The organism is Bacteroides sp. f07, from assembly GCF_042854785.1.
Lineage (GTDB): Bacteria > Bacteroidota > Bacteroidia > Bacteroidales > Bacteroidaceae > Bacteroides.
Map to the genome: position 1 here is coordinate 576,714 of NZ_BAABXI010000001.1, position 115,343 is coordinate 692,056.

106 protein-coding genes, 2 tRNA genes and 2 pseudogenes (2 of these 110 cut by a window edge) are annotated in these 115,343 nt (G+C 42.0%); 52 read left to right on the top strand and 58 right to left on the bottom strand.

Going from position 1 to position 115,343, the window contains the following annotated elements; all coding sequences use genetic code 11:
* Positions 1–285, top strand: partial view of a nucleosidase gene (locus ACGHVY_RS02310; protein WP_390596880.1) — the 3' portion only. 282 nt of this gene lie to the left of the window's left edge; only the last 285 of its 567 coding nucleotides appear in the window; its start codon lies off the left edge, out of view; the stop codon is at positions 283–285.
* On the opposite strand, the gene ACGHVY_RS02315 is transcribed toward ACGHVY_RS02310, so the two are convergent.
* Positions 255–614: a YbaN family protein gene (locus tag ACGHVY_RS02315; protein WP_308744634.1), complete on the bottom strand. Its 360-nt coding sequence runs from the start codon at positions 612–614 to the stop codon at positions 255–257. The genes ACGHVY_RS02310 and ACGHVY_RS02315 overlap by 31 nt on opposite strands.
* Positions 615–742: 128 nt before the next feature.
* Here ACGHVY_RS02315 and ACGHVY_RS02320 point away from each other — a divergent pair, with 128 nt between their 5' ends.
* Genes ACGHVY_RS02320 through ACGHVY_RS02345 form a run of 6 tightly spaced genes read left to right on the top strand, consistent with a single transcriptional unit; the run spans position 743 to position 5,308 of the window.
* Entirely contained in the window at positions 743–1,099 is a 357-nt protein-coding gene (locus tag ACGHVY_RS02320; protein ID WP_308744633.1) for a 6-carboxytetrahydropterin synthase, read from the top strand.
* 27 nt (positions 1,100–1,126) lie between these two features.
* Positions 1,127–1,672, top strand: coding sequence for a radical SAM protein (locus ACGHVY_RS02325; RefSeq protein WP_308744632.1), 546 nt, complete (start codon positions 1,127–1,129; stop codon positions 1,670–1,672).
* Positions 1,673–1,723: 51 nt separating this feature from the next.
* Positions 1,724–2,464 carry a (Fe-S)-binding protein gene (locus tag ACGHVY_RS02330; protein WP_390596882.1) on the top strand — a complete coding sequence of 247 codons (741 nt, stop codon included), beginning with the start codon at positions 1,724–1,726 and terminating at the stop codon, positions 2,462–2,464.
* Positions 2,461–3,846, top strand: a complete 1,386-nt coding sequence (locus tag ACGHVY_RS02335; RefSeq protein WP_390596883.1) for a lactate utilization protein B — start codon at positions 2,461–2,463, stop codon at positions 3,844–3,846. The genes ACGHVY_RS02330 and ACGHVY_RS02335 overlap by 4 nt, the downstream gene beginning before the upstream one ends.
* Positions 3,843–4,424, top strand: coding sequence for an LUD domain-containing protein (locus tag ACGHVY_RS02340; protein ID WP_308744629.1), 582 nt, complete (start codon positions 3,843–3,845; stop codon positions 4,422–4,424). The genes ACGHVY_RS02335 and ACGHVY_RS02340 overlap by 4 nt, the downstream gene beginning before the upstream one ends.
* Before the next feature lie 11 nt (positions 4,425–4,435).
* On the top strand, positions 4,436–5,308 hold the full coding sequence (locus tag ACGHVY_RS02345; RefSeq protein WP_308744628.1) for a pyridoxamine kinase: 873 nt from the start codon (positions 4,436–4,438) through the stop codon (positions 5,306–5,308).
* A 4-nt stretch (positions 5,309–5,312) separates the two neighbouring features.
* Here the strand turns inward: ACGHVY_RS02345 and ACGHVY_RS02350 are convergent, their stop codons facing one another.
* Genes ACGHVY_RS02350 through ACGHVY_RS02370 form a run of 5 tightly spaced genes read right to left on the bottom strand, consistent with a single transcriptional unit; the run spans position 5,313 to position 9,411 of the window.
* A complete protein-coding gene (locus ACGHVY_RS02350; protein WP_390596886.1) occupies positions 5,313–6,551 on the bottom strand; it encodes a carboxypeptidase-like regulatory domain-containing protein in 1,239 nt (412 codons plus the stop codon).
* Entirely contained in the window at positions 6,548–7,120 is a 573-nt protein-coding gene (locus ACGHVY_RS02355) for an RNA polymerase sigma factor (protein ID WP_390596888.1), read from the bottom strand. Before ACGHVY_RS02355 ends, ACGHVY_RS02350 begins: the two co-directional genes overlap by 4 nt.
* Positions 7,121–7,777 (bottom strand): lysophospholipid acyltransferase family protein, encoded by a 657-nt coding sequence (locus tag ACGHVY_RS02360; RefSeq protein ID WP_390599638.1) that lies wholly within the window; start codon positions 7,775–7,777, stop codon positions 7,121–7,123.
* Positions 7,778–7,801: 24 nt separating this feature from the next.
* Positions 7,802–8,758, bottom strand: coding sequence for a phosphatidate cytidylyltransferase (locus ACGHVY_RS02365; RefSeq protein ID WP_008021067.1), 957 nt, complete (start codon positions 8,756–8,758; stop codon positions 7,802–7,804).
* Complete coding sequence (locus ACGHVY_RS02370; RefSeq protein WP_390596890.1) at positions 8,755–9,411, bottom strand: CDP-alcohol phosphatidyltransferase family protein; 657 nt, start codon at positions 9,409–9,411, stop codon at positions 8,755–8,757. Before ACGHVY_RS02370 ends, ACGHVY_RS02365 begins: the two co-directional genes overlap by 4 nt.
* Before the next feature lie 189 nt (positions 9,412–9,600).
* Between ACGHVY_RS02370 and ACGHVY_RS02375 the strand changes: the two genes are divergently transcribed.
* Positions 9,601–11,436: a von Willebrand factor type A domain-containing protein gene (locus ACGHVY_RS02375; RefSeq protein WP_390596892.1), complete on the top strand. Its 1,836-nt coding sequence runs from the start codon at positions 9,601–9,603 to the stop codon at positions 11,434–11,436.
* Positions 11,437–12,321: 885 nt separating this feature from the next.
* Here the strand turns inward: ACGHVY_RS02375 and ACGHVY_RS02380 are convergent.
* From ACGHVY_RS02380 to ACGHVY_RS02390, 3 genes are all read right to left on the bottom strand, one after another.
* Positions 12,322–12,394 (bottom strand) — tRNA-Trp (locus ACGHVY_RS02380).
* Between the two features lie 65 nt (positions 12,395–12,459).
* Positions 12,460–12,813 (bottom strand): arsenate reductase family protein, encoded by a 354-nt coding sequence (locus tag ACGHVY_RS02385; protein WP_308744624.1) that lies wholly within the window; start codon positions 12,811–12,813, stop codon positions 12,460–12,462.
* Positions 12,814–12,860: 47 nt separating this feature from the next.
* Positions 12,861–13,439 (bottom strand): uracil-DNA glycosylase family protein, encoded by a 579-nt coding sequence (locus ACGHVY_RS02390; protein WP_308744623.1) that lies wholly within the window; start codon positions 13,437–13,439, stop codon positions 12,861–12,863.
* 109 nt (positions 13,440–13,548) lie between these two features.
* Here ACGHVY_RS02390 and ACGHVY_RS02395 point away from each other — a divergent pair, with 109 nt between their 5' ends.
* Together ACGHVY_RS02395 and ACGHVY_RS02400 are read left to right on the top strand one after the other, a co-directional pair.
* The gene (locus tag ACGHVY_RS02395) at positions 13,549–16,677 is read left to right on the top strand and encodes a SusC/RagA family TonB-linked outer membrane protein (RefSeq protein ID WP_390596894.1); all 3,129 of its coding nucleotides are present in this window, start codon (positions 13,549–13,551) and stop codon (positions 16,675–16,677) included.
* Positions 16,678–16,692: 15 nt separating this feature from the next.
* Positions 16,693–18,288 (top strand): SusD/RagB family nutrient-binding outer membrane lipoprotein, encoded by a 1,596-nt coding sequence (locus ACGHVY_RS02400; protein WP_390596895.1) that lies wholly within the window; start codon positions 16,693–16,695, stop codon positions 18,286–18,288.
* 130 nt (positions 18,289–18,418) lie between these two features.
* On the opposite strand, the gene ACGHVY_RS02405 is transcribed toward ACGHVY_RS02400, so the two are convergent.
* From ACGHVY_RS02405 to ACGHVY_RS02415, 3 genes are all read right to left on the bottom strand, one after another.
* On the bottom strand, positions 18,419–20,554 hold the full coding sequence (locus ACGHVY_RS02405; RefSeq protein ID WP_390596897.1) for a KamA family radical SAM protein: 2,136 nt from the start codon (positions 20,552–20,554) through the stop codon (positions 18,419–18,421).
* A 148-nt stretch (positions 20,555–20,702) separates the two neighbouring features.
* Positions 20,703–21,335: a hypothetical protein gene (locus ACGHVY_RS02410; RefSeq protein WP_308744619.1), complete on the bottom strand. Its 633-nt coding sequence runs from the start codon at positions 21,333–21,335 to the stop codon at positions 20,703–20,705.
* A gap of 172 nt (positions 21,336–21,507) precedes the next feature.
* Positions 21,508–22,155, bottom strand: a complete 648-nt coding sequence (locus ACGHVY_RS02415) for an ATP-binding protein (protein ID WP_308744618.1) — start codon at positions 22,153–22,155, stop codon at positions 21,508–21,510.
* A gap of 147 nt (positions 22,156–22,302) precedes the next feature.
* On the opposite strand from ACGHVY_RS02415, the gene ACGHVY_RS02420 reads away from it, so the two are divergent.
* From ACGHVY_RS02420 to ACGHVY_RS02430, 3 genes are all read left to right on the top strand, one after another.
* A complete protein-coding gene (locus tag ACGHVY_RS02420) occupies positions 22,303–22,479 on the top strand; it encodes a histone H1 (RefSeq protein WP_024988745.1) in 177 nt (58 codons plus the stop codon).
* A 168-nt stretch (positions 22,480–22,647) separates the two neighbouring features.
* The gene (locus ACGHVY_RS02425) at positions 22,648–23,916 is read left to right on the top strand and encodes a putative DNA modification/repair radical SAM protein (RefSeq protein WP_390596900.1); all 1,269 of its coding nucleotides are present in this window, start codon (positions 22,648–22,650) and stop codon (positions 23,914–23,916) included.
* On the top strand, positions 23,913–24,686 hold the full coding sequence (locus ACGHVY_RS02430) for a TIGR03915 family putative DNA repair protein (protein WP_308744616.1): 774 nt from the start codon (positions 23,913–23,915) through the stop codon (positions 24,684–24,686). Before ACGHVY_RS02425 ends, ACGHVY_RS02430 begins: the two co-directional genes overlap by 4 nt.
* Positions 24,687–24,700: 14 nt before the next feature.
* Here the strand turns inward: ACGHVY_RS02430 and ACGHVY_RS02435 are convergent, their stop codons facing one another.
* Positions 24,701–25,369 (bottom strand): MgtC/SapB family protein, encoded by a 669-nt coding sequence (locus tag ACGHVY_RS02435; protein WP_308744615.1) that lies wholly within the window; start codon positions 25,367–25,369, stop codon positions 24,701–24,703.
* A gap of 175 nt (positions 25,370–25,544) precedes the next feature.
* On the opposite strand from ACGHVY_RS02435, the gene ACGHVY_RS02440 reads away from it, so the two are divergent.
* Complete coding sequence (locus ACGHVY_RS02440; RefSeq protein ID WP_308744614.1) at positions 25,545–25,910, top strand: DUF2809 domain-containing protein; 366 nt, start codon at positions 25,545–25,547, stop codon at positions 25,908–25,910.
* A gap of 64 nt (positions 25,911–25,974) precedes the next feature.
* Here ACGHVY_RS02440 and galB read toward each other — a convergent pair whose 3' ends face one another.
* The 3 genes from galB to ACGHVY_RS02455 all read right to left on the bottom strand — a co-directional run bounded on the left by galB (position 25,975) and on the right by ACGHVY_RS02455 (position 30,417).
* Positions 25,975–28,476, bottom strand: coding sequence for a beta-galactosidase GalB (gene galB, locus ACGHVY_RS02445; RefSeq protein WP_390596902.1), 2,502 nt, complete (start codon positions 28,474–28,476; stop codon positions 25,975–25,977).
* Positions 28,477–28,541: 65 nt separating this feature from the next.
* Positions 28,542–29,408: an ion transporter gene (locus ACGHVY_RS02450; protein ID WP_390596904.1), complete on the bottom strand. Its 867-nt coding sequence runs from the start codon at positions 29,406–29,408 to the stop codon at positions 28,542–28,544.
* Between the two features lie 28 nt (positions 29,409–29,436).
* Positions 29,437–30,417: a lytic transglycosylase domain-containing protein gene (locus tag ACGHVY_RS02455; protein WP_390596906.1), complete on the bottom strand. Its 981-nt coding sequence runs from the start codon at positions 30,415–30,417 to the stop codon at positions 29,437–29,439.
* A 190-nt stretch (positions 30,418–30,607) separates the two neighbouring features.
* Here ACGHVY_RS02455 and ACGHVY_RS02460 point away from each other — a divergent pair, with 190 nt between their 5' ends.
* Both ACGHVY_RS02460 and ACGHVY_RS02465 read left to right on the top strand, forming a co-directional pair.
* Positions 30,608–31,921, top strand: coding sequence for a TIGR01777 family oxidoreductase (locus ACGHVY_RS02460; protein WP_390596908.1), 1,314 nt, complete (start codon positions 30,608–30,610; stop codon positions 31,919–31,921).
* Between the two features lie 12 nt (positions 31,922–31,933).
* Positions 31,934–32,197, top strand: coding sequence for a GNAT family N-acetyltransferase (locus ACGHVY_RS02465; protein WP_308744609.1), 264 nt, complete (start codon positions 31,934–31,936; stop codon positions 32,195–32,197).
* 89 nt (positions 32,198–32,286) lie between these two features.
* Here the strand turns inward: ACGHVY_RS02465 and ACGHVY_RS02470 are convergent, their stop codons facing one another.
* The 4 genes from ACGHVY_RS02470 to ACGHVY_RS02485 all read right to left on the bottom strand — a co-directional run bounded on the left by ACGHVY_RS02470 (position 32,287) and on the right by ACGHVY_RS02485 (position 36,528).
* Entirely contained in the window at positions 32,287–35,034 is a 2,748-nt protein-coding gene (locus ACGHVY_RS02470) for a PAS domain-containing protein (protein ID WP_390596911.1), read from the bottom strand.
* Positions 35,035–35,068: 34 nt separating this feature from the next.
* Positions 35,069–35,350 (bottom strand): zinc ribbon domain-containing protein, encoded by a 282-nt coding sequence (locus ACGHVY_RS02475; RefSeq protein ID WP_308744607.1) that lies wholly within the window; start codon positions 35,348–35,350, stop codon positions 35,069–35,071.
* Between the two features lie 110 nt (positions 35,351–35,460).
* Entirely contained in the window at positions 35,461–36,195 is a 735-nt protein-coding gene (locus tag ACGHVY_RS02480) for an SDR family NAD(P)-dependent oxidoreductase (protein WP_390596913.1), read from the bottom strand.
* A gap of 33 nt (positions 36,196–36,228) precedes the next feature.
* Positions 36,229–36,528 (bottom strand): nitrous oxide-stimulated promoter family protein, encoded by a 300-nt coding sequence (locus ACGHVY_RS02485; RefSeq protein ID WP_308744605.1) that lies wholly within the window; start codon positions 36,526–36,528, stop codon positions 36,229–36,231.
* An 89-nt stretch (positions 36,529–36,617) separates the two neighbouring features.
* Here ACGHVY_RS02485 and ACGHVY_RS02490 point away from each other — a divergent pair, with 89 nt between their 5' ends.
* Complete coding sequence (locus ACGHVY_RS02490) at positions 36,618–36,824, top strand: hypothetical protein (protein ID WP_308744604.1); 207 nt, start codon at positions 36,618–36,620, stop codon at positions 36,822–36,824.
* A gap of 113 nt (positions 36,825–36,937) precedes the next feature.
* Positions 36,938–38,308 carry an MATE family efflux transporter gene (locus ACGHVY_RS02495; RefSeq protein WP_308744603.1) on the top strand — a complete coding sequence of 457 codons (1,371 nt, stop codon included), beginning with the start codon at positions 36,938–36,940 and terminating at the stop codon, positions 38,306–38,308.
* On the opposite strand, the gene ACGHVY_RS02500 is transcribed toward ACGHVY_RS02495, so the two are convergent.
* A complete protein-coding gene (locus ACGHVY_RS02500; RefSeq protein ID WP_390596916.1) occupies positions 38,305–40,014 on the bottom strand; it encodes an RluA family pseudouridine synthase in 1,710 nt (569 codons plus the stop codon). The genes ACGHVY_RS02495 and ACGHVY_RS02500 overlap by 4 nt on opposite strands.
* A 114-nt stretch (positions 40,015–40,128) precedes the next feature.
* Here ACGHVY_RS02500 and ACGHVY_RS02505 point away from each other — a divergent pair, with 114 nt between their 5' ends.
* Together ACGHVY_RS02505 and ACGHVY_RS02510 are read left to right on the top strand one after the other, a co-directional pair.
* A complete protein-coding gene (locus ACGHVY_RS02505; protein WP_390599640.1) occupies positions 40,129–40,656 on the top strand; it encodes an SGNH/GDSL hydrolase family protein in 528 nt (175 codons plus the stop codon).
* Positions 40,657–40,777: 121 nt separating this feature from the next.
* Entirely contained in the window at positions 40,778–41,242 is a 465-nt protein-coding gene (locus ACGHVY_RS02510) for a MaoC family dehydratase (protein WP_390596917.1), read from the top strand.
* Between the two features lie 74 nt (positions 41,243–41,316).
* Here the strand turns inward: ACGHVY_RS02510 and ACGHVY_RS02515 are convergent, their stop codons facing one another.
* The 3 genes and pseudogenes from ACGHVY_RS02515 to bla form a co-directional block, all read right to left on the bottom strand.
* On the bottom strand, positions 41,317–41,838 hold the full coding sequence (locus tag ACGHVY_RS02515) for a hypothetical protein (RefSeq protein WP_390596919.1): 522 nt from the start codon (positions 41,836–41,838) through the stop codon (positions 41,317–41,319).
* A 20-nt stretch (positions 41,839–41,858) separates the two neighbouring features.
* Positions 41,859–43,257 (bottom strand): annotated as a pseudogene (locus ACGHVY_RS02520) (GNAT family N-acetyltransferase).
* Between the two features lie 51 nt (positions 43,258–43,308).
* Positions 43,309–44,199, bottom strand: a complete 891-nt coding sequence (gene bla / locus ACGHVY_RS02525; protein WP_390596921.1) for a class A beta-lactamase, subclass A2 — start codon at positions 44,197–44,199, stop codon at positions 43,309–43,311.
* 229 nt (positions 44,200–44,428) lie between these two features.
* On the opposite strand from bla, the gene ACGHVY_RS02530 reads away from it, so the two are divergent.
* The 6 genes and pseudogenes from ACGHVY_RS02530 (at position 44,429) to ACGHVY_RS02555 (ending at position 53,703) form a co-directional block, all read left to right on the top strand.
* Entirely contained in the window at positions 44,429–45,625 is a 1,197-nt protein-coding gene (locus ACGHVY_RS02530) for a hypothetical protein (protein ID WP_390596922.1), read from the top strand.
* Between the two features lie 29 nt (positions 45,626–45,654).
* On the top strand, positions 45,655–46,206 hold the full coding sequence (locus tag ACGHVY_RS02535; protein ID WP_390596924.1) for a condensin complex protein MksE: 552 nt from the start codon (positions 45,655–45,657) through the stop codon (positions 46,204–46,206).
* Positions 46,190–49,858: an ATP-binding protein gene (locus ACGHVY_RS02540; RefSeq protein ID WP_390596926.1), complete on the top strand. Its 3,669-nt coding sequence runs from the start codon at positions 46,190–46,192 to the stop codon at positions 49,856–49,858. The genes ACGHVY_RS02535 and ACGHVY_RS02540 overlap by 17 nt, the downstream gene beginning before the upstream one ends.
* Positions 49,855–50,715: a hypothetical protein gene (locus ACGHVY_RS02545; protein WP_390596927.1), complete on the top strand. Its 861-nt coding sequence runs from the start codon at positions 49,855–49,857 to the stop codon at positions 50,713–50,715. Before ACGHVY_RS02540 ends, ACGHVY_RS02545 begins: the two co-directional genes overlap by 4 nt.
* Positions 50,716–50,724: 9 nt before the next feature.
* Positions 50,725–50,907 (top strand): annotated as a pseudogene (locus ACGHVY_RS02550) (SWIM zinc finger domain-containing protein); the annotation flags it as partial.
* Between the two features lie 705 nt (positions 50,908–51,612).
* Positions 51,613–53,703: a BT4734/BF3469 family protein gene (locus ACGHVY_RS02555; RefSeq protein ID WP_390596928.1), complete on the top strand. Its 2,091-nt coding sequence runs from the start codon at positions 51,613–51,615 to the stop codon at positions 53,701–53,703.
* A gap of 100 nt (positions 53,704–53,803) precedes the next feature.
* Here the strand turns inward: ACGHVY_RS02555 and ACGHVY_RS02560 are convergent, their stop codons facing one another.
* A complete protein-coding gene (locus tag ACGHVY_RS02560; protein WP_390596930.1) occupies positions 53,804–54,238 on the bottom strand; it encodes a DUF6078 family protein in 435 nt (144 codons plus the stop codon).
* A gap of 263 nt (positions 54,239–54,501) precedes the next feature.
* Between ACGHVY_RS02560 and ACGHVY_RS02565 the strand changes: the two genes are divergently transcribed.
* Genes ACGHVY_RS02565 through ACGHVY_RS02575 form a run of 3 tightly spaced genes read left to right on the top strand, consistent with a single transcriptional unit; the run spans position 54,502 to position 60,070 of the window.
* A complete protein-coding gene (locus tag ACGHVY_RS02565; protein WP_390596932.1) occupies positions 54,502–57,219 on the top strand; it encodes a DEAD/DEAH box helicase family protein in 2,718 nt (905 codons plus the stop codon).
* A gap of 5 nt (positions 57,220–57,224) precedes the next feature.
* Positions 57,225–58,655, top strand: coding sequence for an N-6 DNA methylase (locus ACGHVY_RS02570; RefSeq protein WP_390596934.1), 1,431 nt, complete (start codon positions 57,225–57,227; stop codon positions 58,653–58,655).
* Positions 58,655–60,070 carry a restriction endonuclease subunit S gene (locus ACGHVY_RS02575; protein WP_390596936.1) on the top strand — a complete coding sequence of 472 codons (1,416 nt, stop codon included), beginning with the start codon at positions 58,655–58,657 and terminating at the stop codon, positions 60,068–60,070. Before ACGHVY_RS02570 ends, ACGHVY_RS02575 begins: the two co-directional genes overlap by 1 nt.
* A 33-nt stretch (positions 60,071–60,103) precedes the next feature.
* Here the strand turns inward: ACGHVY_RS02575 and ACGHVY_RS02580 are convergent, their stop codons facing one another.
* Positions 60,104–60,907, bottom strand: coding sequence for a tyrosine-type recombinase/integrase (locus ACGHVY_RS02580; RefSeq protein WP_117931875.1), 804 nt, complete (start codon positions 60,905–60,907; stop codon positions 60,104–60,106).
* A gap of 6 nt (positions 60,908–60,913) precedes the next feature.
* Here ACGHVY_RS02580 and ACGHVY_RS02585 point away from each other — a divergent pair, with 6 nt between their 5' ends.
* On the top strand, positions 60,914–61,504 hold the full coding sequence (locus tag ACGHVY_RS02585; protein WP_390596938.1) for a restriction endonuclease subunit S: 591 nt from the start codon (positions 60,914–60,916) through the stop codon (positions 61,502–61,504).
* On the opposite strand, the gene ACGHVY_RS02590 is transcribed toward ACGHVY_RS02585, so the two are convergent.
* On the bottom strand, positions 61,499–62,680 hold the full coding sequence (locus ACGHVY_RS02590; protein WP_390596940.1) for a restriction endonuclease subunit S: 1,182 nt from the start codon (positions 62,678–62,680) through the stop codon (positions 61,499–61,501). The two genes, ACGHVY_RS02585 and ACGHVY_RS02590, sit on opposite strands and share 6 nt — an antisense overlap.
* A 694-nt stretch (positions 62,681–63,374) precedes the next feature.
* Positions 63,375–66,149, bottom strand: a complete 2,775-nt coding sequence (locus ACGHVY_RS02595; RefSeq protein ID WP_390596942.1) for an AAA domain-containing protein — start codon at positions 66,147–66,149, stop codon at positions 63,375–63,377.
* 263 nt (positions 66,150–66,412) lie between these two features.
* Between ACGHVY_RS02595 and ACGHVY_RS02600 the strand changes: the two genes are divergently transcribed.
* The gene (locus tag ACGHVY_RS02600) at positions 66,413–67,444 is read left to right on the top strand and encodes an alcohol dehydrogenase (protein WP_390596943.1); all 1,032 of its coding nucleotides are present in this window, start codon (positions 66,413–66,415) and stop codon (positions 67,442–67,444) included.
* Between the two features lie 57 nt (positions 67,445–67,501).
* Complete coding sequence (locus tag ACGHVY_RS02605) at positions 67,502–68,308, top strand: TrmH family RNA methyltransferase (RefSeq protein WP_390596945.1); 807 nt, start codon at positions 67,502–67,504, stop codon at positions 68,306–68,308.
* Between the two features lie 18 nt (positions 68,309–68,326).
* On the opposite strand, the gene ACGHVY_RS02610 is transcribed toward ACGHVY_RS02605, so the two are convergent.
* The 4 genes from ACGHVY_RS02610 to ACGHVY_RS02625 all read right to left on the bottom strand — a co-directional run bounded on the left by ACGHVY_RS02610 (position 68,327) and on the right by ACGHVY_RS02625 (position 71,252).
* Positions 68,327–68,740 carry a secondary thiamine-phosphate synthase enzyme YjbQ gene (locus ACGHVY_RS02610; RefSeq protein ID WP_390596947.1) on the bottom strand — a complete coding sequence of 138 codons (414 nt, stop codon included), beginning with the start codon at positions 68,738–68,740 and terminating at the stop codon, positions 68,327–68,329.
* Positions 68,741–69,326: 586 nt separating this feature from the next.
* Positions 69,327–70,094: a metallophosphoesterase gene (locus ACGHVY_RS02615; protein ID WP_390596949.1), complete on the bottom strand. Its 768-nt coding sequence runs from the start codon at positions 70,092–70,094 to the stop codon at positions 69,327–69,329.
* 15 nt (positions 70,095–70,109) lie between these two features.
* Positions 70,110–70,652: a hypothetical protein gene (locus tag ACGHVY_RS02620; RefSeq protein ID WP_004328576.1), complete on the bottom strand. Its 543-nt coding sequence runs from the start codon at positions 70,650–70,652 to the stop codon at positions 70,110–70,112.
* Between the two features lie 15 nt (positions 70,653–70,667).
* Positions 70,668–71,252 carry a metallophosphoesterase gene (locus tag ACGHVY_RS02625; RefSeq protein ID WP_004328577.1) on the bottom strand — a complete coding sequence of 195 codons (585 nt, stop codon included), beginning with the start codon at positions 71,250–71,252 and terminating at the stop codon, positions 70,668–70,670.
* A 504-nt stretch (positions 71,253–71,756) separates the two neighbouring features.
* Between ACGHVY_RS02625 and ACGHVY_RS02630 the strand changes: the two genes are divergently transcribed.
* The 11 genes from ACGHVY_RS02630 to ACGHVY_RS02680 all read left to right on the top strand — a co-directional run bounded on the left by ACGHVY_RS02630 (position 71,757) and on the right by ACGHVY_RS02680 (position 85,268).
* A complete protein-coding gene (locus tag ACGHVY_RS02630) occupies positions 71,757–71,963 on the top strand; it encodes a helix-turn-helix transcriptional regulator (RefSeq protein WP_040293447.1) in 207 nt (68 codons plus the stop codon).
* A gap of 5 nt (positions 71,964–71,968) precedes the next feature.
* Entirely contained in the window at positions 71,969–73,390 is a 1,422-nt protein-coding gene (locus ACGHVY_RS02635; protein WP_390596951.1) for an RNA-binding domain-containing protein, read from the top strand.
* A 61-nt stretch (positions 73,391–73,451) separates the two neighbouring features.
* The gene (locus tag ACGHVY_RS02640) at positions 73,452–74,570 is read left to right on the top strand and encodes an ABC-three component system protein (RefSeq protein WP_229034974.1); all 1,119 of its coding nucleotides are present in this window, start codon (positions 73,452–73,454) and stop codon (positions 74,568–74,570) included.
* Complete coding sequence (locus ACGHVY_RS02645) at positions 74,552–74,956, top strand: ABC-three component system middle component 2 (protein ID WP_004328581.1); 405 nt, start codon at positions 74,552–74,554, stop codon at positions 74,954–74,956. Before ACGHVY_RS02640 ends, ACGHVY_RS02645 begins: the two co-directional genes overlap by 19 nt.
* A gap of 5 nt (positions 74,957–74,961) precedes the next feature.
* Positions 74,962–76,785, top strand: coding sequence for a hypothetical protein (locus tag ACGHVY_RS02650; protein ID WP_234080167.1), 1,824 nt, complete (start codon positions 74,962–74,964; stop codon positions 76,783–76,785).
* 141 nt (positions 76,786–76,926) lie between these two features.
* Positions 76,927–77,211, top strand: a complete 285-nt coding sequence (locus tag ACGHVY_RS02655; RefSeq protein WP_176934452.1) for a helix-turn-helix domain-containing protein — start codon at positions 76,927–76,929, stop codon at positions 77,209–77,211.
* A 22-nt stretch (positions 77,212–77,233) separates the two neighbouring features.
* Positions 77,234–80,062 (top strand): type I restriction endonuclease subunit R, encoded by a 2,829-nt coding sequence (locus ACGHVY_RS02660; protein WP_390596954.1) that lies wholly within the window; start codon positions 77,234–77,236, stop codon positions 80,060–80,062.
* Positions 80,063–80,064: 2 nt separating this feature from the next.
* Positions 80,065–80,988, top strand: coding sequence for a DUF5655 domain-containing protein (locus ACGHVY_RS02665; protein ID WP_390596956.1), 924 nt, complete (start codon positions 80,065–80,067; stop codon positions 80,986–80,988).
* A gap of 6 nt (positions 80,989–80,994) precedes the next feature.
* A complete protein-coding gene (locus ACGHVY_RS02670) occupies positions 80,995–82,548 on the top strand; it encodes a type I restriction-modification system subunit M (protein ID WP_390596958.1) in 1,554 nt (517 codons plus the stop codon).
* 18 nt (positions 82,549–82,566) lie between these two features.
* On the top strand, positions 82,567–83,979 hold the full coding sequence (gene rhuM, locus ACGHVY_RS02675; protein ID WP_390599641.1) for a RhuM family protein: 1,413 nt from the start codon (positions 82,567–82,569) through the stop codon (positions 83,977–83,979).
* A gap of 8 nt (positions 83,980–83,987) precedes the next feature.
* On the top strand, positions 83,988–85,268 hold the full coding sequence (locus ACGHVY_RS02680; protein WP_390596960.1) for a restriction endonuclease subunit S: 1,281 nt from the start codon (positions 83,988–83,990) through the stop codon (positions 85,266–85,268).
* Here the strand turns inward: ACGHVY_RS02680 and ACGHVY_RS02685 are convergent.
* On the bottom strand, positions 85,261–85,671 hold the full coding sequence (locus ACGHVY_RS02685) for a restriction endonuclease subunit S (RefSeq protein ID WP_390596962.1): 411 nt from the start codon (positions 85,669–85,671) through the stop codon (positions 85,261–85,263). The genes ACGHVY_RS02680 and ACGHVY_RS02685 overlap by 8 nt on opposite strands.
* Here ACGHVY_RS02685 and ACGHVY_RS02690 point away from each other — a divergent pair.
* Complete coding sequence (locus ACGHVY_RS02690) at positions 85,652–86,218, top strand: hypothetical protein (protein WP_390596964.1); 567 nt, start codon at positions 85,652–85,654, stop codon at positions 86,216–86,218. The two genes, ACGHVY_RS02685 and ACGHVY_RS02690, sit on opposite strands and share 20 nt — an antisense overlap.
* Here the strand turns inward: ACGHVY_RS02690 and ACGHVY_RS02695 are convergent.
* Positions 86,215–87,378 carry an IS4 family transposase gene (locus ACGHVY_RS02695; protein ID WP_002561845.1) on the bottom strand — a complete coding sequence of 388 codons (1,164 nt, stop codon included), beginning with the start codon at positions 87,376–87,378 and terminating at the stop codon, positions 86,215–86,217. The genes ACGHVY_RS02690 and ACGHVY_RS02695 overlap by 4 nt on opposite strands.
* A 204-nt stretch (positions 87,379–87,582) precedes the next feature.
* On the opposite strand from ACGHVY_RS02695, the gene ACGHVY_RS02700 reads away from it, so the two are divergent.
* A complete protein-coding gene (locus ACGHVY_RS02700) occupies positions 87,583–87,801 on the top strand; it encodes a hypothetical protein (protein WP_390596967.1) in 219 nt (72 codons plus the stop codon).
* On the opposite strand, the gene ACGHVY_RS02705 is transcribed toward ACGHVY_RS02700, so the two are convergent.
* Positions 87,794–88,969, bottom strand: a complete 1,176-nt coding sequence (locus ACGHVY_RS02705; RefSeq protein ID WP_390596968.1) for a restriction endonuclease subunit S — start codon at positions 88,967–88,969, stop codon at positions 87,794–87,796. The two genes, ACGHVY_RS02700 and ACGHVY_RS02705, sit on opposite strands and share 8 nt — an antisense overlap.
* Before the next feature lie 43 nt (positions 88,970–89,012).
* Here ACGHVY_RS02705 and ACGHVY_RS02710 point away from each other — a divergent pair, with 43 nt between their 5' ends.
* Positions 89,013–89,939 (top strand): tyrosine-type recombinase/integrase, encoded by a 927-nt coding sequence (locus tag ACGHVY_RS02710; RefSeq protein ID WP_390596969.1) that lies wholly within the window; start codon positions 89,013–89,015, stop codon positions 89,937–89,939.
* 118 nt (positions 89,940–90,057) lie between these two features.
* Positions 90,058–90,189, top strand: coding sequence for a hypothetical protein (locus ACGHVY_RS02715; protein WP_259328031.1), 132 nt, complete (start codon positions 90,058–90,060; stop codon positions 90,187–90,189).
* Positions 90,190–90,767: 578 nt separating this feature from the next.
* Here ACGHVY_RS02715 and ACGHVY_RS02720 read toward each other — a convergent pair.
* From ACGHVY_RS02720 to mnmE, 6 genes are all read right to left on the bottom strand, one after another.
* The gene (locus tag ACGHVY_RS02720; RefSeq protein WP_390596970.1) at positions 90,768–91,841 is read right to left on the bottom strand and encodes an AAA family ATPase; all 1,074 of its coding nucleotides are present in this window, start codon (positions 91,839–91,841) and stop codon (positions 90,768–90,770) included.
* A gap of 2 nt (positions 91,842–91,843) precedes the next feature.
* The gene (locus tag ACGHVY_RS02725) at positions 91,844–92,218 is read right to left on the bottom strand and encodes a helix-turn-helix domain-containing protein (RefSeq protein WP_057280007.1); all 375 of its coding nucleotides are present in this window, start codon (positions 92,216–92,218) and stop codon (positions 91,844–91,846) included.
* A gap of 100 nt (positions 92,219–92,318) precedes the next feature.
* Positions 92,319–93,071 (bottom strand): hypothetical protein, encoded by a 753-nt coding sequence (locus tag ACGHVY_RS02730; protein WP_122295001.1) that lies wholly within the window; start codon positions 93,069–93,071, stop codon positions 92,319–92,321.
* A gap of 166 nt (positions 93,072–93,237) precedes the next feature.
* Positions 93,238–94,356, bottom strand: a complete 1,119-nt coding sequence (locus ACGHVY_RS02735) for a site-specific integrase (RefSeq protein ID WP_122295003.1) — start codon at positions 94,354–94,356, stop codon at positions 93,238–93,240.
* Positions 94,357–94,464: 108 nt separating this feature from the next.
* The gene (locus ACGHVY_RS02740) at positions 94,465–95,925 is read right to left on the bottom strand and encodes a helix-turn-helix domain-containing protein (protein WP_390596972.1); all 1,461 of its coding nucleotides are present in this window, start codon (positions 95,923–95,925) and stop codon (positions 94,465–94,467) included.
* 306 nt (positions 95,926–96,231) lie between these two features.
* On the bottom strand, positions 96,232–97,629 hold the full coding sequence (gene mnmE / locus ACGHVY_RS02745) for a tRNA uridine-5-carboxymethylaminomethyl(34) synthesis GTPase MnmE (protein WP_390596974.1): 1,398 nt from the start codon (positions 97,627–97,629) through the stop codon (positions 96,232–96,234).
* Between the two features lie 166 nt (positions 97,630–97,795).
* On the opposite strand from mnmE, the gene ACGHVY_RS02750 reads away from it, so the two are divergent.
* Positions 97,796–98,455, top strand: coding sequence for an NAD(P)-dependent oxidoreductase (locus tag ACGHVY_RS02750; protein WP_308746312.1), 660 nt, complete (start codon positions 97,796–97,798; stop codon positions 98,453–98,455).
* 143 nt (positions 98,456–98,598) lie between these two features.
* On the opposite strand, the gene ACGHVY_RS02755 is transcribed toward ACGHVY_RS02750, so the two are convergent.
* The 4 genes from ACGHVY_RS02755 to ACGHVY_RS02770 all read right to left on the bottom strand — a co-directional run bounded on the left by ACGHVY_RS02755 (position 98,599) and on the right by ACGHVY_RS02770 (position 102,569).
* Entirely contained in the window at positions 98,599–99,477 is an 879-nt protein-coding gene (locus tag ACGHVY_RS02755) for a nucleoside phosphorylase (RefSeq protein WP_303876019.1), read from the bottom strand.
* Positions 99,478–99,635: 158 nt separating this feature from the next.
* A complete protein-coding gene (gene floA / locus ACGHVY_RS02760) occupies positions 99,636–100,637 on the bottom strand; it encodes a flotillin-like protein FloA (protein ID WP_308746313.1) in 1,002 nt (333 codons plus the stop codon).
* Positions 100,638–100,659: 22 nt separating this feature from the next.
* Complete coding sequence (locus tag ACGHVY_RS02765) at positions 100,660–101,130, bottom strand: NfeD family protein (protein WP_308746314.1); 471 nt, start codon at positions 101,128–101,130, stop codon at positions 100,660–100,662.
* A 17-nt stretch (positions 101,131–101,147) separates the two neighbouring features.
* Entirely contained in the window at positions 101,148–102,569 is a 1,422-nt protein-coding gene (locus ACGHVY_RS02770; protein ID WP_390596978.1) for a tetratricopeptide repeat protein, read from the bottom strand.
* Between the two features lie 184 nt (positions 102,570–102,753).
* Here ACGHVY_RS02770 and ACGHVY_RS02775 point away from each other — a divergent pair, with 184 nt between their 5' ends.
* From ACGHVY_RS02775 to ACGHVY_RS02785, 3 genes are all read left to right on the top strand, one after another.
* Positions 102,754–103,500 carry an ATP-binding protein gene (locus ACGHVY_RS02775; RefSeq protein ID WP_390596979.1) on the top strand — a complete coding sequence of 249 codons (747 nt, stop codon included), beginning with the start codon at positions 102,754–102,756 and terminating at the stop codon, positions 103,498–103,500.
* A gap of 24 nt (positions 103,501–103,524) precedes the next feature.
* Positions 103,525–103,896, top strand: coding sequence for a DMT family protein (locus tag ACGHVY_RS02780; protein ID WP_121766208.1), 372 nt, complete (start codon positions 103,525–103,527; stop codon positions 103,894–103,896).
* 339 nt (positions 103,897–104,235) lie between these two features.
* Entirely contained in the window at positions 104,236–104,877 is a 642-nt protein-coding gene (locus tag ACGHVY_RS02785; protein ID WP_308747355.1) for an HU family DNA-binding protein, read from the top strand.
* Between the two features lie 130 nt (positions 104,878–105,007).
* Here the strand turns inward: ACGHVY_RS02785 and ACGHVY_RS02790 are convergent, their stop codons facing one another.
* From ACGHVY_RS02790 to ACGHVY_RS02815, 6 genes are read right to left on the bottom strand one after another with little or no spacing between them, the layout of a single operon-like run.
* Positions 105,008–106,018, bottom strand: a complete 1,011-nt coding sequence (locus tag ACGHVY_RS02790; protein ID WP_308747354.1) for an FAD:protein FMN transferase — start codon at positions 106,016–106,018, stop codon at positions 105,008–105,010.
* Positions 106,019–106,048: 30 nt separating this feature from the next.
* The gene (locus ACGHVY_RS02795; RefSeq protein ID WP_390596982.1) at positions 106,049–106,630 is read right to left on the bottom strand and encodes a manganese efflux pump MntP family protein; all 582 of its coding nucleotides are present in this window, start codon (positions 106,628–106,630) and stop codon (positions 106,049–106,051) included.
* 6 nt (positions 106,631–106,636) lie between these two features.
* The gene (locus ACGHVY_RS02800; RefSeq protein ID WP_390596984.1) at positions 106,637–107,434 is read right to left on the bottom strand and encodes a DUF6048 family protein; all 798 of its coding nucleotides are present in this window, start codon (positions 107,432–107,434) and stop codon (positions 106,637–106,639) included.
* Positions 107,370–107,918 (bottom strand): DUF6452 family protein, encoded by a 549-nt coding sequence (locus ACGHVY_RS02805; protein WP_390596986.1) that lies wholly within the window; start codon positions 107,916–107,918, stop codon positions 107,370–107,372. Before ACGHVY_RS02805 ends, ACGHVY_RS02800 begins: the two co-directional genes overlap by 65 nt.
* 20 nt (positions 107,919–107,938) lie before the next feature.
* Positions 107,939–108,892, bottom strand: a complete 954-nt coding sequence (locus ACGHVY_RS02810) for a glycosyltransferase family 2 protein (RefSeq protein ID WP_390596988.1) — start codon at positions 108,890–108,892, stop codon at positions 107,939–107,941.
* Between the two features lie 29 nt (positions 108,893–108,921).
* Positions 108,922–109,479 (bottom strand): DUF4199 domain-containing protein, encoded by a 558-nt coding sequence (locus ACGHVY_RS02815; protein ID WP_308747356.1) that lies wholly within the window; start codon positions 109,477–109,479, stop codon positions 108,922–108,924.
* 308 nt (positions 109,480–109,787) lie between these two features.
* Between ACGHVY_RS02815 and ACGHVY_RS02820 the strand changes: the two genes are divergently transcribed.
* Positions 109,788–109,861: transfer RNA gene (locus tag ACGHVY_RS02820), tRNA-Thr, on the top strand.
* A 155-nt stretch (positions 109,862–110,016) separates the two neighbouring features.
* Here the strand turns inward: ACGHVY_RS02820 and ACGHVY_RS02825 are convergent.
* The 7 genes from ACGHVY_RS02825 to ACGHVY_RS02855 form a co-directional block, all read right to left on the bottom strand.
* Positions 110,017–110,646 (bottom strand): hypothetical protein, encoded by a 630-nt coding sequence (locus ACGHVY_RS02825; RefSeq protein WP_390596990.1) that lies wholly within the window; start codon positions 110,644–110,646, stop codon positions 110,017–110,019.
* 25 nt (positions 110,647–110,671) lie between these two features.
* Entirely contained in the window at positions 110,672–111,100 is a 429-nt protein-coding gene (locus tag ACGHVY_RS02830; protein ID WP_390596992.1) for a hypothetical protein, read from the bottom strand.
* Between the two features lie 8 nt (positions 111,101–111,108).
* A complete protein-coding gene (locus ACGHVY_RS02835) occupies positions 111,109–111,516 on the bottom strand; it encodes a hypothetical protein (protein ID WP_390596994.1) in 408 nt (135 codons plus the stop codon).
* Entirely contained in the window at positions 111,513–112,076 is a 564-nt protein-coding gene (locus ACGHVY_RS02840) for an RNA polymerase sigma factor (RefSeq protein WP_390596996.1), read from the bottom strand. The genes ACGHVY_RS02835 and ACGHVY_RS02840 overlap by 4 nt, the downstream gene beginning before the upstream one ends.
* A gap of 395 nt (positions 112,077–112,471) precedes the next feature.
* On the bottom strand, positions 112,472–112,951 hold the full coding sequence (locus ACGHVY_RS02845; protein ID WP_390596998.1) for a hypothetical protein: 480 nt from the start codon (positions 112,949–112,951) through the stop codon (positions 112,472–112,474).
* A gap of 346 nt (positions 112,952–113,297) precedes the next feature.
* Complete coding sequence (eno, locus tag ACGHVY_RS02850; RefSeq protein WP_308746361.1) at positions 113,298–114,578, bottom strand: phosphopyruvate hydratase; 1,281 nt, start codon at positions 114,576–114,578, stop codon at positions 113,298–113,300.
* Positions 114,579–114,758: 180 nt separating this feature from the next.
* On the bottom strand, positions 114,759–115,343 hold the 3' portion of the coding sequence (locus tag ACGHVY_RS02855) for a pentapeptide repeat-containing protein (protein ID WP_390597000.1). Its footprint extends 78 nt past the window's final position; 585 of the gene's 663 nt are visible here — the last part of the coding sequence; its start codon lies beyond the right edge, outside the window; the stop codon is at positions 114,759–114,761.

Sequence of the window (115,343 nt, forward strand, 5' to 3'; positions counted from 1 at the left end):
GCATTGCTTGAGGCGAAAGGATATTGCGGACACTGGACGGAGAATGGAATCTGTAATACAGGAGATGGATTTCTGACGGAGTTGACCCATGTCAGCGGAGACGTGGTCGATATGGAAGCCTATGCGCAGGCATTCGTCTGCCGTTCGAAAGAAATTCCGTTTATTTCCGTGAAATATGTGACCGATATTATCGGGCAGAACTCCGTGAAACATTGGGAAGATAAGCTGGCCGATGCCCGTCAGGGGCTTTCCGACTATCTCAATGTCTTGAAAGAAAGAATATGATAAGTGACACCTGCGGCTATCAGTCCCAGGAGAATCTTTACCCATAGCAGAGGAATCAGGAAGAAGATGCAATACAGCATTGTTCCCCACATCAGTACAAGTGAGATAATCTTGGCTCGTAGCGGAATGGCTTTATTTTCGCGGAAGTTGCGGATATAGGGACCGAAATGCCGGTGGCTCAGTAACCAGTTGTATAATCGGGGCGAGCCCTTGAAGTAAAGGGCGGCTGTGAGTAGCAGAAAGGGGGTGGTAGGCAATAACGGCAGAAAGATGCCGAGAATACCGAGTGCCAGGGAAATGCTTCCTAAAATGATACATAGAGTTTTCATACGGCAAAGATACTGCGAAAATAGGAAAAAATAACTGTCTCTGCTGAATGAAAACTCTATTTTGTATTACCTTTGCCGTTGCATCGAGGTGACATTAGATGCATATAACTATTAAAATACGTACAGCAATGTTTACAGTAATCAAACGCATGGAGATTTCAGCTTCCCATAAGCTGGTGCTCCCGTATCGCAGTAAATGCGCCAGTCTACACGGTCACAACTGGATTATCACCGTTTATTGTCGTTCCACACGACTTAATTCCGAGGGAATGGTAGTCGATTTCACCCGTATCAAAGAGGTGGTTAAGGAGAAACTCGACCATCAGAACCTGAATGAAGTACTTCCTTTTAATCCTACAGCCGAGAATATTGCCCGGTGGGTTTGTAAACAGATTCCGCAATGCTTTAAAGTAGAAGTGCAGGAGTCGGAGGGAAACACCGTTGTCTATGAGAAAGATCCTGTAGCAGGAGAAGAGCAGGAGTAAAGAGTAGCGAACAAAACATATATAACGATGAGAAAGATTAATGAAATCTTTTACAGTTTACAAGGCGAAGGATACCATACCGGAACTCCGGCTATCTTTGTCCGTTTTTCCGGTTGCAATCTGAAGTGTGACTTTTGCGACACGCAACACGAGGAAGGAAGAATGATGACCGACGACGAAATTATCTCCGAAGTAGAAAAATATCCCGCCGTTACCGTTGTTCTGACGGGTGGTGAACCCTCTTTGTGGATAGATGACGAATTTATCGACCGTCTGCACCGGGCGGGTAAATATGTTTGTATCGAAACGAACGGCACACGCCCCTTGCCCAAAGCCATAGACTGGGTGACCTGCTCGCCCAAACAAGGAGTAAAACTGGCTATTGACCGGATGGATGAAGTGAAAGTTGTCTATGAAGGACAAGATATAAGTATTTATGAACTGTTGCCTACCGAACATTTTTTCCTTCAGCCTTGTTCTTGTAATAACACTGCTTCTACAGTGGATTGTGTAATGCAACATCCCAAATGGAGACTCAGCCTGCAAACACACAAATTAATCGACATCCGCTAGACTGATAGACGGATGTGGCGGAAGAAGCTTAAATTATTACATGATATAGTTATGAAAGTAGGTTTGTTTATTCCTTGTTATATCAATGCTATCTATCCCAATGTGGGCGTGGCATCGTATAAACTATTAAAAAGTTTGGGAGTAGACGTCGATTATCCGCTAGACCAGACCTGTTGCGGACAACCGATGGCGAATGCCGGTTTTGAAGATGAATCGGTGAAGTTAGCACTCCGTTTTGACGATTTGTTCCAAAAGTACGATTACATTGTCGGTCCTTCCGCCAGTTGTGTGGCTTTTGTGAAAGAGAACCATCCCGGTATTCTCAAGAAAGAAGGGCATGCCTGCCAGAGTGCGGGGAAGATTTATGACATATGTGATTTTATTCACGATGTGCTGAAACCTTCGAAAATCCCTGCACGTTTTCCTCATAAGGTCAGTATTCACAATAGTTGTCATGGGGTGCGCGAACTGCTTATTTCGGCTCCCACTGAGTTAAATATTCCTTATTATAATAAACTACGTGATTTGCTCGATTTGGTCGAAGGTATCGAAGTTTTCGAACCCAGCCATATCGACGAGTGCTGCGGTTTTGGCGGTATGTTTGCCGTGGAAGAACAGGCCGTGTCCGTCTGCATGGGACGGGATAAGGTAAAAGACCACATGGCTACCGGAGCCGAATACATTGTCGGAGCGGACAGTTCCTGTCTGATGCATATGCAAGGCGTCATCAAACGGGAGCATCTGCCTATTCAGATTATCCATATTGTAGAAATTCTAGCGTCGCAATCATGAGTACAAAACATTCAAAGGCTGCCGAAAAGTTCTTGCAGGACGGCAAGATGGCAGCATGGCATAACGAAACCCTTTGGATGGTTCGCGCCAAAAGGGATAAGATGAGCAAGGAAGTTCCCGAATGGGAAGAGTTGCGCAACAAGGCTTGTGAACTGAAAATGTATTCCAACAGCCACCTTGAGGAGCTTCTGCTGGAGTTCGAGAAGAATGCTACCGCCAACGGTGCCATTGTCCATTGGGCGAAAGATGCCGATGAGTACTGTGCCATCGTCTACGAGATACTGAACGAACATAACGTACATCATTTCATAAAGAGCAAGTCTATGCTTGCCGAAGAATGTGGATTGAATCCCTTTCTGATGGAGCGTGGTATTGATGTTGTAGAATCCGATTTGGGCGAACGTATCCTGCAACTGATGCATCTCGAGCCCAGTCATATCGTACTGCCTGCCATTCATATCAAACGGGAACAGGTAGGCGAACTTTTCGAGAAAGAAATGGGTACGGAAAAAGGAAACTTTGACCCTACTTACCTGACGCATGCCGCCCGGAAGAACTTACGCCACCTTTTCCTGAATGCCGAAGCTGCCATGACAGGAGCTAATTTTGCCGTGGCTTCTACCGGAGACATCGTTGTCTGTACGAATGAAGGCAATGCCGATATGGGAACCTCATATCCGAAACTGAATATTGCCGCTTTCGGTATGGAAAAGATTGTTCCGGATTTGGATGCGCTGGGTGTGTTTACCCGGTTGTTGGCGCGTTCGGCTACCGGGCAGCCGGTGACGACATACACTTCTCATTACCGTCGTCCGCGTGAAGGTGGCGAATATCATATCATCATTGTAGACAATGGACGGAGTTCTCTGCTTTCCAAGCCCGACCATATCAAGACATTGAATTGCATCCGCTGTGGTGCCTGCATGAATACCTGTCCTGTATATCGCCGGAGTGGTGGATACTCTTATACCTATTTCATTCCCGGTCCTATCGGAATCAATTTGGGAATGGCGCATAATCCGGAGAAGTATTATGATAATCTTTCTGCCTGCTCATTGTGTATGTCCTGTTCTGATGTCTGTCCGGTGAAAGTCGATTTGGCCGAACAGATTTATAAATGGCGTCAGGATTTGGATGGGCTTGGAAAGGCAAATACGGGAAAGAAGATAATGTCCGGTGGCATGAAGTTCCTGATGGAACGTCCGGCGTTGTTCAACGCTGCTTTGTGGGCTGCCCCGGTAATAAACAGCCTGCCTCGTTTTATGAAATACAATGATTTCGATGATTGGGGGAAAGGGCGCGAATTGCCGGAATTCGCTAAAGAGTCGTTCAATGAAATGTGGAAGAAAAACAAGGTACAGGGAAAGGAGGAGACCAAATGAGCAGTAGAGAAGAAATATTAGCCAGTATCCGTAAGAATACGCAAGTACGTTATGATAAGCCGGATATAGCGGATATGGAACGATTGTCATATCCGGATAAGATAGAGCAGTTTTGTGCTATCAGCCGTGCGGTTGGCGGCACAGCGGTCGTGTTGGGCGAAGGGGAAGATGTGGATGCCGTGATACGCAGGACATATCCCGACGCTATGCGCATTGCTTCCGTATTGCCGGAAATTTCCTGTGCGACTTTCAATCCCGACAACTTGGATGACCCGAAAGAGTTGGACGGTACGGATGTGGCAGTAGTGAAAGGAGAAATCGGCGTAGCCGAGAACGGAGCCATTTGGATACCGCAGACAGTGAAGTATAAGGCTGTATATTTTATTTCGGAGAAACTGGTTATCCTGCTCGACCGGAATAGAATAGTGGACACCATGTATGATGCTTACCATGAATTGGACGGACAGGAATATAAGTTCGGTACGTTCATCTCCGGCCCTTCAAAGACAGCCGACATCGAGCAGGCATTGGTAATGGGTGCACATGGAGCGCGGGATGTATTAGTCATTTTGATTTAAATATAAGTAATATGTATGCCAATAAAGTAAAGAAAATAGCTGCTGTCCATGACCTTTCGGGGATGGGGCGCGTATCTCTGACTGTCGTTATTCCTATCCTGTCATCAATGGGCTTTCAAGTCTGTCCGCTTCCTACGGCAGTACTGTCTAACCATACGCAGTATCCCGGCTTCTCCTTTTTGGACCTGACGGATGAAATGCCGAAGATTATAGCCGGATGGAAGAAACTGGAAGTCCAGTTCGACGCTATTTATACCGGATACCTCGGCTCTCCGAAACAGATTCAGATTGTTTCCGATTTTATCAAAGACTTCCGCCAGCCGGATAGCCTGATAGTAGCTGATCCGGTATTGGGGGATAACGGTCGTCTGTATACCAACTTTGATATGGAAATGGTAAAAGAGATGCGTCACCTGATAACTAAGGCGGATGTGGTTACTCCTAATCTGACAGAGCTGTTCTATTTACTGGACAGGCCTTATAAGGCAGATAATACGGACGAGGAATTGAAAGAATACCTTCGTCTTTTGTCTGATAAAGGTCCGCAAGTCGTTATTATTACCAGTGTTCCTGTGCATGACGAACCTCACAAAACTTCGGTTTATGCATACAACCGCCAGGGAAACCGTTACTGGAAAGTGACCTGTCCCTATCTGCCCGCCCATTATCCCGGAACGGGAGATACTTTTACCAGCGTGATTACAGGTTCATTAATGCAGGGAGACAGTCTTCCGATGGCATTAGACCGTGCCACGCAATTTATCCTGCAAGGCATCCGTGCCACTTTCGGTTATGAATATGACAACCGCGAAGGTATTCTGTTGGAGAAAGTGCTTCACAATCTGGATATGCCGATACAAATGGCCAGCTACGAACTGATATAAGAAATCAGAACTGTACCGTAATCCTTGTCGGAAGGTTTCCGAACGTCCACTTCGGACCTTCTTTGACAAGCCGGATTGCTTCTTTATCAGCAGATTCGCATATTCCATGGACGACAGTGATGTTCTGTGGATTTCCTTCCTTGTCAACAAAGAAAGCAAGTACTACCTCGCCTTTCACATCCTTACACTTGTCATCATTCGGGCGGATAAGATTTTCTTCCAAATACTTCTTGTATTTACGTTTACCTATTACCGGCTGTGGAGTCAGGTGTTTATCTTTTGTTTTTGAAGAAACTGTTGCCGAGGCACCGGTGACGGTGGATTTCTTACTGCTGCCATATCCCACTACTACCACTTCATCAAGATTTTGTTTATTTTCATTCATGGCAATTAACATTGTCCTGCTGGTATCTACGGGTATTTCTACCGGTTCGTAACCGATAAACTGTGCTGTTAGTTCATTGTTATCTTTTTCTTTTTTTAATGCAAACTCACCGTTGAGGTCTGTGATTGTACCTATATTTGTTCCGGTATATGCTACACTGGCTCCAATGATTGGTTGTCCCTTTTCATCCGTCACTTTCCCCTTTATAAAATTCCGGTTGGGAGTGGCTGCTTTTGCCACTTTCATTTCATGGACTTCGGAGAGGGGAATATTTGTATCCACCACTACTGTTTCTTCTTGCATTACAGCTTGCCTGGCAGTTTCACTTTGCTTGGTGTTTTTTTCTATGATTGGTGTTGCTACCACTACTGGTGCGCTTTGCGGTTTGGAAGTGGTTTTGTTTTTAACTACTATATTTTTTTTATCCGTTTGCTTCACGGTGACTTCATGAGTGGAATCCTGCTTTATTTTTGTTTTAGCCAAAGCGACTGTTTCCTCTTGCGGAGTGACCGGTTTGAACACTACCGAAGGAATATCTTCTTTGGCGATAAATACATCATCTGCCATACTCTTTCTGAGAAACAGGAAATAAGTACTGATGCCGATTCCAATCACCAGGCAAGCAGCAATGCTCCAAGTGATAGCATACGAATTTTTCTTCTTTGAAGGATTCGTATTCCTTGCAGAATGAGCCGAAACCTGCATCCGCAGTTTCTCTATCCGTTCTTCGTGATTCCCTTCCACCTGGCTGTATCCATCCATAGCATCAGCCAGAAAAGGGTCTTTCATCGACTCTTTTTCCAGTCGGTGCGCCTCTTTTCCTTTGCGGAGTCCTCGTATGTAGTCCAATAGTTTCATAGGGTCTGTTTCTTGATACAAATTTTTAAATTTCGCTTTCCGTTCTGGATATAGCTTTTCACATTGTTCAGAGTAAATCCGGTTTGTTCCACAATGTCGGCATACGACATCTCTTCGAGGAAGAAACGCGTAATACTGGTCCGTTGTTCTTCGGGCAACTTTTCGAGACAGTGATGTAATGCCTTCAGTTGTTCCTCCGAACTTTCCTCTTCACTTAATAGATGCAGAAATTTGTCAGATTCCATAATATTAACCGTATAATCTAACGGAATTTCTTTATTTTCCTTCCGTAAAAGTTGCAGGCAATGATTCTTCGCCACCCGGTAGAGCCATGGCTTGAAAACTTTTATCTCATAATTTCCCAGTTTAGGCAATAAATCTTCAAACAACTGCATGACTGCTTCCTGTGCCCGGTCTTCATCATGCAGGTATTTCAGGCAAAGTCCGTACAGTAACGGGATATATCGGTTATATAATTCACCGAAATATTCCGTATCGCCGGACTTCGTATAGTGTATCAGTAATTCCTCGTCCGATAGTTTCGATATGTTTCTTTTGAAAAACAACATCTATTCCTCTTCTGCGTCGATAACAACTTGATATTTTTCTTTCATTCTTTCAAAATCACCTGTTATCTGCTCTAATATTTCATGTGTATCCGTATTCTTTACCAAAGCGGGCATACCATAATAGATAGATGCTTTGTATGGCAATAGGATCATCTTTCCTTTGGGTAAAGAGCGTCCCATACCGGTCATGAATACAGGAATATATTTCACTTCAGGCCGTAGCGACAGGATACGGGCAATGCCGGATTTTATTTTTCCCATCTGCTCCGGTTTTCCTCTGGTTCCTTCCGGAAAAAGAATCAGTGAATACCCGGCATCGATGGCTTCAAGCATCTTACGGATCGGATCGTGCTCCGAATCTTTTTCCCCTTTTCTTCTGATAAGAAGCGTATTGATGAAAAAGTTGCTGATGGAAGCCTGAAAGCGGGTTTTCCCGAAATAGTCTTCTGCTGCTACGGGTTTGACTTTCCACAAAAGTTCGCCGGGCAGGGAAGCCAACAGGCTTAGGGTGTCCAGGTGGCTGTTATGATTGGCAAGGATAATGAATTGCTTTTCTTTTTTAAGGAAGCGGCAATCGGTGAACTGAACCCCTACGATTAATTTCAGGAACCAGTGGAAAACACCTTTATATATAATCTGCATGGCAGCAGATTGCATGAATCTTTTTTCCATTCTCTCCGTTTAATATGCAATGTAATAAACTAAATGAAAAAATACAGGAGCAGTGTAGGACAGCGAATCTATCCGGTCGAATACTCCTCCATGACCGGGAATACTGTTCCCCATATCTTTAATTCCTTTATCTCTCTTGATGGCGGAGATGACCACGTCTCCCGAGAAGCCGGCAATCGCAAGGAGGGCGCTAACCAGAATAACGTTGGGAGCGGAGAGGGGAGTCAGGAAACCGAGGAAGTAACCAATCGCAGTGGTACTGATGACACCACCCAGGAAACCTTCCCACGTCTTGTTCGGACTTACTTTCGGAAGAATCTTATGCCGTCCGAGAAGTTTGCCCCAGATAAATTGCATGATATCATTGATTTCCGTAAGGAATACAAGGAACAACAGCAGGCCCCGTCCTCCGGAACTGAATCCCGGTAGTTCGGGAAGTGACAGGAGATAAGCGAGGTGGCTGATACCGAATACCGAAAGCATCAGAATCCATTGCAACAGTGCCATCGACTTGGTGATTCCGTGTGTATCTCCCTTTAAAACGAGCCGTAAAGGCAATACGAGGAACATGACTACCGGAATGAAGATGATGAATGCTCCATACCAGGCAAGGTAAGCCAGATAATATTGAATGGGGATAGACAGTATGCCCCAAAACAGTGCTCCGCGATCTGCCTCTCTGAATCCCAATACAGAATAAAGTTCTCTAAAAGCAATGAAAGAGAGAAAGGCAAGGAAGAAATAAGAAATGTTATAGCTGATAAATACAGCACCGATAAACATACCAGCCATGATCCACCATGAGCGCGTGCGTGCGGCGAGTTCGCTGATATTTGTTTTCGGAGATATCTTTTTTACAAGGAAAAGAATAAGGCTTGCCGTAACAAGCAATCCGATGATAAGCGAGATGACAATAATCAACTCATCGCTTAATGTAGGGAATATTTTATCCAGTAGATTTTTCATTTTATTTCAGTGTTTGTTGTGTGTGACATGAGGTACAGGCGATGTATCAGTGTCGCGATAAGACCGATGTTGATAATGATTAGAGCGGTGAAGCATACCATCCGGTCGTATCCTGAATGGATGGTGCAGGTGGCGACTACAAAGGTCAGTGTCAGCAATGCCATGCGGTGTTGTTTGGCCATCGGACCATTAAAGAAATGCTGATGTGTTTTGTAGGCTCCTATCCAGCGGAAATAAGCTGTCATAACAGCAAGAAGGGCGCCCAGCCATCCCAATTCGACTCCGAATCCACCTGCTACATACCCGACGGGAATGATGAACAATGCATCGGCAAAGCGGTCGGGCATATCATTATAAAGATCTCCGTTGGCACTTTTTTTTCCTCCTTCAATGGCGACCATCCCATCGAACAGGTTGCAGAGCAACCGCGACTGCATACAAACGATGAACAGAATATAGGCTACATATTTATTGAAGCCGGGATAAATAACTGTGCCAATCAGCAGGAGGCAACCTACCATAGCGAAGAATACACTCATCATGGAAATTTGATTGGGAGTGACACCCCAACGAGTTAGTTTGCGGGCAATGTTATTAGCCCAGGCCGTGTTTCGCGAGGCTATTTCCCGCCTTCCGTCGACTTCGTTTTTCATATTTGTGATATGTTTATGATTCGCAAATATACACATCATCTGATGAGTGGCAAAGGAATAAGGGAGAATTTTGAAAGGACTCTTTTTTTCTGCCGGATAAAAAAAGTTCAAGTCATTTATGGAATCAGTGTGAAATCTGCATCTCTATAGTAAAAGCGAACTATTAGTAACATTTTAAATAATGAAGTTATGAAAACAAATCAATTCAGAGCAATGATGCTCGTACTGCTGATGGCAGTTGTTTCTTTAGGTATGGTGAACGCGCAAGCTATTACCGTGTCGGGTACTGTGACGGATGCAAAGGATGGAACTCCGCTTGTTGGCTGTTCGGTACAGATAAAGGGTACTACGAAGGGTACGGTAACGAATATGAATGGCCGGTACACGATACAGGCTAAGAAAGGGGAAACGTTGTTGTTCCAGTATATCGGGTATAAACAAGAGAGAAGGGTGGTAAAATCGGCCACGCTGGATGTGAAGATGAAAGCTGACGAACTGGTATTGGAAGAATGTGTGGTGGTAGGATACGGCCATGAGACAAGAGCTGCAAAAGTAATGTCTACTGCTTACAAGGCAGTATGTCCGACTCCGAGAATCATGTATGATGCTGCAAATGCGGAAGAATACGGAGAGTTTCAGGAGAACGGTTTCAAGAGTGTATCGGATACTCCGCTTTCTACTTTCTCTATTGATGTAGATGCCGCTTCTTATAGTAATATGCGTCGTTTTATCAATAAAGGTGAACTGCCTTCGGTTGATGCTATCCGTACAGAAGAATTAGTGAACTACTTTTCTTATGATTATCCGAAGCCGACAGGAAGTGATCCTGTGAAAATTACCATGGAATCTGGAGCCTGTCCCTGGAATACCAATCATCGTCTTGTACGTATCGGCCTGAAAGCAAAAGAAATCCCGACGGATAATCTGCCTGTGTCTAATCTGGTATTCCTGATTGACGTCTCCGGTTCTATGTGGGGAGCCAACCGGTTGGATTTGGTGAAGTCATCTCTCAAATTATTGGTGAATAACTTACGTGATAAAGATAAAGTCGCAATTGTGACTTATGCGGGCAGCGCCGGCGTGAAACTAGAGTCTACTCCGGGCAGCGACAAACAAAAGATTCGCGAAGCGATAGACGAACTGACGGCAGGCGGTTCTACGGCAGGCGGCGCAGGTATCCTGTTGGCATACAAAATAGCGAAAAAGAATTTTATCTCTAATGGCAATAACCGCATCATCCTCTGTTCCGATGGAGATTTTAATGTAGGCGTTTCTTCGGCAGAAGGACTGGAACAACTGATAGAGAAAGAACGGAAGAATGGAGTATTTCTTACTGTATTGGGCTATGGAATGGGAAATTATAAAGATAAAAAGATGCAGGTTTTGGCAGAAAAGGGAAATGGAAACCATGCTTATATAGATAATCTGCAAGAAGCCAACCGTGTCTTGGTCGGTGAATTTGGTGCTACTCTCCATACAGTTGCGAAAGATGTAAAATTGCAGGTAGAGTTTAATCCTTCACAAGTACAGGCATATCGTTTGATAGGTTACGAAAGCCGCCTGCTGAAAGACGAGGACTTCAATAATGATGCAAAAGATGCCGGAGATATGGGTGCGGGACATACGGTGACTGCTTTCTACGAAGTAATTCCTACAGGTGTGAAGAATGATTATGTAGGCAAGATAGATGATTTGAAATATCAGAAGAAAGGGAAAGTAACCGTGAAACCGACGGGCTCTAATGAACTCCTGACTGTGAAGCTGCGTTACAAAGCCCCGGACAAAGATGTCAGCAAGAAAATGGAACTTCCATTTGTTGATAATAAAGGAAATAATGTTTCTTCTGATTTCCGCTTTGCTTCGGCTGTAGCAATGTTCGGACAATTACTCCGGAATTCTGACTTCAAAGGAGATGCCAGTTATGATAAAGTAATCAGTCTGGCAAAACAAGGATTGGATAATGATGATAAAGGGTATAGAAGGGAATTTATCCGTTTGGTTGAGACTGTTAAAGGCTCAGTTTGAAAGTTTTGGGGATGTGTTCCAGAATAACTATAACCAAAACGGTTCTTTTCTGTGCGGAAATGAATGAGAATTTGTTTTCAATTACTGACTCGCATAAGTACAACATGAACTTTTGACTCATAAATTTCACCAGTTTCACCTTATCTCTGAAACATCGATGAATAAGGAGATAGCGGGTGAAAGCGTAGAAAAAATCAAGGTAAAATCTCCCGTTATTGCTTTCACCTTTTAAATTTATTTACACCGATTGCTGAACATATAGAGCCACCGTGCTGAATATATAGATTCAATGCGGTAAGTATATAGATTCAATGTGTTGAATATATAGATCTACCAACTCAAGTATTAATAGATAAGAGTCAAGATGCTAACACTTTACATACAGGCTGTTAATACCTGATGGATTATCTATTAATACCTGACAACGGATTTGTTATAAGCATATTTCGATTAGCTATAAGCATATCCGGATTAGCTATAATGAAATTTATTTTAGCTCAAGGGAAATTTTGAAAAGACAAGGTGAAATCGCTAATGTTCAGTTTCACCTGAGCTTACCCCTTGCTTTCACCCGCTATTACCTTATTCATGGGCATTTCGAGAATTAGGTGAAATCGATGAACCACAATTATATTATAGTTGTGTTTATGGTTGTTTAGCGCAATAAAATGGCGGATTGTTAAAAGGTAGCGAAAGTTCTACTGTTATTTATGGATAGTAGAACTTTTACTACTTTTGTGGTGCTGGAAAAATAATTGATATGGTAAAGTCATCCGAATTTCATCGGCAGATACCAAAGGAAGGTAAAAAAAATGTGTCCGACATTTGTCCGACCTGTAAACGATAAACAGCTGTAAGTTATTAACTTACAGCTGTTTATCCTTGCACGGGAGGAGAGGCTCGAACTCCCGACACCCGGTTTTGGAGACCGGTGCTCTACCAACTGAGCTACTCCCGTGTTTGCGGCTGCAAAGGTAGTATAAACTTCCGAATCTGCAAATGTTTGGGTAAATAAGTTTTGAATTATTTTAATTTTTCCCATTCGTCGGGCTTGAAACCGACCAGAACAAAACTGTCTGTCACTACCAATGGGCGTTTCACCAGTTTACCGTTTGTTGCCAGTAACGCTATTTGTTCATCTTCACTCATACTTGATAGCTTCTCGCTCAGTTTCAGCTCTTTATAAACCAAACCGCTTGTGTTGAAGAATTTTTTTATCGGCAGGCCGCTACGTGGAATCCATGCTTTTAGTTCTTCTACCGTAGGATTCTCTTCCACGATTAAGCGATTTACAAACTCAATGTTATTTTCTGTTAACCACTTCTTAGCTTTTTGGCAGGTACTGCATGCCGGGTATTGCAAAAATAAGGGTGTCATACGTAGTTTATTATTTAATGATTACTATTATTATATACTGATTCTTTTCATGGGAGTATCTGTAAATCCTGATACATAATCCGGTAAGCAGCCGCTTTCTTATCCAAGGCCAGCGGATATGCCCGCGAGGAGGAAGGCATACGGTATAATCTCATGGCCCGTCCTTCAAAAACGAATTCCGCATAATCGCCGACTTTCGGCTCTTCCACATCAAACTGTTGCCGGAGCGTATCCGTAGCTTTTTGTCCGGTGGTGACAATTGCCTTACATTCGGGAAGTCGGCGAAGCAATGCTGCCACGTCGGTGGCTTCCACCACTTCGAGAAACTTGTCCGAAGCGTTATCCTGCAATCTGCGGATGGAAGAAGCCGTATCGAACAGCGCAATCCCCTTTTCATTCAGAAAGTTTATAATTCGTTCGCGGCAGAACGCTTTTCGTGTCGGATTAAGAAAGTGTTCCTTATCATTGAAGAATAAAACACCGAAAATCCGCCACATGTCATTATTCAGGTTCGGATAGTAGAAATCCATTGACCAGCGTTTTTTCTGTGGCGGAAAACTTCCCAACATAAGCAACTTTGTTTTCGCCGGGAGAAACGGTTCTAACGGATGTTTTTCGATTTCCATTTTTATGTGTCATTTTAATTTTCTGCAAAAATAGTGATTCTATTTATTTCCCTCAAAATCAATGCGAAAAAATGATATATTTAAAATAATTGGTTATTTTTGCGACATAATGAATGCATGGTTTATCGTAATGTTATTGAGAGTAAAAGTCGTTGTTAGCTGCTGTTTAATAAGCCAGTTCTTTTTCCTGAGTGAAAAATGTTACGCTTCAGAGCAACAGATGTTAAAACAAACAATAGAAATCCCTGCTGATAAAACGACAGTAAGGGGGCGCGTTGTCGATACCAAAGGCGAACCGCTTATAGGTGCAACTGTACGTGAGAAAGGGGGAGTCAACGGAACCGTGACCGATATTGACGGAAATTTCTTCTTGTCCGTGCCGGATAGTGCTGTTTTACAAATATCCTTTATAGGCTATGAGACTACAGAAGTTAAAGTTTCAGGCAGGTCCATGCTTGAAATATTTCTTCGGGAAAGTGCCATAGAACTGGATCATGTCATTGTGACCGCCTTAGGGCTCGAAAAGGATGAGGCTACGCTGGCTTATTCCACGCAGAAAATAAAAGGGGAGGAACTCAGCCGTGTGAAAGAAATAAATCTGATTACCGCCCTCGCCGGAAAAGCTGCCGGGGTGCAGGTCAATAAAAACTCTTCCGGTATGGGCGGCTCCGCAAAAATCAGTCTCCGGGGAATCCGTTCGGCATTCGGCGATAACCAGCCGCTTTATGTGATAGACGGAGTACCGATGTCCAACACCACTTCGGAACAATCTTATTCAGCGATTGGCGGAACGGCAAATGCCGGAAACCGGGATAGCGGGGACGGTATTTCTAATTTGAACCCGGAAGATGTGGAAAGCATCAGTATCCTGAAAGGTGCTCCCGCCGCTGCTTTATACGGAAGTATGGCAGCCAACGGTGTGATTCTTATCACTACTAAAAAAGGAAATTCTACCGGACAACGGAGTATTCACTTCTCCACCAGACTGACTTTTGATAAGGCATTCAGCCTGCCTGAGATGCAGAACCGTTATGGCGTAAGCGACGTGACAGATAGCTGGGGTGAAAAGGCAAACTTGGAGAAGCATGATAACCTGAATGATTTCTTCCGTACCGGACTGACATCCATCACTTCCGTATCCGTCAGCTATGGAAATGAAAACCTGCAGACTTACTTCTCTTATGCCAATACGACCGGAAAGGGGATTATTGACCGGAATAAACTGAAGAAGCACAATATCAATTTGCGTGAAACAGCTACCATGTTCAACAAACGTCTGAAACTGGACGGCAACGTCAATGTCATGAAGCAGACGGTAGAGAATAAACCCGTCTCAGGTGGTTTTTATATGAATCCGCTGGTAGGGCTTTATCGTTTCCCCCGTGGCGAAGACCTGTCATTTTATAAGGATAACTTTGAAACCTATGACACTGACCGGAAACTGGGGGTACAGAACTGGCATACATTTACCGAAGACTTCGAACAGAACCCTTATTGGATAGTGAACCGCATACAAAGTAAGGAGACACGTACACGTGTCATCCTTGCACTCTCGGCAAGTGTCAAAGTGAATGGCTGGCTGACGATTCAGGCTCGCGGCAATATGGATTACTGGGGCGACAAGCTACGTCAGAAGTTCTATGCTTCCACCGCTCCCGCTTTGTGTGGAGCGAACGGGCGGTATCTTGAGATGGATTATCAGGAGACGCAGATGTATGGAGACATCATGGCTATGTTCAAGAAAACCTGGGGCGATTTTACACTGGATGCGGCTATCGGCGGCAGTATAAATGACAGAGTCACAAACTCTACCCGCTATGACTCGAAAAATGCCTCTTTGAAGTTTGCCAATGTGTTTAATATCGCCAATATCGTTATGAACAGTTCCGCCAGCATTGACCAGAAAATAGATATGCATCGTCAACTGCAATCACTCTTTGCTACGGCTCAGATTGGCTATAAGGAGAAACTGTTCCTTGACTTGACAGCCCGTAATGACTGGGCATCCACTCTCTCGCATACCACGCATGAGAAATCCGGATTCGCTTACCCTTCTGTCGGTCTTTCCATGTTACTCGACAAATGGGTGAAGATGCCCGGATGGATTTCTTTCGCAAAACTGCGCGGCGCTTACAGTAAGGTAGGCAATGATATTCCGGCACATATCACCAACCCCTCTTCGCATGTCAATGCCGGTGGTGAGATACAGGCGAATGATGCCGCTCCTTTCCGGGAGATGGAGCCGGAAATGACACATGCCATAGAGTTTGGAACGGAATGGAGATTCTTTCAGCATCGTCTGGGAATTAACCTGACTTATTATCGCACTAATACCTATAACCAATTCTTCAAACTCCCTGCACTGGCAGGAGATGTGTACGCTTATCGGTATGTGAATGCCGGAAATATCCAAAACCGGGGGTGGGAAGTGACACTGAACGCGACTCCGGTGCTGAGTGCTGATTTTAGCTGGAAAACCTCTCTGAACTTCTCTTCCAACAAGAATAAGATTGTGAAATTGCATGATGACTTGAAGGAGATGGTGTACGGGCCTACCAGTTTTTCTTCCAGCTATGCGATGAAACTTATTAAAGGCGGTTCTATCGGTGATATTTACGGCAAGGCTTTTGTACGTGATGACCAGGGAAATATTGTCTACGAAACAGAGGGCGACAATAAAGGGTTTCCATCAGTGGAGGGGGACGGCAATACGATAAAAGTGGGAAATGCCAACCCTGTCTTTATGATGGGCTGGAACCATACATTCTCTTACAAAGGTTTCAGCCTCTACTTCCTGCTTGACTGGCGTTATGGCGGTGAGGTGCTTTCACAGACACAGGCGGAAATGGATCTTTACGGAGTGTCGGAAGTAACGGCCGATGCCCGGGATAGGGGATATGTCATGCTTGAGGGGCGGAAGATAGATAATGTAAGGGGATTCTATAAGATAGTGGGCGGACGCGCCGGAGTGACGGAATACTATATGTATGACGCTACCAACCTGCGGTTGCGTGAGGTGTCATTGAGCTATAATCTCCCTAAACAATGGATGCAGAAGACGAAAGTTCTGAAAGATGTGCAACTTTCGTTTGTTGCCCGTAATCTTTGTTTCTTGTATAAGGAAGCTCCTTTTGACCCGGATTTAGTGCTTTCTACGGGGAACGATAATCAGGGGATCGAAGTTTTCGGAATGCCCACTACCCGGAGTCTGGGCTTCTCGGTGAAATGTGAATTTTAAGAGTAGGAGAGAGGTATGAAAAAGAAATATATACATCTATGCCTGACAGGCTTGTTGCTGTTTTCCGTTGCTTGTACCGGAAATTTCCGTGACTATAATACCGATTTATCCGGCATTACGGATGATGACCTGATTATTGATGATAACGGTTATGGAATCCGTTTGGGAATTATCCAGCAGGGTATTTATTTTAACTACGATTATGGGAAAGGCAAGAACTGGCCTTTCCAGTTGACGCAGAACCTGAATGCGGATATGTTCAGCGGATATATGCATGATGCCAAACCGCTGAACGGTGGTTCGCACAACTCCGACTATAATATGCAGGACGGTTGGAACAGCGCGATGTGGACACATATGTATTCGTATGTTTTTCCGCAGATATACCAGTCGGAGAATGCCACACGGAACACTCAGCCTGCCTTGTTCGGCATCACGAAAATACTAAAGGTGGAAGCCATGCATCGCGTGACGGATTATTACGGTCCTATCATCTACAAGAATTTCGCCAACGCGGCAAACCATTACCGTCCCGATACGCAAAAAGATGTTTATTATGAGTTCTTCAATGAACTCGACTCGGCGGTTGTTGCCCTTATCGGTTATATAGAGGAGAAGCCGGATGCCAATGAATTTGCCCGTTTTGATATTCTGCTGGATGGTAACTATACTTCCTGGATAAAATTTGCCAATTCCTTGCGCCTTCGTCTTGCCATGCGTTTGGCATCCGTTGTTCCCGATAAGGCGCAGGGTGAAATTGGGAAAATAAAGAAAAACGGCTACGGTGTCTTTGAAACGGTTACAGAGAAAGTGGCGGTTTCTACCCAATCGGGATATACCAATCCATTGGGCGAACTCAACCTTGTATGGAATGAAACCTATATGAGTGCCCCGATGGAATCCATCCTGACAGGCTACAATGACCCTCGTCTGGAAGTTTATTTCAAACCTTGCACGGATGTTGAATTTAAAAATGAATATCGTGGAATCCGTCAGGGAACCTGCTTTGCCCACAACCATTATGCCGGGTTGTCGAAACTGTCCGTCACCCAATCTACGGATGCTCCCCTGATGACCGCTTCGGAAATTTGGTTTCTGCGTGCCGAAGCCGCTTTGCGGGGATGGACGGACGAAGATGAAGAGGTCTGCTATCGGAACGGAGTGACGACCTCTTTTCAGCAATGGGGAGTCTATGGAGCGGAAGAGTATCTGCAAAGTGACCTGACTGCCGCTGACTTTATAGATACCTATGACGAAGAGAACAATATCGAAGCCCGTTGTAAAATATCTCCCAAATGGGACAGGGAGGACGACAAGGAAACGAAACTGGAAAAGATAATCACTCAAAAATGGATTGCCATGTTCCCTGAAGGCTGTGAGGCTTGGGCGGAACAGAGACGGACGGGGTATCCCCGCTTATTTCCCGTGCGCTTCAATCATAGCAGGAACGGATGCATAGATCCGGAAATCATGGTACGCCGCCTTAACTTCCCCGGCACCCTTCAGACAGAAGACCCTGACCAATATCTTGCACTTGTACAAGCGCTGGGTGGAGAAGACCATGGTGGCACACGCCTCTGGTGGGATACAGGAAATAATAACCTGGAATAAGAAACTGCGGAAATAATAATGCCGGACGTATTACAACAAGCCCCCGAAGCGTCTTCTCTTTAGGAATCACCAACGGTGGGCTGACTGCAATTATAGCAAATATAGTAATACGTGTAAAAGAAGAAAAGGATTAGCCCTCAAGACTTAAATTGCTCATTCTCTCAGTGATGTGGAAGGGAAAATCCGGATACTCGTAAAGACTGAAGCGAGGTTCGGTTTCTCCTTTCGTATAGCTCCATATCGAGGTGTAATCTTCCGGGTCTTCCCCCATTTTGGCCAACTGGCGCAGATAAGCCGCCAACGATTTATTCTCCACAATATAAATCTGTCCCATCTGGTCGATAATCGGACTATGATGACGAGTGCCGTCATGCTCAAAACGCAGAATACGCTTCCCTTCTTCCGTCAGCCCCACCAATTGGAAAGTCATACTCTTGCCGATAGCCGGTAAATTCAACACGCTACGGTCTGTAGCAAGGAAAGGCAAACGGTGCTTTCTCATAAAGCGTCTCAACTGCTTGGCGACATCTTCTTTCGGTTCTTCTTCCATCTCCGCCTTTGTCTCCAAGATTCGATAGAGTTCTTCCGCCTGCTCCGAAGTCATCTGTCCATATATCTTCTCTTCCTGCTGCTCCTGCATCGAACGGCTGTTCGGCGCAAATACCGCATGATTCTCATTGAATCCCTTCACGGAAAAAGTATAATAACACATCACTCCCAAAGAATTGAGCACCTGCCGAAGCCGTGTGGTATGTCCCCGTCGCGAAGCCGCCACCGTATATACCAACTGGTTCGTAATAATCCATCCTGCAGAAAGAATCTTCCGGATAGCCTCTTTGGCTTCCGGTGTCACCTCTAGCGGTGTCTGAAAATGTGTCTGAATAATAAACTGCTTCACCCCGATAGCCGAAGCCTTCTCCTTAAATTCCCGCAACAGTTCCACCAGTCCGTCATTGATGCGCATCGGCAGATAAGCCAACAATCGTGATCCCAACCGTACCCGTTGCAACTCCGCATATTTCTCACCTTCCGGTCGTTCAAGGTTCGCCCTCTGCTTCCGTGCGGCCATCCTGTATACCGCATCCAAAATATTCTGCAGTGTCTTGTTCTGGCTCATCAACGCATCCCCACCGGTAATCAGAATATCCCGCAACTGCGTATCCTCTTCAAAATATGTCATCAACCGCCGTAACTTACGATCCCAAGACTCCTTCGGGCGTAGAGACTCAAACTCAAAATTCAACCGTTCACTCTGAAAATCATACATCCGCTGGCAAGAAGCACAAAGCCCCCCGCAAGCCCTTCCCATCGTATCGGGAATCAGAATAGCCACTTCCGGATACCGCCGGTGAATATTGTGCCCGTCCGGCAACAGCCACCCCGCTGCGTTCGGCTTTCCGGGTTCTACAATATCTTCCTTCTCCCACGCATGAATATTCCCGTACGTCTCCACCAACCGTGGCGAATAAAGAATATAACTCCGGATTGCTTCGTCATTATACCCATATCCCGTCACATTCAGCAACGACAAATAATAAGGAGTGGCAAAGAACGGCATTCCTTTCTTCCGTGCCTTATAAAGCAAATACATAGTCTCCGACGAAAGTGAATTACCCAGAAAGCGGTTCAACTCTCCCGGGCTCTTCACCGCCATTGACAAGTGAAAACGAAAATCATTCCACCACTCACTCACCAGCTTGTATTTTTCCTCATAACTCATCCCTTCCTCAAAGTGAAAACGCACCGAAGGTTTCGACTTCCTGTTCTCAATCTTCTGAATCAGCAAATGTAGCATCCGTTCCTTATTCTCGTCCCGAATTTCGCGTACCTCTTCGTCCAACCCCGTTTCCCACCGGTCATTCCGGTTCTTAATGCGCTGAACCGACGGAAAAGGAACCATATCCCCTTTCAACCGTCTGAACATCTGAAAAATCTCAATAAATAAATCTGTCGGCATCTCCATATTCTCCAACGTCTCCGTCAGAAACTCATAAAGCAGCCGAATAGTCCGTACCGGCATATTCTGTCCCGTAGACAGTTCATGCACATCCAGCCCGTCATACTGGAGTAAGAGTCGAATTTGCTCCCTTGCCTCTTCCGCAGCCTGGTTCTCTATATCACAAGTGTCCAGCAATCTCAGCAATCCAGCCTTAAAGTCCTCAACAGTAGTACTTCTTTCAGCTATCTCCACCAATTCCGGAATCTCCTGACCATAGATTTGTTTCAACTGTGAAAAAGTAAGCGTAAGCATTTTCTTTTGTTTCATAAGCAATCCATTTCTTTTTGTTGGTTAATAATAAAGATGGTATGTCGGTTTTCATAGAGCCTATAAAGATAACAAAAAAAGCAGAGGTTCAAAACCCCTGCTTTTCCTATCATGTTATTCTTTACGGTTTTCTAACATTTACGGCTACTTATTTTTTCGTTTCCGTGTCATCCTTTTTTTGTTTCGGTTCCTTTTTGGCCAGTAGGACGATATTATATACATAATCCGTCATCCACTGTTCCGAGTATCCCAAACGTTCCTTGTACTGACGGACAGCGGCTGCTGTCTTATGCACGTCATCAGCTTTCCATACCATCTTGGTACATACATCATGTACCGTCTTTTGTGTCATGCCATATAGAGCCTTCTTGAAAATAGACGGCATACGGAACTTCCACTGCATCAAGTTTCCCATCAACATCATCAAGTCATTGGAGAATCCCTGATACATAAACAAATAAGACTGGATATCATTCTGTGTGCGGCAATTGCGTTTCACCGAAGCGTCAATTTCTTTGAAGAAACTCTCGTTCAGCCCGTAATCCTGCATCAACATTTTGCGTGAAGCCGACTTCTCTGCCAATCCCAACTTGCCATTCTGGGTAGGTACCTTAAACAGGCGTTTAAAGTTGGCCACATCCGGCAGGAAGCGGATATTTGTAATACCAAGATTCGTGGCGATAACTGACTGGAAATAAACCCGGGTCAGAGATATGAAATCTTCTACGTTGCCGACTTTTGTTTCATCGGATTTTTTCTTGAATAAACCAAATAAGCTCATTGTTATATTTACAATTTTATTATTTACAATTTACTGTTGGAGTGCGTGGGGAGTTATATCACATAACTATCCTTTGGCAATCTGCCCGCAAAGGTACAAAAACAGTTGGGTTTCACCAACATTCCAACTCCTTTTCGATGTCCGGCATTGTCTCTTTTTTATTATATTGTGGTTATTCGTTCTTCATTCGGAAGTAGAATTTATGATTTTCGAACACAGGCTCCACAATATCATAACGGACAAATTTGGCAAGCAGATGTTCGGCAGCGCGGCGTGAAAGTCCTGTCTGGCGGCAATAGCGGTTGAGTGAAAGTAAAGCCCCCTGTTCCAGTTGGTTCAGTAAAAGCTGTTCCCGCTCAGTGTAGCGGATAAGCTCCCCACGCGGACTGTCACTCTGTTGCCATACACGTAGGTGTATAGGAGTTGCCAGTATGTTTTCGTCTTTGATGCGGAGATAGGCGAGAGGTTTTCCCGTTTCATCTTTGGCATAAACCGGTTTGTGCGGAGTCTCTTCAATCGTTGCTACCAAAACCTGTCGTCCTTCTGCTATATATGTTTTTAGGGTATATTCCACTTCCGGGACACAGTAAAGTTGTGCCGCAGCTTCAATCATATATTTCTCTTCTTCGGAGCGTACTCCGGCAATTTTTCCGTTGTCCTTCACACCGATAAGCAACCGTCCCCCGTCGGTGTTGGCAAAAGCGGAGAGTGTCTTGGCTATTTTTCGGGCGTCGGAGATTTCGAACTTAAAATCCTGTTGTTGATGCTCACCTTCAGCAATCAGTGTATGTATATAATCGGTATCTGTAAGCAGTTTCATGGTTGCAAAGGTAGATAAAAAAGGTGAAAACCCCTTTTTTTGCATAATTTTCGAAGAATATTTCAAAAAAAATATTGTTTTTATGCGTTTATTTCGGGAAACAGTGTATTTTTGCGGCACATTATTAACGAAAAAAATAAAAGGATTATGAAAGAATTGGTAGAAAAAGTAGCAGCTCTTTATGCTGACTTCTCAAAAGATGCTAACGCTCAGATTGAAAACGGTAACAAAGCAGCAGGAACTCGTGCTCGTAAGGCTTCTTTGGAAATCGAAAAAGCTATGAAAGAATTCCGTAAAGCATCTTTGGAAGCTGCTAAGCAGTAATATTAGTAGACTACTAAGATACAGGAAAAAGGAGAGGGTCTGTCGCTTGCGGCAGACCCTCTTTCTGTGTTGGAAGTATCTTTTTTAATGGAAGATTTGGAAATGGATATTCAAATCAAATTAAATCGTATATTTGCGGAATAATCAGATTGATCAGATTGGGAATTTATGAACGAAAATGTCTTGGCTAAACTGAAGATACTCGCGGAATCCGCGAAGTATGACGTTTCCTGCTCTTCCAGTGGCACTGTACGCTCCAACAAACCGGGGATGCTGGGCAATACTGTCGGAGGATGGGGAATATGCCATAGTTTTGCCGAAGACGGACGGTGCATATCGTTGCTGAAAATCATGCTTACCAATTATTGTATCTACGATTGTGCTTACTGCATCAACCGCCGCAGCAACGACCTTCCGCGTGCCACTTTCTCCGTATCCGAATTAGTGGAACTGACGATGGAATTTTATCGTCGTAACTATATAGAAGGATTATTCCTCAGCTCCGGCGTTGTCCGTAACCCGGATTATACAATGGAACGGTTGGTGCGTGTGGCAAAAGACCTGCGGCAAGTGTATCGCTTCAACGGATATATCCACCTGAAAAGTATCCCCGGTGCCAGCCGCGAACTGGTGAACGAAGCCGGACTGTATGCCGACCGTCTTAGCGTCAACGTAGAAATTCCCAAAGAAGAAAACCTGAAACTTCTTGCACCGGAGAAAGACCATAAAAGTGTCTTTGCCCCCATGAAGTACATTCAGCAAGGGGTATTGGAGAGTAAGGAAGAGCGGCAGAAATTCCGTCATGCCCCGCGTTTCGCACCTGCCGGACAGAGTACGCAAGTTATTGTCGGTGCTACTTCCGAATCGGATAAAGACATTCTGTTCCTCTCGTCGGCACTTTACAACCGTCCCACGATGAAGCGTGTCTATTACTCCGGCTATGTTTCTGTAAATACTTACGACAAGCGCCTGCCCGCCTTGAAGCAACCACCACTGGTACGCGAAAACCGGCTTTATCAGGCTGACTGGCTGTTACGTTTCTACCAGTTCAAAGTAGACGAAATAGTGGACGACTCTTATCCGGACCTTGATCTTGAAATAGACCCGAAGCTCTCATGGGCATTGCGCCACCCTGAGCATTTCCCGGTCGACATTAATAAAGCGGATTACGAAATGCTTCTCCGTGTGCCGGGTATCGGTGTGAAATCGGCGAAGCTGATTGTCGCTTCCCGGCGTTTCTCCCGACTGGGGTTCTACGAATTAAAGAAGATAGGAGTGGTGATGAAGAAAGCACAATATTTCATTACCTGTAAGGAACTTCCTCTCCAAATACAGACTGTGAACGAGCTTTCTCCGCAACGGGTACGTTCTTTGTTATTGCCGAAACCGAAAAAGAAAGTGGATGAACGACAGTTGATACTTGATTTTGGAGAATGAATATTTATATCTACGATAAAACCTTTGACGGTCTGCTGACTGCTGTCTTTGATGCTTATTTCCGTAAGACCTTTCCCGACGAACTTTTGTCGGAAGGAGATGCTTTGCCCTTGTTTTATGATGAACTGCATACAGTAGTCACTGATGAAGAAAAAGCCACTCGTGTATGGCGCGGTTTACAGAAAAAAGTTTCATCTTCGGCATTGGGGTGTCTTACTCAAAGCTGGTTGTCGGAACTGCCGGAAGTAGGGATGCTTATTTTTCGTTATATCCGTAAGGCGATTGATTCTCCCCGTTCCATTGAAACTAACTTTGCTGACCCGGATGTACTGCAATTGGCACAAATCTGGAAGAAGGTAGATGGTGAACGTGTGCACCTGATGCAGTTCGTCCGTTTTCAGAAGGCTGCGGACGGTACATTCTTTGCTGCTTTCGAACCGCAATTTAATGCATTGCCGCTTACCGTTCATCACTTTAAAGACCGTTTTGCCGACCAAAAGTGGATTATCTATGATATGAAACGTCGCTATGGATTTTATTACGATTTACAAGAAGTGACTACGATTTCTTTTGATGATGACAGTCGAGAATCCCACCTGATAACGGGAATGCTTGACGAAAGCCTTATGGATAAAGACGAAAAACTCTTCCAGCAACTTTGGAAAACCTATTTCAAGGCGATTTGTATAAAAGAGCGCATTAATCCGAGGAAACACAGGCAGGATATGCCTGTGCGCTATTGGAAGTATCTGACAGAGAAACAGCGATAGTCCGGCAAGGGAACTTATTCAATCCGTTGCACCGTCACGTCCGGAAATTCCTGTATCAGAGAAAGTAGTTGGCCTTCATCATTGTTCCGCTTTGATTTGATTACCATTGTTACCTGATAAGATTCGGTTTCGCTTGTGTGAGAGGTTTCCATTTCATAGGAGACTATTAGATAGTCTTTGGAGTTGAATCTGTCTGCTATCAGTTTCAGCGTGTCTTTATTGGTGGTAGAGAAAGATACCATTGAACTTTTCATGCCGATACTCTTGAAGAGATAACTGAGCAGTTCCAGTCCGACAAGAGTCAATACCATAGCGGCAATTCCGATAGTATACATTCCAGCACCGACTGCCAGCCCGATGCCTGCCGTTGCCCAAATGCCTGCCGCAGTGGTTAGTCCGCGGACTATTTGCTTCTGAAAGATGATGGTTCCTGCACCGATAAATCCGATGCCACTGACAACTTGTGCAGCTACACGACTTGGGTCGAGCGTCACACTGTTTTCTTTTATAATCTCCTGAAATCCGTATTGGGAGACAATCATAATCAGTGCACTGCCTAGTGAAACGAGGAAATGAGTGCGGTATCCGGCTTCTTTGGCACGGTATTCACGGTCCAGTCCGATAATGGCTCCGAGTATTCCGGCAACTAGCAAGCGTAATACAAAATCCATGTTCAACATCATACGTTCAATCTCCTTTCTGTTTTTTATTGTTTGTGGATAAAATGCTTAGACCTATAAATATACAATTATTTCCTCTTTTTGTGTCGTTAATTTAGTAATATTTGAATGTATCCGTTCTATTTTATCGTATATTCGCACACTCAAATAAATGTTTAATCCCGTGATTGGGTGAATAATGAAGAAAAGAATATTTTATATAATCAGCTTTTTGGTAATCTTTTGTGTAGAAGTACTGATTGCCTTGTATGTGCGTGATAATTTTGTGCGTCCATACATCGGGGATGTATTGGTCGTTGTGCTGGTATATTGTTTTGTGAGGATATTTTTGCCGACAGGTATTCCACGAATGCCGTTCTATGTATTTCTCTTTGCCTGTTTTGTGGAGATGATGCAGTACTTCCAGTTGGCAGAAACTTTAGGTATTACGAATCGCGTAGCCAGAGTTGTTCTAGGCTCTACGTTCGATTGGGCGGATATTGCTTGTTATGCAGTGGGATGCGTACTGATTATTTTATTTGAGCGCTTGTCTCAACGGAAATAACAAAAAAACGGGGTGAGAATCGTAAGTACGACCATCACCCCATTTTTTATAAGAGCATTGCTTCCTACTTGCTTTCAATCTCCAGCACACCTTTCACCAGCCCTTTTCCGCTAGCTTCCAGTATAATCTTTCCCGGCTTGTCGGAAGAAGAAACGATAGCAGTCATCATACCGCTGAAGACCTTCATCTTCGGAGTTTGGAACGATTCGAGCGAAGCGGGATTTCCGTTGGCTCCTGCACGGTATGTTCCTGCACCTTTCACTTTAAAGCTGATAACGTTGTCAGCTAGCGGACAGAGGTTGCCGTCTTTATCCACTACTCTGACAGTGACAAACGACAGGTCTTTTTCATCGGCTTTGATTTGTGTACGGTCCGGTATCAGTTCAATATGATGAGGCTTTCCGGCTGTATGAATCTCCTTTTCGGCGACAGCCTTGCCGTCTTTATCATAAGCTACGACTTTCACCGTACCCGGTTCGTACTTTGTATCCATCCACATCAGGCGATAACGCTGCTGGCGTTTGAGGTTAGCCATAGAAGCGGAATCGGCACTGTTGTCAATCGTTATGGAGAGGTCTTTCGTACGTTTGCCCTGACTCTTGCCGTTGATAAACAGTTCGGCAGACGGATAGTTGGTATAGACAAATACGGGCACTACTTCCCCTTCGTGTCCTTCCCAATTCCAGTGCGGCAGGATATGGAGCGTTTCTTCCTTTTTGTTCCAATGGCTGCGATAGAGATAATAACGGTCTTTCGGCAATCCGGCAAGGTCAATGATTCCGAATAGGGAAGAATGGCTTGGCCAGTCCGTATAATAAGGGGTCGGTTCGCCCAGATAGTCGAATCCGGTCCATACAAATTCTCCGATACAATATGGCAAGTCTTCATGCTGAATGAAATCATCTTCGGGCAGATTAGACCATCCGCAGTGTTCTACGTCATAAGAAGAAGCCTGATGATCGGGATATTTCTGCATCGAACGGCGGGCAACAGGCAGTTTGTATACACCACGTGAGCTGACCGTTGAAGCGGTCTCACTGCCCAGGATAATCTGTTGCGGGAGTTTCTTGTAATTTTCCTGGTATTTGTGCGGGCGATAGTTGAATCCGGCTACGTCCATCACGGCAGCCATATTGTTATTAACCACAGCGTCGGGAGCATCCATACCTTGAGTGACGGGACGTGTAGGATCCTCACGATGGCAGATGTCCTGCAGGAATCGGGAGAGTTTCGGACCGCGGTCGCCGTTCCACTGGTCGGGAACTTCATTTCCGATACACCACATTACTACACTGGGGTTGTTACGGAACTGATGAAGCAGATTCACCAAATCTTTCTCCACCCATTCGTCAAAAACCTTATGATAACCGTTCTGCAATTTAGCACCTTTCCATTCGTCGAATGATTCCGCCATCACCATCATACCCATCTCGTCACAAGCGCGAATCAACTCCGGTGCGGGCATATTGTGAGAAGTACGGATGGCGTTGCAACCCATATCCTTCAATATACGTATCTGACGACGGATACCGGCTTCATTGGCGATACCACCCAACGGTCCTAAGTCATGATGATTGCAGACCCCCTTGAACACAGTGCGTTCTCCGTTCAGATAAAATCCTTTGTTCGGGATGATTTCAATAGACCGTATACCGAACGGTGTGGTATACTCGTCTTTCAGTGTATTGCCCTCGTAAACCTTGGATACGGCAGAATAGAGAGATGGTGAGTCGGGCGACCAGAGCAGGGGAGTATCTATCACGAAATTCTGTTCAAATATATTTCCGTCATACTTTCTTCCTTTTTCTTCGTTGGTGGCTACAACTTTGCCGTCGGGAGCTTTCAGCTCAGTCACAATGCGGTAATCAGTAAAAGACTTGCCGGAAGGAAATTCGAGACAGGTTTTCAGGTTTACTTTGGCAAACTCCTTTTTCACGACAGGGGTAGTAAGCTGCGTTCCCCATGTCGGGACATGGGCGTCTTCGTTAATCACCAGATGGACATTCCGATACAGTCCTGCACCCGGATACCAGCGTGAAGATTCGGTTTCGTTTTCCAAACGGATGGCTAATGTGTTCTGTTCGCCCGCTTTCAGATAAGGGGTAGCGTCGATACGGAAAGAGTTGTAGCCGTAGGGCCAGTAACCTGCTTCCTGTCCGTTGATGTACACGCGGGCATGACTCATGGCACCGTCAAGAATAAGAGTTGCTTTCTTGCCGGAAGAGAAACCCGGAACTTCGAAATTCAGGCGATACCAGCCTACTCCGACAAAAGGAAGTCCGCCTGTACGTCCCGCGTGTTCCATTGCTTCCTTTTGGCCATCCTGGGTGATAGCTACGTTCTGTTTGTCGTTGTCGATGCTGAAAGGACCATAAATAGCCCAGTCGTGAGGGACGGTGACGGATTGCCATTTGGCGTCGTCATACTGTTTCTGACTGAAATTCTTGTCGTCTTCACGAGTGAATTTCCATCCTTTCTCAAAGGTGTGTTCAGTGCGCACTTGCGCGATGACCAATGTCGGTAAAGCTGCTAATAGAGCTGCTGCGATTTTAAGATGTTTATTCATACATATAGGGGGTAAAGATTGTTTTTCATTTTTGTTTTGAATGATGTGTTGTCTCTCGCTTCGTCCTATGTTTTTTCTTTTGTCCCAACCGGATTCAGACTACTTCCGCAATATTTGCAAAATTCTGCGTTGTCCTCATGACCGGATCGGTGGCAGTTGGGGCATTCTTTGTCTCTTCGCCGCTTGTAGTCTTTCATCATCGAGGCCGATACGATACCTGTCGGCACGGCGATGATGGTGTAACCGATAAGCATCACGCAGGCGGAAAGAAACTTCCCCAAACCGGTGACAGGGGTGATGTCTCCGTAGCCTACGGTAGTCATGGTGACGATTGCCCAGTAGATGCTGTTCGGGATATTGTTGAACTGGGAGTCGGGTTGTGTGCCTTCAATCATATACATCAATGTCCCGATGGAAGTCACCAGAATAACGACAAACAGGAAGAATACCGCAATCTTTTTGCTGCTTTCTCGCAGGGCGGTGAGCAGCCGTTCACCTTCGTTCAGGAAGTTGAATAACTTGAATACACGGAATACCCGTATCAGTCGGAAAGCACGGATGATAAGCAAATAGCGTGCACCCGGGAAAATCAGGCCGATATAAAGCGGCAGGGTAGCCAATAAGTCGACGATGCCGAAAAAACTGAAAATGTATTTCCGGGGGCGGGGCGAGCAGTAGATTCTTGTCAGATACTCGAACGTGAAGAAAGCGGTGAAAAGATATTCCAGTACGACGAACGGAGTCGTCAGAAACGCGGGGAGTCCTTTCAGGCTTTCGATGATGACAAGTAATACACTGACCAGAATGCAGCCGATAAGAATCACATCGAACAGTTTCCCGGCAGGGGTGTCCGATTCGAAGATGATGACGTATAACTTTCGTTTCAGTTTCTCGTCATGCAGAAAACGTTGGATTCTTTCTCTCAATTTCATAATAAAGCGTGTCTCGGATAAAATAGTGTTAATCAATCACCCAGTTTTTGTTGTAGGCAACAGTCTTTTTCGGGTCATAATACATTCCTTCTTGTGTGGGAATATAGAGAACGTAGGTTTTTCCGCTTTTGTTTTTCAGTGAGGTGTCACGCAACCACGGGTTGGCATCTCGAAGTTGTGCGTAGGTGATGCCTTGCTGTCTGGCATATTCGCTCAAGCTGTCGATAGGAGTGTTGACGGTCACTTTCCTGTACGGGATGGCCGGGTAGAGATGTTCCCTTTTCAACAGGAATCCGTAGCGTTGCGGATTGCTGAAAATCTCTTTGACTGCCAGCAGGCGGAACATATAACGCGATGTCTCTTCCACCAGCCATAAATCCATGGCATGACTTGCCAGTTGCCTGTCGAGTTGGGAAGAGATACGTGCCTGTCCGGCATTGTAAGCAGCGGATACAGCCATCCAGTCGCCATATTTGTCATACGCTTGTTTGAAGTACTTACAGGCGGCGACCGTTGCTTTTTCAATATTATAGCGTTCGTCCACATTGTCATTCACTTCCAGTCCGAATTCCCGTCCGGTGGCGGGCATGAATTGCCACAGACCGGCTGCTCCGGCGGGAGAGCGTGCGATGTTGTTCAGGTTACTTTCAATCACCATCAGATATTTGAAATCATCGGGGATACCGTTTGCTTTCAATATCGGTTCCACGATAGGGAAATATCGGTTGGCACGCTTTATCAGAAGCATGGTCGTAGAGTGCATATAGGTGAACGCCATCATTTCGCGGTCCATCCGTTCGCGGCGGTCGTAGCGCCTGAGGTCGATGGTAGTTCCGTCAAAAGTGACTTGCGTGGGCACGGTAGGCGGGGTGACGCAATAGGGCACTTCCGACTTAGCCGAATGTTGTTCGTTGACTTGGCTGCTGCCTATCAGAGTAGGGATGGTGGCACCAATGCAGAACACCAATATAAGAGTAAGGATATAGTTGATTTTAGTTTGTTTCTTCATTTTAATTATTCATTTAGTTTTAAAAAAGCAGGCCTTGAACATAATCCATATCTAAAGCAATTATGCCGCAAGGAAACCTTGTTCCGGCGTTATGCCGGTTGCAAAGATAATCTCATTTTGCTTTTTTCAAAGAACTTTTCCTGCATTTTATACGTTTTTCTAGTAGAGTTAAATATATAATAGAATTAAGATGAATATAGCAATGACCGGAGCCACCGGATATATAGGTAAACATCTCTCCAACTACCTGACTGAAAAGGGCGGACATCGTGTGATTCCTTTGGGAAGGCCGATGTTTCGCGAAGGTATGTCCGGGCATTTGATTCAGACGCTGGCTCATTGCGATGTTATCATCAACCTGGCAGGAGCACCGGTTGACAAGCGTTGGACGCCGGAGCACCGACAGGAACTTTTCGATAGCCGTATTGTCGTCACGCACCGCATTATCCGTGCGCTAAATGCTGTACGGACGAAACCGAAACTGATGATTTCCGCCTCTGCCGTAGGGTATTATCCTGCGATGGCGGAAGTGGACGAATATACCCGTACCCGTGGAGACGGCTTCTTGTCCGACCTTTGCTATGCATGGGAAAAGGAGGCGAAACGTTGCCCCGAAGAGACACGGCTTGTCATTACCCGTTTCGGTGTTGTGCTTTCACCGGATGGCGGGGCGATGCAACAGATGCTTCGCCCGTTACAGGCAACCAAGATTGCTACTGCCATCGGACCGGGCACCCAGCCTTTCCCGTGGATAGATATACGTGACCTCTGCCGTGCCATGGAGTTTTTCATCAGCCATGAGGAGACGTGCGGTGTATTCAACCTTGTTGCTCCGCAGCAAATCTCCCAATATACTTTCACCCGTGAAATGGCGAAAGCCTATCATGCATGGACAACGGTGGTCGTGCCTCAACCGGTCTTCCGGATGCTGTATGGAGAAGCCGCTTCTTTCCTTACGTCCGGTCAGCGGGTACGTCCCACACGTCTTCAGGAAGCAGGATTCCACTTCGCTGTCCCTGATGTAGAACGGCTTTTTAAGGGGACAGACCATAGTACGGTACGGACTCTCGATTTGGACCGTTATATGGGGCTATGGTATGAGATAGCCCGTTACGAGAACCGTTTCGAACGTGGACTTGTTGATGTGACCGCCATGTACACGCTCCGGCCCGACGGTACTATCCGGGTGGAGAACCGGGGATGCAAGCGTAACTCTCCCTACGATATTTGCAAGACTGCCAACGGTCATGCCAAGATACCCGACTCCTCGCAGCCGGGCAAACTGAAAGTCTCTTTCTTTCTCAACTTCTATTCAGACTATTACGTCTTGGAACTGGATGGAGAGAATTACAACTATGCACTTGTTGGCAGCAGCACCGACAAGTATCTCTGGATACTGAGCCGTACTCCTCAACTACCGGAGGATATAAAGAAAAAACTCGTCACCGCTGCCGAACGCCGTGGCTACGATACAAACCGATTGCAATGGATTGAGCAATTCTAAAAGAACAAGATTATGGATTACGAAATTATTCATCAGCCCGAACAAAAACTGTTCAAGACAGAAGTAGACGGTCGCACCGCCTTTGTACAATATCGCCTCTTAGGTGATTTTCTCGACATCACCCATACGGTTGTCCCCCGTCCGATAGAAGGTCGCGGGGTGGCTGCCGCATTGGTGAAAGCCGCCTATGGCTACGCTCTGGCCAACGGAATGAAACCGAAAGCCACCTGTTCGTATGCTGTGAGATGGTTAGAACGCCACCCGGAACTGGGATAATTGTGAAAAAAGGGATTATGAGTATGGTGTGTTCCGAGTGGCGATATTGAAAACTGGTATTGTGTTGTTACCGGTTGGGGGATTACCATTTACAAGGAGAACAATTCAAGTAATTCTTCTTTCTTCAGTGGTTTTGTCAGGAATGCGTTGCATCCTGCTTCCATGGCGCTTACTCTGTCGGCATCGAATGCGTTGGCAGTAAGTGCGATAATAGGGATGAGAGGATTCAGTTCCCTGATTTTCCGTGTTGCTTCCAAACCTCCCATAATCGGCATCTTCATATCCATGAGAACAATGTCGAATTTTTCATTGCGTACTTTTTCCACCGCTTCGACCCCGTTTACTACACGGGTGATTTGATATTCTTTGAGGATATGCTTCACTAATGAATAATTGCTGTCATTATCTTCGGCAATCAGTATTTTCAATTCTTTTTCGTTGATATGTTTTAGAGAAATAGTCTGTTTCGCAGGAGCTGTCTTTTGTATTCGGGAAGGCTGTGTCTTTACCTTTGACTCAACATTTTCCTGCATACTAGTTTCACACGGCACCCATGCCCAGAAAGTTGAACCGATGCCGGGCGTGGAAGTAAATCCTATCTCTCCCCCTGCGCCTTCTATAATAGCTCTCGAAATGGCTAATCCTAGTCCCGTTCCCTGAGCGAACTCATTGAGTTTCTGGAATCGTCCGAACACCCTGTTTTGTAACTCAAGAGGGATGCCGACCCCCGAATCTTCCACATAGAACCTGATACCGCCGTTTTCGATACTGTATCCCATCTTGATATGTCCGGCATGAGTACATTTGATGGCGTTGGTGAGGAAATTCATCCACACCTGTTTGAGTCGGTTTCTATCCAGGAATATCCAACAGTCCGGACCGGAATTTCCCAGGATGAATTCTACCTCCGGATTGGTGATTTTCGGTTGAATCATTGTGTAAAGTTCGTTGGAAACTTTCGCCAGATTAAACTTTTCCCTTTTACGCTCGAGTATGCCTGATTCAATCTTGGAAAGATCGAGAATATCATTAATTAACCGTAACAGCAGTTCGTTGTTCGATTCGATGATTTCCATATATTCCGCCTTTTCTTCCGGGTCGTCACAATGTACCATCAGTCCGGAAAAACCGACAATGGCATTTAGCGGTGTGCGTATCTCGTGACTCATATTGGCAAGGAAAGCCGATTTGAGGCGGTCGGAAAGTTCGGCTTTGTCTTTGAGCTCCTTTAATTCCTGGGTCACTTTTTCCCATTTCGTATTGTTGAATTCGATACCGGTGTAACGGAGCGCTTTTCCTCTTTTGTCTCTTTCCACTTGAATACCGGTGATGAGAAGGGTTTGCCATTCCTTGTCCCATTTTGTCTTGGAACGGTACTGGAAGGTAAATTCCTGCTGTTTTCCCTGAATCATATCTTCAAAATATTCGCGCATGACTTCTATGTCATCCGGATGGGCGACGCTCAGATATTGGTCGATGTTGATCGGAGTTTCCGGGCAATAATCATTGACGGGGTCATTGAAGGCTGTGAATAGTTGGGTTGTCACATCAAAATCCCAATAAGACATTCCGACAGTCTTGAAAGTAAGTTCCATCTTGTAATTCCGCTCTTTGAGCTCTTCATTCAAGCGGTGAAGTTTGGAGATGTTTTGCCGGAAACCGGTGAAACGTATCGTATTTCCGTTCTCGTCCTGTTCGAAAGGAACGCCGATAACATTACAATATTGCCAGTTATCATCATATTTCGTTTGTATGCGGCAAGTGAAGTTGACTGTCTGGTTTTCGCCCGACAACATGGATTGCATAGCATCGTAATAAGTAGAAACGTCGTCCGGGTGGATAACGCTTTGAAATTCCTGGAGAGTCACAAGCCTGTTAGGGGCGTAGTCGTTGATCGGGTCATTATAAGATTCAAATTTCTGACTGTTTACGTCGAAGTCCCAGTGCACGATATTGCTCACCTGCATGGCAAGTTCGCGTTTCGTTGTCAGGTCCTGTGTCTTTTTCAGCATTTGCACTTTCTCCGTTATATCCAGTTGGGTGCCGACAATCAGCAGTTTTCCGCGGTGTTCGGAAGATAAACGCATCCGGCTTTCGTAATAGCGGTATTGCCTTTCTTCCTTGTTGTAAAAGCGTAGGGTAGTATGTGCTTGTTGGGTTTCCTTATTTATCAGTTGTGCGAAAAGCTGCATTAACTGTATGCGGTCTTGCGGATGCAGTATGCTTTGCATTTGTTCCAAAGACATCCCTTCCTCTGCCAGTGCGTTACCATACAATGTGCTGAATGTTTTCTTGTGGACATTATATACCCATGAAGCCATATTGGCAGCTTCCATAGCCATTTCCAGGTTTTTCTTGCTTTCTTCCGTTCGGAATTCCGTTTCTTTTTCGGCAGTCACGTCATTAGAGAGCAATATATGTCCGATGATAGCTCCTTTATTATCTACTATCGGCACTACCTGTGCTTCATAAATTATGGAGTTTTTATTTTGGCTGGTGAAGTAGGCATCGCTATTTATACGGTCGAAGTCATACTCAAATTCCAAAGTGATATTTTCACCTTTTTGTACTTTGGATTTTAATTCCTCGTCCATATATGGACTGTCGAAAAGATTAACTTTGTTTATGACTGCTGTCTGGTCACTCACTCCGTACATTTTCAATGCCGGTTCATTAATTTTACGTAAGACACCATTGGCATCATAGATTTCAATGCTCATCGGCAGGCTGGCGTAGATATTTTCTGCAAACAGAAGCGGGTCTTGTGCTAATTCGGAAGATGTATTTCCTGAGCACATATTGTCATCCTTGGGGGAAGGTGATTCGGTTTGTTTCATTTGTTGTTTATTTTTTATCCGTAGTAGGAGTGAGCTATTGCTCTTGTTTATTTTTCCACCTTTTCAGTTGCGGAAAGAATTCTTTCATGGTGGCGCGTGCTTCCTCAATGGTATATTTTACTTCTGAATCTTTGTTGAATTCGTCAAGATATTTTAGATTAAGTTCAATCATTTCGTCCATTGTACAGTCTTTGGTGAAGTGTCCGTTCTCGTAGCAATAGTGACAATAATCCTGATTCTTGCTACCGTCTGTTTCTGTTCCGAATGTGGATTCTTCTATCGGCATGGCACAACACTGACAAATTTTTTGTTCCATCTTTATTTTTGTTTTAAGTTTCTGTTACGTGCCAAAGATAGGAAGAATTATTGGAACAATTGTTATTTGATCTTGCTAATTATTAGCATTTTTTCTTTTGATTAGTTCCGTTACCCGTTTGTTTTTATGGGCAGGTGTTTCCATATCCGGCGAGGAATCATTTTCCAGAAGAAGACTAGAATCCGGTAGCGCCAGTCGATTACTGCTACCCGCTTTTTACGTTTCAGTGCACGGGCAATGTGCCATCCTACTTTATCTGCTTTCATCAGCATTGGATAACGCTTTCCGTCATTCAATAAATCCGTAGCTACAAATCCGGGGCGAATATCGGTAAAATGAATGTTCAGCTTTTGAAGATGGGCAAGTTGTTCAAGGGCATCTATATAAGTATTCTGAAAACGTTTGGTCGCAGAGTAAGCGGGAGCTACGCCAAGTCCCTTTGTTCCTGCAATGGAACTGATAACCGCCAGATGTCCGCCCCTGTTCTTTCTGAAATATGCAAAAGCGGTATCTACCATGCGGGTAAATCCCTCTACATTGGTACGTGCCGTGTTCAGCTCCACTTCCATATCCAGTTTCATGTTTTGGAAACCGATGCCGGAACTGAGAAGGAATAAGTCCATGCCGCCCACTTTGTCTATGAGCATATTGAGTTTTTCCGCTGCATCTTCCCGGGTGACATCCAATGCCTGAATCTCGATTTGTTCCGGTGCAACCTGTTGCAGGGTTTCGAGGGCAGACTGCCGCCTGCCTGCTATTCCGATCTGCCAGCCTTCCAGTAACAGGCATTTGGCCACTTCTTGCCCGATGCCGGATGTGGCTCCTATAATAATAGCTCGTTTCATGACAAATATATATGTTTGGATTAATGTTGTTTCTTATAAGTTCAGTAAATGCCGGATAGCCGCCCAAGGCGCGTACAGCAACATTCGCGGACCGGAGAAGCGCATCACCAGCCGCATCCGTTCGCGCATTGCAGGCTTGTAACAATGCACTGTGCATTTCTTGCACGAACTTTTCCTTTCTCCGAACGGACAATGGTCGAGACGTGCGTGCGCATAGCGGAGCAGTTCCTCGCAGTCAGGGCAAAGAACAGCGTTCTTCTCCTTTCTCCGGCAGTAGAGACGAATCATCAGTCCTACTATTTTCTTTTCGTGTGCGATACGTTGTTTCTTCATCTTGTCTTTTTGAACAGTTCTCTTTGAACTGCACAAAGATAAGGAAGATTACAGAGAATTTATCCAATTCTCTTTTGTATCTTTGCCGCATGAGAAAGTTATTGTGTCCGCAGTGCAAAATTGCTGCCCTATATGTAAAGAACGACCGGAACGAGAGATTACTGGTCTACGTGATGGAAGATGGGGAGATTGTACCCAAGTATCCTGCTGATTCTATGGAAGGATTCGATTTGACGGAGGTTTATTGTTTGGGATGCTCCTGGCATGGCTCGCCTAAAAGACTGGTGAAGAGATAAGGAACCTTCCCGTTCTGTTTTTTTTGATTTATATCAATGAAACTGGAAAGAGGATTTGAATCTTTCTAACGGGATTTTCCGTATCTTTGCGCGCAATTTTAGAACATAGACAAATGGCAACTTCTAAAGAAATGACGGCAGGGCCGGCATTACCTCTGATATTAAAGTTTACACTGCCGCTTTTGCTCGGCAATCTGTTGCAACAAACATATTCGCTTGTTGATGCGGCAATCGTTGGAAAGTTCTTGGGTATTAACGCGTTGGCTTCGGTGGGAGCCAGCACATCGGTCGTGTTCCTTATTTTAGGATTCTGCAACGGATGTTGCGGTGGTTTCGGGATTCCCGTGGCACAGAAGTTCGGAGCGAGAGATTATAGTACGATGCGCAGTTATATATCCGTCAGTTTGAAGCTCTCTCTAGTGATGTCTGTCACTATTGCCATCGTCACCAGTATCTTGTGTGCGGACATTCTTCGGATGATGCGTACGCCGGAGAATATATCCGAAGGTGCGTATGCTTATCTGCTTGTCACCTTTATCGGTGTGCCTTTTACGTTTTTCTACAATCTTCTGTCGAGTATAATCCGTGCATTGGGAGACAGCAAGACACCTTTCTGGTTTCTGCTGTTGTCTACCGTTCTCAATATCGTGCTCGATTTGTTTTGTATTCTGGTGCTCGACTGGGGAGTGGCGGGAGCTGCTATTGCTACGGTAATCTCGCAGGGACTTTCGGCCGCGCTCTGCTATATTTATATGTATCGTAAGTTTGATATTTTACAGAGTTCCCCGAAGGAGCGTCGGTTTCAGCCGAGACTGGCTAAGACGCTGCTCTACATCGGGGTGCCTATGGGACTTCAGTTCTCTATTACTGCTATTGGCAGTATTATGTTGCAAAGTGCGAACAATGCGTTGGGGACAGCTTGTGTGGCGGCTTTTACTTCTGCCATGCGCATCAAGATGTTCTTTATCTGCACATTCGAGAGCTTGGGCATTGCCATGGCAACGTATAGCGGACAGAATTACGGTGCCGGCAAACCGGAGCGTATCTGGCAGGGTATTAAGGCGAGTGCCTTGATGATGATTATCTATGCGGCCTTTACTTTCATACTCCTGATGCTGGGAGCCAAGTATTTTGCCCTGATTTTCGTAGACCCTTCGGAAACGGAAATCTTACTGGATACGGAACTTTTCCTTCATATTTCCTGTATGTTCTTCCCTGCGCTTGGGCTGTTGTGTGTCCTGCGCTATACCATCCAGGGAGTGGGTTTTACGAATCTTGCCATGTTTTCCGGAGTGGCGGAAATGATAGCCCGTATTCTTGTCAGCCTTTATGCGGTTCCCGCTTTCGGTTTCCTTGCCGTCTGCTATGGTGATCCGATGGCTTGGATAGCTGCCGACTTGTTCCTGGTCCCTGCTTTTATTTATGTTTACAAGAGATTGAAGCGGCAGGTGTTTACAAACAGTCCGGCTGTTGAAACAGCTTAAAAGTCCGGCTCTTTCTGTATGCAGATAATATCTCCGTAAACGGGATGGCGGAACTCGATATATTCGGCATGGAGATAGAGCCTGTCCGCTTTTTTGCCATAAAGCTCGTCTCCCAGAATGGGGCAGTTCAACCCTTTCGGGTGAGCGGCATGTACACGTAGCTGATGAGTGCGTCCGGTCAACGGATAAAACGCGACGCGGGTACATTTCTCTGAGTTTGTGATTATCTGGTATTCTGTGATAGCTTCCTTCCCGTGTTCCTCACTTACTATTTGCCGTGGACGGTCGAGAGGGTTCAGGCAGAGGGGAAGCTCGATTCTTCCTGTCTTTTCCGTTTTTCCAGTCGGTTGGGGAGTAGCTTCTTCGGCTTTCGCCATGACTCCGTCAAGTAAAGCTATATATCGTTTTTTTATTTTCCTGTTCTCGAACTGTGCCTGTAAATGCCGGTGCACCTCTTTCGTCTTGGCAACAAGCAATAATCCCGAAGTCGCCATGTCGAGCCGGTGTACAATCATAGGTCCCGTTGCGTCAGGATATTTTTTCTTTAAACGGTGATAAACGGAATCTATCTTCTCTGCTTTTCCCGGAACCGATAACATCCCTGCCGGTTTGTTGATTACCAGCAACCATTCATCCTCAAACACGATTTCCAGCTTCGTGTCTTTGTGAACGTTATCCAATAACGGATTTTCATCCACTTCCAGCCCCTGTAACATATGTTGCAGAATCGGCTCACATTTCCCTTTGCAGGAAGGATAGTAATATCCATGATGCCGGATTTCATTTTTAGGAGAATCCCCCCACCAAAATTCAGCCATCGCCAGCGGCTTTAACTGATGAAAATAGGCATATTGCAGTAATTTGGGCAACGCACACTCACCCGCACCGCCGGGAGGGACTTTCCGGACTGTCTGTTCAAAAATAGTGCATAAGTCTTTCACTTCTCCTTTCGCATTCAGCATCCGGAATTGCCTGAATAGTTTTTGTTGCAAAGCTGCCGAACGCTCTTTCCGTTCTGCTTTCAGACTTTCTATCTCATCCTTGAACCGATTGACTTCCGCTTCGCATTCTTCCAGGCGGTTCTTCCATTCCTTCTCCTTTCGTTTGTATTCGGCTTTCTGATATTGGCTTTCGCGAATTAGAGCGGCTTGTTCTTCCTCGGAAATCCCGGTTGAGGACAGGCGCCGGTTTTCTCTGGCTTCTTTCGCAGCTTTCAGCTCCGCTTTGGCTTGGTTCAGTTCCGCTTGAGCCCGTTCCGTTTCTGTCTTCCACTTTTCTTTCGACTCAAGATAGGAAGCGCTATTCTCTAATTCATTGATACGGGCATTGATAGCGGAAATCTGTTCTTCCTCAATCTTGAAAAATCCTTGTGGTTGCAACAAATCATAAACAGGAGGGACAAAGTAAGTATGCAGGTTCTTTCCCGCCAAATTGCCGGAGAAGGCTGCCAAATAACCTATTCTGTATCCTTCGTCCGTCTCTTTTCGTGTCGTTTCATTCATCGCTTTTCCCGTTTCTTGCACCACCAGTACTCCGAACATCTTTCCAAGAGCTAATTCTTCCTGCCATTCCTTCCGGCTTGCGATATACTCTTTCACTTCCTCTGCCGCCAATACACACAACGGATGGGGCGTATAATGGAAAGGATAAGTGAATTTCTCCGGTAGAGCAATGTGAGAAACGGGCTTCTTGAAAAAATGTATCATCGGTTTATATTTGAATGTGATTATTGGTGCAAAAGTAAGGTAAATCCGCGAATTTTGTTCTATATTTGTTCTGGAGTTTGAATGAAATAAAGTGGATGCTTGAGCAAAGATAAAATGGATAGGATGGAGAAAACACCAAAAGTAGCTTTTGTAGGCAACAGCCATATGGCATTTTGGGCACTGGATATTTATTTCCCTCAATGGAAATGCCTGAATTACGGAGCGCCCGGTGAGGGGTTGGCCTATGTCGAATCTTTTGCGGCGGATACCTCTGATTGTCAGGTTATCATTCAATTCGGCAGTAACGACATCTACGAGTTGAATGATGAAAATGTAGACGATTATGTGGAACGTTATGTGAAGGCAATCCTTGCCGTTCCTTCTCTGAAGACGTACTTATTCTGTATTTTTCCACGAAATGATTACGATGATTACAGTACGGCAGTGAATAGATTCATCCGTATGCTCAATCAGAAAATACATGAAAAGCTGCAAGGGACGGATATAATCTACCTTGATGTATTCGACCGTCTGTCACTGGACGGCAGACTGAATCCTGATTTGACCATCGACGACCTGCATCTGAATGGCAAAGGTTATAGTATACTGGCAGAAGCTGTGAAGCGGGCTGTCAATGTATGAGTTATACCCAATTTCTTCTGTTGCTGCTTTTATTGTAGATATTGATGGCATATCAGTTTATTTTTCCTATTTTTGCCGCCAATTAAAATGATTATAATAACCCCCGTAAAGCGATAAGACAATGGAAAAAGTAATTATCAATTCGTACGAAGAATTTGAAAAACTGGTAGGCAAACAAATAGGTGTTTCTGATTATGTTGAACTCTTTCAGGAACGTATCAATCTTTTTGCAGATGCTACATTAGACCACCAATGGATTCACGTGGATACGGAACGTACCAAAACAGACAGCCCTTATCATAGCACAATAGCTCACGGTTATCTGACATTGTCTATGCTTCCGTATATGTGGAATCAGATTATCCAGGTGAACAACCTGAAAATGATGATTAACTACGGCATGGATAAGATGAAATTCGGTCAGGCTGTATTGGCAGGACAGAGTATCCGCCTGGTGACTACCCTTCATTCATTGACAAATCTGCGTGGTGTGGCAAAAGCTGAAATCAAATTTGCCATCGAAATAAAAGACCAACCGAAGAAGGCACTCGAAGGCATTGCCGTATTCTTGTACTATTTCAATTGATTTAGTTCACGAATAACATAGATAAAGAAGCTGTTTCTTTGACGGGAGACAGCTTCTTGTGTTTTTAATATGTCTTACTTCTTGGCTTTCATTGCTTTTAGTGTATTTCTGCGTACAGCACGGATAGCGGGATTCAATAATTCGGGTTCCATGATTTCCAGCATTGTGCGCAGTTCCTGTTGCAACTCCGGAATGGAACAAGTCAGTTGATAGGCAAGTTTTATGCAAAGGGATTGTATGCCGCCCGGTTCCCGCCGGGTTATGACACGCTCCAGACAGAAATCGAGGAAATCCATTCGTGGCGGGTTGGCTGCCGGTTGCTGGCTGAGCAGGTTCAGGAGCATTCTTCGTTTTCCCGAATGTGGGCAGGACATGGCAGCGTCAATCAGTTCATCCTGTCTCCGGCTCAACCATTCCACGTCTTCCTTTGAGAAATGCGTGCAAACCCACAATGCTTGATATGAGACAATCTTGTCCTCATCAAAGATAAATTGATAGACTTCTTCTCTGAGCTGTTCGTCATCTTGTATAAAGTGAAGTATCTCTCTGATATCTTCGATATGTACACGTTCGGATAATCTTGCACGCAGGTTCATGTAGCTTTCTTTTTTGAGGGTTAACCTTTACTTTCTTCGATATTCGTTTCTTTCAACTGTAAATGCAGAATCGGGTAAGGTTTTCCCATACCGTCCGTTTCGTCCCTTCCGATGATTTGGAATCCCATATGTAGGTAAAAGCTGAGTGCTTTTTCATTCTGTTCGTTTACGTCCACTTTATCCATCTGCTTTTTCTGAATGGCGTATTCCAGCAACCGCTTGCCGTATCCTTTTCCCTGCTCGCCGGGATTTACGAATAACATCTCGATTAGCTCGTCGCTCAGTCCCATGAAAGCCACAATCTTTCTATCGGCATTCCGGACAATGTATAGTTCTACCGCCGGTAAATAGTGATTGCGCACCAACGGTCTGTAAAACTGGATATGTTCTTCCGTAAGGAAATGATGCGTGTGACGCACTGATGCTTCCCAAACTTCCAGAATCTCGTCGTAATCTTGGGGAGTGGGTTGGCATATATTAGGAAGATAGTAACACAAATGGTCGAGTATATTTCCATTGTATGTCAGTTCCGCCTGATGCAGCACACCTTCATAGATAAACCCGTTCCGTTCGAGTACTTGTTGCGACCGCTTATTATGCGGGTAGCAATTGGCGGTGATGAGGCTGAGTTGCAGTTCATTGAATCCGTAGTTGAGTACAGCCTGCACTGCTTCCGTCATATATCCTTTGCCCCAATGCGCTTCGTCAAGCCAATATCCCAGCATACGGACCTGCGGATTCTCCCGTTTCGGGTCGGGGACGATTCCGATGGAACCGATAAGCTGCTGCGTATCTTTCAGTGTCATCGCCCAAATATTCTCCTGACCGATAAAAACGTTCTGAAGAATCTCCCGCGACTCCTCTATCGTCTTATGTGGCGCCCATCCTGCATTATTACCCAAGTTCGGGTTTTGGCAACAGGCAAAAAATGCTTCCGCATCCTCTTCTTGAAAAGGACGGACTAGCAGACGTTCCGTTTCAAGAGTGTGCGCTGCCATCGTTTCTTCTGTTTCAGTCTTCTTCTCCATATTCTTTCTTATACACACATTCTATACGATTTCCGTCCGGGTCAAGGACTACACTTTCAAAATAACCGTCTCCCGAAGTACGCGGCTCGCCGGCAATGGTGTAACCTTCGGAACGCATCTCTTCCGTGAAACGAAGCACTTCCGCTTGACTGGGGAACGTGAAAGCGAGATGTGTCAGTCCGACTCTGTTCTCTTCCACCACCGTATTCTGTACATCGGGACGGCTCATTAATTCCAAAGAAGGACCTTCACCGAAAGATATGAAGTAAGACTCGAATCCCTTCTTGGGATTCACATATTTCTCATTGCTTTTTCCACCCAGGAAGCGGACATAGAACTCTTTCAACTCTTCCAAACGGAAAGTCCAAATAGCGATGTGATGTAGTTTCATTTTAAATCTGATTTTTCTTTTTATCGTTACGACCGTTAACTGTTCTCTTTTTTATTTAGCTGACTGCGTCACATATTCATAAACGATACGTGAAATATCAGCGATAATCTTACTGTTTTCCGCAAAACTCTCTTCAGAGTCTTTCACGAAAACAGCTATACTGTAAGTGCGTCCGTCGGGCAAAAGAACAAAGCCGATGTCATTGCAACCTATTTGCTGACCTTTGGCATTAAGGTCGCCCGTCCCTGTTTTATGTCCCACTATCACTCCTTTATCCAGTAATGGAGCGACCAGCCGGTCTTGTCCGGTCTGGCATTCTACCATTGTCTGCCAGATAAAATCCTTATATTGTTTTGCAAACAACGGTTCCCGTCGGAAAATCTCCAATAGCTCGGCGGCAGCCAACGGCGTACTCCAGTTTTGATAACACAAATCCAAATCTTCGTGCATGGCACTCTCCGTACCGACGATGGCGCAATCCTGAATACCTAACGAATGGATATATTTGTCTACGGCATCCGTTCCGCCTTGATAATTGAATAGTATATCGCAGGCATTGTTGTCACTCTGTTGAAGCGTGTATCTTAGCAGGTCGGCAATGCTCATCTCAATCTCGCCTTGCGGATACTTATCCCGTAACGGGCTATACGTGTCCGGTTTCAAATCCGATTTCTCTATCTTTAGCAGAGTGTCCAATGACTGATTTTGTTTCGTTATATAATCAGCCACTGCCAACGCCTGATGAAATTTGAAAACACTCATTAAAGGATAATGATTGTCATTATTAACTGTTATCGTATCTTTTCCGTCTATGATGACAGCAATTCCTATTTCGGCTTTCTTGTCTTTGATAGCCTCCTTCAATTGTGTCTCAAGAGGAACACTCTGACAGGAAAACAGCAGGATAGGGATTAAACAAAGAAACACAATGAATGAGCGCATAATCAATCTTCTTTTTTTATGGATTACTAATTTTCTATCGAAGTCACAAAGGTATGAATTGTAATTTGAAAAAGTGAGGATGGTATCCTAAATTCTGTTATAACAAAATTGTAAATAAAGAAATTAGGTTTCGTATGCTTTTTCCGTTATATTTGTAGAATCTTGTTACTTTACAATTTATAGTAACGGAAATTTGGATAAGTAATCGTTATTAAAAGACAAAACTAATATGAGCACTTTTCGTTCCATAGAAGAGCTGGTCAAAAGTCTCGACCGGGAGAAAGAACTCCTGAAAGAAATGTTTTCCAAACGGAAGTCTCTTTCGTTCCGCTATGATTATGCGCTTGAAATGACCGAGTACAAGGAAGAGCGCATCCGCTATTTGATTGACTACGGAGTTATCCGGGATACCGGTGATTTTCTTGAAATGGAGGATATCTATCTGAAATTCTTTGAAGATGTGCTCGAAGTGAATGAAGAAATCAATGTTTCCTTTGTGCAGGATTACTTGACACGACTGAATGAAAACATTGATTATTACTTGAAGGAAAATAACGAACAGCGCAAGTACAACTATCAGCGGGAAGTGAAACGCTGCCTGAAGAATATAGCTCTGACTACTGTCCGCAACGTGATGGACTTGAAGCGGAATATGGATAATACCTATAAGAACGAGCCTAATTACAAAATAAAGAAAACCAAACTCGTCCGGCTTGACGAGAAACGGAACAATATTGCTCTGTTGATTCGTAAAAGCGAGGAATTGATAGACTATGGGCAGCCTATTTTTTTCCGGGTGGCGATGGATGTGCAGATGCGGAATGTGGTGAGTGACGTAAAACTCCAGTTGAATGACTCGTACCATAACCTGATTGAAATCCAGAAGCAAATCATCCATTATCTGAATCTGATAGATTATCAGAACCGTATCCTTGAAAAAGTAAAGAAACTGAAGTACCTGAAAGACCAGTTCCTGTTGGAAGAACATACAAGTATCCGTTCTGTTGCCGCACAGAAGAATCCCGTTTGGATGGAGCCGCAGGTCGGCTATCGCATCAAACTTTCCATTGATAATCTACGGACTTCCGATGAGGCTTTTCAGATATTGAAGAAACTTGTCGCGCGGCAGAAAAATTCTCCGAAAGGAATGAAACAACTGGCAGATGCCATTCCGGAAGGATACCTGGATGGGCAGTCGCAAATGATAGATACCGTAAACTTGCAGGAAGTGCATAATTCATTTATGGCGTCCAGCACCCATCTGTTCTCTTTTGTGATGAATTATCGCTACCGGAAAGAGGTGACACGTGGAGAGAAATTAATCTTTTTCTGCCAACTGGCATCACAGTATGCCGACGAACTTCGCTTTACGGATACTTATGAAATCTCCGACGAAGTGGAATACCCTTTAATATATGCCAAATAATCTATGTTGAATACTAAAAACAGATGAACATGAAATACACTGAAGAGATATTTAATATACTTAGCAAAGGGGGATTCATTTCTTCCAATAGTGTCTCTACCCAAGTGAAACGCTTGTATGATGCCATTGAGGAAGATTTGCCCGATTATTATGATTACTATAAAGGTATCGGTTTCTATCTGGAAAGTGGTGACGGTTATTACTACTTTACCCGCAAGGAATCGAAAGTCGATTTGGAACGTAAACTGGAAGCAATTCAGAAGTGGATTGATTACCTGAGTTTCCTGAAAACCTATCATTCGGCATTCGGCCCCGGCTTTTTGTTTCGTGCTGCTGATATTGAGATTCAGATAGGATGCGATATCGAACTGAAAGAAAAGGCGACCAAACTGTTTTCGGATAAGAAGAAATATGATGAAGTAGTCGGCAAACTGCTGAAAGAACTGGAGAGTATAGGGCTGATAGAGAAAGAAAACGAACTCGACGGGACATATAAAGTATTGTCGGCTTTCCATTATATGGAGGACTTGGTTGATTGTATCACAATTTCAGAGGAGGTGCAAGATGAGATACCTGAATAAGATTATTTTTCTGAACAGTGCCCATATTCCATACGCGGAAGTGAAGTTGGATGGGAACGTACATTTTATAGGTACGCAAGGTGTCGGTAAGAGTACGCTGCTCCGTGCCATCCTATTCTTTTATAATGCTGACAAACTAAGACTAGGCATTCCGAAGGAGAAGAAAAGTTTCGATGCTTTTTACTTTCCATACGCCAATTCTTACATTATCTATGAAGTGATGCGGGAGAATGGGGCGTATTGTGTGGTAGCTGCCAAATCTCAGGGACGGGTGTTTTTCCGTTTTATTGATGCGCCATTCCAACAGGACTGGTTCATTGACGAACGCAATGCCGTATATTCCGAGTGGGGACGCATCCGAGAACATATCGGTTCGAAGATTCAAATTACTGCACAAGTGACTAGTTATGAAATGTATCGGGACATTATTTTCGGTAATAACCGTAAGCATGAAATGATACCCTATCGCAAGTTTGCCATTGTGGAAAGTGCAAAATATCAGAATATTCCCCGTACAATACAGAACGTCTTTTTAAATTCCAAACTGGATGCTGATTTTATAAAAGATACCATTATCCGTTCAATGAGTGATGAGGATATCTCTGTCGATTTGGACTTCTATCGAAGCCAGATTAAGGAGTTCGAGCAGGAATACAGGGACGTGATGCTTTGGTTTACAAAGAACAAGAATGGAGAAGTGCCTGTCCGGAAGATGGCGGAGAAAGTAATGAACGCCTATCGTGATTTGATTTATACCCAAAAGCAGATTGGTGAAGGGCGTGCGGAGCTTAACTTTGCGGAGAAACGGGCTTTGCATGAGATTCCCTTAGTGAAGGAAGAACTGGCTAAAGCGGAGACGGAACGTGAACGGTTGCTGCGGCTTATGGGTGAACTGCAACAAAAGTACACCAATGAGCGTGACGGCTTGATTAGGGATATAGGTATAATAAACGATTTGCTCAAAAAGATACGTGAGAAACGTCTGCATTACGAGCAGATGCAGATTGAAGAAATCATCAAACGGGTATCTTGCGAAGAATTATTGGTTCAGGAACTTGAACAAGTCCGGAATATGAAATCGGAACTGACCAGGGCTTATGAGGACGTATTGAGTAAGTACCGATTGCTGTTTGAAAAACTGGAAGCTGATTTCCGTACTTTTGAGAATAGCCAGCAAGCACGGATAAATTTCCGGAATGCGGAGATTGCCGGTAAGCAGGAGGAATTGATGCAACAGCTTCGTGTGGAAGAAGAAAAAGTAAGGGCAACGCAAGAAGAGAAAGTGCAGACAGTGGATAATCGTATCCGGCAGTTGCGTGACGAACAGGCACAGTGCAACCTGAAACTTCAAAAGGTGAAATACGAACATCCCCATCAAAAGGAAATGTCCGATTGTGAAGACGGCATCAACGAACTGCGTAAAAAAGACAAGGAACTGGAACTTAGCATCCGTCAGCAACAAGGAGAGATAAAGCAGTTGAGACAGGAGTGCGAATGGAAAGTAAAAGAATTGAAATGGGAATTTCAGGCAAAGATGGAGGCCGTTCGCAAAGAGCGGAGTGCGATTGAAGAACAGTTGCAAACATTGGATGCCTTGATTGAGAAACGAAAAGGTTCGTTGTGCGAATGGCTGGAGAAGAACAAACCGGATTGGCAGGAGACGATAGGCAAGGTGGCGGATGAGGAACTGGTGTTGTACAACAATGAACTGCAACCTCAATTGGTGAATAAGGAAGCTACTTTGTTCGGCGTTTCACTCAATCTGACTGCAATCGAGCGTTCTGTCCGCACTCCCGAAGAAATGAAGCAGGAACGCGACAGGCAACAAGCAGCCCGGCAACTTTGTACCGACCGCCTCACCCGACTGACGGAAGAAGAGGGAGAAGCAGTTTCTTCTTTGGAGAAAAAGTATTCGAAGCAAATACATCGTATTTTGGAAGAACAACATCTGATGGAAGCCGAGCGAATGCAGATTCCTGCAAAATTGAAGAATTTGCAGGCTGATTACGCCTCATGGAAGACAAAGGAGGAGGAATGGAAAAGAGGTTGTATCGAAGAATTGCAGGCGCAACTGAATGAAATCGGCCATCGGCTTTATGTGGCGGAAGGAGAGAAGGAGAAGCATTTGGCGGAACGGGAAAAACTGTTGAAAGCCTGCCGGAAAGTGTATAATGACAGCAGGACGGAACTCCGGAAGGAACAGGAGGAGTTCAGTGCCGGTGTTCGGCAAGAGATAGACCGGATGAAACAGCAAACTGCGGAGCGGGAAAAGGAATTGAAGCAGGCGCAGGAGAATGAATTGAATGGAAAGGGTGCTGATACGGTCACTATCCGCAAGTATGATGACAGGCTTGCCGAAATAAGTAAAGAATTGGATTATATAGGTAAATCCCGCCCACAAGTTCTTTTTTATGAAAGAGACAAGGAGGAACTGTTTGATAAAGAACCTGCTACGCGAAGCCGGAAGAAAGAACTGGATGCGAAGCTGGTTGCATTGGACGAACGTTTTGCCCTGAAAAAGGAGAAGTTGCAGATTCAGAAAAAAGGGGCGGACGAGCATCTCGACCGGATTGGCAAAGAATTGCATTTATTGGAGGACGGGCTGAATAAAGTGGATATGTTCCGGAAAGATGAAACTTTCTGTCCGCCTTCTGTGACGGAAATAGGAGAGAAGCCTACCCGGAAAAGTTGCGACGTTATTGTGGAAGAGTTGAAGTCGCTCATTGTATCCACCATCAGAAAAACAGAAGAATTCAAGAGAGCGGTGACGCAGTTCAATGGAAACTTCTCGTCAAAAAATACGTTCCATTTCCGTACGGAGTTGGTTGGAGAACAGGATTACTATGATTTCGCTTCCAATCTGTGCGAGTTTGTGGATAATGATAAGATTTCCGATTATCAGAAACATATCAGTGAACGGTATACGGATATAATCCGCCGGATTTCGCAGGAAGTGGGAGGACTGACCCGTAATGAAAGCGAGATACACAGAACAATAAAGGATATCAACGACGATTTTGTCAAGCGGAATTTTGCCGGAGTAATAAAGGAAATAGCTCTTCGCCCGCTTCAGAGCAGCGATAAACTGATGCAGCTATTGTTGGAGATTAAACGGTTTAGCGATGAGAACCAATATAATATGGGAAAGGTGGATTTGTTCTCGCAGGATTCCCGTGAAGATGTCAATGTGACGGCTGTCCGGCATTTGCTGTCGTTTATGAAATTCCTGCTCGACGAGCCGGGACGCAGACGGTTGGCGCTTGCCGATACATTCAAGTTGGAATTTCGCGTGAAAGAGAATGATAACGACACGGGATGGGTGGAGAAGATTGCCAATGTGGGTTCTGACGGTACGGACATTCTGGTGAAAGCGATGGTCAATATCATGCTGATTAATGTGTTCAAAGAAAAGGCGTCACGTAAGTTTGGTGACTTTAAAATCCATTGTATGATGGATGAAATAGGAAAACTGCATCCTAATAACGTGAAAGGTATTCTGGATTTTGCCAATTGCCGGAATATCTTGTTGGTAAACAGTTCTCCCACTACTTACAATGTGGAAGATTATCGTTATACCTATTTATTGAGTAAAGACGGACGGTCAAATACACAGGTTGTCCCATTGTTAACCTATAATAAGATAGAAAAATGAGCAGCAATTTATTTACATTGACAGTGGCGCAGCTGATTCAGAAAATGCTGGACGGTGATACTGTAGCATATAGCAAGTTTGACGGCACAATAGCACGAGAAATGGTAAATGAGGGAATCATAACGCTTGTTTCACAAGGGAGTAGGCGCAGTTTCCGTATGATTGACCCGAAAGGATGCCGTATCTATCTTGCTCAGAATTATACTTTCGGCATGAAGTTGAGAGATTGGATTGAGATGAAAAGCCGTTGGGAAGGAGTGTCACGTTCGGAACAAGTGGCGAAAGCGGGGCACTCAAAACTTAGATATATCCGTACGTTCAAAGGTTTTCTACTCAATTGTTATACGCCTATAGAATTTACTCTTCATGGTGAATCATGCGTGCTTTCTCCCTTGCAAGGTATTTCCATCTTCATACAGGATTACGAAGATTTCCGTATTCCTGAAGATGTCGTAGTAGTGGGTATAGAGAATGGAGAGAATTTTCAGCATATCCGTGCCCAAAGCTATTTGTTTGAAGGAATGAAAGTTCTTTTTGTATCCCGTTATCCGCAATCGAAGGATTTGTGTAACTGGCTAAAGATGATTCCCAATCGTTATATCCATTTCGGAGACATAGATTTGGCTGGCATTTCTATCTTTTTAAATGAGTTTTATGTGAATTTGGGCAACCGTGCGGAATTTTTCATTCCTGCAGATGTGGAGAAGCGCCTCAAGGACGGAAACCGACAGCTTTATGATAATCAGTATTTGCGTTATAGGGCTATGTTGGTTTCTGACGAACGTTTAAGGCCGTTGGTGGCAATGATTCATAAATATGGGAAAGCGTATGAACAAGAAGGATATATAAAGGAATGAATTAGTCATATGATTACACTGGATAATTTTGAGAGCTTTGTCCCCTATAAGATATTGATGCGCGGGGAAGAGTATTATGATACGGATGCCGTTTCCGAACTGGAAGAAACCTCACCCGGTGAATGGGCTGCAACCGTAGAGGGAACGGACGATTATAATGTAGAAATATCTATGAACGGAAAGAAGGTAGATATTCTGAAAGATATTACATGAACGCATGTGCAAGGAGATAATTGCGGAATATGATACAATGACGGAATAATTGTTCCCTGTGAAATAAGGAGGTGTCGCATTTATAACTTGAACTCAGAATTCAGCATCTCTATGAAATGAAAAACAAAATATATCTGTCATCTGTCACAGATTATAGTCTAACTTGCAGATTATAAGTACTTAATGTTGTGACAGCACAAGGTGACAGCAGTGTGATAGCAATAATGCTGTCACGCAAGAAACAATGAAGAAATCAAAGATGCTGTTTGGAAATTGATAGTATCAGCTATAGAAAGATAAGTTGTTCAATTTATTCTTCCCGTACTTATGAGTTGTGTCCTGCCTTGAAACCAATGGTTTCAAGGTGCGAAACTGTTGGTTCAGCGGTTTGAAACTTTAGTTTCATACGCTTGAAACTAAAGTTCCAATTGCTTGAAACCATTAGTTTCTTACCGATGAAACTATAGTTTCTCTTAACTGGAACTCTAGTTTCAAGCAGAGAAAACTAATTTGCCCCGTAATAGAGTGGTGGCAATCCCGTTTCTTTCGGTTAAAGAGATGCTTGATATATCAATAATTTTCTGTATTAAAAACTTGTTTTCTTTGCCGGTTTCGGATATTATGACTAATTTAGCAGTCTCAACGATCACAAAGACGCTGACAAAACAAATTATTATCAAATTAATGAAAATTACTCAATTTCGTAAGAACGAAGATACGATAGCGCTCAGCGTAATGGATCTTGATATACTTGTAAATAAGATAAAGACAGAAATAAAATCCCGTCCTGTTTCTACATTCAGAGAGCATCTGCGATATACCCTTTCCGATGAGCGGTGTACGTTTGCCGATAAACTGCCCCAAATAATTCCTGCCGCCGAATTCCGAAAAGTAAGCGGTCAGAAACAGATGAAAAGCTACAACGGTATTGTAGAACTGACCATCGGCCCCTTGTCTAATAAGTCGGAAATCGCTTTGGTGAAACAAAAAGCCTGCGAGCAACCCCAAACCCGTTGTGCTTTCATGGGTTCAAGTGGCAAAACGGTGAAAATATGGACTACCTTCACCCGACTGGACAACTCGCTTCCCAAAACGCGGGAAGAAGCGGAACTATTCCACGCTCATGCCTATCGACTGGCTGTGAAATGTTATCAACCCCAAATCCCGTTCGATATACTTCCCAAAGAACCGACTCTGGAACAATATTCGCGCTTATCCCACGACCCGGACATCATCTATCGTCCGGATTCAGTCCAGTTTTATCTCTCCCAACCGTCATCGATGCCCGAAGAAACCACTTTCCGGGAAGCGGTTCAAGCAGAGAAATCTCCATTGACCCGTGCCGTACCGGGATATGATGCGGAAAATGCCTTCCTGATGCTTTTCGAAGCTGCTTTGCGGAAAGCATATGCCGAACTCAGGGAAGCGGGACTCGAATTGCGCGAGGACACATGGCATCCTTTAGTCGTCCAACTGGCTAAAAACTGTTTTGCTTCGGGACTTCCGCAAGAAGAAGTCGTGAGACGTACCGTTTTCCACTTCTATATGTATAAACAAGAAGAGCTTATCCGGCAAATGATTGGCAATATATATACCGAGTGCAAAGGCTTCGGCAAGAATATCAGCCTAAGCAAAGAGCAGCAACTCGCCTTGCAGACTGAAGAATTCATGAAACGCCGCTATGAATTCCGCCATAATACCCAAATTGGTGAGGTAGAATATCGTGAAAGGCTTTCTTTCCGTTTCCGCTTCAATCCTCTCGACAAGCGTGCGCTGAACAGCATTGCCCTGGATGCGCAGATGGAAGGCATTCCGTTGTGGGACAGGGATATCAGCCGTTATATCTATTCCAACCGCGTGCCTGTATTCAACCCGTTGGAAGATTTTCTCTACCGGCTTCCCGCATGGGACGGTAAAGACCGTATTCGTGCATTGGCAGCCACCGTCCCTTGTAAGAATCCGTATTGGATGGATTTGTTCCACCGTTGGTTCCTCAATATGGTTTCTCATTGGAGAGGAAGCAATAAAAAGTATGCGAACAGTGTTTCGCCCTTACTTGTCGGACCGCAAGGAACACGCAAATCCACTTTTTGCCGGAGCATAATGCCCCCTTCTGAACGTTCCTACTATACCGACAGTATTGATTTCTCCCGAAAGAAAGATGCCGAACTTTACCTCAATCGTTTTGCTCTCATCAATATTGATGAATTTGACCAGGTGAGTTCGACACAACAAGGCTTCCTGAAACATATTCTGCAAAAGCCTGTACTGAATGTGAAGAAACCTCATGGCAGTGCCGTTCTCGAAATGCGCCGTTATGCTTCATTTATAGCCACAAGCAACCAAAAAGACCTGTTGACCGACCCTTCCGGCAGCCGTCGTTTTATTTGCATCGAGGTGATCGGAGTGATTGACACCAACCGTCCGATAGACTATGAGCAACTTTATGCACAAGCTATGTACGAACTGGAGCATGGCGAACGTTATTGGTTCGACCAGGAGGAAGAAAAGATTATGATGGAAAACAACCGTGAATTTGAACAAGTCCCGCCGGAAGAACAACTTTTCTTCCGTTATTTCCGTGCTGCACAGTCTGAAGAAGGGGAGTGGCTATCTCCTGCCGAGATTATGGAAGATATTCAAAAAGGCAGTTCAATCCCGATGTCTGTCAAAAGGGTTAATTCCTTCGGAAGAATACTGAAAAAGCAAGAAATACCTTCCAAACATACGCGTAGCGGTACACTTTATCATGTTGTAAGACTAATAACTAGGTGACGGCAAAAATGCCATCACCCTGCCGTCACCTCTTGCTGTCACAGTCTTATCGGTTTATTACTAGACTATTAACCCCTAAACTGTGACAGGTGACAGCAACTTACCAAATATATTCTTCTGTGTAGCGTTGGTAAGTTGGTTCTTCTTTTATCCCTTTATTGCGGAATAGTTGTCTGATGTAGGCTTGGTCTTTAGGCATAAGCCCCCGTTCTCCTCGATAAAACCTATAATATCCTGTTTTCCCATAGTGTCCTACCAATTGTATTCTGATACTGACTGCATCTTCATAAGGGATTCTGTCGAGCAACCGTTTTAGTCCCCACGCCACATGAACTTTGACAGCAGTCTTGAAACATTCGCATTGGTTTCCATCCGCAGGATAATGTGTCGGATTAACGATGGAGATATAAAGGTAATCGGCTGTTTCATTTTGTGCAGCTACGTAGCGCAAGCATTTCAAGGCTTGTGGGCATTGGTCGTTGAAACAACGGGAGAAATTGTAGGGGACAGACGGGCTGTCGGATTCTTCTTTCATCTTGTAGGGTTTATTTTATTTGTGAGATACTGTTGTTAATACGTTAATATACGGGAAAATATTCTTCGCAAAAGTAGGGCTTTATTTTGGGAATGGGAAGTGTTTGGATAAATATTATTTGTATGCAAAGAGTCTTATTATAGAGAATTTGTGTTGTGATGTATCAAAAGTTCTCTATTTCTTTCTCATATTCTATATTTTTACCTATTTTTGTAACTTCCGATAATATAGCCTTATCGGAAGTTACAAAAAAAGACACACACATGAAACCGGAAGAAAAGGCTCGAATAATAATTGACCGTATGCTTAATGATGCGGGTTGGGAGGTAGTTGATAGAAATCATTATTCTCCTGAAGTGTCTGCTATAGCAGTCGAGGAAGGCTTGCTGAAAGGTAATCGTGAAGCTGACTATTTACTTTTTTTAAATGGTAAAGCTGTAGGCGTATTGGAAGCAAAGAAAGAATCTGTGTCAATATATTCTGAATTTGTGGCAGACCAGGCTGAAAAATATACTAGAGGTGTACCTCAATGGTGTCAGGCTTGGATGAATCCTTTACCTTTAGTTTATTTGTCAAATGGAAGGGAACTGTTATTCAGAGATACCCGTGAGGTTGATTCTGAATATATTTCTTTGAATAAAATTCATTCTCCAAAAGAAATAGTAAAATTATTAGGACTTAAAGATGATTTTGCAGGACTTCCAACTTTAAAAAGGAAAGGATTAAGGGATTGCCAGTATGAAGCAATAACAAAATTAGAAAATAGTTTTCGTAGTGGGCATAATCGTGCATTGATGGTTTTGGCTACGGGAGCGGGAAAGACTTATACCGCATGTTTGGCTGCCTATCGTTTGTTGGCTTTCACTTCAATGAAGAGGGTTCTGTTTCTTGTTGACCGTAATAATCTTGGAAAACAGGCAGAAGGAGAATTTGGAACATTCCGTTTGACAGAAAATGGAGATCCGTTTAATACCATATTTGGGGTAGAAAGATTGAAAACCGCGAAAATCCCAAATGATGCCAATGTTGTTATCTCTACTATACAGCGTTTATTTTCTTTATTGTCCGGAGACGATTTTATAGATGATGATAATGAAGCGGATTATGTTGTTGACGGTACCGGAAATATGAATTTGCCGGTTCATCCTAACTTGCCCCCGGATTACTTTGATTTGATAATTATTGATGAGTGCCATCGCTCTATTTATGGTAGTTGGCGAAGTGTACTTGAATATTTTAGTTCTGCAAAAATGATTGGGTTAACAGCTACTCCTGCTGTTGAAACATTAGCTTTCTTTAATAACAACTTAATAGTGAACTACACTCTTGAAAAGTCAATAGTTGATGGTGTCAATGTTGATTATAGGGTGTTCCGTATTAAAACACAAGTAACCGAAGATGGCGGTGCTATTCGTGAGGGGGATAAAGTTCGTAAAATAACCCGCTATACAGGTAAAACTGAAAATATCGAAACACAGGAAGCGACTACTTATACAAGACAGGAACTGAATAGAAGTATTATTAATCCTGCTCAAATAAAGTTGATTTTAGAGACATATAGAGATTCGGTTTATACAGAAATGTTTAATGATCCCCAAAGAGAACCTAATTTTGACTATTTACCTAAGACATTAATATTTGCTTTGAATGATGCTCATGCAAGTAATATTGTTAAAATAGCGAAGGAAGTCTTTGGACGTGAAGATGATATGTTTGTACAGAAAATCACTTATTCGGCTGGAGATAGTAATGAATTGATACGTCATTTTCGTAATGATAAGGAGTTCCGCATTGCTGTAACTGTGACTTTGGTTGCTACTGGAACAGACGTGAAGCCTTTGGAAGTGGTGATGTTTATGCGTGATGTCGAGTCTGACTCTCTTTATACTCAGATGAAAGGTAGAGGAGTACGTACAATTGGTGATGAGCAACTTCGTAATGTTACTCCAAATGCTCATAGTAAAGATTTGTTTTTCTTAGTCGATGCAGTGGGAGTAACAGAACATGAGCATTATGTAACAACTTCTGGAGTGGTAAACAATGCTGAAACATTGTTGTCTTTAAGGCAACTTTTAGAGCGTATCTCTCATGGTGAACTGCCGGATGAACATCTGCGATTGTTGGCTAGCCGTCTGTCAAGAATACATAATAAGGCAAATGAAGAACAGAGGAATGAGTTTATAAGATTGGCTGGTATAGATATGCGGGATATGGCATCTCGTATATATGAAGCTTTGGAAAATAATCTGTTGCCGGAATATGTGAATATAAACGAACCGAATAACGAACGGAAAGGCTTGGTGCGTCCTCTCGCTATTCATCCCGATGCCCGTGAATATCTGTGTATTCTGAACGCCGGATTTGTCACAATTTTAATGCCCGGTGAAGATACATTGATTGAGAAAGGATTTTCCATAGAGGAAGCTCACGACACGACTCAGGCGTTTGAACAATATGTAAATGAACATAGAGATGAGATAGAGGCTTTACGCATTATTTATAACAATAACGGAGAACCTATCACTTATGCAATGCTTAAGGATTTGGAGAACCGGATGAAAATGGAGAATTACAAGTTTAATCCTTCTCAATTATGGAATACATACTCTATTGTTAACCCTTCCAGTGTAGTACATTTTGGGACGAAAGAAGAAAAAGAAGCATTGACTAATATTATTCAGTTAGTCAGATATGCTTATCATCAGGTGACAGAACTTCGTAGCCTGTCATCAATGGCTGCCCAACGTTTTGAATTGTGGTGTGGGCAGATACAGCGTACAATGACTGAGGCTCAAAAGAATACTATCCGTCAGATTGTGAACTATATTGTAGCGAATGGTTCTTGTACAATAAAAGAAATAAAGGAAGATGATAAAACAATAGCGCTTCAGATGATACGTAAGTTTGGTACTATAGCAGCGGTGAATGAGGCTATTGTTTCATTATCTCAGTTTTTAATTTATAATAGAAAAGTAGCATAGTTAAAATGGCGAAATCAAATTCGAATGAGCAAGGTCTGACTAAAAAGGTCTGGACACTTGCCACTACGTTAGCGGGTCAAGGTATTGGATTTACCGATTATATAACCCAACTGACTTATTTGTTATTTCTGAAAATGGATGATGAAAACGTTAAATTGCTTGACGAAGAATCAGCCATACCTGAAGGATATCGTTGGGAAAACCTGATAGAATTAGATGGTCTTGACTTGATAGGTCAGTATGAAAATACATTGAAAATACTGAGTGAGCAGGATAATCTAATTGGTACTATATATACGAAAGCTCAAAATAAAATAGATAAGCCTGTATATTTGAAGAAGGTCATAGCAATGATTAATGAGGAGCAATGGCTGATAATGGATGGTGATGTTAAGGGGGCTATTTATGAAAGTATTTTAGAGAAGAATGGACAAGATAAAAAGAGTGGTGCAGGTCAGTATTTTACTCCTCGTTCTCTTATATCGGCAATGGTTGATGTAACTCGTCCTCAGATTGGGGAAACGGTTTGTGACCCGGCTTGTGGAACCGGTGGTTTTCTTTTGGCAGCTTATGACTACATGAAAAAACAATCACAAGACAAAGGCAAACGGGACTTTTTGCGGAATAAAGCTCTACATGGTTCGGATAATACTCCTTTGGTTGTTACATTAGCTTCGATGAACTTGTATCTTCATGGTGTTGGTACTGACCGAAGCCCTATTATATGTCAGGACTCTTTAGAAAAAGAACCTGATATATTAGTGAATGTCATTCTTGCTAATCCGCCTTTTGGAACCCGTCCTTCCGGTTCTGTCGACATTAATCGGAGTGATTTTTATGTTGAAACGAAAAATAACCAATTGAATTTCTTACAGCATATAATGCTTTCGCTCAAAACAGGCGGACGTGCAGCGGTCGTTTTGCCTGATAACGTACTGTTTGAAGGTGGAGCTGGAGAAGTGATTCGTAAGAAACTTCTTTCAGAATTTAATTTGCATACTATCTTGCGTTTACCGACAGGTATATTTTATGCTCAAGGTGTAAAAGCTAATGTATTATTATTTACAAAAGGTAGTGGTACGAAGGATATTTGGTTTTATGATTATCGTACAGATATAAAGCATACATTGGCTACTAATCCAATGCAAAGGCATCATCTTGATGATTTCGTTTCGTGTTATCATGCGGAGGATATAAATGCTCGTGTAGAAACATATCATGCTGAGACTAGTCCGAATGGGCGTTGGCGTAAATATACTTGTGATGAAATAATAACTCGTGATAAGACTAGTCTTGATGTATCTTGGATAAAACAAGGTGGAGATGAAGTTGATTATTCATTATCAGAATTGATGGCTATTATCAAAGAGAAAAGTGATAACATAAGTAAAGCGGTGGCTGAACTTCAAAAATTAATGGCAAATATCGAGGACTAATGGATACAAAGAAACTACGACAGAAAATATTAGACCTCGCTATTAGAGGAAAACTTGTTCCACAAGATCCAAATGATGAACCTGCATCCGTTTTACTTGAACGTATTAAGGAAGAGAAAGAGCGTTTGATAAAGGAGGGGAAGATAAAGAGAAATAAGAAAACGGGTTCTTCTGATACGTATCATTATCGGCAATTAGAATGTGTACCATTTGAAATACCGAATTCGTGGGTGTGGGCAACATTGGGAGACATTGGTACTTGGCAAGCAGGAGGCACACCAAGCCGTTCAAATAAGACCTATTATGGAGGAAGTATTCCTTGGCTTAAAACTGGAGATTTAAATGATGGATTGATTACAGATATCCCAGAGAGCATTACAGAAGAAGCTGTTGCAAATTCTTCTGCAAAAATCAATCCAGCAGGGAGTGTGCTTATTGCCATGTATGGAGCAACAATTGGCAAATTGGGAATACTTACTTTTCCTGCAACCACAAATCAAGCATGTTGTGCTTGTATTGAGTATCATGCAGTCATTCAATCATATCTATTCTACTTCCTTTTATCACAAAGAACAACGTTTATCTCAAAGGGAGGAGGCGGAGCACAACCAAATATTTCAAAAGAAATAATTGTAAACACTACAATTCCATTACCGCCTCTTGATGAACAACAACGTATTGTAACAGAAATTCAACGTTGTTTCGCCTTGATTAACCAAATCGAACAAGGGAAAGTTGATTTACAGACTACTATCAAACAAGTGAAAAATAGGACTTTGGATCTCGCTATTCATGGAAAACTGGTTTCTCAAGATCCGAATGACGAACCAGCTTCGAAGTTACTTAAACGTATCAATCCGAAGGCTAAAATAACAAGTGATAACGAACATTATCCCTATGGTTGGCAATATACTATTTTGGGAGAGATATTTACTCACAATACAGGTAAGGCTCTTAATTCTTCTAATAAGGAAGGAATAATGAAAAGTTATCTGACCACATCCAATGTGTATTGGGATAAATTTGATTTTACTGTACTTAAACAAATGCCGTACAAAGAAAATGAATTGGACAAGTGTACTGTAACAAAGGGAGATTTACTTGTATGTGAAGGTGGAGATATTGGTCGTTCGGCTATTTGGAATTATGATTACGACATATGTATTCAGAATCACATCCATAAACTTCGAGCAAAAATAGATTTGTGTGTAGCGTTCTATTATTATGTTTTACTGTATCTAAAAGAGAATAACCTTATAGGAGGGAAAGGTATTGGTTTACTAGGGCTATCTTCCAATGCTTTGCATAAAATAAATGTCCCTTTACCACCACTTGCAGAGCAACATCGTATAGTTCAAAAGATAGAAGAACTTTTCTCAATCCTTGATAACATTCAAGAATCCTTAAAAGTGTAAGCAAATACACTTTTAAGGATTCTTGTAAAATTATTACCAATTCACTACTTTATCCACGATTTTCTGCTGTTCACTTGCAGTTCTACGAAGATAAATGCGAGTGGTTTCTATGCTCTCATGTCCCATGAGGTCTGCCAAAAGAGCAATGTCATTGAAGCGGTCAAGAAAATTTTTAGCAAAACGATGCCGGAATGAATGGGGGTAAACAACCTCTTTGTTCATTCCGTATTTTGTAGCAAAATGTTTGAGTTGTGAGGCAATACCACGAGTAGTAATACGTTGTCCGAATCGATTCAGAAAAATATACCCTGAAACAAACCCTTTTTCTTTAAGCCATTTGACAGCTTCAATACGTAAGTTCTTCGGAATGTACAAACGGCGTATTTTCCCACCTTTGCTGTAAAGATCAAGATACCCCACTTGTATATGTTCCACTTTGATATGCAGCAATTCACTGACACGTGCACCGGTTGCAGCCATAAACCATACAACGAAATACCATTCTTCATAGCCGTCTGTTTTTAATTGTGCTTTCAGAAACTTGTAGTCAGCATCGCTAATTACGTTCTCCAAGAAATTCTTCTGTTGTACCTTTACAAACTTAACTTTTAATTTGTCTTGTTTCGCAAACTCCAAATACTTGTTGATACCTTGCAATCGCAGATTAACCGTTTGTGGTCTAAAGTTCTCAACCAAATAGCCCTTATAGGCTAATAGATTCTTCTTGTTCACTTCCTTATAATGAGTAAGGAAATAATTCACAGTCCATACATACGATGTGACAGTGTTCTTAGCCAGATTCGTCTTGACCAGATAGTTTTTAAATGTTGTTACCATATTCTCTTGATTTTAAATGAATATGGCAACAATATAAGAAGATGTATCGAACATTATGAGAACTTGCCTTTTGATGTACCTCAGAATTGGGCATGGACTACACTTGGCAATATTGGTAAATGGCAATCTGGAAGTACACCAAACAGGTTGAACAAAAATTATTATGGAGGAAATATTCCTTGGCTAAAAACTGGAGACTTGAATGATAAATACGTCACGTATATTCCAGAATATATTACAGAGAAAGCCTTAGATGAAACATCTGTGAAGTTGAATCCTAAAGGTAGTGTGTTGATAGCAATGTATGGCGCAACGATAGGGAAAGTTGGGATATTGACATTTCCCGCTACTACGAATCAAGCATGTTGTGCTTGTGATGTTTTTGATGAAATAGAAAGAATGTATCTGTTTTATTTTTTACTTTCTCACAGAGAAGAATTCCTTAGGCAAGGAGGTGGCGGAGCGCAGCCTAATATATCAAAGGAGAAAATAGTCAATACATATATCCCTATACCACCTCTTGCAGAACAAAAAAGGATCTTACAGAAAATAGAAGCATTGTTTGTTGCAATTGATAAAATAGCCGAGGAATTATAACTCTTCAGCTATTTTATCAAGAGTAGAGAATAGTAGACTAACTTTGTTTGCTATTCGCATTTGTTCCTCCAAAGGGGGAATGGCTATATCAATATCTTCAATAATTGATTTACTCACTCTTTGTTGTCCTACAACTCCATTAAAAGAATTTATGCACTGATTTATGAAGTAATCTGACTTGAAGAAGAAAAGTCCATACTTAGCATCAATACACTGAGATCTAAATATATAAAGTTCAGTAGTGCCAGCACCTATCCCATTTGGAAGGTCTTTCAGAATTATAGATTTCCTATTTTCAAGGCATGGTGAAATTTTGGCTACTGCAATGTCTCCATCTGCAAAGTGTGTAAAACCTGTTTTAACTTCATTCCACTGTCTTGTCTCATATCTAAATGTATTAAAATAGCCATCAGAAATATTTGTCATTGATATAAAACCAGCTTTAGAACTATCATCAGCTTTGTTTCTTGGATTGATTTTAAATACTTCTTTTATGGATGCATAGCACCATCCATTAGGCAAGTTCTCATAATGTTCGTTATCACTTGTTATTTTAGCCTTCGGATTGATATGTTTAAGTAACTTCGAAGCTGGTTCGTCATTCGGATCTTGGGGTACAAGTTTGCCATGAATGGCGAGGTCAAGGATTTTACTTTTTGCTTGTTTGATTGCAGTCTGTAGGTCGTTTTTTACTTGTTCAATTTGTTCAATCAGGGAGAACCAATGTTCAATTTTCGCCACAATACGTTGTTGCTCGCCTAATGGTGGAAGAGGTATCATTCCTTTGCACGCATCTGCTGTGCTAAGTCTTGGCATTTTTACACCATACCCACATCGAAGAGTATAATCAAGAAAATAAGGCGAGCGTAGTACATGACAAACAAATTTATTCGACATAACTCCATAAGTGTTAAATGACATTAGCTCAGTTGTACAATATCCTTCTTTAGGTGCAACCAGTACTTTATTCAGATAAGTGCGAAGTTTAGAATACAAAATTTCACCTGTATAAAATTGATGGCGTACACCACTTATACTACGTTCGCTTTTCTTTAGGAATTGAGTAATATTGGCAGAATCTTTCTCTATGTCTTCTAATTCTAATATCCAGTCATTATCTTTTATACGGTCAACCTGAACATTGATGCTATCACCATAATTACTTATTTCTCCCAAAGTCGTCCATACCCAATTATCCGGTACCTCAAACGGTACGTTCCCATAATGATACTTATGTGGCTTTTATTTTTCAATAAAAGTATTTATTGTGAAAGGTGTATATATCGAAATCTTCAAGTTGTTTTTCATTATATATCAAAATATAGAATTTGTATTGTTGTTAAGTTGAATTTAAGATGGATAACAGTTTCTACTTTATAATGTCCTGTACCATTTTTGAAGAATATGACAAGATTATAAAACATAGGAGAATGCTCCGCCTTTCTTTCTGTCTTTTCCGCTGAACTATCTTATTATTTCGTATAGTTGCTTTTCAGTAGTTCTTTCAATTCGTGATAAATGGCTTTTCTATATATCTATATGTCCTAAATATAATTTAACCATTTTTACAGTAAGGTGCAAATGGTTGTTTACGTTCATTATTTTTGTTTAGGTAACGAAAATATTTCTTTATTACAGAAATGAAACTGTAGTAAAAAAAAGAGACTTGTTGTTTCACCCAAATCATGCGAAGCTCAATATGTTTTTCCATTTGCACATTGTTGCTTTGTTAGTCAAAATTTGAGAATCAAGTGTTTTTATTTCTTTTGTGAGTTTTAGGTGTTTAAATTGCTTTTATACTTAAAACGTCTGCTGTCGTGTTGATTTGAATAAGAGAATGTACGTTAAAATATAATTTGAGATGGTATTCCTAATGTAAATGTAATACTTCACTTAACTTATCTCCAATAATTTTCTTTTCATTACTACCAATAGTAGACAATCTCACCAACGGAATACCATACAACTCCAATATATGATCCTTCTTAACATCACGTTCCGCCTGCCTTGTCCCAGATTTATGATACGTATAACCGTCCGTCTCAATAGCCAATACCGGTTGTTTGCTCACACGATTATAAATCAGAAAGTCGATATGGGTATTAATATTTGCAGCATATTTGCTCTCTTCAGCATTTAGCAGAGAATAGTCTTGAATCAACATATAAAGAGGTAAATGGCAAATGATATTCAAATGACGCATATTGATGTTCTCTTGCAGGATGTCTTCTATCAAGGCAAAGGTAAGATTCTCGGAATCATATTCGGATATTTTCTTATGTTTCTTTAAATAGGCGATTCGGGCATCCGTATATTGTTCGTATAGATAATCGAATATGGAATGAATCTTACTGGCGATGACTGTACCGTTATTGTATTCGATGTAGGCAATCAGGTCGCTGATATTACAATCTTTGGGCTGTTCGTTTCCTGATACGACCAGATAGAACTGCTGTTTGGCCCGGGAAACTGCGACATTCAGCAGATTCGGATCATCGGAAAAGGACGTGATGGTGTCATCGACCGTAGTCATAATGATAGCATCCTTCTCTCTTCCCTGAAACTTATGGACTGTTGCTACATCAATACTTTCTTCAAGTGCGGATTTAACGGCATTTACCTGCTTGTTATATGGGGCAATGACACCTATTTCATCCGTATCATAGGATAGGGCAGGTAACACTTCTTCTTTGATAACATCTATTTCCCGTTGATTCAGATGGCTGCGGGAATGGTTGCCTTTGGCGGTTCTTATGGCACGGATTACGTCCTTTTCTCCTTTATCACGTGTCATGATAACAAGATTTCCGCCATAAAATTTCTGATTGCAGAAGTTGATGATTTTAGGGTGGCAACGATAATGCTCCCGTAATAAAGTCTGCGGTACATTCGGAATCACTTTGCAGACAGATTGCAGGAAACTCATACGGGCACAATCATATTCTGCCTTAATCAGACATGCGTTGGCGATAAAGTCCAGTTTTTCCTTATCTTCTTCCGTGACTACATTGGGGAGCTGCATAGTATCGCCGACAATGATTGCATTTTTAGCGCATGACAATGCCAAAGCACCTGTTTCTACCGAAACCTGTGAAGCTTCATCCATAATCAGATAATCATATACGGTATCCCGATGCAGGCTACTTAATGATGAAAATGTAGTGCTTAGTATAATCGGATACTCCTTCTGTACTTCCCGCCAATTATCTTTCAGGTCTTCTAAAGTAAAGACTGGTTTGTCATGATTATTACCATAAGTATGGAATAACTTGTTTTTCAGATATTTCATCGATGCATCAGCCATTTGCTTAGCCATTTCCACCGCATCTTTGTTGGCTAGTTCCTTTTCTAATGTATCTATCTCAACTTCCAGTTCTGAATGTTTTGTCTGGTAGAATAAGATTTGGAAGTCAGCGATAATCGAGGTCATCTCCCGCTTATAGAAATTCTTGTCGGGGATTTCACAAACCGTTTTACTTTTGAATCTGAAGAACAGCCATTTCAACCGTTGTATAAAAGCTGAGATTCCTCGGAAACTTGATGTCTGCTCTTTTTCCGCAAATTGTTGACATTCGTTCCATAAGTTCAGAAGAGCGGCAGAATTGGAGTTTCCGCGTAGTTTTATAGCAGATTCTTTAGTGCCGAATTCTTGCAGGTAATGCTGCCATTCTATTTTCAAGGTTTGCATTTCCTGTCTTGCCATGGCAAGGCGTTCCTGTTTGGAAAATATGCTTTTGAGTTCTTCCGTTTGATGATGTATCTTATCGAGAAACAAGGGCTGATCGGCTTCCGCATTATGCCACGATTCGAAATTCTCCGGATATTGTTTTTCTTCTTGAGTCTCTATGAATTTCTCTTTGTTGGCTGTGCTGCCGAGCAATGCAACGATAAATCCCATATCGTATTTGGATAACTTCTCAAGTACATTTACAATGGCGGAGTTATTATTAGATACAACCTGAACAGTTTTGCCACGTACTAGAATATTAGCGATAATGTTCAGGATAGTCTGCGTCTTTCCGGTTCCCGGCGGACCTTGTACAACACTTATCTGGTTCTCAAAAGCTGTCTGGACTGCCTTTTGTTGGCTGGCATTACAACCGAAAGGGAAAATTAGGGTCGATGTATTTTGAGTCTGCAATTTATACTTTTGAGGATTCAAATATACGGCAATAGCCCTGTCGTCCGCGATAAAGTTTATCTTTTCATATTGTTTAGCCAGTAGTTTCGTACCGTCGTCAGCTTTCAGTTCATTCACCTCCGCTACTTTTTTCAAATATCCGAATATGTCTTTTGAACAAGTTTCTGTCAGGCATGATTTTATGATTTGTAATTTTTTACCTTTGTAATCATACTCTTTCCCATTTTGGAAACGAATATGCCAGTAACTTTCCGAACCGCTCTTAAAAACGGATAGTGTCTCGATGTTTGATAAAGTTCTCTCTTTAGTGGCTATTTGATAATTGGCAGGATCCGGTTTGTCAGGATGAGTCAGCCAGATAACATTTTCTTCTTTGTAAGAATAGACGCTGGAAGAATTTCGGAATATGATGCTGTAATTACCGTTATTATTCTGGCAACTCTCTATTTCGGTAGTCTTGATTTGACCTTTTATGATAATGAGATTTTCGGAAGTGTCTATCATAGGCTTATGGACGGATGTGATTAACTTGTGCTGATGTTCTTATTATTTATCGGTTATTTCGCAGCTAAAAGTAAGAGTAATTTCTTGAATACCCAAAATAGAAGCAGAAAAAATGCAAAACTACTTTATCAGGTCGTTTATTGCTATTGGGCAGGTAGAGGTTTCGTTTCATATAGCCGAACGTGATAATAAGGTCTATGTTTTACTGATGAAATCATTATCTTTGCAAGGGAATAGAGCTATTAATTAACAAAGAGGATATTATGCTTACATACACATACGTTGAACACGGAAAATTTGAATTACGGGAGAAGCCGAAACCGGAAATAATAGATTCACGGGATGCAATCGTGCGAGTGACTCTTGGCAGTATTTGTACCAGTGACCTTCATATCAAGCACGGTAGTGTGCTGCGTGCCATACCTGGAACGACAGTCGGGCATGAGATGGTAGGTATTGTAGAAGAGGTAGGGGCTGATGTCACCTCTGTCAAGCCCGGAGATAGGGTAACAGTGAATGTCGAAACTTTCTGCGGAGAGTGTTTCTTTTGCAAGCGGGGATATGTCAACAACTGTACCGACCCAAATGGCGGTTGGGCTTTGGGTTGCCGCATTGACGGTGGTCAGGCAGAATATGTCAGAGTTCCTTATGCTGGCCAGGGACTGAACCGTATTCCTGATACAGTCAGTGACGAACAGGCTTTGTTTGTGGGCGATGTGCTTGCGACAGGCTTTTGGGCGGCCCGTATCTCAGAGATTTCCGAAGATGATACTGTGCTTATTATTGGTGCCGGGCCTACCGGAATCTGTACTTTATTGTGTGTGATGTTGAAGAAACCGCGGCGTATCATTGTCTGCGAAAAGTCTCCTGAAAGAATCCGGTTCGTACGTGAACATTATCCTGGCGTATTGGTAGTGAAACCTGAAAACTGCAAGGATTGTGTGATTCAAAACAGTGAGCATGGTGGTGCTGACGTTGTTTTGGAGGTGGCTGGCAGTGAGGATACTTTCCGCTTGGCGTGGGAATGTGCCCGTCCCAATGCTATTGTGACTATTGTAGCTCTTTATGACGAGCCGCAACTGCTCCCTTTGCCTGATATGTATGGCAAGAACTTAATTTTTAAAACTGGCGGAGTGGACGGCTGTGATTGTGCCGAGATTCTTAATCTGATTGAGGAAGGCAAAATAGATACTACTCCTCTTATTACACATAGACTTCCATTGAGTGAGATTGAGGAAGCTTATCGTATATTTGAAAATAAGTTGGACGGAGTCATTAAGGTAGCCATTTATTAATGACCCGTTGCGTGAATGAAACGATTGTATGTCTAATTGAAAGTTATAAGCAATAGTATGCCTGTTATCGAAATATCATCCTTATCCCATCCCGGAGTTGAGGTATTCAGTACTTTGACTGAAACTCAGTTACGTAACCGCACCGAACCCGACAAAGGTATTTTTATAGTAGAAAGTCCGAAGGTTATTAAAAGAGCTTTGGATTCCGGTTATGAACCTTTAGCTATTTTGTGTGAGCGTAAACATATTATCGGTGATGCTGCCGAAATCATCGAGCGTTGCGCTAATGTGCCTGTTTTTACCGGTAGCAGAGAATTGCTTGCTACGCTGACCGGCTATGTCCTGACACGTGGCGTTCTCTGTGCCATGCGTCGTCCTGCTCCACGCAGTATGGAAGAGGTATGCCGGGATGCCCGGCGTATTGTAGTAATAGACAGTGTGGTTGATGCAACCAACATCGGTGCTATTTTCCGTTCGGCTGCCGCTCTTGGAATTGATGCCGTATTACTGACGCGCACCTCTTGCGACCCGTTAAACCGCCGTGCGGTCAGGGTATCTATGGGCTCGGTCTTCTTTTTGCCTTGGACTTGGATGGATGGTTCTCTCGGTGACTTGGGGAAATTGGGCTTTCGCACGGCTGCTATGGCACTTTCGGATGATTCTATTTCCATTGATAATCCTGTCTTAGCGAATGAATCAAAATTGGCTATCATAATGGGCAACGAAGGGGACGGACTTTCGCACGATACGATTGCTGAGGCTGACTACGTAGTCCGTATCCCTATGGCGCATGGCGTTGATTCGCTCAATGTGGCTGCTGCGGCTGCTGTTGCCTTTTGGCAACTTCGTGCTCCACAATCCTAAGATGAGTAAATCAAGTAGCTATTCTCCGCTGATAGTTGCCACAATCCGTCGATTGCCACCATAATCCCGGAATTCACAGAGATAGATGCCTTGCCAAGTTCCGAGATTCGGCTTTCCATTTGTGATGGGGACTGTGATTGACGTGCCTATGATTGAACTTTTTGCATGAGCCGGCATATCGTCATCTCCCTCTAAAGTATGTTGATAATATGGTTCACGTTCTTTCACCAAATGGTTGAAAATGCTTTCCATATCAACGCGAACATCAGGGTCGGCATTTTCGTTAATGCTCAATCCGGCAGAAGTATGTTTGATAAACAAATGCAATAATCCGACTTTGGGTAATGGTGGCAGATTATGTAATATCTCTCCGGTTATAAGATGAAAGCCACGTCTGCGTGACTGTAATTCAAATTCTACTTGTTTCCACATATTATTTAGTTCTATATTTCAGGCACTGTACTTGTAGTCATATGTTGATAAGTAAAAGTACGATTGATGTTAGAATTCTACTTTCCGATGCAACATATTAGACTAATTGACTACCAATAGTTTGAAACTTAAACGGTAGGAAAGTCTGATTTTGCTCTTTATTCTTCGCTGAACTTTTGCAAAGATAATGCGTTTTTCCGGTACAAGGAAAACAAATGAAAAGACTTTGATAAAAAAGGTGGTTTTTGGTGCAAATTTGCCAGCTGTGCTATGAGGTTTACGGAAGATTATGTATAGAATTTCATTGCTGGCGAAAAGAAAATAATACCAGTAAGTAAGCTAATTTTCTTCTCTCCCTCTATTTGATTTAACTTTATTGCCCGTGTATATAATAACGGTCATTAAAGTCAAGTTGAGAGTGGAGACATATCTTTTTCTTTTGGCAAGCAAAAATTCAGTTATTGGAAATTTTCGAATAACTGAATTTTTAAAGCCCCAACATATCATATAATATACAAAAAGGAGCATTTTTAGTTACTATATGATATATTGAGGCTTTAGCGTATTGCTGACGAGTTCATGCCTTTTACAAGACAAGGCACTTGCCCGGATTAAAACCATTGGCGATATGTTCGTTCTCAAAAACATATCCCATCTGATTGCAAACTACCTTTGTTCCGTTTATCTCAGCATCAATGTTGGTATGTGAATGCCCATAAATCCATGCATCAATGCGACTGTCGGCAATAAGCCTACTCAGTTCAGTTGCAAATGCACTATTCAACACAGAACCTTTATGGTGAGATGCAACAACCTCCAATGTGGGAAGATGATGCGTTATTACCACAATGTGTTTGGCGGTGGTTTCCACCAGACTTTGCTTGATGAAATCCAAACAGAAGTTGTGCATCTGATTGAATTCCTCTGTTTGGAGCAATTTGCCATTATACATTATCTGCCGAAAGTCGTTCATGCCCTTCCACACAAAATACTCGTCAGATGGAGATATTCGAGACCACAAAGTGCTCATGATAAAGTCGGTATCATCAATCCGCACTACTTGATTCTGATAATATCCTACATTGTTCTTGAACAGCCATTTCCATTGCAATCCCTTGTCCATTACATCACAATAATTGTAATACTCATGGTTTCCGGGCACAATGAGCACCTGACGATAATTCGCAGATGCCCATTCCCAAAAGTTAGCCAAAGGCGCGACCTTGTTTTTCAAATAGAATATATCTCCGGCAAGAACCAGAACATCGCCCGTCGCAGGCAATTCATTATGCTTCAACCACCTGCTGTTGTCGCTGAACTCCAAATGCAGGTCACTCATATATTGTATCTTCATAATCTATTTATGTTATTAACTTTTTGTGTAAATCAGTTCATAATACTCTGAATTTGATTCGTTGTTTATGATACTGCTACAGAAAGCAAATTTGTTGTACAAGTATTGGTAGTGTTCGAGTTCTTCTTCTTCAAAATTTATTCTTTCATAGCATTCGTCTATCTCCTTGCTGATTCTACCGTACAAATTGACATTTGCTTTGGATATACGGACTTCCAACTTGGCTATATCTTCTTTATTTTTAGCAATAGCATTTTTGTAATTATCAATCTCTTCTTGGTAGAAATAAAGAATCTCATCAAGCAGGCCTTTGGTTAGTATACTCGGAGAAGGACTCCATGGAAGTATCGTCAACTCTCGGCTTGGAGTAGTGCTAAGATAAAACAATTTACATCCCAAAGACTTGGTGACTTGTTTGTTATATTCATCAATCTCTCGATTAACTTTCATTAAATCTTCCTTGGATAACTTTTGATATTCCTCATACGAAGGATGCTCTTTGTACTTCAACAAAGGTATCTCCTTGCATCTTAAATAAATGGTAGTATATTCACTCATTGTTAATCTTCCTTATCATTTATTCTTATTAAATTGTCCCACTTGATTTTCAATTATTCTCTTCACTTGTTGAAATGAAACAGGGGTAAAGTTGTTGTTATCTACTCCCACATCATATTGCGTTGGATAGAGATACTGAAGCCGGGCAGCATCTATTCCGGTGTTGTTCTTTCTTGTGTGAACGTGTCCGAATAGTTGCCACACATCTTTATATCCTCCATCAAAGCATAGAAAGGGATAATGATTCAAATATATCCTCTGTTTGCCAATTTCTATGTGCATCTGCATTGCCACATGTTCAAATCTGTCAATGTAGCCTTGGCGTATATTCTTCAAATCGTGATTACCCATAATCAGATATATCTTTCCGTTCAACCTGTCAAGGATTTTAGTCCATTCGGCTGAACCGCCAAGACAGAAATCTCCCAGATGAAACACGATATCATCCTGCCCGACTGTATTATTCCAATTGGAGATTATAGTCTCATTCATCACTTCCACATCCTTAAACGGTCTGTTGCAGAAACGAATGATATTCCCATGATAAAAATGGGTATCGGATGTAAAGAACACCTTACTGCCATCAAATTTATAGTTCATTTCTTTGCAATTTGTGTGCATCACTGCACGTTAATAATCCGGTTACCAACAGCCCATCAGACGGAAATGGCAGAAGAGCATCACAAAGGCGACTGTCACAAATGGGCATACAAACTGAATAGTTGGAAAGTTTGGTAAGGACTCTCCAACTATTCAGTTTCTTTTCTCTCATAGTACAATAATGTACTCGTTATGTTCGCTGGAAAGTATTTGCTCTACGAGGTTCAATGCATGAAACATGAACACTCGACACGGATTCAGTGCGTTTGTTGCTCTGAATTGTGGTTGTTATTGAAAATATGTTCATTCTGTTTCTTTGCATTGTTAATGTTTTATTGTCTTAAAAGCAATGCAAAATTAGCAAATAAATTCCATTCTCACATCACTTTTCATTAAATTCTTTTGCCAAAACACTATGATATAGGATTTTATTTTTCAATCATGCTCGCAAACCAAATAAAATATGTAGCTTTGCATTTGACGCAATTTATAATTGAATATAATATGGCGAATTTGAATTGTATAAAGGCTGTATTAGCTGAGAAAGGCATTATGAGTAAGTGGCTTGCTAAAACTTTGCAGAAAGATCCGGCAACGGTGTCAAAGTGGTGCAACAATCATTCGCAACCTGATTTATACACATTGGCGCGGATAGCAGAAGTGCTGGATGTGGATATTCACAGATTGATTTGCCATACAAAAGAAAAATAGAGGATATGAAATATACAATAGAAGAAATACGGCAGATGCAGGAAGGTCAGACTTTTGACTGTAAAAGTATCCTAATTGAGCCTAAACACCTTGCCACTATCATAGTCGCTATGGCGAATGCAGATGGTGGAATGATTGCTGTGGGTATATCCGATAAGACTCGCAGAATAGAGGGTGTTAACCAGGACAAGGAACATCTCAATGATATATTGCGGACACCTTTGGACTTTTGTGTTCCATCAGTTTCTGTCACTACGGATTATGTGCCTTGTACGGATGCTGAGGGACGTGATAACCGTGTATTGTTGATGCACATCCCTGCAAGTCCGCGACTTCATGCGAATCAAGCCGATGAAGTGTTTTGGCGTATAGGAGACAAATCACGCAAACTGACTTTTGATGAGCGTTTGCAACTTATGTACGACAAAGGAGAACGCTATTACGAGGATTCCACAGCATACGATGCCACGCTTGATGATATAGATATGGATGCAGTCAAAGCCTACATGAAACGGATTGGCTATGGCAAGTCTGCAATGGAATATCTGCAAGAGAACAAAGGTTTTGTGACCTATAAAGGTGATGTGCCGCAAGTCAGTGCAGCTTGTATATTGCTTTTTGGCAAGCATCCTCAGACATTCTTTCCTCGTGCAAGAGTGCGTTTTATCAAATATTTCGGCACAGAGGAAAAGGTGGGACGTGAAATGAATGTCATCAAAGATGTTACTTTCGATGGTCGTATTCTTGAACAGATCCAGAAAACTGTCGAATATCTTGAAACGCAGGTCAAGGAGCATTCCTATCTCGGAGAGGACGGCATCTTCAAAACCGACCGCGAATACCCCAAGTTTGTAATACAAGAGATGGTGGTGAACTCCGTTTGCCATCGCGATTACAGTATTAAGGGCACGGAAATTCAGATAAAGATGTTCGACGACCGTCTTGTGTTCGAAACACCAGGCAAGTTGCCGGGCATTGTTCGCACTGACAATATTCGTCATACCCATTTCTCTCGCAATCCGAAAATTGCGGAATTCCTCAAAGCATATGACTATGTAAAAGAGTTCGGAGAGGGAGTTGACCGTATGTGCCGTGAGTTGTCGGCATTAGGTGTCAAAGAGCCGCAATACAACTTGGTTGCCTTCATCATGAAAGCGACTGTATGCGCCAATGTTTTGGAGGAATGGCAAGAAACTACCAAGTCCGACCAGAAGCGACCAGAAAGCGACCAGAAAAGCGACCAGATGAGAATTATACTTGAATTGATAAAGTCGAATCCTAGTATAAGCAGAACTGAAATATCTGAAAAGACAGGGCTTCATGATAGTAGTGTAAAACGTCGCTTAAAAACACTTGTGGATGAAGGATTGATTCAACGTGTTGGTCCAGATAAAGGTGGGCAATGGAAAGTGATAGGTTCTCTTTAAGGAAATAGAGGATAGAAATAAATTAACTGAAATATCAAGTTTAATTTTTATTTATGCCTATATGAGTAATTTGGATTCATTAGTACTTGAGCCTATTGAGCAACCTTTATCAAACACCCCAAATATGTTAAGTAATGAAGATAGGGTTCTTTGTAATATGACTCCATTACAAAGACTTTATAGTATTGATGAAGATACATATGAAGAACTGGTATGCGTATGGGCATATTCCTGTTTGGGCAATAAAGGATATACTGAAGTATACCGAGTCGGTCAGGCTGGGGATAAAGGGCGTGATGTTTTGGCATATTATGATAGGGTAAAAGGCGCATTTGACTTATATCAATGTAAACAATATAAATCAGCACTAACCTATAGTGACCTGTGTGGAGAAATGGGCAAATTATTGATATATACTTTTAATAACACCTATCCGATACCACAGAATTATTATATTCTTTGTCCCAAAGATGTTAGTCAGTCTTTCGTTGATTTGCTTAGCAATAATGGAAAAAATCTTAAAATTAAGCTGAAAAACGACTGGGAAACTGTGATAAATAAAAAAGTTGGTACTAACTGGGTAGCATTAAATGAGGAATTATCTACTTATATTGATGAATTTAATTTTAATATTATAAAGAAAATAGAGCCGATAAAGTTTATTGATGAGATACGTCAAAGTCCTTATTATTTCTATTATTTTGGAGGTGGATTTAATATGATTAAACGTACTCCTCTTCAAGTACCACATTCTCCAATAAACACAGAACGTAATTATATTCAGAATCTTAATGATGCCTATTCCGAACATGCGGGTCATATTATAAATGTTATAGATGATGATAATGCAGTTGTAAGTAAATATCGAAAACATTTGGATAGAGCTAGAATATCGTTTTATGAATCGGAAGAAGTAAAGATTGCAAGTAGAAAATCCACTGCTCCAGATTCTGATGAATTTAATGATTTAGTAACATCTATAGAACGATATATTGGCAATGAACTGGATGATGATTATCCTGATGGTTTTACAAAAGTAAAATCAGTTGAAAAAAAGGCAGGAACTTATAATATGCCGACATCAATGCTGATTTCTCATTTAGTAGATAGTAATGTATGTGTTGGTGTGTGTCATCAACTTTCAAATGAAAATAGAATAAAATGGACTGTAAACGAATAAAGATACTTGATGGCGTCTTGGATGTCTCTTTGAGGGTGTTATTTATATTGTCGGTATATAATAAATCGATGGAAAAAGAACGTATTGTTGTATACGACTATGTGTCATGTAATAATGATTGGAAGAATCATCAGTTTACGTATGTTGGACTTCAAAAAACAATCAATGATTCTTTGCATCTGCTGTTGGCTAAACAATTAATAGTTTGCAAAATAAATCAAAATGAAAATATGTATTTGCTGAGTAATATAGGAAATGCTTTGGTTACAGAGTTGGCAACAGAAGTATATGCAGTAAAACTATATAAAGCAATACACCAAACTGATATCATCTTGCATGATATTGCGAAAGAGCAATTGCTGTCATATATTAATAGCCAAATTTGAGATTCATGATGAATAACAATGGATTATATATAAAAGAGTTTGAGGCTCGTGGGGAAAATGTATCAACATCGAAGTTGACTTTTCAGAAAGGGTGTAATGTTGTTCTAGGAAAATCTGACACAGGAAAAACGACATTATATTCAATAATTGAGTTTGTATTAGGTAAAGGAAGTATAGATTTGACCTTACCTCCAGAGGGGGATGGTTATACAGATTTCTTACTTGAAATTCATACTTACGATGAAAGAGTATATACATTGAGGAGAAGCATAAATTCAATGTCTGTATATGTTTCTCCATGTTTGTTAAGTGAATATGATGGACAGCACAAAGAAACTGAATATAGTTGTCAAGGTTCTTCAAATATTAGTTTGTCTGATTTTTTGTTGTCAATTTCTAATGTCCCAACCATATATTCTAAATCTTCGGAGAGAAAGAATCCGACGAAAATATCATATCCAGCTATTCGTCACTTATGTATGATAGATGAAACAAGAGTTGCAGCAAAAGACAAATCTCCATTAGTCTATAACTCTGTTCCGAATCAGCAATGGGTTGAGAAAAACCTTATTGCATATTTGATGACAGGCGTTGATGATAGTGAATTTAGACCAAATGAAGATCCTAAAGATAAAAAATCTCGCATAAATGGGAAAATTGAGTATTTGACTCAAACTCTTAAAGAGGCAGAATTAAAATTGGAATCTTTGGGCGATGTTGGATATATTTCATTAACTGATGATAGCTTTATTGATGTTTATAGAAAGAAATTGTCAGAGGTTGCTTCGGAGGAGGAAGCTTTGTATAATAAGCGAGAACAAATTTTAGAAGAGGTTAGGATATATGAGACGGAAAAAAAGAAGTTACTTCATCTTATATCAAGGCTGAATAATTTAAAATCTGATTACGAAGATGAAATGAGTCGGTTGCAATTTATTAATGCTGGAAATTCTTTGGTGTCTCAGCTGAAGGATGTAGATTGTCCATTATGCGGTTCAACAATAGCGCATCACATGATTGCCAATATTTCATCATCAGAATATGCTGAAGCAATACGAAATGAATACAATGAAATATATTTTAAGCATCAAGATCTAAATGTTTTAATATCAGAAAAGGAAAAAGAGATAGAATCTATATCTGCTAATATTGAAGAATATTATGCCAAGATACATATAGTTGATATGTCTATATCCTCTCTTCATCCGAACATAGAAGAACTAAAAGAAATTTTGTCACGAGCGGAAGTGAATTTAAGTAAAAAATTTATGCACGCGGAATTAGAGGAAGATATTAAAACTAAAAAACAATTAATAAATAAGCTTCAAGAAGATTTAAAGGAGATTAAGAGTGATAATAAAGAGCAACGGCGGGATATTTCTCCAGAATTTCTTTCTCTAATACAAGAAAATCTTGTGTTGTGGAATTTTATCGATAAGGATACTGAAGTTAATTTTGATTATAGAAAATTCGATATTCTTATCGGTGAACGTCATCGTTCTAGTTACGGAAAAGGGAATCGTTCTATAACTTTTACTGCAGTAATGATTGCATTGTTAGATTATTGTTATAATCAAGAACGTGCTTTTTCTCGTCTTCTTATTATTGATTCACCTCTTTGTACAAAGTATGGAGATAAGATTGTTGCGGAAGATAAAGTTGCTTTAGGAACTATAGATGCTTTTGCAAAATATTGTGATACAAAAGAATGGAATTTTCAATTCATTGTGATAGATAATAAGTTTACTGAAAAAATAGATATTAACGATTTAACCAATATCAATTTCATAGATTTGGAATCTCAAGGAGGTTTGTTTGTTCATAATTGATTATGATGCAAAAATTGACTGTGCCTTAAGGTAATAATCTAAGAGCCCATTCGTTGATTAACAACCTGAAAGTTGTGTTATCTCAATTATTTATAGTACCTTTGCCTACAAAATAGGACAAAGGTATTTTTGATTCATACAATGGCTGAAGAAAAGATAGACAACACTTTAGGAGAAGTAAAGAATATAATGGAAAACAAAAGAGAAGATTGGGTTTGCCATTCGCAGGCTATAGCTGCAGCTATGTCGAATCGAATGGAGCTGCTCGGTATGACTCAAAAGGCGTTGGCTATGAAGATGAATTGTTCGCAGCAGTATATTTCCAAAGTTCTAAAAGGACGGGAGAATATGTCATTGGAAACTCTGTGCAAGATTGAAAAAGCATTGGATGTCAAGATACTGAATAGCAATATAAAAGTAAAGTAACCACTCATAATAAGGCAAGAATATGTCAACACAAAGCGAAGCGGCATTGGAAGCCGGACTGATAGCCACACTCCGACAAATGGACTACGAGTATGTTCAGATTGTCGAGGAAGATAATCTTTATGCCAATTTCAAGCGGCAGTTGGAGATTCACAACCGCAAACGATTGGAAGAGCACGGACGTACTGAGTTTACGGCAGAAGAGTTTGAGAAGATTCTAATATACCTTGAAGGTGGTACTCGCTTTGAAAAGGCAAAGAAACTTCGTGACTTATATCCGCTTGATACGGCTGATGGACAGCGTATATGGGTGGAATTTCTAAATAGGCAGCAGTGGTGTCAGAATGAATTTCAGGTTTCCAACCAGATTACGGTGGAAGGACGTAAAAAATGCCGCTATGATGTGACGATTCTAATCAATGGTTTGCCACTTGTGCAGATTGAATTGAAACGTCGTGGCGTGGAACTTAAACAGGCATACAACCAAATACAGCGTTATCACAAGACTTCGTTTCATGGATTGTTTGATTATATCCAACTGTTTGTCATATCCAACGGTGTTAATACTCGCTATTTTGCCAATAATCCAAATAGTGGGTATAAGTTCACATTCACCTGGACAGATGCTGCCAATCATCCGTTCAATGAATTGGATAAGTTTGCCGTATTCTTCTTGGAAAAATGTACGCTTGGCAAAATCATAGGAAAGTATATTGTGCTTCATGAGGGCGACAAATGCTTGATGGTACTTCGTCCTTACCAATTCTATGCGGTAGAGAAAATTTTGGATCGTGTACAAAACTCCAATGATAATGGTTATATCTGGCATACAACAGGTGCCGGAAAAACATTGACCTCATTCAAGGCTGCACAACTTGTATCAGAATTGGATGATGTGGATAAGGTGATGTTTGTTGTTGACCGACATGATCTTGATACCCAGACTCAATCGGAATACGAAGCATTTGAACCAGGGGCTGTAGATAGTACTGATAATACGGATGAACTAGTGAAACGGCTTCAAAGCAACTCCAAGATTATTATCACTACTATTCAAAAACTTAATGCGGCAGTTAGTAAGACGTGGTATAGCAGCAAGATTGATGCTATACGTCACTCACGTATCGTGATGATATTTGATGAGTGCCATCGCAGTCATTTTGGGGATAGTCATAAGAAGATAATGAAGTTCTTTGACAATGCCCAAATATTCGGTTTTACTGGAACACCTATTTTCACCGAGAATGCTGTTGATGGACATACCACGAAGGAAATATTTGGAAACTGTCTCCATAAATATCTTATTAAAGATGCAATAGCGGATGAAAACGTACTTGGCTTCCTTGTGGAGTATTATCACGGCAACGAAGTGGTTGACAACGGCAATCAAGCTCGTATGGAGGAAATCGCCAAATTTATCCTTAACAATTTTAACAAATCTACATTCGACGGAGAGTTTGACGCATTGTTCGCCGTGCAGTCTGTTCCTATGCTTATACGCTATTACAAGATTTTCAAATCGTTGAATCCTAAAATCCGTATAGGTGCAGTATTTACATACGCAGCCAATAATAGTCAGGATGATGAACAGACCGGCATGGGTACAGGGCAGTATGCAAAAGAGAGTGTGGGTGAAGCGGATGAACTGCAAGCCATTATGAACGATTATAATGAAAACTTCGGCACATCTTTTACCACGGAGAACTTCCGTGCTTACTATGATGACATCAATCTGCGCATGAAAAAGAAGAAGGCGGATATGAAATCGCTTGATCTTTGTCTTGTTGTGGGTATGTTCCTTACAGGCTTTGACAGTAAAAAGCTGAATACGCTCTATGTGGACAAGAACATGGAATATCATGGTTTGCTGCAAGCGTTCAGCCGAACCAATCGAGTATTGAACGAGAAGAAACGTTTTGGTAAAATAGTTTGTTTCAGAGATTTGAAAAACAATGTTGATACGGCTATTAAATTGTTCAGCAACTCTGATAATCCTGAAGATATAGTACGTCCTCCGTTTGAGAAAGTAAAGCAGGAGTACGAGAGTTTGGCAACTGATTTTCTGCAAAAATATCCAACACCAAGTAGTATAGACTTCCTGCAAAGTGAAAATGACAAGAAGAATTTTGTGCTTGCATTTCGAGACATTATCCGTAAACATGCAGAAATACAGATATACGAAGATTACAGCGAGGATGCTGAAGACCTCGGCATGACTGAACAGCAGTTTAACGATTATAAGAGTAAATATCTTGATATTACAGTCGGGTTTATTGATCCACCTGCTGCACCGTCAACTGTTGCGGAAGATCCTGTTCCATACGGGAATAACCAAGGATTGGAAGATATTGATTTCTGTCTTGAACTCTTACATAGTGACATTATTAATGTGGCGTATATTCTGGAACTCATTGCGGAACTAGACCCATATAGTGATGATTATTCAGAAAAACGGAAGCATATCCTTGATACAATGATTAAGGATGCCGGAATGCGAAGCAAAGCAAAACTCATTGACGGCTTTATTCAAAAGAATGTAGATGAAGACAAGGAAAACTTCATGAATGGGCGCAATAGAGCCGATGGAACAAATGAATTAGAGGAACGTCTGAACCAATATATTGTGTCAGAACGTAATAAGGCAGTGACTGATTTGGCTGCTGAAGAACAGATTTCAGCTGAGGTGCTTAATCATTACATGAAGGAGTATGACTATTTACAAAAAGAGCAGCCGGAGATTATACAAAAGGTATTGAAAGAGAAACATCTTGGTCTTATCAAAACCCGAAAGGCTTTGACGAGAATAATGGAAAGACTGCGTAGTATTATAAAAACGTTTAATTGGGAATAAGGATGTCAACATACAAAATAAATAATGAGCAACTAACGCTTATAAAAGAGAAGCCATTTAAGTTGGAGAAGGAAATTCAAAACATCGTTGAAAGGAATCTACAGACGTTGCTTGGGCTTGATTTCATCAAGACGGAATTTTCTATTGGTTCTTTCCGTATAGACTCTTTGGCTTTTGATTCAGAGAAAAAATCCTTTGTTATATTAGAATATAAAAGAGATAAGAATTTTAGTGTAATAGACCAAGGTTATGCTTATCTATCCCTGATGTTAAATAACAAGGCTGAATTTATTTTAGAGTACAACGAGTCTAAATCGGGAGTACTCAAACGAAACGATGTGGATTGGTCTCAGTCAAAGGTATTGTTTGTTTCACCTAATTTTACAACTTATCAAAAAGAAGCTATCAATTTCAAAGATTTGCCTATAGAACTATGGGAAATTAAACGTTTTACAAATGATATGCTTTCCTTTGAACAGATAGTAAACCGTTCAAGTAAGGAAAGTATTAAAACGGTCTCTAATAGTGAGACAATAACAACGGTAAGCAAAGAAATTAAAGTATATAGCGAACAGGATCATTTAGAGAACATTGAAGATGATTTTCTCAACATCTATACGGAAATCAAAGAGTTTTTGCTATCATACGGAGAGGATATTACAATATATCCAAAAAAGAAAACTATAGGTTTCAAAATAGGAGGAAAGGTATTTTGTGATATAGTTATGCAAAACAAGGGAATAAGACTGTTTCTCAATGCTAAGAAAGGAACACTCAAAGACCCAGAAGGTATTACTCGTGATGTGTCAGAAGTTGGACATTGGGGAAATGGGGCATATGAAGTTCGTTTCCCATTGAAAAACGATGCAGAAATAGATTATGTTTTTAACTTGTTGCGTCAAACAATAAATAAGAATAAGGAATAAGATAATATGAGCGAAGAATTACAACAGAAACTCCGTGACCAGCTTTGGGAGGTCGCAAACCGTTTGCGAGGTAATATGTCGGCAAGCGACTTTATGTATTTTACATTAGGTTTCATCTTCTATAAATACTTGTCAGAGAAAATAGAAAAATACGCCAACAATGCTTTGGCAGATGATGATATAACCTTTAAGGAATTGTGGGAAATGGAGGATGCTGATGCTGTGGAACTACAGGAGGAAGCACAAAACCAATGCCTGGAGAATATCGGTTATTTCATTGAGCCCAAATTTTTGTTTTCGTCAGTAATTGAAGCTATCAAGCGAAAAGAAAACATTTTACCTATGCTTGAACGCTCGTTGAAGCGTATCGAGGACAGTACTTTGGGACAGGACAGCGAAGATGATTTTGGCGGTTTGTTCTCAGATATTGACTTGGCTTCGCCCAAATTGGGCAAGACAGCTGATGATAAAAATACGCTCGTTAGTAATGTGCTTCTTGCATTAGACGATATAGATTTTGGATTAGAGGCATCGCAAGAGATTGATATATTGGGTGATGCTTACGAATATATGATTTCACAGTTTGCTGCAGGAGCCGGAAAGAAAGCCGGAGAATTCTATACTCCGCAGGAAGTCAGCCGTATCTTGGCAGAAATCGTCTCTATAGGACATCAGCGTTTGCGCAATGTCTATGACCCTACTTGCGGTAGCGGCTCGTTGTTGCTTCGTGCTGCAAGTATTGGCAATGCAGTAGATATTTACGGACAGGAAAAGAATCCGACAACCTACAATCTTGCTCGAATGAATATGTTGCTTCACGGCATTAAGTTCAGTAATTTCAAGATAGAAAACGGTGATACACTTGAATGGGATGCCTTTGGCGACACCCAATTTGATGCTGTTGTAGCAAATCCTCCGTTCTCTGCCGAATGGAGTGCTGCCGACAAATTCAATACCGATGACCGTTTCAGTAAGGCAGGAAGACTTGCACCACGCAAGACAGCCGACTATGCTTTTATCCTGCACATGATTTACCACTTGAACGAAGGTGGTACGATGGCTTGTGTTGCTCCGCATGGTGTACTATTCCGAGGAAATGCAGAGGGAGTGATCCGTCGTTTTCTCATAGAAAAGAAAAACTATGTGGATGCCATTATCGGTTTGCCTGCCAATATTTTCTATGGTACGAGCATCCCGACCTGTATTCTTGTATTCAAGAAATGTCGCAAGGAGGATGATAATATCCTTTTCATTGATGCCAGCAAAGAGTTTGAAAAGGTCAAGACACAAAACAAGCTTAGGGAACAGCATATTCAAAAGATTGTTGAGACCTATCGTGACCGTAAGGAAATAGAAAAGTATAGTCATCTTGCCTCTCTTCAAGAAATAGCCGAGAATGATTACAATTTGAATATTCCTCGTTATGTTGATACCTTTGAAGAGGAAGAACCTATTGACATCAAGGCTGTAATGGCCGAAATCAAGGAGTTGGAAGCCAAGCGTGCCGAACTCGACAAGGAGATAGAAGTGTATTTGAAAGAGCTGGGATTGGTAGAATAGTGCAGAAAAGTAATGGCAATGAGTGAAAATGATAATATACCTCAAATGACTCCTTCATTTGAGAATATATGCCGCAAGGATGAGAATGGAAATGAATACTGGAGTTCCCGTGATCTTTGCGGTGCAATGGGCTATTCTGCTAACTGGAAATTCCAGAGGGTTATAGATAAAGCTATCAAGGTTGCATGCGAAAAGGGAATGAAAGTGGACGAGCATTTCAACCAAGCGGTTGATATGGTCAGGATAGGAAATGGCTCATTTCGCAAAGTAAATATTTTCCGACTTTCTCGTATGGCGTGTATGATTATAGCGGAAAATGCTGATGGCAAAAAGTTGCTTGTTCAACAGGCACGAGACTTTTTTTTACAGTCTGTCTCAATGACGGAACTTGTGCATAATTCATTAAGTTCTAATATATTGCTATATAAAACAGCTCAAGGGGAAGCACGTATAGAAGTCATTTTCAACAGTGAAACATTCTGGATGTCACAAAAAAGAATGGCGGACTTGTTTGGGGTTGATGTCAGAACCATTAATTATCATCTTGGACAAATTTACGAAACAGGAGAACTTTCCAAAGAGGCAACTATCCGAAAAATTGGGATAGTTCAATCCGAGGGAGACAGGGAGGTTGAAAGAACTCCGTTATTCTATAATCTTGATGCTATTATAGCTGTAGGATATAGGGTAAACAGTTATCAAGCGACACAATTCCGCATTTGGGCAACGTCTGTATTGAAAGAATTTATCATTAAGGGATATGCTCTTGATGATGAAAGACTGAAACAAGGCAAACATTTCGGCAAGGACTATTTTGATGATTTGCTGGAGCGTATCCGTGAGATACGCACCTCAGAACGCAGATACTATCAAAAGATAACAGACATCTATGCGGAATGTAGTGCAGACTATGATGCGAAGTCTGAAAGTACAAAGTCGTTCTTCAAAATGGTGCAGAATATGATGCATCTTGCTGTTACTCATCAGACTGCTGCAGAGATCATCTATGAACGTGCAGATTCTGAGCAACCTTATATGGGGTTAACCACATGGAAGCAGGCTCCTAATGGCAGAGTACAAAAGTCAGACACCATCGTTGCAAAGAATTACTTGTCAGATAAAGAATTGTCTCGGTTAAACCTTATCACAACGTCTTTTCTTGATATGGCTGAAGCACGTGCTGAACGTCATATTGTTTCGACTATGGAAGATTGGAAGAAATTCCTGCTGCAACATCTTAAAAACTATGATTATGAGCCGTGTGATACTGCCGGAAAGGTCTCACAAGAGAAAGCCAGAGATAAGGCTTATAGCGAATACGAGAAATATAAATTGGTTCAAGACAAATCATACATATCGGATTTTGACCGTTTTAATGATGGTAATGATGAAACTCCATTGCTTCCATTTGATTTGAATCCTACAAAATAATGACAACTATGGCAATAGATAATAAAGATAAAAAAGGCCTCAAATCTTCGATTGAGCGAGAGCAGAACGAACTTGCTTGCTCTGCCGAGCGTGAGAAGATAAAAGGTTCAAAGAACCTTAATGTTCCCCCTTTGAGATTCCCGGAATTTAACGGGGAGTGGGAGAAATATAAATTATCGAAAATATGTTCCTTTTTCTCTGGAGGTACTCCTTCTTCTTCAAAGAAAGAATATTATGATGGGAATATTCCATTTATCCGTTCGGGAGAATTACATGAAGAGCAAACAGAACTATTCATTACAGAGGATGGCTTCAAAAACTCTGCTACCAAAATGGTAGAAGTGGGTGACCTGTTATTAGCTTTATATGGTGCAACAAGTGGCGATATTGCTATAAGTAAAATTAATGGTGCAATAAATCAAGCCATATTGTGTATTAGGACTAATCAGAATAAGAAGTTTATAGAATCTATTTGGCGTAAACATGTAGAAAAGCTACTCCAGACCTATTTGCAAGGAGGACAAGGCAATTTATCTGCTGATATTGTGAAAAATATATCATTCTATTTTTCTCGCATTGAAGAACAAAATAAGCTAGCAGAATTTATTTCCTTATTAGACGAGCGCATCGCCACCCAAAACAAAATCATTGAGAAATACGAATCCTTAATCAAGGGACTAAATGATTCATTGTATAAGCAATATGGTAATGCCATAACAACCTCTTTTGCAGATTTAGGGCATTCATATTCAGGACTGTCAGGAAAATCCGCAGAAGACTTTGGAAGCGGCAAACCATTTATAACATACTTGAATGTATATTCAAACAGTGTTGTAAATGAGAACGACTATCAATATGTTCGCATAAGCGATGGAGAAAAGCAGAATGTTGTCAAATATGGAGATGTATTGTTTACCTTGTCGTCAGAAACACCCGAAGAAGTTGGAATCGGCTCTATTTATTTAGGAAAGAGCGATGTGTATTTGAATAGTTTTTGCTTTGGTATTCATATCACAGATACAAAAGTGGCTTTCCCTCCATATCTATCTTATTATGTATCTTCTACTCCATTCCGTAAGTTTATATACCCTTACGCACAAGGAAGTACGAGGTTCAACCTTTGTAAGGCAGATTTTGAGAAAGCAAGAATCAAGATTCCCTCTTTGGAAAACCAAAAGCGGATATATTTCATATTGAGCCATATAGCAAGCAAAGTTAAAACAGAAACCAAATTATTAGACTTGTTTAGGCTTCAAAAGCAGTCTCTGCTTCGCCAGATGTTTATATGAACATCTGACGGAGCAAGTATTGCTTCTGCAAACGAAGGTCGGTTAAAATACTCTGTTCTGCTGATAGTTTGTTATCTATTGCTGATAGTAATCCCACATATTTGAGCTGTTTTGTATATGATGGGCAAAATATTTTGGCTTTACCATAATCCTTGAAATATATGTGAGGTATAGCCATGCCTGTTTTATAAGTTTCAAAGTTGAACACTTTCAGCATATAGTAAAGGTATTGAAGTGAATAACCTTCTTTTGCTTGTAAGGTGTTCAATGTACCTGTTGCAGAGCATTTGCCAGTGACATAAGAAACTGTCCCAACACCAGAACCATCTTTAATAATATAGACGGCTTCTTTCTCTGTGTTATAATTAGTGAGATAGCCAACGATGCCATTTGCACCATACACAGGGTATGTGCCGTTTTCACAAACATCGCTCTCTTGTAGCGTTGAAGAGCTACATTTCAAGCATTCCGATAAGCGAATATTGGGCTTATTGTTGCAAGCTACATTCTGTGCAATTCCCTTGATTAAGGATTGTAAAGTTTGTAGGTCTGCGATTATTGAAAAGGTCTTTTGCCCACCAAACCAAAAACAACCTGTATGTCGTATTAAAGGATTTGAGCAACCACTGACAATCTATAAGATGAGTGCTTTTTGCTCTCGCATTGCAACCAAGAACAAGGATGCCAAGTGTTCATTAGTATTAACTATCGCTGCTCAATATGGTTTAGTTAGTCAAGATTCTTTCTTCAATAAATCAGTTGCAAGTGAAAATCTTACAGGATATTACTTACTTCATAAAGGAGAGTTTGCTTATAACAGAAGTTACTCTGCTGGATATGATTGGGGAACTGTCAAACGATTGGACAATTGTGACGAAGGTGTTCTATCAACTCTTTATATATGCTTCAACACTAGTGTCCCGTTAAAATCGGGACGAGTTATTAATTAATCAAATAATCCCGGAATAAGGGGATTAAATTGTTCTTTGACATCATTGAAATTAGTCTTATTAAACAGCTCTTGTAAAGGCGTTTTATCTGTTAATGAGATGCTAAGAATCTGCAAGACCTCATAAGTTGAACGATTCAGTTGCATATCATATTGGACAATAGCTACTAAACAATAGGTGATGATAGCAACACTAATCTGTATTCGAACCGCATTCTCGGTAGTACCCCAGAACCTTTTTATCTTAAGGTGTTGTTTCAGCCATTTGAAGAAAAGTTCCACGAACCATCTTTTCTTATAAAGATTGGCAACATCAAGTGCAGATATGTGTTTGGCATTCGTCAGGAATGTGAATTCACGATCATCCTCTTCATCATAGAAACGGATGACTCTGAATGATTCAGGATACTTCTTTTCAGAAGTGTACCCTATCAGTTTCACTTCCGCATCTGAAAGGATATTCTTCGGCATTCTACGCTTCCATTTACAGAACTTGCATTTCAGATTAGACTTCGCTCTGACTACAAAGAAAGAACCTGTAAGATGAATCCGATAAAGTTCTTTAAACGAGTCATACGCTCTGTCAAATATATAATAAGCATTTGGCTCATAATTAATTGCGGACATTTCTGTTGAATCATGCCTGGATGCTGTAGTTACTGTATAAAAGGCTGGAAGTTGTGCTTCTATGTCATAAAGGACATGAGCCTTAACTCCACCTTTTTTCTTACGGAACTTCGCCCAAGGGAATGTAGCCAAACATAAAGGAATCGTAGTGGAATCAAACGCATACTTCCTTCCTGGAATATCCAAGATGTGAGTCGATCGTTTTTCACATGCTTCCTTCATCATATAGAAAGCAAAATCTTCGAAGATTCTGTAATCCCGATTCTGATTGGCAGATGCAAGCGTAGTTTTGGCAATGGGCTCACGACCCAATCCCAAATGATAACGCTTTCCTTGATGTGCTTCCAAAGCTACAATCAAGTCACGAAGACTTTCACGATTACTGAGTTGACCGAACATCATTGCAAGTAACTGACTCCAGCAAGTGAAATGTTTCACATAACGATTGCCATCATACTTGTCTACAAGTCTTCTGAACTTATCATTGTTCAAGAATTCTACTAACTGAGCGAAAACATATTTATCTTGGTTCATTTGAGGTCACCTTAATTGACCTCAAAGGTATGATTTCAAATCGTCGCGCCTAAAAAGTAGTATCTAATAGACTATATTTCAATTATTTCAAAGAACTATTTATCCACTTTTACGGGACAGTAATGATGCTTCAAAATAAATGAAACCATAGTTGATTCTGATTTTCTCACCTATTACTTTGAATCAACCAAATGGCATAAAGGATTGTCTGATATAGCAGACGAAGGGGCAAGGAATCATGGTCTGTTGAATGTATCTATAACAGATTACTTCAATACCAAGCATCGTTTTCCATCGATGGCGGAGCAAAAGGTTATCGCCAAAATGTTAAATGCCATTACAGAAAGAGAAAAGGAAGCTATCGTGTTGGGAGAATGCTATCGAAAACAAAAGCAATTCCTACTTCGCCAAATGTTTATATGAACATCTGACGAAGCAAGTATTGTTTCTGCATAATGAATAGTTTCAGTAGACTTTGTTCATAATCAATCTTGGAGTTCAGATCTGATGGCATTTTGGCTATTCCCTGTTGTTTCTCTTTTGTTGGTATTGGGCAAAGTATGTTGTTTATATCTTTCAAATAGACAGTCTTCATAGTACCCTCTGTAACAATGCGGCTAATTGCTTTTTTGAAATAAGTTGACGACATGAAATAATATAAGAATTCAACATCTATGTTGGACTTTGGTACAATACCCAATATCCCTTGTTTTGTACAAACAGGATATGTCGTAATTGTAATTTCCCCAATGGAAGCACCATTTGAAAATAGAATGGAACGTGTAGGCACAAGCCAAGCTGATGATTTTTGTAATCCGAGTTCTGTAATAAAGTCTTTATTTTCAGTCAAATATTTCTGTTTCAAATCATCAATCTTAACAAATGGTATCTTACCATTATCGTAGAAACTGGTATTTGAAGTTGTTGGAGTTCCACCCTCACCCGCAGTTTCATACAAAGAACCGAACTTAGCAAAATCAGTGTCAAGGGAGTTTATCGCATAATCAATAATCGCAGACTTTAGTTTCTTTAAATCCTCAATGATTTTGTTTTGGGTGGCGATGCGCTCATCCAACAGATTAAGAAAATAACCTATTTTGTCTTGTTCTTCTCGACACGTTGTGTAATTAGGCAACTTCTCAAAATTAGATTTAGATAGTATAGGAACGGCTTGTATTCCCACCTCTGATAAATAACGAGGGAAAGCCCGAGAAATAGCATAGTAAACAAAGTCACTATCGCTTTTGTCATTGATTACAATAGAATTAATTTGTTGGTTTGAGGACATGGTTTCAGTTGCCATCCCCATTTTCCCTATTGTTGAACCAATACAAGTAATTAAAACACTCCCTTTAGGAATATTTCTCGTTTTTCTAAATCCTGATAATGATAACTTTGTCTTTGTGTCAGTAATATTCTTGTTAATTCCTAAATCAGCAGGAGAAGCCCATAAATATGAACCATTATCGTAGTATTCGGGATTGCTGGTAGGTGGTGTGTTCCCTGTTACCACTTCACCGTAATCCTTTATGGTACATTTCTTCCACTCTCCACTGAACTCAGGGAATCTCAAAGGGGGAACATCGCTCATTATATTTCTCTAATTATAGACATTTATCATTAAATGAAATAATATGAGCAACAAAACAATTAGAGAAATTGCGGTAACTTGGAAAGAGTACAAGCGACCCTATGTGAAGCAGTCCACAATGGCGGCTTATGTGTTAATCTTGGAGAACCATATCCTTCCCACTTTTGGAGAGTGTGATTCGCTCCATGAAGAGATTGTGCAGGACTATGTCCTGCGAAAAATCGAAAGTGGATTAAGTGTAAAATCTGTAAAGGACATTTTGATCGTTCTAAAAATGGTGATGAAGTTCGGGGTAAAAAACGAATGGATGGACTATTATGAATGGGACATCAAATATCCAACCATTTCGAAAAACAAAGAGTTGGAGGTTCTATCAGTAGCCAATCACAAAAAGGTGCTCAACCATATTCAAAACCATTTCTCTTTTGCTGGACTTGGTATTTACATTAGTCTATGTACTGGGCTTCGCATAGGGGAGGTCTGTGCCTTGAAATGGAGCGACATCAACACAATGGACGGGACTATTACCGTAAACCGCACAATAGAGCGAATATATATCATTGATGGGACACAAAAACATACAGAGTTGGTTATCAACACTCCCAAAACACAGAACTCATGTAGAGAGATTCCTATGACAAAGGAATTGTTCGCAATGATGAAGCCTCTGAAAAAGGTAGTCAATGATGATTTTTATATTCTAACCAATGCTGAATACCCGACAGAACCGCGTACCTACCGGAATTATTATACCAAACTAATGGAAAAATTAGGTATCCCAAAACTAAAGTATCATGGACTTCGCCATAGCTTTGCCACTCGTTGCATAGAAGCCGGATGTGATTACAAGACAGTTAGTGTATTGCTTGGACATTCCAATATCTCAACGACTTTGGATCTCTATGTTCATCCAAATATGGAACAGAAAAAGCGTTGCATTGCAAAAGTATTCAAGTCACTTGGTAAATGACGAATAAAGAGTGGGAGGATATTCAAATGTAATTCTCTCACTCTCTATTCCAAAGTGATTGGCAATTTTTGAGTTCGTAAAAGAACCATCTGAGGTTGGCAAAATCGACCTAAGGAATATGGCAGATTCGTTTCGACTGATTGGCAAGTGTTCGGACAATAGTTCTGTGTTCATTATCGAGTATCTGCATTTATGGTGGCCGACATTACTCCGGGATATCAACCTAAAAGCAGGAAAAGAGTTCACATAAGAGTTCATAAAAGAGCCAGTAGGGTTCATAAAAGAGTTCGTAAAAGCATTATTGAAATGCGCTTATCCCTGCCAGCTATCAAACAGAGGATATCCCAACCAAAACAGGATTGCGTGGAGAGTTAAGGTATTCTATAATCGCAATAAAGCCATATCCTGCTTGCCTGGTATTGGCAACTTCTCACGAGCGATTCATCGCTTGGGGTATTGAGTTATCCTAACTCAATAAATGTTGTATAACGGGTAAACCCGGACGCAAATTGGCGTGTTGATTTCGTCTTTGTCAAGAATGACATATCGAGGCTGGCAAAAATATAAAAGGTCCAAAAAACGCCTTCTTTTCACCAATCAGCTTGCTGAAACATCTGGCACTCTCAAACGACCGCTTGGTCGCTTGGGGTATTAGGCTCCCCGTACAAGATAATCTTTGTACAACGGGCAAGCCCTTAGCTTAAAAAAGATAGGTCGGGGAAATAAGACTGCAACGACCAGTTTCGAGAATTATCATGAAACCAGCCGTTGCACTTAACTTCGACTTACACAAGAATACACGCTTTGAGAATAAAGTCAAGTGGAGAGTCAATAGTGGTAATCCGGTATGAAGCGATAAATGCCACGGCTTTCCTGAACCACCATCCGTTTGTTCGTGAGAAACTTGATTGTTTCCACAATCTTGTTGTGATTCAATTTTGTTCCTGCCAGTTCGTAGGCAGTGGTCAGTTCTTCTTCCAAAGCCTTATATCCCGAAATAGTCTCTTTTCCCTCAAAAGCCAGTTCGAGAGCCTTACGGTGGGTGGATTCGTGAATGTCCTTACCTGGGGAGAATGGTTCTTGTTTGGGACGACCAGCACTTTTCTTGGTCGGCACATAGTTCGGCAGAAGTTCGGGAAGCGATTGGTCATTGATGTAGAAAGCGAATGGCAGGAAGTCCTTTGAGCGGGTATGTACACTTTCCACTTTGCTGATGTTGCTGTCGTCCTTGTCTTTCTCGATTTGGATGACCGTTTCCGCTTTGTTATTGATTTCCGTGCCAATATGCCCACGGGCATTTTCATCACTTTTGTTCTGATGAAGAATGGTGTGAAGATGAATCTGGTATTCGTCGGTCCACTGCATAAGTTTGGATATTACACATGTGGCTTCACTCGGTGAATTGATGTCATAAACCAAATCACGGATTCCGTCAATCACGACAAAACCAAGCCCTTCAATCTGACTGATAGCATCGTCTATAATAGCCAAACGCTCCTTCGGATTGAACTTGCGTAGAGCGAGAAAATAGAAACGGTCGCAATCCTCATTAGTCGGCAACTCTGCCAGTTTCATGATACGATGCATTACAATCATGCAATGGTTTTGACTCTGCTCTGTGTCAATGTAAAGGATGCGGTTTTTCCCAGCGGGAAAATCCGTTGTGTAGTTAAGGACTTCCTTTCCGGACAAAGCTGCTGCTACCATAGCCGACACGTTGAAGGTCTTTTTGCTTTTTGCCTTGCCAATGGATGCACTGAAATTTCCCAATGTCCCGATAGCCACTCCGCCTATACTCAGGACTTCCGGCTCCTGTTCGTACACCTTTTCCAGACTGAGCATGGTCTCTTGCCATCTCGTAGTGATTTGAGCAAAATCCTCAATGGGTGTTGCCGTTTCCATACTCACCAGTTTTTAGGATTAGGCTTGCGACGGTGTGAGGCATACATCGCTTCGTTTTCTTCCTCATAGGTGAGAGGTACTGAAGTTTTGCGTGATGCCTCCAGCCATTTGTCGAGCTCGTCACGATAGATATAAAGGTGCTTTCCTTGTTTGATAACCGGAATGTTGTCCTTCTTTATCTTGTAATAAAAGGTGGAGACAGGCATTTTCAGATAGGCACAGGCTTCCTGCACTGTCATTGGTACGTGCAAATTCTCTTTTGGTTCGCTTTGGCGGTTAAGAGTGTCCCTAAGTAAATTTTCCATTCCTGCGATTCTCTCGCAGAGTTCGCCTACCACTTTGGGCAGGTCATTAAAAGTCAAATCTGTTGTGTTCATATCTTCAATAATTAGAATTAATATGCTGCAAACCAACAGAATGAAATTTTGCAGAAATCTGTCAGCCGGAACAATGATTACCGTCTGCACGATTTAATTTTCAAGTATTGTTGTGAAAGTGGAAATCTCCTTTGTCCGGCACGTCAATAGGAATGTCGCATGGGACATTAACACGCAAATTTGCTTCCAGATATTCTATATCAGCGTTGCGCAATTCGTATGGGAAAGAAGATTTAATGAATATCGCTCTGTCGCGACGGGAGACTCCAAGCCGTTCTCCAATATTCCAAGCTAAGTGTCTTAAAGAGGGAGAACTGATTTTTGCTTCTTTCGTTGAATGGATTGGCTGACAATCGTTAACCCGGTTTTCGGCAATACACTCTATATTCCGGAATAGTGTGCTGATATTCTCTTTTGAGAGATATTTCGAGGTCTTTTCCACTACATATTCGCGGATAGCTATCATGATGTCCCTTTTCCGTTTCACCTCCTTCAGTTGCTCTTCCACAAGAATGCTCTCATATCTCTCCAAACTATCAGGTATCTGTTCCTCTTCGACTGGATCTTGATTAGCATTTTGATGGTTGCTTTCTTGCGAACATTCGCTTTGTACTTGCTTATTTGTAGTACTACTTGAGGTTGTCGTAAAAAGCCCTGCCATTACTTTGCGGAATATGGCAAAGGTCAAAATAAGCATTACCAAAGAGATGATAAAAATGGTGGCATCAAACAGGATGTTGTGATTGAACTTTTCACCGATATTGTATGCGGTGAGTGCCGAGAGTGAAACGATGACCACTCCAGCCAAACTGCTGATGTCAGCTGCTTTCTGAACTTGTATATTATTCTCCATATAGTTGTGATTGTTTACTGTTTTATGGTGTAAAGTTCAGCACTAATTTCCATATAACCATAAATACTAATGGTTATTGGACTGATATTGACAAATAATTATGGTTAGAATATGAATCATACTCGAAAATCATACTCTAACCATATAAAAGAGGCAAAAATGACCGTTAATACTTACGGATCAAGGAAATTTTGTTGCTGGCTTTTCGCTTGTTGCTATCCACCACTTTCATGTATCGTTGGGTTGTGGTGATGCTCTTGTGTGCCATGATGCTTTGGATGGTTCGGATGTCTGTTCCGGCAGCTGCCTGTAAAGTGGCGAATGTCCTTCGATAGGAGTGGAAGGTGATGTTTTTGGTGATACCTGCGGCTCGGATCCACTCTTTCATGGGGTATTGCGTCCAGCATCTTTTCAATCCTTTGAATACCAGTCCTGTCTTTTCGGGAGAATAACCAATCAACTGCAAGGCTTCGTCACTAATGGGGATGATGTCTTCTGTCTTTGTCTTTTGAGTGACGGTGTGGACGCATTTTCCTCCGGCAGCAAAGTCCACTATTTCTTCCCATCGCAATGTGAGAATATCGCTGATTCTCAGACTTGTCAGACAAGAGAATAACGAGGCTGTTTTCAGAACAGGTATCTTGCAAGGTGTTTCTGCCAATCTGTACAGTTCATCTACGCTCAGGTAGTCTTTCACTACATCTTCCGGCTCTATCTTCTCCAAGAAATCATTTACATTGGAGTGAATCAATTTGTTGCGATAGAGTATTTTGAGAAATCCTCTGAATGTGGACCAGTAGCCCACAGCCGAATTGCGTGATATGGGACGCTCAGGACGTCTAAGTTGTTTTGCATTAAGCAGATACTCTCTAAACTTGTTGCATAAGTCCACATCAATTTCCTCGAACGAACATTTACCACCCACGAAATTGGAAAAATGCAGATATACGAACTCCCATTTCTGGTCGTGCTTGCGGAGTGTTTTCTTATAATAGGCAAGAAAATCTCCTTTCATCTTGCTCTTGTCAAAGAAATCATATCGCTCATTTACGATGGATTCAAAACGTCGGCATCGGATGGCTTCCGCTTTTTCCGACATGACGGCATTAAAGTTCTGTTCCCGTTGATTCTTTGGTTCGGCATAGATGTAGATGCCCAAAGATTCATGACGGATTACTTTCATACTTTCTTTGTCGCGATAACCGGGATAATAATCCAGATAGAACGACAACATGTTTTTCTTTAGAGGTCTTGTCCTCAATGTTACAGTTTTACATTCGTGCATAATGATATGTTTTTATAATTGGTGATTAATTTGTTGCAAACCAATACAATGAAACAATGCTGATGACTGCCATTGCTGAAAATGATTCTTGTCTGTGCGGAATAATTCTCAGATACCGGATTTTTCAGCCATCACCTTGTCAAAATCCTCTTTCAACAGGAACATGGACTTTCCGTGATGCATCTTCCGTATCTTGTTATACCTCGCATAATTGTAGACATCATCCCTGCGCAGGTTATATTTTTCCATTGCTTCGGTTACGCTGTAATACATTTCCCGTTGGTCGAAACCTCTGCTTTTGATGATGTCGATATGGTCTTTTGAATATTGGACTTTGCCATAAACAACACGGGACGGGATTTTATGCCGATCTACAAACGAGCATCTGGCATCTTTGCTCATACCATAGATTTCCTCCATTTGCTCCGCACTAATCCATTCCTTTATATTATCTGCAGCCTTGTATTTGGCAAAGAATCTGTCAACTGACAGTTGCTCGTAATAATTGAACCCACCATGACTGATTTTAGGAATGTCGTTTTCACGGCATAGCTTGCAAATGGTTTTCCTGTTCATCTGATAGGTTGCCGCAATTTGCTCGGATGAGTAATAACCTTCAGGGATTACAAAGGTCTCTTTCGGCAGGTCGCTTTTCTTTTCCCGTTTCTTGGGTGTATATGTTCCATCACGATGCTCTATATAGACTTTGTCAAACTCGGAACGTAGCACCATTGTCCGGCTTCCTTGCTTGAACCGTTTGATGTCGTATTTGTTGACATAGTAGCTGATGTTTATTTTGGAAAGCCCGTATTTCTCGGTGATTTCCGCATAGGTATAATAGTTGGGATTCAATTTGTCCTGCTTTTCTTTGATGGCGTCTATATGTGCACGGGAGTAATACACCTCGTGGTGGCGGTTGATACGGGGGATATTGTGCCGCAGGGCAAAGGTGACCACGGCATTACGGCTCATACCGTACTTTTCTATGACCTGCTCCGGGGTATAATAACAGTCCGGATTGATTTCTTCGGCAAGGTCGGCAAAGTATTTATCTATAAGGGTGCGATTGTAGAACACACGATTGCCTTCTTCAACCTTAGGGATGTTGTATAACTTGCATCGACGATACAGGGTTTTCTTCTGAATTTGGTATTTCTCCAGAATCTCATTCGTGGTGTAATAAAGAACGGTCTGTTTCCGTCCATAGCTGCGCTTCTTGTAGTCGGGTGCATCATCAAACATTTTTTCAATATCCGATTTTCTGATAATGGTACGTCCACGAAGTTGCAACGCCCGAATGATACCGGCAGCCATGTGTCGGTATATGGTGGCGCGACTGATGCCTAAAAGTGTTGCGGTTTCAGCAGGGGAGAGATACAGCTTGCTTCCTACGATACCGACTTCCTGCATGGGCTGCTCATTTTGCCGTTCCTCGTATTCCTGTAACCTCTGCTTCCGCTTCTTCTCTTTGTACGCTTTTTCATTGCACGATTTGCTGCAATAGCGTGTTACCATCGTGTGTGCTATAAATGGTTTGCCGCACCACTGGCATTTTCTTTGGATTTCCATATTTTAGTCGTCTTTAATTTCGCCTATTCTGTCTCAATGCGTCTCACAATTTCTCACAGCGTCTCACACTGTGTCTTCTATAGCGGTTCCGCTCATTCTCATAGCGTCTCACATCGTGTCCAAGATGTCGCTATGATGAGTGCGAAGTGTCCGCTTAATTGTTCGGCGGTAGAATTATGGTACAAAATAATGCTGGAAATCCGCAACCAGTCAGATTTGACTGAAAACCATATAAAAAGAAAAGCCGCTGGTTATCAGCGACTTTCTTCTAATTAGCTATGGTTGGTTATGGCTGTTTACTAGCCGTTACTTGCCGATGCAAAAATGTTGAAAAATATTCTGAAGTACCATATCATTCGTAACTTCCCCCGCAATATCCGAAATGAAGAAAATGCACTCACGTATATCCTGCGAAAGAAAATCACCAGATATATGCATATCCAGTCCGTTTTGCACTCGATGAATAGCATTCAAAGCCTTAGTTAAAGCTTCGAAATGTCTTACATTTGTTACGATTATATCATTCTGGGTAACCGTAGGTAAATGCGCCGCATCAATAAGCATTTTTTGTAACTCGCTAGTATTCCCTCTCTGCTTTGCTGAAATAAAAATGTGTTCTGTAGATTCTTTGGGAAAATCCTCCAATAAAGCTGATAAATCTTCTTTTTGATTTTCTTCAATTAAATCAGCCTTGTTGAACACAACAATTAAACGTTTTCCTTCGCAACGTGGAACTATCTTTTCTGATAACAGTTCAATCTGCGATGCAGCATTCACGGAATCTACCATCCAAAGAACGATTTCTGCCTGATCCAGCTTTTGGAATGTGCGCTCAATACCCAAGCTTTCAATTGTGTCGTTTGTTTCCCGGATACCGGCAGTATCAATGAATCGGAACGTAATTCCACCGATGTTAATCGTATCTTCAATTACATCACGAGTTGTTCCGTGAATATCGCTGACGATAGCCTTGTCTTCATTCAATAAAACATTCAACAACGTAGATTTTCCTGCATTCGTTTCACCGATGATAGCTACGGGGACGCCATTCTTGATGGCATTGCCTACGCTAAAAGAATGAACCAGGCGGGAGATGACCAACTCTATTTCATCAGCTAATTTCCGCAATGCCGAACGGTCGGCAAATTCAACATCTTCCTCGCTGAAATCCAGTTCCAGTTCAATCATAGAGGTGAAGTTCAATAGCTTGTTGCGTAAGTCAGTCAGTTCCTTGCTGAAGCCACCACGCATTTGGCTCATTGCCAGTCGGTGAGTAGCAGCGGATGAAGACGCAATCAAGTCCGCCACAGCTTCTGCCTGACTTAAATCCATCTTGCCATTGAGGAATGCACGCTGCGTATATTCCCCCGGTTGAGCCATGCGGCAACCATTCTTGATAAGCAGTTGCATCACCTGTTGGAGAATATAAGAAGAACCATGACAAGTGATTTCCGTACAGTCTTCACCTGTATATGAATGAGGAGCACGGAAAAGACTGACTAGTACTTCGTCGATAATCTCCTCCCCATCGTAGATATGACCGAAAGTCAAAGTATATGGCTTCTGCTCACAGAGCCGTTTCTCGGCTTTTGCCGGTTTGAAGATAAGGCTGGTGATGGAAATAGCTTCCGGACCGGAAACACGGATGCTTCCGATAGCACCGCCCTGGGCGGTAGCAATAGCACAGATAGTATCTTGGTTCATTGTATTTCTTTTTGGATGGTGCAAAGATAGTTGTTTCTGAGTAAAAAATAGAATGAAAGGGAGGGTAGAATCATATATTGGTTGATTAAATATCCAAAAGCAAAGCAACATTCCGGTTGTTGTAGTGTTGTTAGAGCAGTAATAACATCCTAAAAATTGTTGGAATATGAAGAAAGTAAAGAAGGTTGTCCTCATAGGCGCAAGCGGGTTTGTGGGTTCGGCTATACTGAATGAAGCTTTGAACCGCGGCTTTGAAGTGACCGCCGTGGTTCGTCATCCTGAAAAGATAAAGATAGAAAATGAGAACCTGAAAGTCGTGAAGGCAGACGTGTCTTCGCTCGACGAGGTGGCGGAGGTTTGTAAAGGAGCGGACGCCGTAATCAGCGCATTCAATCCGGGATGGAATAATCCCAATATATATGATGAGACTATCAAAGTTTATCTGACTATTATTGACGGAGTGAAGAAGGCGGGGATTAACCGTTTTCTGATGGTCGGCGGTGCCGGTTCCTTATTCATTGCTCCGGGATTGCGGTTGATGGATTCCGGCGAGGTACCCGAAAATATTTTGCCCGGAGTGAAAGCGTTGGGAGAATTTTATCTGAACTTTCTGAAGAAAGAAAAGGAGATAGACTGGGTGTTTTTCTCTCCGGCAGCGGACATGAGATCGGGGGTACGTACTGGGCGTTATCGTCTTGGCAAAGATGATATGATTGTGGATATCGTAGGGAATAGCCATATTTCTGTAGAAGATTATGCTGCTGCAATGATTGATGAACTGGAGAATCCGAAACATCATCAGGAAAGATTCACGATTGGCTATTGATGAAAAGGATATTATCTATAAAGTTTAGGTGCGGATTACGTGAAATTCACAGTTCTGATTTAAATAAAACTGTGGTACTCCATGTAATCCGTGCCTGAATTAAAGCCGGAAGAGACTTTTTTCTCCCCCTCATTTTGTTTTTTTTAGATTCTGTCAAGAACAGTCTTAATCAGCGTGTCGATTGTATTCTTGTATCCGGTATTGGCTTCTTTAATCAGTCGGTTGGCAATCACCATACAGACAGTCATCGCCTTATGTCCCATCAACCGGCTAAGTCCTGCCAAAGCCGAACTCTCCATCTCGAAGTTGGTAATCTTGAAACCTTTGTATTCGAATGCTTCAATCTTGTCATTCTGTTTCGGGTCTGCCAACGGCACACGAAGCTCACGCCCCTGAGGCCCGAAGAAACCACCGGCGGCAATCGTCACACCGCGTACCATGTCATCTTTGGCAATCCGGTCAATCAGTTCCTCGCTGGCATCAATCACATAAGGAGCGGGAGCGCACATATTTCCCGACCAACCCATATGATTGAGAAAAGCACGCTCAAACGGCAAGTCACATACCGCGTTGCGTCCGGCATAGAAATTCAATAACCCGTCGAAGCCGATGGACTTTTGCGAGCAAACGAATGTACCCACCGGAGTATTAGGCTGCAAGCCGCCACACGTGCCGATGCGCACTAATTCCAACTGGCGGAATTGTTCCTTTTCTTCCCGTGTGTTAAAGTCGATGTTGGCGAGAGCGTCCAGTTCATTCATCACGATGTCGATATTATCGCACCCGATTCCCGTAGAAACTACGGTAATCCGTTTTCCTTTATACGTGCCCGTGATCGTTTTGAATTCGCGGCTTTCCACTTCACATTCTTTGTTTTCGAAATGAGAAGCTACGAGTGCTACACGTCCGGGGTCGCCTACCAGAATAACTTTGTCTGCCAGCCATTCAGGCTTTACGTGAAGATGGAATACCGAACCGTCTTCGTTGATAATCAATTCAGAGGATGGAAAGTACTTTTTCATGTTATTGAAAGGTTTTAGTTTTACAATATGATTGTATCTGTAAATAGAAACGCCGGAACCGGATTTAAGTTCAGAAGAAGCATCCTTCTTTTTTCCGTAGGGGAAGGAGGATACGTCTTGAAACTGAAATGAAACCGGGTTCCGGCGTTTACAGTAACTTATTTACTCAATGGCTGATTGCCCGTATTGCCGGTTGCCGGTTTGGCAATAGTTTCGCGCATTGAAGTGTCAGCCTCGATATTCTTCATCCGGTAATAATCCATGATACCCAGATTGCCGCTGCGGAATGCCTCTGCCATTGCTTTGGGGACTTCCGCTTCCGCTTCGATAACTTTCGCGCGGGCTTCCTGCGCTTTCGCCTTCATTTCCTGTTCGGAAGCGACAGCCATTGCACGGCGTTCCTCAGCTTTCGCCTGAGCGATATTTTTGTCCGCATTAGCCTGGTCAATCTGCAAAGCGGCACCGATATTCTTACCTATGTCGATGTCCGCGATGTCAATAGACAGAATCTCGAAAGCGGTTCCTGCATCCAATCCCTTGCGGAGTACAAGCTTGGAGATAGAGTCCGGGTTTTCGAGTACTGACTTATGATTTTCAGAAGAACCGATGGACGAAACGATACCTTCGCCTACACGGGCAAGAATCGTATCTTCACCTGCACCACCAACCAACTGCTTGATGCTGGCACGTACCGTTACACGAGCCTTGGCTATCAACTGGATACCATCTTTCGCTACAGCCGTAACGGGCGGAGTGTCGATAACTTTCGGGTTCACGGACATTTGTACAGCTTCAAAAACGTCACGTCCGGCAAGGTCGATGGCTGTTGCCATCTGGAATGATAATTCGATATTTGCTTTCGACGCGGACACTAAGGCATGAACTACCTTTTCCACGTGCCCTCCCGCCAGGTAATGGGCTTCCAGTTCGTCACGTGTGATGTTTTTCAATCCGGCTTTATGAGCTTCAATCATTCCCGGCACGATGATATACGGCGGAACGTTACGGATACGCATCAGGAACAGTTGTATCAACGAGATGTTGACACCCGATACTTTGGCCGACAACCAGAGGAAGAACGGCACGTAATGGAAGAACAGTATTAAGAAAATAATACCTCCCGCTATCAAGAAGATAGGTAAATAAAGAGATTGATCCATTGATAATTGTATTAAGTGAATATTATTTTTTGTGTTTCTCAACCATGATTGTGCCCTCGGTGATGCGGCTTACGATAATTGGTGTCTTTTCATTGAGGAATCCGTCTATTGACTTGACTTCCACAATCTTGCCGTTAATTTCTGCATAACCGATTTGTGCGAGGCGGGTAGTGCTGATACCTGTGTCGCCGACTTTCACACTTTGCTCTGCGCTGCGGTCTACTTTCGAGTCGATATCCTTTTTCAATGCCAGCTTGTCCAGCATTTTCGACCGCATAAACCATACTAGCGACCCTATGCAGGCGGCAGCCGATATCCCCAAAGTGACAAACCCTCCTGCCATTCCTATATTGGCAAATGCATAGTAGTTAGCATAAAGAATGCAAACCAATGCAGAAATTCCGGCCAGGCTGATGCCCGGGATGACGAATAGTTCTACCAGAAACAGTATGACTGCGGCAATGATGAGAACAGCGATAATGAGTATATCCATAGTTTGGTGTTATTAATTTATTTAGTTTTTTCAGCGTTACGTACATTGATTTCAAGTGCGTCCAGTTCGCCCGACATTTGCAATACGCGTTTCTCCAGGTCGAGGATGGCAGGAGCCATTCTGTCCTTTCCCTGTTTGTTGCTTGTAGAATATTGCTGGCGCAGGCTCTTCAACTTTTCCTCCTGTTGCTGATAGTCTTTTTCCATCTGCTGGTAGCGTTGGAAAAGCTGTTTGGCTTTGGCGGATTTAAAGTCATTCATCAGATAATAAGTTGTGTTATCATCAATGACAAATTCAAAGTCGACGACACGACGTTCTTTCGGCTTATGGCTGATAGCGGCTTCCAAACGCTGCAATGCTTCGGCGACTGCCTGTTTGTCCTTCCAAGTCTCTTTCAATGAATGGATTTGTGCCAGACGGATGATTTGTTCCTGATCCATCGCTTCGTAGTTGTAAGTCTGTTTTGAATTATTCGGGATGAATACATAGATACAGACTTTCCCTTCCGGTTGGAAGCGGTCGGAAGCAAACCAACCCAAGTTGTTATATTCGTCGATGACATACATATAATCATTGTATGGAGAATTGAACGGCATACCTACATTTTCCGGTACGAGATAAGTGTCGTTGTTCGTGTTGTAGCGGGTGACGAAAATATCATATCCACCCAACCCTTCACCGTCACTTGCATAATAAATAGTAATGCCGTCCGACATTACATACGGATAATTGGCATTGCCGGAAGCGTTGATGCTGCCGGGGAGCGGACGCCCGTTACTCCATTCGTTCAGCAACTTATTCTTTGAGAATATATCTAAATTTCCTCTTTCGCCCTTCTCGCTGTAATAGATTTTATTTCCGATTTCAGTTTCGTAGACAGTTCCTTCATGATTTCCTTCTGTTTGAAAGAAATCGTTGAACGTGAATAGCTTACCCGATTCTTCGCTGATTTTATAAGCATTCAGAAAAGTTGCTTTATCTACAACGAAGCTGTCGATAATGCAAACGTTCTCTACGCCTTTCAGCATGCGCAGGTCGGCCTTACTCTTTTCTAACAACTCCTCAGCTTCTTCTGTCGGTCTTTTGCGCTTCTTCAGGTCGGCGATGTATTCTTCAAAACATTCTACCGCGTCTTCAAAGCGATATGTTTCATTGTAAGCCTGCCCCAAGTATAGCTGGCCGCTGGCAACGCGTTTCTTTACTGCCATTTCGAGCGGTTTTACCGCTTCCTCGGCTTCTCCGGTTTTCAGGCAACATACGCCGTACCAATAATTATAATTTCCATTGGAAGGTTGGGATTTTGCATACTTTTTGAATACAGGCTTGGCTTTTTCATAATCACCTTTTGTAAATAAGGTGCGTGCCTGTTCCAGTGTTTGCGCAGAAACTTCACAAAGGAAGAGACTACAAAATAAAAATAGAATATATTTCCCTTTCATCGTTATTTATCGTTTATAAGTGACGGATTGTTTGAAAGTACTGCTACTTCCGGGCATCTGTCAATTTTTCAATTGTTCAAAAGTACAAATTTATTAGAAATAAACCCTTTTTCAGAGATTCTATTATGTTAATTCTTCTTTAAATCATTCTTTTCGCTTACTTTTGCAGCCGATTTTTGAAGATATGGCACAATTTACAGAAGAAGAGAAAACCATTCGCCGTATTGATAGGCGGTTCAACAAAGGAGTGGTGCAATATGGGCTGATAGAAGAAGGGGATAAAATCCTTATCGGACTGTCGGGTGGGAAAGATTCGTTGGCGCTTGTAGAACTGTTGGGCAAACGCGCACGTATCTACAAGCCTCGTTTCTCTGTCGTTGCCGTCCATGTAGTGATGAAAAATATTCCTTATCAAAGCGATACAGAGTATCTGAAAGCGCATTGTGAAGCATACGGAGTACCTTTTCTCCAATACGAAACTTCATTTGACCCCTCTACGGATACACGCAAGTCTCCCTGTTTCCTTTGTTCGTGGAATCGTCGGAAAGCCTTGTTTACGGTTGCCAAGGAACAAGGGTGCAATAAAATAGCTTTGGGACATCATATGGATGACATTCTGGAAACTTTGCTGATGAATATCACTTATCAGGGTGCGTTCAGCACTATGCCGCCCCGGTTGGTGATGAAGAAGTTTGATATGACAATCATCCGTCCGATGTGCATGGTTCACGAATCGGATTTGGTAGAATTGGCGGCTTTGCATGGCTATCGGAAGCAAGTGAAAAACTGTCCTTACGAATCGCAATCCAGCCGGAGCGATATGAAAGGTGTTTTGCGACAACTGGAAGCGATGAATCCGGAAGCCCGGTACAGCCTTTGGGGAAGCATGACGAATGTACAGGAAGAATTATTACCGGATAAAATAGATTGAATAGATAAATTTGAATAGATTGTTATGAAAGGGATATATACAATTTTGTTGCTCATCGTGTCTAATGTCTTTATGACATTTGCTTGGTACGGACATCTGAAAATGAAACAGGAATATAGCTGGTTCGCAGCTCTTCCGTTGATAGGGGTGATTGCTTTTAGTTGGGCGATCGCTTTCTTTGAGTACTCATGTCAAATACCTGCGAACCGTATCGGATTTATTGGTAACGGCGGTCCGTTTTCATTGATGCAGTTGAAAGTTATCCAGGAAGTGATAACTCTTGTCATCTTTACGGTGTTCACAACTGTTTTTTTCAAAGGAGAAGCGTTGCACTGGAATCATTTGGCGGCGTTCGTTTGTTTGATTGCGGCGGTGTATTTTGTGTTTATGAAATGAATAAAAAGTAGTATTCGTGCTTTCAAAAAATCAATCACTTGTTGCGTGAGAAGGACAGGTCGTTTTTTCGACCGGTTGATGCTGCTACGGTATAACATGAGATATGGGGTTTGCAAGTATTTGGCTAAGAAAATGTTTATTTTCTTCTGAAATGAAAAACAAGTTTTCTTATGCTGATATGTCGTTACTTTGTCGTATCTTTAGTGCTTGTTTAAGGAAAGCCGACTAAAGTTGTCTTGTTGGCTGACTATAGTTGACTGAACAGCCGATTTCAGTTGTCCGAATAGCCGATTACAGTCGTCCTATGATGAAGTTACACATTTAAATTGAAAAGAAGTAATGGCTATTGTATTTGATTGGTATGAAAATCCTAATGCATCTTCGGACGAAGAAGAGGCAGCGTTGCATCCGCGTATCTTTATGAATGGTAAGGTGGATACGGAAACACTTTGTTACAGGATTCATGATTACAGTTCGTTGACTGTGGGTGATGTGAAGAATGTGCTCGACAACCTGTCGAAGATTCTCGGCGAGTCGTTGAGTGAGGGGAAAGAAGTGCATATCGAGGGAATCGGTTATTTTTATCCCACTTTGGCGGCTACGGGGAAAGTGACCCGCAGCACTCCGCACAAAACCAATAAAGTGACTTTTAAAACAGTCCGTTTCCGTCCTGACACTAATCTGAAAGGACATTTTGTTGGCGTCCGTGCCAGTCAGTCCAAGTACGTCCGCCATTCGGAGAAGGTTTCGGAGGTGGAGATTGACATGTTGTTGAAAGAATATTTTGCCGGACATCAGATGATGACCCGTCGTGACTTTCAAGAGATATGCGGCTTGGCTCGTACTACGGCAAAAACACATTTGGTTCGTCTGCGTGGAGAAGGAAAACTGGTGAATATCGGCTTGCGCACTCAACCGATGTATGTGCCTGCTCCCGGTTATTATGGGGTGTCGAGAGATGCGGCACATCCTTCACGATAAATGGTGTTTTTGTGATGATACCGGTCGTGAAGAATGTGAAAAGGGCATTAATCTTTAAGTAATCACACGAAATAGTTGATAGCTTGAGACTTATCCTCATGTGAAAGGAATGAAAGAGAAGAAACGGATTTTATTTCGCTATGTACTTTTTCATTCCTTCCGTATAGTAAGTCTTGAACTCTCCGTTTTCTCCACTGTAAATAAAGTAAGCGTCAATCTCCGGGTTTGCTTTGCAAAAAGTCTCCGCTTCTTCCAGCCCCATCACCATGAATGCGGTAGCTAGGGCGTCGGCAGTCATGCAGTCTTTGGCGATTACAGTAGAAGATAAGATGCTGTGTTGTACAGGATAGCCCGTTCTCGGGTCGATGGTATGGGCATATTTTTTGCCGTCTTTATAGTAATAGTTGCGATAGTTGCCGGAAGTAGCCAAGCCTAAGTCTGAAATTTCGAGTATTGTTTGTAGTTCTTGGTTTACGGCCAGTGAGTCGTCAACGGGTTTATTGATTCCAATGCGCCATAAGCCATTGGAGGGGTTTTTGCCTTTCACTACCACCTCGCCGCCAATGTCTACCATATAGTTTTTTATACCTTTTCGGTCGAGCAGGCGTGCTACTACATCTACCGAATACCCTTTGGCTACTGCGCTACAGCTCAACATGATACGTGGATCTTGTTTGATAACTTCACCGTTCTCCAGTTTCACCTTCTCATATCCGGTGATTTGCAGCAGACTGTCTATCATTAATGAATCAGGGAAAGCTCCTTTCTTGAAGCCAAATCCCCAAGCGTTGGCAAGAGGAGCTATCGTGATGTCGAAAGCGCCTTTTGTCTCGCGTGATATTTCAATCGAACGGTTGAAGCAATTTTGAAAGAAGCTGTCGGTAACCAATTCTTCGTTACGGTTTACACGGCTAATGACAGAACTGTCGTTGAATGGCGACAGGGAATAGTCAAAACGTTGTAGTTCGGCTTCGATTTCCGGTTTTAAGTCACCCTCGTGCTCGTAGGTGATTTTATATATAGTTCCGAATACCAGACCTTTGATACTGTTGTAGTTGGCCTTCTGGTTGTGCTTGGCTATTATCCAGATGCTTGCCAGAATCAGGAATGCCAGCCAAAGGAAACTTTTTTTTGTTTTCATACGCTTTTTTGTTTGATGAAGAAACTTGTTTTATTGGAAAAACAGATGTTCGATTAATATTTTGATTCCGATAATGACCAGGATGATGCCACCCCATAATTCCGCTTTCAATTTCCGTGCCAGTCCGCAGCCGCATTGGATACCGAAGATAAGTCCGATTAGCGACAGGACGAATGAGACAAATCCTATGATAAGGATAGGAGACAGGATTTCATTATAGCTCTGAACTCCTAGAAAGGCAAACGAAATGCCCACCGCCAGCGCGTCGATACTTGTTGCTACTGCCATAGTGAATACCACCTTCAGGCTTGTAGGATTGAATAACTGGCAGCATTCTTCTTCCTTGAAAGACTCCCAAATCATCCTGCCGCCAAGAAAGGCGAGAATTGCGAAAGCAATCCAATGGTCTACACTTTCTATAAGATGGCTGAAACTTTTGGCAAACATCCATCCGATAAAAGGCATGATTGCTTGAAAAAGCCCGAACGCAAAAGCCATGACCAGCATAGGCTTCCATTGGGTACGTTTCAAAATAATACCACTTGCAATCGAAACGGCGAAACAATCCATCGCCAAACCTATTGCAAGAAACCAAATCTCCAGTCCTGTCATTATATTTTAAAGAGGCAATTTATAAATGAGGGAATAAGTGATTCCCATATTGTTTGATTTAAACTTTCCGTAGCCGGGCACATACCACGGGTCGCCGTACTCTCCGGTAGAGGCACTTGTCTTGTATTTCATGCGTACCGACCAGCCCATGTTGAAGTTCTTGTAAATACGCACTTTGACACCTAAAACGATTTCCAGCCACTGCACGGAACCTTTCATTCCCAAATGGCTGAAAGGTACGCTTCCGCCCCAATAATCGTCTTCCAGACTGGGGTTGCCTATAACGTCTCCCCAGATAGGGTCGCCTGCGGGCATGGTGGATACGTCATATTTGAAAGAGCTGAATGCGTAACGGATACCTGCATATAGGTAGCTGTTTTTCTCTTTCTTCTTTGCCATGGTGTTGTAGTCCACGCCGATCCGGAAGAATGGGGCAGTTTTGCTTTTGTAGTGGATACCAGTTTCACTCCATGTATCCGTTCCGCCCATACCAAATTCAATAGTAGGGATGAACTTGTTTTTGAGGTTGACTGCCACGCTGACTTCAGAACTCATGAAGTCACCGCCCAGAAGTTTGCTTCCTATGCCGTACAAGTCCACGCCGATGTACGTACCATTGTAAAAAGGAATGGTGTCCACTTCGGCAACCTTATTCTTTTTCTGATCTCTTTTGGGTGTATGGGTAGGGCGTTGCTGTTGTGCCAACAACGGAAGCCCGATACAAAAGAGCAGAAGAAGGCTAGTCAGTCGTATCCGGTGTACGGTCACGATATTTAAAGAATATCTGTAGATTCTCAATTTCATTAGTATTGGCTTCTTTATTTCTAAAATAGATGGAGTCTATTTTCTCCGAGCTACCTGCTCTGTTTCCGAACTTGGCACTGAGGATATTTTGTTTCATCATATATCCACATTCCATTGATTGGAAATAGGGGGTATTTTGTTGTACGATATATAAGGTGTCTACATCATTGGGGCTACGTACCGGGTCATATTGGAAAATAAATACGGTAGAATCGCTTGTGTAGCGTAATGGCAGCATTATCTTATGTACTTTCTTCTCGTTGTTGAGAATGATTGAGTCTGTTCCCAATGCCTTAATTGTCAACGAGTCAAGCGTATCATTTAATACTTCGGTCTTATCGTCCGGATTGAGGACTTTGAACGTGCAATACATCATCGGACGTCCTGCCAGCGAACAGTCGTTCTCGTCCGAGCACGAACTGTGGATGCCCACGGCGGCACCGACGATTATCAATAGGAGAAAGATACGAACTAAATTCTTCATAGTCAATTATTGAATGTGAATCAAATTTTCTTTTCTATCTGATAGTTGTTCCGTTCCGGTGCGTTGCGCGAGATTAGTTCGCCAAGGAATCCGGCAAGGAACAATTGCGTACCTATAATCATTGCCGTGAGTGACAGATAAAAATAGGGAGAGTCGGTCACCAGTCGGTAGGGCAGACCATTGGACATGGCATATAGCTTGCTGGCGCCTACAACGGCCACTGATATGAATCCGATAAAGAACATCAGCGAACCTAATAAACCGAAGAAATGCATCGGCTTGATTCCGAACTTGGAAAGGAACCAGAGGGAAATCAAGTCCAGATAGCCGTTGAAGAAACGGTTCCAGCCACCGAATTTGGTAGAGCCAAACTTACGTGCCTGATGATGGACAGCCTTTTCACCGATTTTCTTGAATCCGGCATTCTTTGCCAGATAGGGGATGTAACGGTGCATTTCACCGTACACTTCGATGTGTTTTACGACATCTTTGCGATATGCTTTCAGTCCGCAGTTAAAATCGTGCAGGTTTTTGATGCCCGACACTTTGCGTGCGGTTGCGTTGAATAACTTCGTTGGTAACGTTTTTGATAGCGGGTCATATCTTTTTTGTTTCCAGCCGGATACGAGATCATAACCATCCTGGGTTATCATCCGGTAGAGTTCTGGAATTTCGTCCGGGCTGTCCTGCAGGTCTGCATCCATCGTGATAACTACGTCACCCTGAGCTTCGGCAAATCCGCAGTAGAGTGCGGGAGATTTACCATAGTTGCGACGGAATTTGATTCCTTTTACGTGTTCTGATTGTGCTTTGAGCTTTTCTATCACTTCCCATGAGCGGTCAGTGCTTCCGTCATTAACGAAAATCACTTCGAATGAGAATCCGTTGGCTTGCATTACCCGTTCTATCCAAGCGTAGAGTTCGGGTAGTGACTCTTCTTCATTGAATAATGGGACTACAACTGATATATCCATCTTTTTACTTCTAAATTACGAATTACAAGTTACGATTGTGAAGGCTCGTCGTTCTCAGGTTTGGCTCTTTTCATCACCATCAATGCAGTAGGGATGGCGAGGATACTTCCCCAAAATACATCCCATGACAATAGCTGCATGGTTATATTAATGGAATTGAGTGAACGGACACTGTCTATCGTTTCTTTTATAATCTCTTTGCTTTCTATCAAGGCGGGGGTGTTGGCCATCAATTCGTCCCATAGCTGGGTATAGGAATTAATGATAAATCCGTGGTCGATAAACTGGAAATAGATATAGTGTGCCACGGCTACCAGTAAGGACGCGAACATATACATGAAGATGCTGAAGAGAACGGCATGTGAGAACTGGATGCTTCCTCCGCATATTTTGTCCCGATACATTTTTGTATAGTGGTAACCGATGAATGGTACGGCTAATGTCAGGATTATAAATAGGAAAGAAAAGAAAGGAATACGAAATCCCAATGGAAATAGTATGAATTTCAATATCCAATAGACTCCCATATACGTGCCAAAGTGCATGGCATATTTCTGTAAATAGATTCTGTTTTCTGTCATCTTTATTTCTAAATTGCGCACAAAGGTACAAATAATATCGGTTGGTAGAGGGAATATGGTTGTTAAAGTTAATAAAGCAAGGGAAGTTGCCGCCTAAGATTTTTTTTATACTTTTAATTGCTTGAAATGTAGATGGTTAGTTGTTCTGTGTGAAAAAAGTTATCTTTAGCTATTGCAGAATCCATAAAAATGCCTACCTTTGCAACCGCAAAACGGGTAAGTCCTATACGGCCAGCTCCCTTCGAATCCTCCAGGGCTTGATCGCAGCAAAGGTAGTTGGTTGTAGCGGCGCGATATAGATAGCTTACCCACCCGCCTCTTTAGCTCAGTTGGCCAGAGCACGTGATTTGTAATCTCGGGGTCGTTGGTTCGAATCCGACAAGAGGCTCAAAATTGAAGAAGAAAAGCATTCAGGTATTTGCCCGGATGCTTTTTTATATATTCGCATAGTATCGAAAACAGTTCCGAAATGACCAGTTCGGAACTGTGTATTTTGGAAGTGTATAAGCTGTTGATCGTGAATTTTTTATCTATTTTTTTTACCTATCGAGTACACCTGTATAATTTTACAAAGGCTCCTAAAATTGTTAGAATGATTAGTAATGTAACTCCGAATGCCCAATAATTGATAACCCGTGATTCTGCGTGAAGGGTGTAATTGTCTGTCAGGAGCCGGAAACCATCTATTTTCCAAATGGCTGAATTGTTATTTAGTGTTCTTGCATTGGAAGAAAGTAGTATGCTGGGCATTGACAACTCAAATTGTATGGAGTTATAGAGCACTTCGGCAATTTTGATTTTTTCCTCGCCCATATTATTCATGGCTTCTTTATTCTTTAGATAAAGCTCTGAATAGTATTTTGTTTGGTAGATTTTATCAAAAATATTACAGAGAACATCTATTTGGGCATCTCCCCAAGTGTCTTGGGTGGAGAAGTGGTTTTTATAAACTGCTTCTTTTGATTCGTCCAAACGGTATATATTGGTTGTGTCGCCCTGCGCCAAAATGAAATCACGAATTACTTCCCAGTTGATTTCGTATTGGCTACGGCTATACCATTCTCCGAATTTGCTTTCGATTCCGTTCAGTTTATCTTTCAGTTCCATTCCACTTAGCCCGTTGTAAGCACTGTTATCTCCGCAAAACCAAATGATTTGCTCTTTTTTATTCATGTAATTACTGAGGGGGACAGGCCCTTTATCCATAAGTTCTTTGTAGGTGGCGGTATATGTATAATAGGTATAAAACCACCTGAAGTTTTTTTTCACTCGTTCTGTGGGTATGGCTAAGGGATACATATATTTTTTTTCCTTTTGTGACGGAAAAGTATTCTCCATCTACAACCGGTAGTTTTCTGCAAACTTTTACGTTCAGTTTTTCTTTCTCCCCCCAGAAGTCGAATTTGATGGCAGAGTCCAGCTTTACTATTTGCCAGCCTGCATCTATTTGAAACATATATGGATTGTGATTCTTATCTCCTGCGATGAAAGCGGAATCACCTCGCGCATAGACTTCCCTGTATATACTTCCGTCACTTCCTATCTGCGAAGTCATTCGGTAATTGGTGCCACAAGAAACTGTACCGAGTAGCAACAATGCTGCTATGAATAAATGATTAGTTTTCATATCCTAATTTATTTAGAACGGTTTTCTTTGATTAACTGGTTAATGCGCGTCTGCCGGTGTTGCCGATGTCGCGTGAATTGAGAGGACAGATAATTATTTTTCTCCTGAAGTCCCATCTCTTTCCAATTCTCCGGTAATGAGAATGAAGTACTGTTTTGCCAATCTCCATATTCATTTTGTTGAGGTATGGGAGAAAGATAGGCGTCGTTTATAAACAGTAGGAGCAACACTGCGGCAGCAAGTCCTGACAGCCAGGCGCCAATCAGAAACTTTTTCCTTCCGGGGTTTGAACGGGACGGGGATGGAGAGATGCTATTCAGAATAGCTGTTGTCAACTCTTCCGGGTTCTTCAATATTGGCTGTTTGTTTTTGAGTTCGGACAGCCATTTTTCATATTGTTTATCTTCTTGTTTCATAAGTCAGGGTCTATTTGATTCATTTTATTACGTATATTCTTCCGTGCCAGATACAAGGTACTCTTTATCTTTTCCGGGGATAATCCTGTGATACTCTGAACTTCCGTCACTTCCAGCTCTTCGACATCCCGAAGCATGAAAACTACTTTCTGTTGTGCGGGCGGTTCGTCAGTATAGCGCAATATCAATTCTTTCAACTGTTTGTTGGCGAGTGATATTTCAATATTGTCGTTTGAAGGAATATTTGCTGAATCAGAAAAAGAAGATTCTTTGTCCAAAGGTGAATGGCTTAATGAACGTAAACGGTCGTGACAAGCATTGCAGGTGATTTTATAAAGCCAGGTAGAAAAGCGCTTTTCTCTATCATATGATTTCAGTGATAGCCAGACTTTGACAAATGTTTCCTGCGTTATATCTTTTGCTTCATCCTCATCGCAAAGTAACCGGAAAGAAAGCCGGAATACTAATGACTGGAATTCGGAAACCAAACGACCAAATGCTTCTTTATCGTCCTGTCGACTCCGGTCTACCAACTTCTGTATTTCTTCCTGATTTATCATTATTTATCCTTGTATATAATATGATACGTAATAAAAGACTTCCGGTCGTTTACGGATTATCAAATATGCGAAAAAATATGAGACTCTATGGCTTGTCTCTTAGGATGTCGTGTATGATTAGGCTGTAGTGAAGGAATGTTGTTTCTTTAATTAGGAAATGTTGATTTTTATTTGTTACTTTCTATGAAACAAATCATTTAAGTGAAGAATATGAGAAGGATAGAATTGATCGAAACATTGAAGGATGTATTAAAACGTGCGGTTCCGAATGCACAGGCTTAGTTGAGGATTAGTCGAAGATTTTAAAAACGTTATGTTATAAAGAGGATGACAATACATCCTCTTTTATAAGTGATTATTTTCTTTCTTATTTTACTTATGCATTCAGGTGTCCGCTATTCTTCCGGATTACATGAATGTGCTGGATAGGATTTAAGTAAATGCGTCACATTGGATAAATGCTGATGCAGTATTCCTTGAATTTGCTTGATAATATTGCTATTGCCGGATAGAAAAATAATGAATTGTAGTTGAGCGGCAATTTCCTGATTGGTTTGTTTGCGTACTTTGCTGTCTATATCGTTTTGCATTAGATAAATGCCTAAGGCTTTTTGGATATCCGATATTCCTTTGTCCCATTCGTGGTCGCCTAGCGTTTGGATAAAACTGTAATATTGTTTAAGTTTGCTGCATAGCTTCTTTAAGATAGTGTACTCCTTATCAATAGAGAGGTGACTACCTGTTGAACGTATCATTGTAGACATTTGTAAATAATACGTTTTCATTTCTTTTTCAGAACAGAATTGGGACAAGATGTACTGGTTCATGATTCCTGATGTCTCTTCCTGAACGTTTTTTGTTTGACTGTTTTCCATAATCCTAAAATTTAAAAGATGAATAATAGATTGATGGGAGAGTGGAAGAGCTAAAAGAAAGCGGTTTCGCCTATCCCATTGTCTAACATACACGGCGGCAGGTTTAGAGGTGCATTAACACTCCCTATGGGGGTACGAAACCGCCATATAGGAAATTACATACGAGCATAAAAATGCCCGCTGCAACAATAGGCAGGTTTCCCCGCCGCCAAAATATATTAGACGTTGCAAATGTAGTTATTATTTTTTCAAATCTATCAAATAAGTAGAGAAATAATTTTGCAAAAAAAGAGAGGATGGATTACAATTGAATCCACCCTCTCTCATCTTTATTATAAGAATCTATTTACTTAATTCTCTTATATCCATATACTGCCAAATCGCCAAGCTCTTCTTCAATGCGGAGTAACTGATTGTACTTAGCCATACGATCCGAACGGCTCAAAGAACCAGTTTTGATTTGTCCGCTGTTGGTAGCTACTGCGATGTCGGCGATAGTAGCGTCTTCCGTTTCACCGGAACGGTGGGAAGTAACGGTAGTATAGCCGTGGCGGTGAGCCATTTCGATAGCGTTCAAGGTTTCTGTCAGTGAACCGATCTGGTTTACTTTAATCAGGATAGAGTTGGCACAACCTTTTTCGATACCCATTGCAAGGAAATCGACGTTTGTCACGAACAGGTCGTCACCTACCAACTGGCAGCGGTTGCCGATGCGTTCGGTCAGTTTCTTCCAGCCGTCCCAGTCGTTTTCGCTCATACCGTCTTCGATAGAGTCGATAGGATATTTGTTGATTAGTTCTTCCAAGTAGTTGATTTGCTCTTCGGCGGTACGCTTCTTGCCTTTCTCGCCTTCAAATTTGGTGTAGTCGTAAATACCGTCGTGGTAGAATTCGGAAGAAGCGCAGTCCATACCGATCATTACGTCTTTGCCCGGTTCGTAACCTGCTGCTTTGATAGCGGCAAGGATAGAGTTCAGGGCGTCTTCCGTACCTTCCAAGTTAGGAGCGAAACCACCTTCGTCACCTACGGCAGTGCTAAGGCCACGGTCTTTCAGAACTTTCTTCAATGCATGGAATACTTCAGCACCCATACGCAAACCTTCTCTGAAAGAAGGAGCACCTACCGGGCGAATCATAAATTCCTGGAATGCGATAGGAGCATCGCTATGTGAACCGCCGTTGATAATGTTCATCATCGGTACGGGCATTACATAGGTGTTTGTTCCACCGATATAGCGGTATAAAGGAAGATCCAGATAATTGGCGGCAGCTTTGGCTACGGCAAGAGATACGCCGAGGATAGCGTTGGCGCCTAAGTTTGATTTAGTCTTAGTGCCATCCAGTGCCAGCATTGCGTAGTCGATTCCTCTCTGATTGAGTGAAGACATTCCGACCAACTTCGGAGCAATGATTTTATTTACATTGTCAACCGCTTTTTGTACACCTTTTCCACCATAGCGTTGTTTGTCACCGTCGCGAAGCTCCAATGCTTCGTGTTCACCTGTGGAAGCACCCGACGGCACTGATGCGCGTCCCATGATGCCTGATTCCAATACTACGTCAACTTCTACTGTGGGGTTACCTCTTGAATCGAGAATTTCTCGAGCTACAATTTTTTCAATTTTCATCGTTTCTATTGTTTTTGAATAAGATTTCTGCAAAAGTACGGACTTGACGGCGAGTGGAAAATCACTATAAATAGGTATTCTTTTTATACCTGTTCCCTATATGTCGTTAGTCCGACCTTATTATATAACAACGGGACGATGCTTTTTGTTTGAGTATAATGAAACGAATTTGGCAGGATTTTAATCTTCGATAATAACACTTAATAGCGGAAGCAGATCCATTGCTTGCATGGAGGTAATGACAGCTCCTTTCAGGTCGCTAATATTGAGCGTGATTCCACTGATACGGGAAGTGCGCAAGTCTATTCCGCGAAGCGGAGCGTGCGAAAAGTCAGCTTCCACCAGGTCGCAATTGTCAAAAGCTACTGATGAAAAGCGGCAGTCGTTCAGACTCCCGTTCCGAAGCAGGCTGTGTGCAAAGCGTACCTGATTCATTTTGCTCATGGCGAGGTTGATATATCCTGCATTGCAGTCGTGCAGCAGGACGTGGTTCATGGTTGTCTCGGACAAATTGGTTCCTAATAGTTTGCAAGAGACAAACTCTACCCGGTAAAGAGCGCTTCCGGAAAAGGATATGTTTGATAAATCGCAATTCTCGAAACGCACATCGGTCAGTTGGGAAGAGCGGAACTTGCACTCGCTGAATGTCTGATGCTGAAATGTGCAGTTCTTGAAGCTCTTGTAAGATTTGTCGATACCTTCCTCTCTTCCTTTGCGGAACAGAAGATGGGATACTGTTTCTTCTCTGTCGAGCCATTCCTCTAA

What these genes read in the sequence shown, in the direction of transcription:
- ACGHVY_RS02490 (WP_308744604.1), top strand. Translation starts at nt 36,618, where the DNA reads ATGAGAAAGTTATTGTGTCCGCAGTGCAAAATTGCTGCCCTATATGTA.
- ACGHVY_RS02505 (WP_390599640.1), top strand. Translation starts at nt 40,129, where the DNA reads ATGGATAGGATGGAGAAAACACCAAAAGTAGCTTTTGTAGGCAACAGC.
- ACGHVY_RS02650 (WP_234080167.1), top strand. Translation starts at nt 74,962, where the DNA reads ATGATGAATAACAATGGATTATATATAAAAGAGTTTGAGGCTCGTGGG.
- ACGHVY_RS02680 (WP_390596960.1), top strand. Translation starts at nt 83,988, where the DNA reads ATGGCAATAGATAATAAAGATAAAAAAGGCCTCAAATCTTCGATTGAG.
- ACGHVY_RS02625 (WP_004328577.1), bottom strand. Translation starts at nt 71,252, where the DNA reads ATGAACTATAAATTTGATGGCAGTAAGGTGTTCTTTACATCCGATACC.
- ACGHVY_RS02725 (WP_057280007.1), bottom strand. Translation starts at nt 92,218, where the DNA reads ATGAACACAACAGATTTGACTTTTAATGACCTGCCCAAAGTGGTAGGC.
- ACGHVY_RS02670 (WP_390596958.1), top strand. Translation starts at nt 80,995, where the DNA reads ATGAGCGAAGAATTACAACAGAAACTCCGTGACCAGCTTTGGGAGGTC.
- ACGHVY_RS02775 (WP_390596979.1), top strand. Translation starts at nt 102,754, where the DNA reads ATGGCACAATTTACAGAAGAAGAGAAAACCATTCGCCGTATTGATAGG.
- ACGHVY_RS02640 (WP_229034974.1), top strand. Translation starts at nt 73,452, where the DNA reads ATGAGTAATTTGGATTCATTAGTACTTGAGCCTATTGAGCAACCTTTA.
- ACGHVY_RS02595 (WP_390596942.1), bottom strand. Translation starts at nt 66,149, where the DNA reads ATGATAGACACTTCCGAAAATCTCATTATCATAAAAGGTCAAATCAAG.
- ACGHVY_RS02340 (WP_308744629.1), top strand. Translation starts at nt 3,843, where the DNA reads ATGAGCAGTAGAGAAGAAATATTAGCCAGTATCCGTAAGAATACGCAA.
- ACGHVY_RS02800 (WP_390596984.1), bottom strand. Translation starts at nt 107,434, where the DNA reads ATGAAATTGAGAATCTACAGATATTCTTTAAATATCGTGACCGTACAC.
- ACGHVY_RS02830 (WP_390596992.1), bottom strand. Translation starts at nt 111,100, where the DNA reads ATGAAAACTAATCATTTATTCATAGCAGCATTGTTGCTACTCGGTACA.
- ACGHVY_RS02375 (WP_390596892.1), top strand. Translation starts at nt 9,601, where the DNA reads ATGAAAACAAATCAATTCAGAGCAATGATGCTCGTACTGCTGATGGCA.
- ACGHVY_RS02715 (WP_259328031.1), top strand. Translation starts at nt 90,058, where the DNA reads ATGGCAGATTCGTTTCGACTGATTGGCAAGTGTTCGGACAATAGTTCT.
- ACGHVY_RS02575 (WP_390596936.1), top strand. Translation starts at nt 58,655, where the DNA reads ATGGATACAAAGAAACTACGACAGAAAATATTAGACCTCGCTATTAGA.
- ACGHVY_RS02720 (WP_390596970.1), bottom strand. Translation starts at nt 91,841, where the DNA reads ATGGAAACGGCAACACCCATTGAGGATTTTGCTCAAATCACTACGAGA.
- eno (WP_308746361.1), bottom strand. Translation starts at nt 114,578, where the DNA reads ATGAAAATTGAAAAAATTGTAGCTCGAGAAATTCTCGATTCAAGAGGT.
- ACGHVY_RS02570 (WP_390596934.1), top strand. Translation starts at nt 57,225, where the DNA reads ATGGCGAAATCAAATTCGAATGAGCAAGGTCTGACTAAAAAGGTCTGG.
- ACGHVY_RS02350 (WP_390596886.1), bottom strand. Translation starts at nt 6,551, where the DNA reads ATGAAACTATTGGACTACATACGAGGACTCCGCAAAGGAAAAGAGGCG.
- ACGHVY_RS02555 (WP_390596928.1), top strand. Translation starts at nt 51,613, where the DNA reads ATGAAAATTACTCAATTTCGTAAGAACGAAGATACGATAGCGCTCAGC.
- ACGHVY_RS02430 (WP_308744616.1), top strand. Translation starts at nt 23,913, where the DNA reads ATGAATATTTATATCTACGATAAAACCTTTGACGGTCTGCTGACTGCT.
- ACGHVY_RS02560 (WP_390596930.1), bottom strand. Translation starts at nt 54,238, where the DNA reads ATGAAAGAAGAATCCGACAGCCCGTCTGTCCCCTACAATTTCTCCCGT.
- ACGHVY_RS02740 (WP_390596972.1), bottom strand. Translation starts at nt 95,925, where the DNA reads ATGGAAATCCAAAGAAAATGCCAGTGGTGCGGCAAACCATTTATAGCA.
- ACGHVY_RS02460 (WP_390596908.1), top strand. Translation starts at nt 30,608, where the DNA reads ATGAATATAGCAATGACCGGAGCCACCGGATATATAGGTAAACATCTC.
- ACGHVY_RS02440 (WP_308744614.1), top strand. Translation starts at nt 25,545, where the DNA reads ATGAAGAAAAGAATATTTTATATAATCAGCTTTTTGGTAATCTTTTGT.
- ACGHVY_RS02660 (WP_390596954.1), top strand. Translation starts at nt 77,234, where the DNA reads ATGTCAACACAAAGCGAAGCGGCATTGGAAGCCGGACTGATAGCCACA.
- ACGHVY_RS02435 (WP_308744615.1), bottom strand. Translation starts at nt 25,369, where the DNA reads ATGATGTTGAACATGGATTTTGTATTACGCTTGCTAGTTGCCGGAATA.
- ACGHVY_RS02770 (WP_390596978.1), bottom strand. Translation starts at nt 102,569, where the DNA reads ATGAAAGGGAAATATATTCTATTTTTATTTTGTAGTCTCTTCCTTTGT.
- galB (WP_390596902.1), bottom strand. Translation starts at nt 28,476, where the DNA reads ATGAATAAACATCTTAAAATCGCAGCAGCTCTATTAGCAGCTTTACCG.
- ACGHVY_RS02620 (WP_004328576.1), bottom strand. Translation starts at nt 70,652, where the DNA reads ATGAGTGAATATACTACCATTTATTTAAGATGCAAGGAGATACCTTTG.
- ACGHVY_RS02545 (WP_390596927.1), top strand. Translation starts at nt 49,855, where the DNA reads ATGAGCAGCAATTTATTTACATTGACAGTGGCGCAGCTGATTCAGAAA.
- ACGHVY_RS02385 (WP_308744624.1), bottom strand. Translation starts at nt 12,813, where the DNA reads ATGACACCCTTATTTTTGCAATACCCGGCATGCAGTACCTGCCAAAAA.
- ACGHVY_RS02410 (WP_308744619.1), bottom strand. Translation starts at nt 21,335, where the DNA reads ATGAGCTTATTTGGTTTATTCAAGAAAAAATCCGATGAAACAAAAGTC.
- ACGHVY_RS02480 (WP_390596913.1), bottom strand. Translation starts at nt 36,195, where the DNA reads ATGAAACGAGCTATTATTATAGGAGCCACATCCGGCATCGGGCAAGAA.
- ACGHVY_RS02795 (WP_390596982.1), bottom strand. Translation starts at nt 106,630, where the DNA reads ATGACAGGACTGGAGATTTGGTTTCTTGCAATAGGTTTGGCGATGGAT.
- ACGHVY_RS02765 (WP_308746314.1), bottom strand. Translation starts at nt 101,130, where the DNA reads ATGGATATACTCATTATCGCTGTTCTCATCATTGCCGCAGTCATACTG.
- ACGHVY_RS02630 (WP_040293447.1), top strand. Translation starts at nt 71,757, where the DNA reads ATGGCGAATTTGAATTGTATAAAGGCTGTATTAGCTGAGAAAGGCATT.
- ACGHVY_RS02665 (WP_390596956.1), top strand. Translation starts at nt 80,065, where the DNA reads ATGTCAACATACAAAATAAATAATGAGCAACTAACGCTTATAAAAGAG.
- ACGHVY_RS02805 (WP_390596986.1), bottom strand. Translation starts at nt 107,918, where the DNA reads ATGAAGAATTTAGTTCGTATCTTTCTCCTATTGATAATCGTCGGTGCC.
- floA (WP_308746313.1), bottom strand. Translation starts at nt 100,637, where the DNA reads ATGGATCAATCTCTTTATTTACCTATCTTCTTGATAGCGGGAGGTATT.
- ACGHVY_RS02565 (WP_390596932.1), top strand. Translation starts at nt 54,502, where the DNA reads ATGAAACCGGAAGAAAAGGCTCGAATAATAATTGACCGTATGCTTAAT.
- ACGHVY_RS02605 (WP_390596945.1), top strand. Translation starts at nt 67,502, where the DNA reads ATGCCTGTTATCGAAATATCATCCTTATCCCATCCCGGAGTTGAGGTA.
- ACGHVY_RS02755 (WP_303876019.1), bottom strand. Translation starts at nt 99,477, where the DNA reads ATGAAAAAGTACTTTCCATCCTCTGAATTGATTATCAACGAAGACGGT.
- ACGHVY_RS02845 (WP_390596998.1), bottom strand. Translation starts at nt 112,951, where the DNA reads ATGGAAAACAGTCAAACAAAAAACGTTCAGGAAGAGACATCAGGAATC.
- ACGHVY_RS02825 (WP_390596990.1), bottom strand. Translation starts at nt 110,646, where the DNA reads ATGAATAAAAAAGAGCAAATCATTTGGTTTTGCGGAGATAACAGTGCT.
- ACGHVY_RS02400 (WP_390596895.1), top strand. Translation starts at nt 16,693, where the DNA reads ATGAAAAAGAAATATATACATCTATGCCTGACAGGCTTGTTGCTGTTT.
- ACGHVY_RS02470 (WP_390596911.1), bottom strand. Translation starts at nt 35,034, where the DNA reads ATGAAACAAACCGAATCACCTTCCCCCAAGGATGACAATATGTGCTCA.
- ACGHVY_RS02580 (WP_117931875.1), bottom strand. Translation starts at nt 60,907, where the DNA reads ATGGTAACAACATTTAAAAACTATCTGGTCAAGACGAATCTGGCTAAG.
- ACGHVY_RS02695 (WP_002561845.1), bottom strand. Translation starts at nt 87,378, where the DNA reads ATGAACCAAGATAAATATGTTTTCGCTCAGTTAGTAGAATTCTTGAAC.
- ACGHVY_RS02790 (WP_308747354.1), bottom strand. Translation starts at nt 106,018, where the DNA reads ATGAAAACAAAAAAAAGTTTCCTTTGGCTGGCATTCCTGATTCTGGCA.
- ACGHVY_RS02615 (WP_390596949.1), bottom strand. Translation starts at nt 70,094, where the DNA reads ATGAAGATACAATATATGAGTGACCTGCATTTGGAGTTCAGCGACAAC.
- ACGHVY_RS02345 (WP_308744628.1), top strand. Translation starts at nt 4,436, where the DNA reads ATGTATGCCAATAAAGTAAAGAAAATAGCTGCTGTCCATGACCTTTCG.
- ACGHVY_RS02465 (WP_308744609.1), top strand. Translation starts at nt 31,934, where the DNA reads ATGGATTACGAAATTATTCATCAGCCCGAACAAAAACTGTTCAAGACA.
- ACGHVY_RS02425 (WP_390596900.1), top strand. Translation starts at nt 22,648, where the DNA reads ATGAACGAAAATGTCTTGGCTAAACTGAAGATACTCGCGGAATCCGCG.
- ACGHVY_RS02540 (WP_390596926.1), top strand. Translation starts at nt 46,190, where the DNA reads ATGAGATACCTGAATAAGATTATTTTTCTGAACAGTGCCCATATTCCA.
- ACGHVY_RS02530 (WP_390596922.1), top strand. Translation starts at nt 44,429, where the DNA reads ATGAGCACTTTTCGTTCCATAGAAGAGCTGGTCAAAAGTCTCGACCGG.
- ACGHVY_RS02415 (WP_308744618.1), bottom strand. Translation starts at nt 22,155, where the DNA reads ATGAAACTGCTTACAGATACCGATTATATACATACACTGATTGCTGAA.
- ACGHVY_RS02485 (WP_308744605.1), bottom strand. Translation starts at nt 36,528, where the DNA reads ATGAAGAAACAACGTATCGCACACGAAAAGAAAATAGTAGGACTGATG.
- ACGHVY_RS02405 (WP_390596897.1), bottom strand. Translation starts at nt 20,554, where the DNA reads ATGAAACAAAAGAAAATGCTTACGCTTACTTTTTCACAGTTGAAACAA.
- ACGHVY_RS02835 (WP_390596994.1), bottom strand. Translation starts at nt 111,516, where the DNA reads ATGAAACAAGAAGATAAACAATATGAAAAATGGCTGTCCGAACTCAAA.
- ACGHVY_RS02515 (WP_390596919.1), bottom strand. Translation starts at nt 41,838, where the DNA reads ATGAACCTGCGTGCAAGATTATCCGAACGTGTACATATCGAAGATATC.
- ACGHVY_RS02810 (WP_390596988.1), bottom strand. Translation starts at nt 108,892, where the DNA reads ATGGATATATCAGTTGTAGTCCCATTATTCAATGAAGAAGAGTCACTA.
- ACGHVY_RS02325 (WP_308744632.1), top strand. Translation starts at nt 1,127, where the DNA reads ATGAGAAAGATTAATGAAATCTTTTACAGTTTACAAGGCGAAGGATAC.
- mnmE (WP_390596974.1), bottom strand. Translation starts at nt 97,629, where the DNA reads ATGAACCAAGATACTATCTGTGCTATTGCTACCGCCCAGGGCGGTGCT.
- ACGHVY_RS02320 (WP_308744633.1), top strand. Translation starts at nt 743, where the DNA reads ATGTTTACAGTAATCAAACGCATGGAGATTTCAGCTTCCCATAAGCTG.
- ACGHVY_RS02420 (WP_024988745.1), top strand. Translation starts at nt 22,303, where the DNA reads ATGAAAGAATTGGTAGAAAAAGTAGCAGCTCTTTATGCTGACTTCTCA.
- ACGHVY_RS02840 (WP_390596996.1), bottom strand. Translation starts at nt 112,076, where the DNA reads ATGATAAATCAGGAAGAAATACAGAAGTTGGTAGACCGGAGTCGACAG.
- ACGHVY_RS02450 (WP_390596904.1), bottom strand. Translation starts at nt 29,408, where the DNA reads ATGAAATTGAGAGAAAGAATCCAACGTTTTCTGCATGACGAGAAACTG.
- ACGHVY_RS02735 (WP_122295003.1), bottom strand. Translation starts at nt 94,356, where the DNA reads ATGCACGAATGTAAAACTGTAACATTGAGGACAAGACCTCTAAAGAAA.
- ACGHVY_RS02535 (WP_390596924.1), top strand. Translation starts at nt 45,655, where the DNA reads ATGAAATACACTGAAGAGATATTTAATATACTTAGCAAAGGGGGATTC.
- ACGHVY_RS02365 (WP_008021067.1), bottom strand. Translation starts at nt 8,758, where the DNA reads ATGAAAAATCTACTGGATAAAATATTCCCTACATTAAGCGATGAGTTG.
- ACGHVY_RS02360 (WP_390599638.1), bottom strand. Translation starts at nt 7,777, where the DNA reads ATGCAATCTGCTGCCATGCAGATTATATATAAAGGTGTTTTCCACTGG.
- ACGHVY_RS02780 (WP_121766208.1), top strand. Translation starts at nt 103,525, where the DNA reads ATGAAAGGGATATATACAATTTTGTTGCTCATCGTGTCTAATGTCTTT.
- ACGHVY_RS02610 (WP_390596947.1), bottom strand. Translation starts at nt 68,740, where the DNA reads ATGTGGAAACAAGTAGAATTTGAATTACAGTCACGCAGACGTGGCTTT.
- ACGHVY_RS02600 (WP_390596943.1), top strand. Translation starts at nt 66,413, where the DNA reads ATGCTTACATACACATACGTTGAACACGGAAAATTTGAATTACGGGAG.
- bla (WP_390596921.1), bottom strand. Translation starts at nt 44,199, where the DNA reads ATGCGCTCATTCATTGTGTTTCTTTGTTTAATCCCTATCCTGCTGTTT.
- ACGHVY_RS02750 (WP_308746312.1), top strand. Translation starts at nt 97,796, where the DNA reads ATGAAGAAAGTAAAGAAGGTTGTCCTCATAGGCGCAAGCGGGTTTGTG.
- ACGHVY_RS02645 (WP_004328581.1), top strand. Translation starts at nt 74,552, where the DNA reads ATGGACTGTAAACGAATAAAGATACTTGATGGCGTCTTGGATGTCTCT.
- ACGHVY_RS02390 (WP_308744623.1), bottom strand. Translation starts at nt 13,439, where the DNA reads ATGGAAATCGAAAAACATCCGTTAGAACCGTTTCTCCCGGCGAAAACA.
- ACGHVY_RS02690 (WP_390596964.1), top strand. Translation starts at nt 85,652, where the DNA reads ATGCCATTTGCACCATACACAGGGTATGTGCCGTTTTCACAAACATCG.
- rhuM (WP_390599641.1), top strand. Translation starts at nt 82,567, where the DNA reads ATGAGTGAAAATGATAATATACCTCAAATGACTCCTTCATTTGAGAAT.
- ACGHVY_RS02370 (WP_390596890.1), bottom strand. Translation starts at nt 9,411, where the DNA reads ATGAAAAACGAAGTCGACGGAAGGCGGGAAATAGCCTCGCGAAACACG.
- ACGHVY_RS02710 (WP_390596969.1), top strand. Translation starts at nt 89,013, where the DNA reads ATGAGCAACAAAACAATTAGAGAAATTGCGGTAACTTGGAAAGAGTAC.
- ACGHVY_RS02455 (WP_390596906.1), bottom strand. Translation starts at nt 30,417, where the DNA reads ATGAAGAAACAAACTAAAATCAACTATATCCTTACTCTTATATTGGTG.
- ACGHVY_RS02495 (WP_308744603.1), top strand. Translation starts at nt 36,938, where the DNA reads ATGGCAACTTCTAAAGAAATGACGGCAGGGCCGGCATTACCTCTGATA.
- ACGHVY_RS02635 (WP_390596951.1), top strand. Translation starts at nt 71,969, where the DNA reads ATGAAATATACAATAGAAGAAATACGGCAGATGCAGGAAGGTCAGACT.
- ACGHVY_RS02655 (WP_176934452.1), top strand. Translation starts at nt 76,927, where the DNA reads ATGGCTGAAGAAAAGATAGACAACACTTTAGGAGAAGTAAAGAATATA.
- ACGHVY_RS02475 (WP_308744607.1), bottom strand. Translation starts at nt 35,350, where the DNA reads ATGGAACAAAAAATTTGTCAGTGTTGTGCCATGCCGATAGAAGAATCC.
- ACGHVY_RS02330 (WP_390596882.1), top strand. Translation starts at nt 1,724, where the DNA reads ATGAAAGTAGGTTTGTTTATTCCTTGTTATATCAATGCTATCTATCCC.
- ACGHVY_RS02395 (WP_390596894.1), top strand. Translation starts at nt 13,549, where the DNA reads ATGAATGCATGGTTTATCGTAATGTTATTGAGAGTAAAAGTCGTTGTT.
- ACGHVY_RS02510 (WP_390596917.1), top strand. Translation starts at nt 40,778, where the DNA reads ATGGAAAAAGTAATTATCAATTCGTACGAAGAATTTGAAAAACTGGTA.
- ACGHVY_RS02315 (WP_308744634.1), bottom strand. Translation starts at nt 614, where the DNA reads ATGAAAACTCTATGTATCATTTTAGGAAGCATTTCCCTGGCACTCGGT.
- ACGHVY_RS02355 (WP_390596888.1), bottom strand. Translation starts at nt 7,120, where the DNA reads ATGTTGTTTTTCAAAAGAAACATATCGAAACTATCGGACGAGGAATTA.
- ACGHVY_RS02785 (WP_308747355.1), top strand. Translation starts at nt 104,236, where the DNA reads ATGGCTATTGTATTTGATTGGTATGAAAATCCTAATGCATCTTCGGAC.
- ACGHVY_RS02705 (WP_390596968.1), bottom strand. Translation starts at nt 88,969, where the DNA reads ATGAGCGATGTTCCCCCTTTGAGATTCCCTGAGTTCAGTGGAGAGTGG.
- ACGHVY_RS02730 (WP_122295001.1), bottom strand. Translation starts at nt 93,071, where the DNA reads ATGGAGAATAATATACAAGTTCAGAAAGCAGCTGACATCAGCAGTTTG.
- ACGHVY_RS02335 (WP_390596883.1), top strand. Translation starts at nt 2,461, where the DNA reads ATGAGTACAAAACATTCAAAGGCTGCCGAAAAGTTCTTGCAGGACGGC.
- ACGHVY_RS02500 (WP_390596916.1), bottom strand. Translation starts at nt 40,014, where the DNA reads ATGATACATTTTTTCAAGAAGCCCGTTTCTCACATTGCTCTACCGGAG.